At 65.2% G+C, this 108,034-nt stretch carries 118 protein-coding genes and 1 riboswitch (1 of these 119 running past the window's edge); of the genes, 49 read left to right on the top strand and 69 right to left on the bottom strand.

The genetic code is table 11. The features are described from left to right. Window positions 1-245: 245 nt before the first annotated feature. Window positions 246-767 (top strand): hypothetical protein, encoded by a 522-nt coding sequence (locus RAD15_RS18195; protein ID WP_063687171.1) that lies wholly within the window; start codon window positions 246-248, stop codon window positions 765-767. 184 nt (window positions 768-951) lie between these two features. Here RAD15_RS18195 and RAD15_RS18200 read toward each other — a convergent pair whose 3' ends face one another. After that, window positions 952-1,731 (bottom strand): protein phosphatase CheZ, encoded by a 780-nt coding sequence (locus RAD15_RS18200; protein WP_458179516.1) that lies wholly within the window; start codon window positions 1,729-1,731, stop codon window positions 952-954. Between the two features lie 315 nt (window positions 1,732-2,046). On the opposite strand from RAD15_RS18200, the gene RAD15_RS18205 reads away from it, so the two are divergent. Next, on the top strand, window positions 2,047-2,859 hold the full coding sequence (locus RAD15_RS18205) for a L,D-transpeptidase family protein (protein WP_458179517.1): 813 nt from the start codon (window positions 2,047-2,049) through the stop codon (window positions 2,857-2,859). Window positions 2,860-2,969: 110 nt separating this feature from the next. On the opposite strand, the gene RAD15_RS18210 is transcribed toward RAD15_RS18205, so the two are convergent. From RAD15_RS18210 to RAD15_RS18235, 6 genes are all read right to left on the bottom strand, one after another. Further along, window positions 2,970-3,794: a DUF2076 domain-containing protein gene (locus tag RAD15_RS18210; protein WP_458179518.1), complete on the bottom strand. Its 825-nt coding sequence runs from the start codon at window positions 3,792-3,794 to the stop codon at window positions 2,970-2,972. Window positions 3,795-3,920: 126 nt separating this feature from the next. Beyond that, the gene (locus RAD15_RS18215) at window positions 3,921-4,766 is read right to left on the bottom strand and encodes a ChbG/HpnK family deacetylase (protein ID WP_458179519.1); all 846 of its coding nucleotides are present in this window, start codon (window positions 4,764-4,766) and stop codon (window positions 3,921-3,923) included. Beyond that, window positions 4,763-5,809 carry a glycosyltransferase family 2 protein gene (locus tag RAD15_RS18220; RefSeq protein WP_458179520.1) on the bottom strand — a complete coding sequence of 349 codons (1,047 nt, stop codon included), beginning with the start codon at window positions 5,807-5,809 and terminating at the stop codon, window positions 4,763-4,765. The genes RAD15_RS18215 and RAD15_RS18220 overlap by 4 nt, the downstream gene beginning before the upstream one ends. 99 nt (window positions 5,810-5,908) lie before the next feature. Then, window positions 5,909-6,886 carry an ATP phosphoribosyltransferase gene (gene hisG, locus RAD15_RS18225; RefSeq protein ID WP_458179521.1) on the bottom strand — a complete coding sequence of 326 codons (978 nt, stop codon included), beginning with the start codon at window positions 6,884-6,886 and terminating at the stop codon, window positions 5,909-5,911. Window positions 6,887-6,889: 3 nt separating this feature from the next. After that, window positions 6,890-8,041 (bottom strand): ATP phosphoribosyltransferase regulatory subunit, encoded by a 1,152-nt coding sequence (locus RAD15_RS18230; protein ID WP_458179522.1) that lies wholly within the window; start codon window positions 8,039-8,041, stop codon window positions 6,890-6,892. Window positions 8,042-8,178: 137 nt separating this feature from the next. Further along, on the bottom strand, window positions 8,179-8,934 hold the full coding sequence (locus tag RAD15_RS18235; RefSeq protein WP_458179523.1) for a 16S rRNA (uracil(1498)-N(3))-methyltransferase: 756 nt from the start codon (window positions 8,932-8,934) through the stop codon (window positions 8,179-8,181). Window positions 8,935-9,144: 210 nt separating this feature from the next. Between RAD15_RS18235 and RAD15_RS18240 the strand changes: the two genes are divergently transcribed. Then, a complete protein-coding gene (locus RAD15_RS18240; protein ID WP_458179524.1) occupies window positions 9,145-9,819 on the top strand; it encodes a hypothetical protein in 675 nt (224 codons plus the stop codon). Further along, window positions 9,816-10,754 carry a 4-hydroxybenzoate octaprenyltransferase gene (ubiA, locus tag RAD15_RS18245; protein ID WP_458179525.1) on the top strand — a complete coding sequence of 313 codons (939 nt, stop codon included), beginning with the start codon at window positions 9,816-9,818 and terminating at the stop codon, window positions 10,752-10,754. The genes RAD15_RS18240 and ubiA overlap by 4 nt, the downstream gene beginning before the upstream one ends. A 108-nt stretch (window positions 10,755-10,862) precedes the next feature. Here ubiA and RAD15_RS18250 read toward each other — a convergent pair whose 3' ends face one another. Next, window positions 10,863-11,381 (bottom strand): DUF6101 family protein, encoded by a 519-nt coding sequence (locus RAD15_RS18250; protein WP_458179526.1) that lies wholly within the window; start codon window positions 11,379-11,381, stop codon window positions 10,863-10,865. 264 nt (window positions 11,382-11,645) lie between these two features. Between RAD15_RS18250 and RAD15_RS18255 the strand changes: the two genes are divergently transcribed. The 6 genes from RAD15_RS18255 (at window position 11,646) to lpxK (ending at window position 17,192) form a co-directional block, all read left to right on the top strand. Then, on the top strand, window positions 11,646-13,055 hold the full coding sequence (locus RAD15_RS18255) for a TldD/PmbA family protein (RefSeq protein ID WP_458179527.1): 1,410 nt from the start codon (window positions 11,646-11,648) through the stop codon (window positions 13,053-13,055). Further along, window positions 13,042-13,860 (top strand): 3'(2'),5'-bisphosphate nucleotidase CysQ, encoded by an 819-nt coding sequence (locus tag RAD15_RS18260; protein WP_458179528.1) that lies wholly within the window; start codon window positions 13,042-13,044, stop codon window positions 13,858-13,860. Before RAD15_RS18255 ends, RAD15_RS18260 begins: the two co-directional genes overlap by 14 nt. A gap of 61 nt (window positions 13,861-13,921) precedes the next feature. Further along, window positions 13,922-14,164, top strand: coding sequence for a DUF4170 domain-containing protein (locus RAD15_RS18265; protein WP_458179529.1), 243 nt, complete (start codon window positions 13,922-13,924; stop codon window positions 14,162-14,164). Beyond that, window positions 14,161-14,874 (top strand): lysophospholipid acyltransferase family protein, encoded by a 714-nt coding sequence (locus RAD15_RS18270; RefSeq protein ID WP_458179530.1) that lies wholly within the window; start codon window positions 14,161-14,163, stop codon window positions 14,872-14,874. Before RAD15_RS18265 ends, RAD15_RS18270 begins: the two co-directional genes overlap by 4 nt. Continuing rightward, entirely contained in the window at window positions 14,867-16,183 is a 1,317-nt protein-coding gene (locus RAD15_RS18275) for a 3-deoxy-D-manno-octulosonic acid transferase (RefSeq protein WP_458179531.1), read from the top strand. Before RAD15_RS18270 ends, RAD15_RS18275 begins: the two co-directional genes overlap by 8 nt. After that, on the top strand, window positions 16,176-17,192 hold the full coding sequence (gene lpxK, locus RAD15_RS18280) for a tetraacyldisaccharide 4'-kinase (RefSeq protein WP_458179532.1): 1,017 nt from the start codon (window positions 16,176-16,178) through the stop codon (window positions 17,190-17,192). The genes RAD15_RS18275 and lpxK overlap by 8 nt, the downstream gene beginning before the upstream one ends. Window positions 17,193-17,485: 293 nt before the next feature. Here lpxK and RAD15_RS18285 read toward each other — a convergent pair whose 3' ends face one another. Then, window positions 17,486-17,683 (bottom strand): hypothetical protein, encoded by a 198-nt coding sequence (locus tag RAD15_RS18285; protein ID WP_458179533.1) that lies wholly within the window; start codon window positions 17,681-17,683, stop codon window positions 17,486-17,488. 495 nt (window positions 17,684-18,178) lie between these two features. Here RAD15_RS18285 and RAD15_RS18290 point away from each other — a divergent pair, with 495 nt between their 5' ends. Further along, the gene (locus RAD15_RS18290; RefSeq protein WP_458179534.1) at window positions 18,179-18,484 is read left to right on the top strand and encodes a hypothetical protein; all 306 of its coding nucleotides are present in this window, start codon (window positions 18,179-18,181) and stop codon (window positions 18,482-18,484) included. Window positions 18,485-18,500: 16 nt separating this feature from the next. On the opposite strand, the gene RAD15_RS18295 is transcribed toward RAD15_RS18290, so the two are convergent. Continuing rightward, complete coding sequence (locus RAD15_RS18295) at window positions 18,501-18,728, bottom strand: DUF2093 domain-containing protein (RefSeq protein WP_212080178.1); 228 nt, start codon at window positions 18,726-18,728, stop codon at window positions 18,501-18,503. A 193-nt stretch (window positions 18,729-18,921) separates the two neighbouring features. On the opposite strand from RAD15_RS18295, the gene RAD15_RS18300 reads away from it, so the two are divergent. Both RAD15_RS18300 and RAD15_RS18305 read left to right on the top strand, forming a co-directional pair. Further along, a complete protein-coding gene (locus RAD15_RS18300; protein ID WP_458179535.1) occupies window positions 18,922-19,752 on the top strand; it encodes a dienelactone hydrolase family protein in 831 nt (276 codons plus the stop codon). A 206-nt stretch (window positions 19,753-19,958) separates the two neighbouring features. Next, entirely contained in the window at window positions 19,959-20,108 is a 150-nt protein-coding gene (locus tag RAD15_RS18305) for a hypothetical protein (RefSeq protein ID WP_458179536.1), read from the top strand. Window positions 20,109-20,421: 313 nt separating this feature from the next. Here RAD15_RS18305 and xseA read toward each other — a convergent pair whose 3' ends face one another. Then, complete coding sequence (gene xseA, locus RAD15_RS18310) at window positions 20,422-22,044, bottom strand: exodeoxyribonuclease VII large subunit (RefSeq protein WP_458179669.1); 1,623 nt, start codon at window positions 22,042-22,044, stop codon at window positions 20,422-20,424. Window positions 22,045-22,182: 138 nt separating this feature from the next. Between xseA and RAD15_RS18315 the strand changes: the two genes are divergently transcribed. The 3 genes from RAD15_RS18315 (at window position 22,183) to RAD15_RS18325 (ending at window position 23,903) form a co-directional block, all read left to right on the top strand. After that, window positions 22,183-23,193: an alpha/beta hydrolase gene (locus tag RAD15_RS18315; RefSeq protein WP_458179537.1), complete on the top strand. Its 1,011-nt coding sequence runs from the start codon at window positions 22,183-22,185 to the stop codon at window positions 23,191-23,193. Between the two features lie 26 nt (window positions 23,194-23,219). Continuing rightward, entirely contained in the window at window positions 23,220-23,519 is a 300-nt protein-coding gene (locus tag RAD15_RS18320; RefSeq protein ID WP_011090236.1) for a winged helix-turn-helix domain-containing protein, read from the top strand. Window positions 23,520-23,729: 210 nt separating this feature from the next. Continuing rightward, a complete protein-coding gene (locus tag RAD15_RS18325) occupies window positions 23,730-23,903 on the top strand; it encodes a hypothetical protein (RefSeq protein ID WP_458179538.1) in 174 nt (57 codons plus the stop codon). A gap of 359 nt (window positions 23,904-24,262) precedes the next feature. On the opposite strand, the gene RAD15_RS18330 is transcribed toward RAD15_RS18325, so the two are convergent. Together RAD15_RS18330 and RAD15_RS18335 are read right to left on the bottom strand one after the other, a co-directional pair. After that, window positions 24,263-25,495, bottom strand: a complete 1,233-nt coding sequence (locus tag RAD15_RS18330) for a DUF3800 domain-containing protein (protein WP_458179539.1) — start codon at window positions 25,493-25,495, stop codon at window positions 24,263-24,265. A 34-nt stretch (window positions 25,496-25,529) separates the two neighbouring features. Next, window positions 25,530-26,720: a hypothetical protein gene (locus RAD15_RS18335; protein WP_458179540.1), complete on the bottom strand. Its 1,191-nt coding sequence runs from the start codon at window positions 26,718-26,720 to the stop codon at window positions 25,530-25,532. A gap of 456 nt (window positions 26,721-27,176) precedes the next feature. Here RAD15_RS18335 and purD point away from each other — a divergent pair, with 456 nt between their 5' ends. After that, window positions 27,177-28,460 (top strand): phosphoribosylamine--glycine ligase, encoded by a 1,284-nt coding sequence (gene purD / locus RAD15_RS18340; RefSeq protein WP_458179541.1) that lies wholly within the window; start codon window positions 27,177-27,179, stop codon window positions 28,458-28,460. Between the two features lie 219 nt (window positions 28,461-28,679). Then, on the top strand, window positions 28,680-29,585 hold the full coding sequence (locus tag RAD15_RS18345) for an alpha/beta fold hydrolase (protein ID WP_458179542.1): 906 nt from the start codon (window positions 28,680-28,682) through the stop codon (window positions 29,583-29,585). On the opposite strand, the gene RAD15_RS18350 is transcribed toward RAD15_RS18345, so the two are convergent. Next, window positions 29,582-30,040, bottom strand: coding sequence for a nucleoside deaminase (locus RAD15_RS18350; protein ID WP_458179543.1), 459 nt, complete (start codon window positions 30,038-30,040; stop codon window positions 29,582-29,584). The genes RAD15_RS18345 and RAD15_RS18350 overlap by 4 nt on opposite strands. A 119-nt stretch (window positions 30,041-30,159) precedes the next feature. Here RAD15_RS18350 and RAD15_RS18355 point away from each other — a divergent pair, with 119 nt between their 5' ends. Together RAD15_RS18355 and rsmD are read left to right on the top strand one after the other, a co-directional pair. Continuing rightward, window positions 30,160-32,184: a pseudouridine synthase gene (locus RAD15_RS18355; RefSeq protein WP_458179544.1), complete on the top strand. Its 2,025-nt coding sequence runs from the start codon at window positions 30,160-30,162 to the stop codon at window positions 32,182-32,184. Next, window positions 32,185-32,742 (top strand): 16S rRNA (guanine(966)-N(2))-methyltransferase RsmD, encoded by a 558-nt coding sequence (gene rsmD / locus RAD15_RS18360; protein ID WP_458179545.1) that lies wholly within the window; start codon window positions 32,185-32,187, stop codon window positions 32,740-32,742. Between the two features lies 1 nt (window position 32,743). Here the strand turns inward: rsmD and mutL are convergent, their stop codons facing one another. Beyond that, window positions 32,744-34,555 (bottom strand): DNA mismatch repair endonuclease MutL, encoded by a 1,812-nt coding sequence (mutL, locus tag RAD15_RS18365; protein ID WP_458179546.1) that lies wholly within the window; start codon window positions 34,553-34,555, stop codon window positions 32,744-32,746. Between the two features lie 249 nt (window positions 34,556-34,804). Between mutL and RAD15_RS18370 the strand changes: the two genes are divergently transcribed. Next, window positions 34,805-35,122: a ribbon-helix-helix domain-containing protein gene (locus RAD15_RS18370; RefSeq protein ID WP_458179547.1), complete on the top strand. Its 318-nt coding sequence runs from the start codon at window positions 34,805-34,807 to the stop codon at window positions 35,120-35,122. Between the two features lie 207 nt (window positions 35,123-35,329). Here the strand turns inward: RAD15_RS18370 and RAD15_RS18375 are convergent, their stop codons facing one another. Genes RAD15_RS18375 through RAD15_RS18390 form a run of 4 tightly spaced genes read right to left on the bottom strand, consistent with a single transcriptional unit; the run spans window position 35,330 to window position 38,294 of the window. Beyond that, window positions 35,330-36,898, bottom strand: a complete 1,569-nt coding sequence (locus RAD15_RS18375) for a GMC family oxidoreductase (protein ID WP_458179548.1) — start codon at window positions 36,896-36,898, stop codon at window positions 35,330-35,332. Window positions 36,899-36,925: 27 nt separating this feature from the next. Continuing rightward, the gene (locus RAD15_RS18380; RefSeq protein WP_458179549.1) at window positions 36,926-37,474 is read right to left on the bottom strand and encodes a gluconate 2-dehydrogenase subunit 3 family protein; all 549 of its coding nucleotides are present in this window, start codon (window positions 37,472-37,474) and stop codon (window positions 36,926-36,928) included. A gap of 37 nt (window positions 37,475-37,511) precedes the next feature. Beyond that, window positions 37,512-37,907 (bottom strand): VOC family protein, encoded by a 396-nt coding sequence (locus tag RAD15_RS18385; protein ID WP_458179550.1) that lies wholly within the window; start codon window positions 37,905-37,907, stop codon window positions 37,512-37,514. After that, a complete protein-coding gene (locus tag RAD15_RS18390) occupies window positions 37,908-38,294 on the bottom strand; it encodes a c-type cytochrome (RefSeq protein WP_458179670.1) in 387 nt (128 codons plus the stop codon). It lies immediately after the preceding gene. Window positions 38,295-38,606: 312 nt separating this feature from the next. Here RAD15_RS18390 and RAD15_RS18395 point away from each other — a divergent pair, with 312 nt between their 5' ends. Continuing rightward, window positions 38,607-38,915 carry a hypothetical protein gene (locus tag RAD15_RS18395; protein WP_458179551.1) on the top strand — a complete coding sequence of 103 codons (309 nt, stop codon included), beginning with the start codon at window positions 38,607-38,609 and terminating at the stop codon, window positions 38,913-38,915. A 58-nt stretch (window positions 38,916-38,973) separates the two neighbouring features. Here RAD15_RS18395 and arfB read toward each other — a convergent pair whose 3' ends face one another. The 7 genes from arfB to RAD15_RS18430 form a co-directional block, all read right to left on the bottom strand. Then, on the bottom strand, window positions 38,974-39,390 hold the full coding sequence (arfB, locus tag RAD15_RS18400) for an alternative ribosome rescue aminoacyl-tRNA hydrolase ArfB (protein ID WP_458179552.1): 417 nt from the start codon (window positions 39,388-39,390) through the stop codon (window positions 38,974-38,976). Between the two features lie 214 nt (window positions 39,391-39,604). Further along, the gene (locus RAD15_RS18405; protein WP_458179553.1) at window positions 39,605-40,972 is read right to left on the bottom strand and encodes a M16 family metallopeptidase; all 1,368 of its coding nucleotides are present in this window, start codon (window positions 40,970-40,972) and stop codon (window positions 39,605-39,607) included. Beyond that, the gene (locus tag RAD15_RS18410) at window positions 40,969-42,363 is read right to left on the bottom strand and encodes a M16 family metallopeptidase (protein ID WP_458179554.1); all 1,395 of its coding nucleotides are present in this window, start codon (window positions 42,361-42,363) and stop codon (window positions 40,969-40,971) included. The genes RAD15_RS18405 and RAD15_RS18410 overlap by 4 nt, the downstream gene beginning before the upstream one ends. 201 nt (window positions 42,364-42,564) lie before the next feature. Then, window positions 42,565-43,293, bottom strand: a complete 729-nt coding sequence (locus tag RAD15_RS18415) for a hypothetical protein (RefSeq protein WP_458179555.1) — start codon at window positions 43,291-43,293, stop codon at window positions 42,565-42,567. Window positions 43,294-43,390: 97 nt separating this feature from the next. Further along, window positions 43,391-43,885, bottom strand: coding sequence for a signal peptidase II (lspA, locus tag RAD15_RS18420; RefSeq protein ID WP_458179556.1), 495 nt, complete (start codon window positions 43,883-43,885; stop codon window positions 43,391-43,393). A gap of 155 nt (window positions 43,886-44,040) precedes the next feature. Next, a complete protein-coding gene (gene ileS, locus RAD15_RS18425; RefSeq protein WP_458179557.1) occupies window positions 44,041-47,049 on the bottom strand; it encodes an isoleucine--tRNA ligase in 3,009 nt (1,002 codons plus the stop codon). Window positions 47,050-47,265: 216 nt separating this feature from the next. Continuing rightward, window positions 47,266-48,237, bottom strand: coding sequence for a bifunctional riboflavin kinase/FAD synthetase (locus RAD15_RS18430; RefSeq protein WP_458179558.1), 972 nt, complete (start codon window positions 48,235-48,237; stop codon window positions 47,266-47,268). Between the two features lie 228 nt (window positions 48,238-48,465). On the opposite strand from RAD15_RS18430, the gene RAD15_RS18435 reads away from it, so the two are divergent. Then, window positions 48,466-48,861, top strand: a complete 396-nt coding sequence (locus tag RAD15_RS18435; protein WP_007596883.1) for a response regulator — start codon at window positions 48,466-48,468, stop codon at window positions 48,859-48,861. Between the two features lie 202 nt (window positions 48,862-49,063). On the opposite strand, the gene RAD15_RS18440 is transcribed toward RAD15_RS18435, so the two are convergent. The 9 genes from RAD15_RS18440 to uvrC all read right to left on the bottom strand — a co-directional run bounded on the left by RAD15_RS18440 (window position 49,064) and on the right by uvrC (window position 57,857). Next, window positions 49,064-49,918, bottom strand: coding sequence for a TIGR01459 family HAD-type hydrolase (locus tag RAD15_RS18440; RefSeq protein ID WP_458179559.1), 855 nt, complete (start codon window positions 49,916-49,918; stop codon window positions 49,064-49,066). A 15-nt stretch (window positions 49,919-49,933) separates the two neighbouring features. Continuing rightward, entirely contained in the window at window positions 49,934-51,427 is a 1,494-nt protein-coding gene (locus RAD15_RS18445; RefSeq protein ID WP_458179560.1) for an EAL domain-containing protein, read from the bottom strand. 146 nt (window positions 51,428-51,573) lie between these two features. Continuing rightward, window positions 51,574-52,704 (bottom strand): YihY/virulence factor BrkB family protein, encoded by a 1,131-nt coding sequence (locus RAD15_RS18450; protein ID WP_458179561.1) that lies wholly within the window; start codon window positions 52,702-52,704, stop codon window positions 51,574-51,576. Next, window positions 52,705-53,295: a phage holin family protein gene (locus RAD15_RS18455; RefSeq protein ID WP_458179562.1), complete on the bottom strand. Its 591-nt coding sequence runs from the start codon at window positions 53,293-53,295 to the stop codon at window positions 52,705-52,707. It abuts the gene before it with no gap. 90 nt (window positions 53,296-53,385) lie between these two features. Beyond that, a complete protein-coding gene (gene prmB / locus RAD15_RS18460; protein WP_458179563.1) occupies window positions 53,386-54,345 on the bottom strand; it encodes a 50S ribosomal protein L3 N(5)-glutamine methyltransferase in 960 nt (319 codons plus the stop codon). Further along, window positions 54,345-54,827 (bottom strand): molybdenum cofactor biosynthesis protein MoaE, encoded by a 483-nt coding sequence (locus tag RAD15_RS18465; RefSeq protein WP_458179564.1) that lies wholly within the window; start codon window positions 54,825-54,827, stop codon window positions 54,345-54,347. Before RAD15_RS18465 ends, prmB begins: the two co-directional genes overlap by 1 nt. 3 nt (window positions 54,828-54,830) lie before the next feature. Beyond that, a complete protein-coding gene (moaD, locus tag RAD15_RS18470; protein ID WP_458179565.1) occupies window positions 54,831-55,082 on the bottom strand; it encodes a molybdopterin converting factor subunit 1 in 252 nt (83 codons plus the stop codon). Further along, window positions 55,079-55,696, bottom strand: coding sequence for a CDP-diacylglycerol--glycerol-3-phosphate 3-phosphatidyltransferase (pgsA, locus tag RAD15_RS18475; protein ID WP_220014038.1), 618 nt, complete (start codon window positions 55,694-55,696; stop codon window positions 55,079-55,081). Before pgsA ends, moaD begins: the two co-directional genes overlap by 4 nt. 97 nt (window positions 55,697-55,793) lie before the next feature. Continuing rightward, on the bottom strand, window positions 55,794-57,857 hold the full coding sequence (gene uvrC, locus RAD15_RS18480) for an excinuclease ABC subunit UvrC (RefSeq protein WP_458179566.1): 2,064 nt from the start codon (window positions 57,855-57,857) through the stop codon (window positions 55,794-55,796). A 250-nt stretch (window positions 57,858-58,107) separates the two neighbouring features. On the opposite strand from uvrC, the gene RAD15_RS18485 reads away from it, so the two are divergent. After that, window positions 58,108-58,731, top strand: a complete 624-nt coding sequence (locus RAD15_RS18485; RefSeq protein WP_458179567.1) for an outer membrane protein — start codon at window positions 58,108-58,110, stop codon at window positions 58,729-58,731. An 86-nt stretch (window positions 58,732-58,817) separates the two neighbouring features. Here RAD15_RS18485 and RAD15_RS18490 read toward each other — a convergent pair whose 3' ends face one another. The 4 genes from RAD15_RS18490 to RAD15_RS18505 form a co-directional block, all read right to left on the bottom strand. Next, window positions 58,818-59,033 (bottom strand): cold-shock protein, encoded by a 216-nt coding sequence (locus RAD15_RS18490; RefSeq protein ID WP_008544396.1) that lies wholly within the window; start codon window positions 59,031-59,033, stop codon window positions 58,818-58,820. Window positions 59,034-59,286: 253 nt separating this feature from the next. Then, a complete protein-coding gene (locus RAD15_RS18495; RefSeq protein ID WP_458179568.1) occupies window positions 59,287-60,147 on the bottom strand; it encodes a 23S rRNA (adenine(2030)-N(6))-methyltransferase RlmJ in 861 nt (286 codons plus the stop codon). A 196-nt stretch (window positions 60,148-60,343) separates the two neighbouring features. After that, the gene (locus RAD15_RS18500; protein ID WP_458179569.1) at window positions 60,344-61,036 is read right to left on the bottom strand and encodes a ribonuclease T2 family protein; all 693 of its coding nucleotides are present in this window, start codon (window positions 61,034-61,036) and stop codon (window positions 60,344-60,346) included. Between the two features lie 124 nt (window positions 61,037-61,160). Further along, entirely contained in the window at window positions 61,161-61,622 is a 462-nt protein-coding gene (locus RAD15_RS18505; RefSeq protein ID WP_458179570.1) for a hypothetical protein, read from the bottom strand. 184 nt (window positions 61,623-61,806) lie between these two features. Between RAD15_RS18505 and RAD15_RS18510 the strand changes: the two genes are divergently transcribed. From RAD15_RS18510 to RAD15_RS18520, 3 genes are read left to right on the top strand one after another with little or no spacing between them, the layout of a single operon-like run. Beyond that, window positions 61,807-62,100, top strand: coding sequence for a hypothetical protein (locus RAD15_RS18510; RefSeq protein ID WP_458179571.1), 294 nt, complete (start codon window positions 61,807-61,809; stop codon window positions 62,098-62,100). 43 nt (window positions 62,101-62,143) lie between these two features. Further along, entirely contained in the window at window positions 62,144-62,674 is a 531-nt protein-coding gene (locus RAD15_RS18515; protein WP_458179572.1) for a DUF3617 domain-containing protein, read from the top strand. 9 nt (window positions 62,675-62,683) lie between these two features. Further along, window positions 62,684-63,415: a haloacid dehalogenase type II gene (locus RAD15_RS18520; RefSeq protein WP_458179573.1), complete on the top strand. Its 732-nt coding sequence runs from the start codon at window positions 62,684-62,686 to the stop codon at window positions 63,413-63,415. Window positions 63,416-63,436: 21 nt separating this feature from the next. On the opposite strand, the gene RAD15_RS18525 is transcribed toward RAD15_RS18520, so the two are convergent. The 3 genes from RAD15_RS18525 to RAD15_RS18535 are packed head-to-tail and all read right to left on the bottom strand — an operon-like array spanning window position 63,437 to window position 66,115. Continuing rightward, entirely contained in the window at window positions 63,437-64,825 is a 1,389-nt protein-coding gene (locus tag RAD15_RS18525) for an ATP-binding protein (RefSeq protein ID WP_458179574.1), read from the bottom strand. A gap of 19 nt (window positions 64,826-64,844) precedes the next feature. After that, window positions 64,845-65,576, bottom strand: coding sequence for a response regulator (locus RAD15_RS18530; RefSeq protein WP_458179575.1), 732 nt, complete (start codon window positions 65,574-65,576; stop codon window positions 64,845-64,847). Continuing rightward, window positions 65,573-66,115 carry a MarR family winged helix-turn-helix transcriptional regulator gene (locus tag RAD15_RS18535; protein WP_458179576.1) on the bottom strand — a complete coding sequence of 181 codons (543 nt, stop codon included), beginning with the start codon at window positions 66,113-66,115 and terminating at the stop codon, window positions 65,573-65,575. Before RAD15_RS18535 ends, RAD15_RS18530 begins: the two co-directional genes overlap by 4 nt. Window positions 66,116-66,454: 339 nt before the next feature. On the opposite strand from RAD15_RS18535, the gene RAD15_RS18540 reads away from it, so the two are divergent. The 5 genes from RAD15_RS18540 (at window position 66,455) to RAD15_RS18560 (ending at window position 70,691) form a co-directional block, all read left to right on the top strand. Then, a complete protein-coding gene (locus RAD15_RS18540; protein WP_458179577.1) occupies window positions 66,455-67,537 on the top strand; it encodes a branched-chain amino acid aminotransferase in 1,083 nt (360 codons plus the stop codon). Window positions 67,538-67,673: 136 nt separating this feature from the next. After that, complete coding sequence (locus tag RAD15_RS18545) at window positions 67,674-68,198, top strand: YegJ family protein (RefSeq protein ID WP_458179578.1); 525 nt, start codon at window positions 67,674-67,676, stop codon at window positions 68,196-68,198. 144 nt (window positions 68,199-68,342) lie between these two features. Beyond that, a complete protein-coding gene (gene hisS, locus RAD15_RS18550; RefSeq protein WP_458179671.1) occupies window positions 68,343-69,806 on the top strand; it encodes a histidine--tRNA ligase in 1,464 nt (487 codons plus the stop codon). 67 nt (window positions 69,807-69,873) lie between these two features. Continuing rightward, the gene (locus RAD15_RS18555; RefSeq protein ID WP_458179672.1) at window positions 69,874-70,128 is read left to right on the top strand and encodes a tautomerase family protein; all 255 of its coding nucleotides are present in this window, start codon (window positions 69,874-69,876) and stop codon (window positions 70,126-70,128) included. Window positions 70,129-70,298: 170 nt separating this feature from the next. After that, window positions 70,299-70,691, top strand: coding sequence for a thioesterase family protein (locus RAD15_RS18560; RefSeq protein WP_458179579.1), 393 nt, complete (start codon window positions 70,299-70,301; stop codon window positions 70,689-70,691). 113 nt (window positions 70,692-70,804) lie between these two features. Here RAD15_RS18560 and proC read toward each other — a convergent pair whose 3' ends face one another. Next, window positions 70,805-71,680, bottom strand: a complete 876-nt coding sequence (gene proC / locus RAD15_RS18565) for a pyrroline-5-carboxylate reductase (RefSeq protein ID WP_458179673.1) — start codon at window positions 71,678-71,680, stop codon at window positions 70,805-70,807. Between the two features lie 135 nt (window positions 71,681-71,815). Next, window positions 71,816-72,316 (bottom strand): YbjN domain-containing protein, encoded by a 501-nt coding sequence (locus RAD15_RS18570; RefSeq protein ID WP_458179674.1) that lies wholly within the window; start codon window positions 72,314-72,316, stop codon window positions 71,816-71,818. A gap of 390 nt (window positions 72,317-72,706) precedes the next feature. Continuing rightward, a riboswitch (FMN riboswitch) is annotated at window positions 72,707-72,867 on the top strand. 74 nt (window positions 72,868-72,941) lie between these two features. Here RAD15_RS18570 and RAD15_RS18575 point away from each other — a divergent pair. Continuing rightward, on the top strand, window positions 72,942-73,487 hold the full coding sequence (locus tag RAD15_RS18575; RefSeq protein WP_458179580.1) for a 6,7-dimethyl-8-ribityllumazine synthase: 546 nt from the start codon (window positions 72,942-72,944) through the stop codon (window positions 73,485-73,487). Window positions 73,488-73,634: 147 nt separating this feature from the next. Here the strand turns inward: RAD15_RS18575 and RAD15_RS18580 are convergent, their stop codons facing one another. From RAD15_RS18580 to RAD15_RS18615, 8 genes are all read right to left on the bottom strand, one after another. After that, the gene (locus RAD15_RS18580) at window positions 73,635-74,669 is read right to left on the bottom strand and encodes a D-alanine--D-alanine ligase family protein (protein ID WP_458179581.1); all 1,035 of its coding nucleotides are present in this window, start codon (window positions 74,667-74,669) and stop codon (window positions 73,635-73,637) included. Then, entirely contained in the window at window positions 74,666-75,694 is a 1,029-nt protein-coding gene (locus tag RAD15_RS18585) for a putative zinc-binding metallopeptidase (protein WP_458179582.1), read from the bottom strand. Before RAD15_RS18585 ends, RAD15_RS18580 begins: the two co-directional genes overlap by 4 nt. Window positions 75,695-75,939: 245 nt before the next feature. Next, window positions 75,940-76,893, bottom strand: coding sequence for a ribose-phosphate pyrophosphokinase (locus tag RAD15_RS18590; RefSeq protein WP_458179583.1), 954 nt, complete (start codon window positions 76,891-76,893; stop codon window positions 75,940-75,942). A gap of 194 nt (window positions 76,894-77,087) precedes the next feature. Next, window positions 77,088-77,705, bottom strand: a complete 618-nt coding sequence (locus tag RAD15_RS18595) for a hypothetical protein (protein ID WP_458179584.1) — start codon at window positions 77,703-77,705, stop codon at window positions 77,088-77,090. 306 nt (window positions 77,706-78,011) lie between these two features. Beyond that, window positions 78,012-78,779, bottom strand: a complete 768-nt coding sequence (gene pgeF, locus RAD15_RS18600; protein ID WP_458179585.1) for a peptidoglycan editing factor PgeF — start codon at window positions 78,777-78,779, stop codon at window positions 78,012-78,014. Continuing rightward, window positions 78,776-79,894, bottom strand: a complete 1,119-nt coding sequence (locus tag RAD15_RS18605; RefSeq protein ID WP_458179586.1) for a class I SAM-dependent methyltransferase — start codon at window positions 79,892-79,894, stop codon at window positions 78,776-78,778. The genes pgeF and RAD15_RS18605 overlap by 4 nt, the downstream gene beginning before the upstream one ends. 21 nt (window positions 79,895-79,915) lie before the next feature. Next, window positions 79,916-80,758: a prolipoprotein diacylglyceryl transferase gene (gene lgt, locus RAD15_RS18610; RefSeq protein ID WP_458179587.1), complete on the bottom strand. Its 843-nt coding sequence runs from the start codon at window positions 80,756-80,758 to the stop codon at window positions 79,916-79,918. Window positions 80,759-80,766: 8 nt separating this feature from the next. Continuing rightward, on the bottom strand, window positions 80,767-81,504 hold the full coding sequence (locus tag RAD15_RS18615) for a dienelactone hydrolase family protein (RefSeq protein WP_458179588.1): 738 nt from the start codon (window positions 81,502-81,504) through the stop codon (window positions 80,767-80,769). Between the two features lie 169 nt (window positions 81,505-81,673). Here RAD15_RS18615 and RAD15_RS18620 point away from each other — a divergent pair, with 169 nt between their 5' ends. The 4 genes from RAD15_RS18620 (at window position 81,674) to ychF (ending at window position 84,811) form a co-directional block, all read left to right on the top strand. Beyond that, on the top strand, window positions 81,674-81,925 hold the full coding sequence (locus tag RAD15_RS18620) for an accessory factor UbiK family protein (RefSeq protein WP_028151569.1): 252 nt from the start codon (window positions 81,674-81,676) through the stop codon (window positions 81,923-81,925). Between the two features lie 297 nt (window positions 81,926-82,222). Beyond that, window positions 82,223-82,933 (top strand): 50S ribosomal protein L25/general stress protein Ctc, encoded by a 711-nt coding sequence (locus RAD15_RS18625; RefSeq protein WP_458179589.1) that lies wholly within the window; start codon window positions 82,223-82,225, stop codon window positions 82,931-82,933. Window positions 82,934-82,991: 58 nt separating this feature from the next. After that, window positions 82,992-83,597: an aminoacyl-tRNA hydrolase gene (pth, locus tag RAD15_RS18630; RefSeq protein WP_458179590.1), complete on the top strand. Its 606-nt coding sequence runs from the start codon at window positions 82,992-82,994 to the stop codon at window positions 83,595-83,597. 116 nt (window positions 83,598-83,713) lie between these two features. Further along, window positions 83,714-84,811, top strand: coding sequence for a redox-regulated ATPase YchF (gene ychF, locus RAD15_RS18635; RefSeq protein ID WP_338311205.1), 1,098 nt, complete (start codon window positions 83,714-83,716; stop codon window positions 84,809-84,811). A 172-nt stretch (window positions 84,812-84,983) separates the two neighbouring features. Here ychF and RAD15_RS18640 read toward each other — a convergent pair whose 3' ends face one another. Then, the gene (locus RAD15_RS18640; protein ID WP_458179591.1) at window positions 84,984-85,280 is read right to left on the bottom strand and encodes a DUF4282 domain-containing protein; all 297 of its coding nucleotides are present in this window, start codon (window positions 85,278-85,280) and stop codon (window positions 84,984-84,986) included. Between the two features lie 181 nt (window positions 85,281-85,461). Between RAD15_RS18640 and RAD15_RS18645 the strand changes: the two genes are divergently transcribed. From RAD15_RS18645 to RAD15_RS18655, 3 genes are all read left to right on the top strand, one after another. Next, complete coding sequence (locus RAD15_RS18645) at window positions 85,462-85,914, top strand: MaoC family dehydratase (RefSeq protein ID WP_458179592.1); 453 nt, start codon at window positions 85,462-85,464, stop codon at window positions 85,912-85,914. Then, on the top strand, window positions 85,914-86,393 hold the full coding sequence (locus tag RAD15_RS18650) for a MaoC family dehydratase (RefSeq protein ID WP_458179593.1): 480 nt from the start codon (window positions 85,914-85,916) through the stop codon (window positions 86,391-86,393). Before RAD15_RS18645 ends, RAD15_RS18650 begins: the two co-directional genes overlap by 1 nt. Window positions 86,394-86,591: 198 nt before the next feature. Next, entirely contained in the window at window positions 86,592-86,738 is a 147-nt protein-coding gene (locus RAD15_RS18655; RefSeq protein WP_458179594.1) for a hypothetical protein, read from the top strand. A 40-nt stretch (window positions 86,739-86,778) separates the two neighbouring features. Here RAD15_RS18655 and RAD15_RS18660 read toward each other — a convergent pair whose 3' ends face one another. The 5 genes from RAD15_RS18660 to RAD15_RS18680 all read right to left on the bottom strand — a co-directional run bounded on the left by RAD15_RS18660 (window position 86,779) and on the right by RAD15_RS18680 (window position 90,304). Continuing rightward, a complete protein-coding gene (locus tag RAD15_RS18660; RefSeq protein ID WP_187437467.1) occupies window positions 86,779-86,916 on the bottom strand; it encodes a hypothetical protein in 138 nt (45 codons plus the stop codon). Window positions 86,917-87,236: 320 nt separating this feature from the next. After that, window positions 87,237-87,662 (bottom strand): hypothetical protein, encoded by a 426-nt coding sequence (locus RAD15_RS18665; protein ID WP_458179595.1) that lies wholly within the window; start codon window positions 87,660-87,662, stop codon window positions 87,237-87,239. Window positions 87,663-87,922: 260 nt separating this feature from the next. After that, the gene (locus RAD15_RS18670) at window positions 87,923-88,837 is read right to left on the bottom strand and encodes a hypothetical protein (RefSeq protein ID WP_458179596.1); all 915 of its coding nucleotides are present in this window, start codon (window positions 88,835-88,837) and stop codon (window positions 87,923-87,925) included. A gap of 323 nt (window positions 88,838-89,160) precedes the next feature. Further along, window positions 89,161-89,601, bottom strand: coding sequence for a nuclear transport factor 2 family protein (locus tag RAD15_RS18675; RefSeq protein ID WP_458179597.1), 441 nt, complete (start codon window positions 89,599-89,601; stop codon window positions 89,161-89,163). A 250-nt stretch (window positions 89,602-89,851) separates the two neighbouring features. Then, a complete protein-coding gene (locus tag RAD15_RS18680; protein WP_458179598.1) occupies window positions 89,852-90,304 on the bottom strand; it encodes a nuclear transport factor 2 family protein in 453 nt (150 codons plus the stop codon). A gap of 340 nt (window positions 90,305-90,644) precedes the next feature. Between RAD15_RS18680 and RAD15_RS18685 the strand changes: the two genes are divergently transcribed. Further along, window positions 90,645-91,031 (top strand): hypothetical protein, encoded by a 387-nt coding sequence (locus RAD15_RS18685; protein ID WP_458179599.1) that lies wholly within the window; start codon window positions 90,645-90,647, stop codon window positions 91,029-91,031. A gap of 441 nt (window positions 91,032-91,472) precedes the next feature. Here RAD15_RS18685 and uvrB read toward each other — a convergent pair whose 3' ends face one another. The 4 genes from uvrB to RAD15_RS18705 all read right to left on the bottom strand — a co-directional run bounded on the left by uvrB (window position 91,473) and on the right by RAD15_RS18705 (window position 96,008). Continuing rightward, a complete protein-coding gene (uvrB, locus tag RAD15_RS18690; RefSeq protein ID WP_458179600.1) occupies window positions 91,473-94,373 on the bottom strand; it encodes an excinuclease ABC subunit UvrB in 2,901 nt (966 codons plus the stop codon). 93 nt (window positions 94,374-94,466) lie between these two features. Next, window positions 94,467-94,694, bottom strand: coding sequence for a hypothetical protein (locus RAD15_RS18695; RefSeq protein ID WP_458179601.1), 228 nt, complete (start codon window positions 94,692-94,694; stop codon window positions 94,467-94,469). Between the two features lie 55 nt (window positions 94,695-94,749). Then, window positions 94,750-94,977, bottom strand: coding sequence for a hypothetical protein (locus RAD15_RS18700; RefSeq protein WP_458179602.1), 228 nt, complete (start codon window positions 94,975-94,977; stop codon window positions 94,750-94,752). 116 nt (window positions 94,978-95,093) lie between these two features. Continuing rightward, the gene (locus RAD15_RS18705; protein WP_458179603.1) at window positions 95,094-96,008 is read right to left on the bottom strand and encodes a LysR substrate-binding domain-containing protein; all 915 of its coding nucleotides are present in this window, start codon (window positions 96,006-96,008) and stop codon (window positions 95,094-95,096) included. 194 nt (window positions 96,009-96,202) lie between these two features. On the opposite strand from RAD15_RS18705, the gene RAD15_RS18710 reads away from it, so the two are divergent. The 3 genes from RAD15_RS18710 (at window position 96,203) to RAD15_RS18720 (ending at window position 98,143) form a co-directional block, all read left to right on the top strand. Continuing rightward, window positions 96,203-96,982, top strand: a complete 780-nt coding sequence (locus RAD15_RS18710) for a TSUP family transporter (protein ID WP_458179604.1) — start codon at window positions 96,203-96,205, stop codon at window positions 96,980-96,982. After that, a complete protein-coding gene (locus RAD15_RS18715; RefSeq protein ID WP_183243019.1) occupies window positions 96,979-97,209 on the top strand; it encodes a hypothetical protein in 231 nt (76 codons plus the stop codon). Before RAD15_RS18710 ends, RAD15_RS18715 begins: the two co-directional genes overlap by 4 nt. Before the next feature lie 235 nt (window positions 97,210-97,444). Beyond that, entirely contained in the window at window positions 97,445-98,143 is a 699-nt protein-coding gene (locus RAD15_RS18720; protein ID WP_458179605.1) for a glutathione S-transferase family protein, read from the top strand. Window positions 98,144-98,314: 171 nt separating this feature from the next. Here the strand turns inward: RAD15_RS18720 and RAD15_RS18725 are convergent, their stop codons facing one another. After that, a complete protein-coding gene (locus RAD15_RS18725; RefSeq protein ID WP_458179606.1) occupies window positions 98,315-98,509 on the bottom strand; it encodes a cysteine-rich CWC family protein in 195 nt (64 codons plus the stop codon). Between the two features lie 114 nt (window positions 98,510-98,623). Between RAD15_RS18725 and RAD15_RS18730 the strand changes: the two genes are divergently transcribed. The 3 genes from RAD15_RS18730 (at window position 98,624) to RAD15_RS18740 (ending at window position 101,816) form a co-directional block, all read left to right on the top strand. Further along, a complete protein-coding gene (locus RAD15_RS18730) occupies window positions 98,624-100,186 on the top strand; it encodes a DUF1800 domain-containing protein (protein ID WP_458179607.1) in 1,563 nt (520 codons plus the stop codon). A gap of 2 nt (window positions 100,187-100,188) precedes the next feature. Then, window positions 100,189-101,406, top strand: coding sequence for a DUF1501 domain-containing protein (locus RAD15_RS18735; protein WP_458179608.1), 1,218 nt, complete (start codon window positions 100,189-100,191; stop codon window positions 101,404-101,406). Window positions 101,407-101,492: 86 nt separating this feature from the next. After that, window positions 101,493-101,816: an antibiotic biosynthesis monooxygenase family protein gene (locus RAD15_RS18740; RefSeq protein ID WP_458161294.1), complete on the top strand. Its 324-nt coding sequence runs from the start codon at window positions 101,493-101,495 to the stop codon at window positions 101,814-101,816. A 16-nt stretch (window positions 101,817-101,832) separates the two neighbouring features. Here RAD15_RS18740 and RAD15_RS18745 read toward each other — a convergent pair whose 3' ends face one another. The 6 genes from RAD15_RS18745 to RAD15_RS18770 all read right to left on the bottom strand — a co-directional run bounded on the left by RAD15_RS18745 (window position 101,833) and on the right by RAD15_RS18770 (window position 105,711). Beyond that, a complete protein-coding gene (locus tag RAD15_RS18745; RefSeq protein ID WP_458179609.1) occupies window positions 101,833-102,774 on the bottom strand; it encodes an aldo/keto reductase in 942 nt (313 codons plus the stop codon). A 252-nt stretch (window positions 102,775-103,026) separates the two neighbouring features. Further along, on the bottom strand, window positions 103,027-103,482 hold the full coding sequence (locus RAD15_RS18750; protein ID WP_458179610.1) for an N-acetyltransferase family protein: 456 nt from the start codon (window positions 103,480-103,482) through the stop codon (window positions 103,027-103,029). Window positions 103,483-103,553: 71 nt separating this feature from the next. Beyond that, complete coding sequence (locus tag RAD15_RS18755) at window positions 103,554-104,366, bottom strand: PAS-domain containing protein (RefSeq protein WP_458179611.1); 813 nt, start codon at window positions 104,364-104,366, stop codon at window positions 103,554-103,556. A gap of 127 nt (window positions 104,367-104,493) precedes the next feature. Beyond that, on the bottom strand, window positions 104,494-104,652 hold the full coding sequence (locus RAD15_RS18760) for a hypothetical protein (protein ID WP_458179612.1): 159 nt from the start codon (window positions 104,650-104,652) through the stop codon (window positions 104,494-104,496). Between the two features lie 73 nt (window positions 104,653-104,725). Beyond that, entirely contained in the window at window positions 104,726-104,902 is a 177-nt protein-coding gene (locus RAD15_RS18765) for a hypothetical protein (protein WP_458179613.1), read from the bottom strand. Window positions 104,903-105,060: 158 nt separating this feature from the next. Continuing rightward, window positions 105,061-105,711, bottom strand: coding sequence for a glutathione S-transferase family protein (locus RAD15_RS18770; protein WP_458179614.1), 651 nt, complete (start codon window positions 105,709-105,711; stop codon window positions 105,061-105,063). Between the two features lie 594 nt (window positions 105,712-106,305). On the opposite strand from RAD15_RS18770, the gene RAD15_RS18775 reads away from it, so the two are divergent. Both RAD15_RS18775 and RAD15_RS18780 read left to right on the top strand, forming a co-directional pair. Continuing rightward, window positions 106,306-107,508 (top strand): pyridoxal phosphate-dependent aminotransferase, encoded by a 1,203-nt coding sequence (locus tag RAD15_RS18775; protein ID WP_458179615.1) that lies wholly within the window; start codon window positions 106,306-106,308, stop codon window positions 107,506-107,508. Between the two features lie 161 nt (window positions 107,509-107,669). Continuing rightward, window positions 107,670-108,034 carry the 5' portion of a DUF992 domain-containing protein gene (locus RAD15_RS18780; protein ID WP_458179616.1) on the top strand. Its footprint extends 115 nt past the window's final position, so the window shows 365 of its 480 coding nt (coding positions 1-365); it begins with the start codon at window positions 107,670-107,672; its stop codon lies off the right edge, out of view.

Here is a 108,034-nt window from a genome sequence, read left to right on the forward strand (position 1 = left end):
CGGCGAGGATCGAACGGCGCGCTTAGCAATCGGCCTTTCCGAGTGCTAATAGTGGGCCCGGAAATATGGCTTGGCTGCGATCCTGTCAAGCAAAGGTGGTTAAGCGATTGGTGAGGCGGATATAGGATGGTGGCATTGGAAACTTGTTCGGGGCGCCGGCGTGTCAAAGGACGTCATTGCTCCGGCAGCGGTTTTGCGCTTGGCTGCGGGAGGGGTGCGGCCATGGTCTTGTTCGGGGGAATGCCATGATCAGTTCAGCTCACGCGCGCACGGTCGCCAATCTGGCGGCGGCCTCTTGCCTGGCGCTGCTGCTCGGCGCCTGCGGCGGCGGTATGAGCCTGCCGTCTTTCTCGTCATCCTCACCGCCGCCCGAGGCCGAGCCCGGCACCGGTCCGGAAATGCCAGCGACCATTCGCGCCGACGAGATCGTCGGCCGTTGGGGTCTCGCCTCGTTCCAGAACCCGGCCGACCGCGCCCGCACCGAGGCTGCCGCGAGGGCCCAGTGCAAGAATCCCTACGTGATCACCGCCGGCTCGTCCGGCGGCGTGATCATGCATCTGGCCGACCAGGCAACGCCCCAGGAGCTGCGGCTGAAGGGTTCGCCCAGCGGCAAGAACTACATCGGGCCGGCGGGTCCCACCCCCGGCGAGCAGGACCGCGAGATCGTATCCTTCGACGGCCGCGTCCTGATCACCCGCTTCATCGACAAGGACGCCGCCACCCGCTACGGCAACATGGTCTACGTCCGCTGCGCGCCCAGGGCGTGATTTCTTCTCCGTCATTCCGGGGCGGTCCGCAGGACCGAACCCGGAATCTCGGGATTCTCAGGTGCGCAATTGCGCACCAGAGTTCGGTCCTGCGGACCGCCCCGGAATGACGGACTGAGACAGATCCCAAACAAAAAAACGCCGGCTTGCGCCGGCGTTTTGTTTTTCTCTCTGCCTTGTCCGCTCAGTCGAACAGCGCGTCGATGTCGTCCTGCGAGGCGTGACCGACGTCGCCGGCGAGCTTCGGGCCGTTGAGGAGCTTTTCGTCCTCGCTGCGCTGATCGACCGGTGCCGGCACATGCGACTTGATCGCGTCGACGCCGCCCCAGATCTCCATCATCGCATTGATGTGCTGCTCGATGAACTTCATCGTGGTCATGACCTTGCTGATGCGCTGGCCGGTCAGGTCCTGGAAGTTACAGGCTTCGAAGATCGAGATGACGCGTTCCTGGATGTCGTCGGCGAGCCGCTTCTGCTGGTCGACCGAGTCCACCTTGGACATCGCGCTCGCCGCCTGGTCGATCGACTCGGCGGCTTCGAGGATCTGCTGGGTCGCCTGCTCGGTACCGCCGACGACCGCGCCGAGCTCGCCATTGACCTTGGCCATTTCGCCGCCGTCGAAGCTCTTGCCGTGCAGCGTCGCGATCTCGCGCTTGGTGCGGTCGATGGCGTCATGGATGAGGTCGAGCTCGACCTTCAGCTTCTCGCACTGCTCGATCTGCGCCCGGTAGGTATCGAGCATGGTGCGCGCTTCGGAAAGTTCGTGGGCCGTGGAGGCGTCGATCGCCGCCATGGCTGCGCTGCCGGACAAGGGCACCGCGCCCTTCGCCATCTGTGCGCGGATCGCACGCAGCTCGGCCATGATCTCGCTATGCATCGGCATTGCCTCTTCGGTTACGTCGAGAATCGGCATCTCGCCACTAACGATGTCCTCGACGCGAAAACGTTTGCGGTGAACAGCCATCAGATACTCCCCCACCTCACTCACGCGTCTTTGTAGGCAGAAGCGATTTAACACGAAGTTCACGGCAGGAACTGTTGTTCGCGCCATGCGCGACACCGCGCAAAGAAGCGATTAACCATGAGCGTTCGGCATTCACCGAAAATAAACGCTGATCGCCAAATTGCCCCTCGCCTGACGACGTGGTGAATCCAAACGCCCGATCCGTTTACCAAACAAAACGGCTTTTGCTCTTTATTGACCACGTCGAGGGGCGCGGATCAGCCATCAGCTCTCCACGACCCGTGTGATCTAGACGAAACAGTACAGAGTACGTCGATGTTCAAGAAAATGTCTGTCGCGCTGCTCGGCAGCGCTTGCACCTTCATTGCCGGCGCGAACAGCGCCGCGGCCTTTGACAATACGGTGCCGAATGATCCGCCTGCGGTGCTCTACCAGCCGCGGGTGCCGCCGGCGCCGGTGCGCGTTGCCTCCAATGCGAACATGGGCGGCGGCTTCATCGAGTTCCTGTTCGGCGACGGTCCCGGCCGCGGTCCGGCCTACGCGCCCGAGCGGCCGGTGTATCAGCAGCAGCCCGGCTATTACGACCAGCGCCGCCTGCCGCCGATGGGCGAGCCGCAAATGCAGGGTGGATATCAGCAAGGCGCGCTTCAGCAGGAGGCGGTCGACCCGCGGCAGCGTCAATTCGATCCGAGATTCGAGAAACAATCCGTTGACTATAGCGGCAACGAAAGTGCGGGCACGATCGTGGTCGATACCCCGAACAAGTTCCTCTATCTGGTCGAGGGCAACGGCAGGGCGATGCGTTACGGCATCGGCGTCGGGCGTCCCGGCTTCACCTGGTCCGGCGTGAAGTCGATCACGGCCAAGCGCGAATGGCCGGACTGGACGCCGCCTGCGGAAATGATCGCGCGCCGCCCCGATCTGCCCCGGCACATGGAAGGCGGTCCGGAAAATCCGCTTGGCGCCCGCGCGATGTATCTGGGCTCCACGCTCTACCGCATCCACGGCTCCAACGAGCCCTGGACCATCGGCACCAACGTCTCCTCCGGCTGCATCCGCATGCGCAACGAGGACGTCATCGACCTCTACGGCCGCGTCAATGTCGGCACCAAGGTCGTGGTGATGTGATCCCTCTTTACCCTCTCCCACAACGGGAGAAGGGGCTCCGAGCAAGGAGTCGAAATGAAAACGGCCGCCTCGTGGGCGGCCGTTCTTGTTCGTAACACGACACAGCAGCCTCACGCGTAATCGCTGCCGCCATCATCTCCGCCGCCGAAATCGCTGTCGTCGGCGATGTCCGTGTCGCCGTTGTCGCGATCGTCGTCGTAGTTCTGATCGTTGTTGTCCCGATCGTTGTTCGCCTGATCGGAGAAGCTCTGGCGGGACTCCCTGTTCGAGCCGATATCGTTGAGGCCGGCGTCGCGCGCGAGCGAGCCGCCGGACTGGTCGCTGCCGCCCCAAGGGCTTCCACCAGCGCTGCGATCACCCAGAGAATTGGTGTCGCCGAAGGCCTGCTGGTGCGATCCGCCCATCATGCCGCGGATGCTGGAGAGCAGCAGCGAGCCGCCGACCACGCCGGCCGCGGCCGCCGCGGCCGTGCCGAGGAACGAGCCGCCGCCACCGCCGACCGGCGGTGCGCCGTAGCCCTGACCTGGAGCCTGACCATAAGGCTGTCCATAGGGCGGCTGGCCGTAACCCGGCTGGGTCTGCTGCATGGCCTGTCCGCTGTTCCATACCGGCCGCGCGTCGCGCGGCGGCACGTTCGGAACCGAGCCGCGCGAGGGGCTTCCACCGAACAGCGTGTCGCGCATGGTATCCAGGAAGCCGCCGGACTGCGCCTGCTCGGGCGCATGGGCCGCTTCCAGCTCCTGGATACGGTTATGAGCGCGCTTCAGCGCCTCGTCCTGCAGCAGCGTGGTCTGGACCAGCGCATAGACCGCACCGGGCGCCTTGCGCAGCCCGTCGGAGATCGCGGCGATCGCGTCGGGATCGCGCTGTGCATTTTCCAGCTTTGAAAGCCGGTCGAAAAGGTCGTCGACGAGCTGGCGTTCCTGCGGCGTCATGATCAGTCTCCCTCGCGCAAAACAAGCGCGAGGCAGATGTAGGGTTCCAATGTGGCCCCAACAGTGGCGGCCGGATTAAATTTCGGTATGCGACAAGCTGCCTCGGAAGGTCCGCTTTCGCGGGTTTCATCCCAAGGTCACGCCGCTGTCCGCCAGCAGCCTCGCGAAAGCGTCGCTTGCGAGATAGGCGTGTTCGCGTTCCCTGACATCCGTCATCGGATCGAGGCCGGCGAGGACGTCGTCGACGAAGCCGGGGTGGCACATCACGAGACCGCCGTCCGGCAGGCCTTCGAGGAACTGCCGCATCAACTCGCCGAAGGCGGCCCCCCGCGTGAAGTCATAGGCGCCGGCGAAGCCGGGATTGAAGCTGAGGCCGGCGGCGCCGGCGCGGCGGCGGAATTGCGCGCTGAGAAGATCGAGCACCAGGGCTTTTGGTGAGGCCAGCCGTTGCCGGAGCGGCAGGTCGCGGCCGCCCTGGCGCACCCAGGCTTTCGGGGCGGCCTCGACGACGGCATCGACGAAGCCGTCGCGCACCTGCGGATAGAGCTGCACATGCTGATGGCCGTCGACGAAGTCCGGCGCGCGCCCGAACGCCTCCGCGAACGCCGCCAGCTGCGCCTTCACCTCGTTGCGAAAGAATTCGCGGTCGAGCCGCCGCAAGACAGCCGCGCGCAAGAGCTTCGGAAACGGCATGAACATGTCACCGTCGAGGGGGCGAAAATGCATGGTGAGCGGCCGGAACGGCGCCGACAGCGTCACGTGCAATCCGATCGCGCAGCGCGGGCTCACTTTTGCCGAAGTCTGAAGCGCCTCGATCTCGCCGCGCGCGACCGCGGGGCCGACCATCATCACCGAAGTCGCGTTGAGACGGCCGCGTTCGATCAGGTCGCGGATGGCGCGGTTGACGCCCAGGCTGATGCCGTAATCGTCGGCGCAGAGCCAGATTCGCCGCAGGCTCGCGGCCGCGCTCATTCGGCCGCCGTCCTCTTCGAGGCGTCGTCGGCGTTCTCGGTCTCGGAGCGCTTTTCGCTGTGCTCGGCGACGAAGTAGATCGGGCGCGCCTTCAGCTCGGAGAGGATCTTGCCGATATATTCGCCGACGATGCCGATCATGATGAGCTGCACGCCGCCGATGGTCATCAGGCCGACCACGAGCGAGGGATAGCCGGGCACCTGCTTGCCTGTCGTGAACACCTCCCAGAGGATGGAGAGGCCGAACAGGAAGGCGATGCCGGCGAGCACCACGCCGAGCAGGCTGGCGAAGCGCAGCGGTGCCACCGAGAACGAGGTCAGGCCCTCAATCGACAGGCCGAGCAGGCGCGCGGCGTTGAAGGTGGTGACGCCATGGGCGCGCGCCGCCGGTTCGTAATCGACGCGGATCTGGCGGAAGCCGATCCAGCTTGCGAGGCCCTTGAAGAAGCGGTTGCGCTCCGGCAGCTGCCTGAGCGCTGTGACCGCGCGCGGCGACAGCAGGCGGAAGTCGCCGGCGTCTTCCGGAATCTTCTGGCGGGCGCCCCAGTTGATCAGCGCGTAGAAGCCGTGCACGGCGAGCCGGCGCAGGAAGGTCTCGTTGTCGCGATGTGCCTTGGCGGTATAGACGACGTCGTAGCCGTCATCGATCCAGTGCCGCACCAGTTGCTCGACGAGCGCCGGCGGATGCTGGCCGTCGCCGTCCATGAACATCACGGCGCCGAGCCGGGCATGGTCGAGGCCGGCCATCAGCGCCGCCTCCTTGCCGAAATTGCGCGACAGCGATACCACCTGGACGTCGATGGCATCGGCCGGCAGCGAGCGGGCGATCGACAGTGTCGCGTCCGCGCTGCCGTCGTCGACATAGACGACCTCGCAACCGAGCCGATAGCGCTCTCGCAAGGTCCTTGCGAGGTCGCAGATCCGCTGATGCAGGGCGGCAAGGCCCGCCGCCTCGTTGTAGACGGGGACGACAATCGACAGTCCCTTCGCCGCGGCGTTCGTCGCGGTGGTCGTCAGGCCGGAAACGTCAGAGCCCAGCGTCATCGATCAAGGTTCCAGAGGCGTTCGATTCTTCTCAACAGCATATGGTAGCTGCCGTTTGCTGTCGCTACGCTGAACGGAGCTGCTCAACATACTTTGGGCTCACCGCCGCAGGAACGCCTCGAGCTTGGCGAACAGCGGGTTCTCCCGGTCGAACACGTAGTCGAGCGAAACCACCGAGACGGTCTCGGCGCCGTGCTCGCGCAGGAAGCTCGCGAGCGCGTAGAGCTGCCCTGGCGGGCAGTGCAGCGTGAGCATGCCCGACGAGGTCGGTCCGCCGAACGGGGCCTCGACGCCGAACCGGCTGTGGGCCTCGCCGAGCAGGGCGGCGTCGCACTGCCGGAAGCGGGTACGGACCTCGCGGTACTTGTTGGCCCGCGCCCTTGCTGCGATGTGATCGAGGATAACGCGCGCGGTCTCCCGCGCCTGCGGTGTCCAGTCGGCATCCCTGGAGGCGACCAGATTGGCCTGGCTGCGCAGCATCACGCCGTCGTCGAGCACCCGCAAGCCGTTGGCGGCGAGCGTCGCGCCCGTCGTGGTGATGTCGACGATCAGCTCGGCGGCGCCGGCCGCCGGCGCGCCTTCGGTCGCCCCGGCACTTTCGACGATGCGGTAATCGGTGATGCCGTGGGTCTGGAAGAACGCGCGGGTGAGGTTGATGAACTTGGTCGCGACCCGCATCCGCATGTGGTGCTGCTCGCGGAAGCCGGTGGTGACGTCGTCGAGGTCGGCCATGGTGCGGACGTCGATCCAGGCCTGCGGTACCGCGACGACGACGTCGGCATAGCCGAAGCCGAGACCCTCGATCAGCGACACGCGCTTGTCGGCGTCCGCAATGTTCTCGCGCACCAGGTCTTCACCGGTGACACCGAGATGCGCGAAGCCGCGCGACAATTGCGAGGCGATCTCGCTGGCCGAGAGATAGGCGACCTCGACATTGTCGAGGCCGGCGATGATGCCGCGATAGTCGCGGGCGCCGCCGGCCTTCGACAGCTTGAGCCCGGCGCGGGCGAAGAAGGCTTCGGTGTTTTCCTGCAGGCGGCCCTTGGAAGGAACGGCCAGAACGAATGGCGCGCTCATGACTTAAGCCCCCACCTTGCGGCCGATCTTCGTCAGCGCATCCACCCAGACCGAGAAGCCGACCGCGGGGATCGGCGCGGCCGATCCAAGCTGGGTCATCAGCCCGTCATAGCGGCCGCCTGCGACCAGCGGCTCGGCGCCGTTGCCCCGGTGATGCAGCTCGAATTCGAAGCCGGTGTAATAATCGAGCCCGCGTCCGAACGCGGTGGAGAAGCGCGTCTGCTTCACGTCGATGCCACGCGCCGCCATGAAGCCGACCCGGCTCTCGAACTGGTCGATCGCGGCGGTGAGGTCGAGCTTTGCATCGGCGGTGAGCGCGCGCAGCTCGGCGATGGCGTCATCCGGATTGCCCGAGACGCCCAGGAAACGCTTGAGCACGGCGATCGCCTCGCGCGAAAGGGCGCCGCCCTTCAGCGTCGATTGCTCGAGGAAGCGGTCGGCGATCTCGGAGGTGGTGCGTCCCCCGACATTGGTGGTGCCGGCGATCGACATCAGGTCGGTGACGAAGGCGAGCGCGGCCTTGCGGTCGGAGCCGGCGAGGGCTGCGAGCACGCCCTCATATTCGCTGCGGGTCGCGCTGGTGGCGGCCGCCAGCTTCTCCAGGTCTTTTTCCAGGCTGATCTTGCGGTTGAAGTCCTTGACCAGGCGGCGGCGCCAGACCGGATAGAGGTTGAGCGCGTCGAGCAGCGCATTGAACAGCGCCACGTCCCCGGTGCGGATCTCGACGTCATGGACGCCGAAGGCGGCGGTCGCCTCCAGCGCCAGCGCCAGCATCTCGGCATCAGCCGCGGCGCGGTCCTGGCGGCCAAACGATTCGATGCCGGCCTGCAAAAATTCGCTGGCCTGGCCGCTGCGGTAACGGAACACCGGGCCGAGATAGCTGAACCCGGCCGGCTGGCCGGCGCGGCCAGAGGCGAGGTAATCGCGGGCCACGGGTATCGTCAGGTCCGGGCGCAGGCAGAGCTCCTCGCCGGACAGGTCCGTCGTCAGGTACAGGCTCTTGCGGATGTCCTCGCCGGAAAGGTCCAGAAACGGCTCGGCCGGCTGCAGGATGGCGGGCTCGGCCCTGACATAGCCGGCCTGCGCAAACGACAAGAGCAGCGTATCCGCCCAGGCGGCGGAGCTGGCGGCATTTGAGGTGGCAGTCGCGGTCATAACAAGGGTCCATCGTCCCGGTGGAACCGGGCAGGGGCAAGGGCAAGCAAGCGAATTGGGGCAGCCCTTAGCATGGCCCGAAAGCGGTTTCGACCTCCAAAGGGTCAATCGCTTAACGGTCGGGCAATGCGGCGAAGCTAGGTGGTCTTGCCGCCCCAATCGCCCAGCACCGCCTGAACCAGCGCCAGCGCGACCACTGCGGCGGTGTCGGCCCGCATGATCCGGGGACCCAGCGCCAGCCGCAGGATCCTTGGCTGCCGCAGCAGCAGCGCCCGCTCTTCCTCGGCAAAGCCGCCCTCGGGGCCGATCAGCACGTCGATACCTTGTCCGGCTTCGCGTGCATTTTGCAGGCTCTGAACGGGGTTTTGGACCTCCGCCGCCTCGTCGCAGAAGATCAGCAGGCGGCCCGCAGGGCGCTGGCTGAGGTAGCGCTCCAGCGACACCGGCTCGGCGACGCTGGCGATGCTGAGGATGCCGCATTGCTCGGCGGCTTCGACGACATTGGCCCGCATCCGCTCGGTGTTGACCCGGGAGGCCTGGGTGAACCGGGTCAGCACCGGCTGTAGCGCGGCAGCGCCCATCTCGATGGCCTTCTGGACCATATAGTCCAGCCGGGCATGCTTGAGCGGGGCGAAGACATAGGCGAGGTCGGCCAGCCGGTCCTGGGGCCGGGCCTGCTGGAGGATGACGAGGCCGTCCGGCCGCTTGCGGCCCTCGATGGCGGCCTGCCATTCGCCGTCGCGGCCGTTGAAGGCCAGGACCTCGGCCCCCGCGGCAAGCCGCAGCACATTGCCGAGATAGTTGCTCTGGTCCCGGTCGAGCGCGACCCTGCCGTCCTGGGCGAGGGGGGCGTCGACGAACAGGCGGGGGGCGCGAAAATCGTGGGAGGGCATCGTTCAAAGGTCCGATTTGGGGCCGTTATTAACCGAAAGTCGCCATTCCGGGGGTAAATATTGCCAAACCGGTGCGTCTCCGCGCCGCGCTCTTGCCCTATTCGACGGGTTGTTAAGCGCTGGCGGGAATCGTAAAAACGCGAACACGCTGGTTGCGCTTCGATTGGAAGACGCCGAACCCCGTAAGCTCCTGCCGGAGAGACTATCTTGATGATCCGTCATTTGATGGTTCCGATCACTGCCGCCATGGTCGCGGTCCCCCTGGTTGTCCTGGGCGCCACCGGTGCCTGTGCGCAAAGCGCCTTCCCGGCGCCGCTGCCCGGCCAGGCCGCCCCCAGTTCGGCGTTTCCGCCGGTGAACGGCTCGGCGCCGTCCGCCTCGGTCGGCACGGCACCGCAATCGTCGTTTCCGGTGAACGGCGCCGCGCCTGTTGGCGGCTCTGGCGCCTTCAGTGCCGCCCCGCCGACGCAAGGCGGTGGCGAGGACTGCATGAAGGCGTTCATGCCCTTGCGCGAGGAGGCCGAGAAGCGCGGCAAGCTGATCAAGGCCGCGAGCGACCGTCACGCGCCGCCGGACGAGGCCTGCAAGCTGATCCGCAATTTCAGCCAGGCTGAAACGAAGATGATCAAGTACATTGAGACCAACGCGGCGAAGTGCGGAATCCCGCCGCAGGTCGGCGCGCAGATGAAGGACGGCCACAAGAACACCGAGGCCATGACGACGAAGGTCTGCAACGTCGCGCAGCAAATGCAGAACCAGCCGCGCGGTCCGGCAGGCCCGTCGCTGAGCGAGGTGCTGGGATCGGCCTCGGCGCCTGAGGCCAATGCCGGCAAGAAGGGCGGCAGCACCTTCGACACGCTCAACGGCAACGTCCTCACCCGATGAGCGACACATCCGCCCGCGTTGCCGACTCCACCGGCAACTGGGTCGATACGCTCGCGCCACAATGGGCGCGGCCCTATTTGCGATTGTCCCGCTTCGATCGTCCGATCGGCTCCTGGCTGCTGCTGATGCCGTGCTGGTGGTCGGCGGCGCTCGCCGCCGGCATGGCGCATGACGTCGGGCGCCTGCCGCTCACCATCGTCCTGTTCTTCATCGGCGCCTTCGTGATGCGCGGGGCCGGCTGCACCTGGAACGACATCACCGACCGCGATCTCGACGACAAGGTCGAGCGCACGCGTTCGCGGCCGCTGCCGTCGGGGCAGGTGACCACGAAACAGGCGCTGGCCTTCATGGTCGCGCAGGCGCTGATCGGTCTCGTGGTGCTGTTGCAGTTCAACCGCTTCGCGGTGCTGACCGGCATCGCCTCGCTTTTGATCGTCGCAATCTACCCGTTCATGAAGCGCATCACCTGGTGGCCGCAGATCGTGCTCGGCCTCGCCTTCTCCTGGGGCGCCCTGATGGGGTTTGCCGTCACCTTCGGACGCATCGACGTCACCGCGCTGGTGCTCTATGCCGGCGCGATTTCCTGGGTGATCGGCTATGACACGATCTATGCGCATCAGGACGCCGAGGACGACGCGCTGATCGGCATCAAGTCCACCGCGCGCCTGTTCGGCGCACATACGCACCAGGCGCTGATCCTGTTCTACGGGCTGGCGGTGATGCTGATCGGCGTCGCGCTGGCCTCAGGCGATGCGCGCTGGCCGGCCTGGCTCGGCCTCGCGGCCTTTGCCTTGCACCTCGCGTGGCAGATCGCGCGGCTCAGGATCGACGATCCTGATCTGTGCAAGCGCCTGTTCTACTCGAACAAATATGCAGGCTTACTGCTGTTCGCGGGGCTGCTGGCGGATGCGGTGATGCGGGCCTGGCTGTCGTAGGGTGGGCAAAGGCGCCCTTGCGCCGTGCCCACCATCTTTCCGAGATTGAGATAGAAAAAGGTGGGCACGCTTTCGCTTTGCCCACCCTACGGCACCTGTGATTGTCGCTTAGTTCCGCGCGATGATCTCGCGTTCGCCCTGATGGACCGAGAGCTCGCGCGTCATCGCCACACGACGACGCATCAGGAATTTCGGGCGGCGGACGCGGATCGCGTTGCTGCGGCGACGGCGGGGCGCCGGCTTGCGGGCGCCTTCGTCGAGTTGCGGAAGCGCGAAGAGTTCGCTCCAGACGGCCCAGGCCTCGGTAAGTTCTGCGGCATCGGCGCCGACCAGCAGCGGAACGGAGAGCGAGGGGTCGCGGTGCACGAGGACGACGGCTTGCGCCTCGTCATTGCCGCGCAGCGCGACGCCGGTGAAGTCACTGACGCGCACGTTGATCGCCATCTGCATGCCGCGGACGGCACGGCGCAGCACGACACGCTCGCGATGAAGCTCGATCTGCCTGACATGTCCGTCGGCGCGCGGATCATGCGCATCGAAGCGGACCGGAAGGGAAAGAGGGTCGAGCCGCAGGGAGCGGCTCGACCCGGCGGGAGCGACCCCGCATGCTGATGTTTGACGCCTCACGGCTTTGGTTCTCCCCGCCGGGATTATGTTCCCGGTCGATGCGAGGACCTTAGCGCGGGCCTTTCCGAAACCGCTTAAAAAGGCTGGTTAATCCAGCGTCACCGCCGCGCATGATTGACAAGACCTTGGCACGCATGATTGACGAGACGTTGCGCCAAAGGTGCGAATCTGAGCTTCTGGCGGACTGAAAATGCTTGAAGTCCGCGCGATCAGGGCACATCTGTGGGTTCCGGTCCCGAACCCCGCCCCAACAGGATTTCGTTCGTGAACTCTTCACCATCCGCAAGCTCGACGCTTTCGTCCAAGGATTCCTCCAAATCCAGCCGCGACCTGTTCGACCAGTCCGCGCTGTCGGATCTGGCGCAGCGCCTGGTGGAGGCGGCCAAGCGCGCCGGCGCCGATGCGGCCGATGCGGTCGCGGTGCGCGGCGTCTCGCAAGGCGTCGAGGTGCGCGACGGGCGCGTCGAGGAATCCGAGCGCTCCGAGGGCGATGACGTCGGCCTGCGCGTGCTGGTCGGTCAGCGCCAGGCGGTGGTCTCGACCAACGACGTCAGCGGCGATGCCGTGACCAAGCTTGCCGAGCGCGCGGTCGCGATGGCCCGCGTCGCGCCCGACGACAAATATGTCGGCCTCGCCGATCCCGCGCTGCTCGCGCGCGACTTCCCCGATCTCGATCTGCTCGATCCCGACGTGCCCGCGACCAGCGAGCTCGAGCGCCGCGCGCTCGCGGCTGAAGCTGCCGCGCTCAGCGTGAAGGGCGTGACCAAATCCGGCGGCGCTTCGGCCTCCGCGGGAATGGGCGGCATGGTGCTGGTCACCTCGACCGGCTTCCACGGTTCTTATCTGCGCTCCAGCCAAGGCATCTCGGCCACCGCCATCTCGGGCGAAGGCACCGGCATGGAGCGCGACTACGATTTCACCTCGGCGCCGCATGGCGCCGACCTGCTGTCGCCGGAGATCGTCGGCCGTTCCGCCGGCGAGCGCACCGTGGCGCGCTCCAATCCGCGCAAGGTCGAGACCTGCAAGGTGCCCGTGGTGTTCGATCCGCGCGTTGCGGGTTCGCTGGTGGGCCACGTCGTCGGCGCCATCAACGGCGCCTCGATCGCGCGCAAGACCAGCTTCCTCAAGGACAAGCTCGGCCAGCAGCTGTTTGCGAAGAACATCCGCATCGTCGACGATCCCCTGCGCAAGCGCGGCCTGCGCTCGCAGACCTTCGATGCCGAAGGCGTTGCGGTGAAGAAGATCGCGCTGGTCGACGAAGGCGTGCTGACGACCTGGCTGCTCGACTGCGCGACCGCGCGCGAGCTCGGCCTCACCACCACCGGCCATGCCCATCGCGGCGTCTCGTCGTCGCCCTCGCCCGGTCCGTACAATCTGCATCTCGAGCCCGGCACGCCAACGCCGGCCGAACTGATCGCCGACATCAAGCAGGGCTTCTACGTCACCGATCTGATCGGCTCGGGCGTGAACGGCGTTACCGGCGATTACAGCCGCGGCGCCTCCGGCTTCTGGATCGAGAATGGCGAGATCACCTATCCCGTCAGCGAAGTGACGATCGCCGGCCATTTGTTCGAGATCTTCAAGTCGATGCAGCCGGCGAACAATCTCGAATTCCGCTACGGCGTCAATGCGCCGACGGTGCGCATCGAGGGTTTGACGCTTGGCGGACGTTGAGGCGACCTCGCTGGACGAAACCATTCTGACGCGCGACGCGGCGCTGCTGCAGGACACGGTGCGGGAGGCAGGCGCGCTCGCGCAGTCGATGTTCCGCACCGAGCTGAAGAAGTGGACCAAAGGCGCGTCCTCGCCGGTCTCGGAAGCCGACATCGCCGTCAACGATCTGCTCGAAGCGCGACTGTGTTCTGCGACCCCCGACTACGGCTGGCTGTCGGAGGAAAGCGCCGACGACGCCATCCGGCTGTCGCGGCGGCTGACATGGATCGTCGATCCGATCGACGGCACGCGCAATTATCTCGGTGGCCATGACGACTGGTGCGTCAGCGTCGCGCTGGTCGAGGATGCCGCGCCGGTGCTGGCCGCGGTGTTCGCGCCGACCAGCGGGGAGTTCTTCTTCGCGGCCCGCGGCCAGGGCACGACGCTCAACGGCAAGGCCGTGCGGGCCTCGCCCGGATCGGCGCTCGACTTTGCCCGCGTCGCCGGCCCGAAGCCGATGGTCGAGCGGCTCAATACCGCCGGCGGTGAGATCAAGCTGCATCCGCGAATCGGCTCGCTCGCGCTTCGCCTGTGCCGGGTCGCCCATGGCGCGCTGGATGCGGCTTTTGCGGGGGGCAACAGCCATGATTGGGACCTTGCGGCGGCCGATTTGATCGTGCAGGAAGCGGATGGTAGGATGAGCGACCTCTCCGGAGAACCCATCCTCTATAACCGCCGGGAAGTGGCGCACGGGGTGCTGGTGGCAGCGGGACGCGATCGTCATGCGGGCATTGTCGCGCATTTTCGAAACCGTCCCTTGGCCTGAAGCGCTTTCGTCGTGCTTCTCGAACACTGCTTTGCCGGGCAGCCCGTTAGGAACAGAACTCATGCCAGATAGTGCCCCGCAACAACTGCTTCATCTCGTCATTGGCGGCGAATTGCTCGATCTCGAGCACAACACCTTCAAGAACCTGGACGACGTCGAGATCGTCGGCCTCTACCCGAACTATGCGACGGCCCACGCCGCCTGGCGGGCCAAGGCGCAGAGCACGGTCGACAATGCGCAGATGCGTTATTTCATCGTCCATCTCCACCGGCTGCTCGACCCGAATCAAGAACCGGCGCGTTGAAAAAGCTGCTTCGCAATACGCTGCGAAGCAGCTTCGTTCAGCGTGCCGTCGGGATCCTGGCGGCCGAATATCTGCGTCTGGTCTGGCGGACCAACAGGTTCACGTTCGATCCCGCTGACGTTTATGACCGCGTCGAGCCGCAGATTCCCGCGATCTTCGCCTTCTGGCACGGTCAGCACTTCCTCACCCCCTTCATCAAGAACAAGGACTGGTACAAGGCCAGGGTCCTGATCTCCCGCCACCGCGACGGCGAGTTCAACGCGATTGCCGCCGAGCGGCTCGGCATCGGCACCATCCGCGGGTCCGGCGACCATGGCGGGGCCTTCCACCGCAAAGGTGGCGTCGGCGCCTTCAAGGAAATGGTGCGCACGCTCGAGGACGGTTGTAATGTCGCGCTGACCGCCGATGTCCCCAAGCGCTCGCGCGTGGCCGGGCTCGGCATCATCATGCTCGCACGGGAATCGGGGCGGCCGATCATGCCTTTCGCGATGGCGACCAGCCGGTTCATCCGGCTGAAGAACTGGGACCGCACCACCATCAATCTGCCGTTCGGGCGAGGCGCATTGGTCGGCATCAAGGAAATCCACGTTCCGCCGGATGCCGATGCCGCCACCATGGAAGCGCTGCGGCTGGAGCTGGAAGAGACTTTGAACGAGGCGACCCGCCGCGCCTATGCGCAGCTCGGTCGCCCGGGACCTGAAGATGCCTAACTCGCTGCCCAGTTCGCTGCCGATGACGCTGCGGATGTACCGGCGCCTGGCCTCAGGCCTGGTGCCGCTTGCGCCCGCGCTGATCAAGCGGCGGCTGAAGCAGGGCAAGGAAGATCCCGAGCGCGTCGGCGAACGGCGCGGCCTGTCCCGGGACGTCCGGCCGCACGGTCCGCTGGTCTGGATCCACGGCGCCAGTGTCGGTGAGGTCCTGGCCGCGGCGGCGCTGATCGCGCGACTGCGCGATCTCAATCTGCGCATCCTGCTCACCTCGGGCACCGTCACATCCGCGGCCGTCGTCGCAAAGCGCTTTCCGCCCGACGTCATCCATCAATACGTGCCGTATGATTCCCCGCGCTATGTCGCGCGCTTCCTCGATCACTGGAAGCCGTCGCTGGCGCTGTTCATCGAATCCGATCTGTGGCCGAACCTGATCCTGGCGGGCGCTGCGCGCCGGGTGCCGATGGTGCTGATCAACGGGCGGATGTCGCCGCGTTCCTTCCCGCGCTGGCGCCGCATGTACGGCACCATCTCGGCGCTGCTCTCGCGGTTCGACATCTGTCTCGCGCAGTCGAAGACCGATGCCGAACGCTTCTCAGCGCTCGGCGGCCGCGACGTCCTCACCACGGGCAATCTCAAGCTCGACGTGCCGGCGCCGCCGGCCGATCTCGCCAAGCTCGAACGGCTGATGGCGATGACGCGCGGGCGCCCGATCATCGTCGCGGCCTCGACCCATCCGGGCGAGGACGAGATGCTGGTGGCGGCGCATCGCAGCCTCGTAGGTTTCTTTCCGCAACTCCTGACCGTGATCGTGCCGCGGCATCCGGATCGCGGCTCCTCGATCGCGGGCCTGATCACGGCCTCAGGCCTCAAGCCGGCCCTGCGCTCGCGCGAGGAATTGCCGACGGCCGCGACCGACATCTATGTCGCCGACACCATGGGCGAGCTCGGCCTGTTCTACCGACTCTCGCCGATCGTGTTCATGGGCGGATCGTTGATCCACCACGGCGGCCAGAACCCGATCGAGGCGATCAAGCTCGGTGCCGCGATCGTCCATGGCCCCCACGTCTTCAACTTCGCCGACGTCTACGAAGCACTCGATGGCAGCGGCGGTGCGCGCCTGGCCGACACGCAGGAGGCGCTGGTCAAGCAGCTCGGCCAGTTGCTGGCCGATCCCACCGTGCGCGACACGATCCAGCACGCCGGGAGCGGCGTGGTCGAGCAGCTCGGCGGCGCGCTCGATCGCACCATGACTGCGCTCGAGCCGTATCTGTTGCAATTGCGGATCGAAATGGGGGCCGCCAATGCGTGAGCCGGCCTTCTGGTACCGGCCACGTTCCCTGGAATCGCACGTGTTATGGCCGCTCGGTGCGCTCTACGGCGCGATCACCGAACGGCGCATGCTGCGCAGCGGCTTTGACTCCGGCATCCCCGTGATCTGCGTCGGCAACTACCATGTCGGCGGCGCCGGCAAGACGCCGACCGTGCTGGCGCTGACGAAGCTGTTGCGCGAGCTCGGCGAGACGCCGGTGGTGCTGAGCCGCGGCTATGGCGGGCGCCTGAAGGGCCCGGTGATGGTCGACCGCGCGCGTCACACCGCGGCTGATGTCGGCGACGAGCCGCTGATGATGGCGCGCGACGTCCCCGTTACGGTGGCGCACGACCGCCTCGACGGTGTCGCGCTGGCGAAGTCGCAAGGCGCCACCGTGATCCTGATGGATGACGGCTTCCAGAACCCGCAGCTTCTGAAGGATGCGTCGCTGATCGTGATCGACAGCGAACGCGGCCTCGGCAATGGCCAGGTGTTCCCCGCCGGCCCCTTGCGCGCGCCGCTGAGGGCCCAGCTTGGGCGCACCGACGCGCTGATCCTGATCGGCAACGGCCGAGCCGCCAACGATGTCGCGGCCGAACTTGCCAAGCGCGACAAGCCCGAGCTGCGCGCGCGCTTGAAGCCAGATGCCAGCTCGGTCGCGCAGCTCCTGGGCAGGCGGGTTTTCGCCTTCGCCGGCATCGGCGATCCCGAACGCTTTTTCCGCACCTTGCGCGCCAGCGGCATCGAGGTCGCGCGCACGCGCCCCTTCGCCGATCACCACATGTTCTCACGCGAGGAGATCGCCGCGCTCGCCGCGGACGCGCAGCGCGAGCAGCTCACGCTGGTGACGACGGAAAAGGATCTCGCGCGCCTGCGCGGCCGTGAAGATGTACCTGATGGAATCGTATCCTTCGCCGTCCAGCTCGAGTTCGACGACCCGGCAACGCTGCGGCAGCTGATCAGCGATCATCTCTACGAGGCGCGTGAGCGAAGATTCGGCAGGCGATGATGGGCCAAAGCATGATCCGGAAAAGTGCGCAGCGGTTTTCCGAAAAGATCATGCTTAAACAACAATCTAAAGCGCGATGACGATTCGTCCTAATCGCATCGCGCTTTAGCGGCCTGCAATCGCGGTTCTGCGGACCGCCATGCTCACCAGGCCCCGACGGCCATGAGCCCGATAATGGTCAGGCACGAGGCGCAGGCCACCACCACAGTATAGCATTCGGGTGTATTCATTGCGGCCTCCCAAACTGTTGCTTGGTCACTGCTACGCGGGAGAAATTCCGGTCCTGGGCCGCTTCAACTCGACGCGCCGCGACCGGTCTTGCGGTGTGCGTCCATCCCGCGATCGTCGCCCTGATCCGCAGGATGATAATCGGGCTCGAGAGCTTCGGAACGTTCGGCTGCGATCAGAAGCTGTTTCCGCATTTCAGCGAGACGGGCGCGGCAATATTCACGATAGAGCAGGTCCAATATGGTGGGCATGATCACCCCCATCGCTTGATTTTCGATTTACAGATATTCCACCGCGAATTTTCGAGGTGATCGTAGCCCGTCAGATGGCTCTTCGATATGAGCCCGTTCACAGACTGCGCCAATTCCAAAGCTCGATGGCCGCCGTTTGGTTGGCTTGATTGTCTGTGCGATAAAAAGAACAGGGCTAATTACCTAACGAGCACTGTAGCAGCTCTCTGTTTCAACAAGACTTCGTCAAACAACTTAAGGGCGCCGGATCGCAACAAAGAATCCACCACAGCGCGAATAGACTTACCATGGAGTGCAAGCCTCATTCGATGCAACGCGGACCGGCACGACGGCGATCGTTCAGGCTGTGAAACTCGCAATTGAGTGCGCGCTGACGTCGTCGAGACGCCGACACATCCATTCCCATGTCTCGCGAGAAGCCGCAGCGCCGTGCTGCCGCGGCAGCCGGCCATTCAGCCGACATTCATCGCAAACCCCCTATCGGTTTCAACCGATCAGGAGAATTCGATGAAACTGCCGTCTGCCGCCCTTGCCGCCAGCCTTGTGTGTCTGATTGTTGCGCCCGTGCTTGCACAAACGGCGCCGTCCCCTGCTCCCACTGCCACGGTGCCGGTTCCCGCAACCAAGCGCGTGACGTGCCTGGCCACGACCGCCAGCCTGAAGGGACAAGACAAGCGCGACCAGATGCAGCTCTGCATGGCGCAGGCGCGGCTCGAATGCCTGAAGCAGGCGATCGATCAGAAGGTTGTCGGCGAGCCCAGGAAGGCCTTCATCAAGACCTGCGTTGGCAGCGATGGCACGGAGCAGCAATAGAAGCGGGCCGTTGGCCTCACGGCTGCGGCTTCGGCGCGCCGGGGAAATGCCGCTGCAGCACGGCGGCTGGCGTGGCGTAGGCTTCCTGCAGGTCCACGCTCCAGTACTTCAGCTCGTCGAGCGGAATCCGCGTGTCGGTGATCGCACAGCGCACGAAGGTCCCCGGCGAGATCACGCGGAAGTCGCCGTCGAGATATTGCACCTGGGCTTCGCCATGGCCCGAGGGGCCGAACTTGTTCAGCACGGTCGAACGTCTCCGTGGAAGGGCCCTTCTTGGAAAACCTTGCAGGGCACGATGTGTTGAACGGATGTAGCATAGATAGGGTGGCTTGTCCGCCCGTTAAACCCACCGGTTTGTGATGTTTTGCCGCCGTTTCCGCGTGCTAGTGCTTCGAACGAAGGATCGCTGGTTTCGGCACCTCATACGGCAGAGTCCGATGCGCCTTCGACTGACCACCCTGTTCCTGACGCTCCTGATGTCGGCCGCGCATGCCGCGCCGGCGCCTGCGCCGCAGCAGGTCGACATTCCGCTGGCGTCGGGCATCCTGCATGCGCAGCTCTACAAGCCCGAAGGCGAGGGTCCGTTTCCGACCGTGATCGCGCTGCATGGCTGCGGCGGGCTCGGTGGCCATGCCGATCCCGTGCTGCCGCGCTATCGCGACTGGGCCGAGCGCCTGCTCAAGGCGGGCAATGCGGTGTTGATGCCCGACAGCTACGGCTCGCGCGAGCTCGGGCCGCAGTGTCGCGTCAAGGAGAGCCACGTCAAGGCGCGGCGCGAGCGCGTTGCCGACATCGCGGCGACGCGGGCGTGGCTGATGAAGCAGGGTTGGGTGGCGCGTGATCGTGTCAGCCTGATGGGCTGGGCCAATGGCGCGAGCGCGCTGCTTTGGGCCGTGCGTCCGCAGAGCACGGCGCGTGATGCCGGTCCGGATTTCCGCGCCGCGATCGCGTTCTATCCGGACTGCCGGATCTCGGCGGGTTTGGGGTGGAGCACGCGGGTGCCGACCCTGGTGCTGATCGGCGCCAATGACGACGTCTCCTCGCCGCCGGCCTGCCGCCAGATGGTCGAGGGCGCGCATGGCCGCAGCGCGCTCGCGCGCATCGTGGTCTATCCCGGCGCCTATCACGATTTCGACCGCGCCAACACGCCGCTGCACGCAGCTGCCGCCAGCACGGATGCCGCTGCGCCCGAGCGCGGTCACCTCGGCACCGACGCCGAAGCGCGCGCGGAGTCGCAGAAGGAAGTCGCAGAGTGGCTGGCGCGGTGAGGCGGATCAGCGGGCCTGCCGCGCCGTAGCTCGGTAGAGCGAAGGCGGGGCTGCCCGAGGAACAACGTAGGCGGACAGCCCCGCATCGGCCACCGCCCTGCACGGATCATGATGGCCGACCGGGAATCTACGGATCGCGCACGGCTGCGGTTTCAGCGCGTGGCCGCGCCATCATTCGACCATGATGTCGATTAAACGCAATCCCCATGCGCAACCGCTTCGTCCTGTTCTCCTCCGCACTGATCGTCTTCACCGTCGCGATCTTCCTCTATGAGGCCCACGCCGGCGCGCCACAGCTCGCCCCGGAACATTGCGGCTTCTGGACCACGATCGACGCGGGATTGTCCTGTAGGTAGGGGCGGCGGCTATCGTAGCCCGGATGAGCGAAGCGACATTCGGGACAACGGTCCCCGCATATCGCTTCGCTCATACGGGCTACGCACTGCAAACCTTCCGCGCTGATGGGTGTCGAGAGGGCGATCAAGCCTCCCCAACGTCGTCCTGGCCTAGTGCGCAATTGCGCACGGGAGCCAGGACCCATTACCCCAGGGAGTGGTTTGGCGAAGACTCGTCGTCCGGGACTGATATCGACTGCAATCGATGGATTCCGCGGTATGGGTCCTGGCTTTCGCCAGGACGACGCCGACAGCGCAGCGCCATCCTCACGCCTCAGAACAAGCTGCCCTGATCCACCGGCTTCGCCACACGCTTCGGCGCCGGCTTCGCCTCCTGCGTAGCCGGCTTCGGCTGCGCCGGCGCTCGCTTTGCCGCCGGCGGCGGGCGATCCGGATCCGCCGTTGCGCCGACACGCCCATCCGCGAATTCGATCTCCAGCCGTGCCCCGGGGCCGATCGCGCCCGCCGCATGCAGGGGATGGCCGGATTCATCGCGCACCAGGGCAAAGCCGCGCGCGAGCACGCTGCGATAGGACAGCGCCGAGAGCAGCTTGCCGCTGTTCTCGACACGCGCATCGAACCGTTGCAGCAGCGTGACCAGCGCGCGGCCGGCGCGTTCGGCCAGGCGATGCGTGCGCTCGCGCTGGCGGGCGATGGCATTGCGCTGCGCCTGCGCGTTCGAGAGTTTTGAGGCGCGCAAGCGGACTTCAAGCCCGGCAAAGCGGTCGCGCCGCTGCCGCAGCAGCGAGCGCGCGGACAGGCCGAGCCGCTCGCCGCACACGGTGAGGCGGTGATCGGCCTGCGATATCTGGCCGTGCAGCACGCGCAGCGTCAGTTTCGCACTCGCCGCGGTAAACCTGCGGAAATGCGCATGCGTGTTGGCCTTGAGGCCGCGGGGGAGCGACGCGCCCGCCGAATCCAGCCGCTGCCGCGGGATCGCCAGCAGGTCGCCCGCCGTCGGCAGCGCACGTGCGGCGGCCCGCAGCTCGTTGCGGCGGCTTTCCTGCGCACGCTGCCAATAGGCGTGGGTGCGCCGTCCGAGATCGGCGACCTCGATGAAGAGATCGCTGCGCACCGGCACCGCCATCTCGGCCGCCGCCGTCGGCGTCGGCGCGCGCTTGTCGGCGACGAAATCGATCAGCGTGATGTCGGTCTCGTGGCCGACCGCCGAGATCAGCGGGATCATGCTCTCGGCCGCCGCGCGCACCACGATCTCCTCGTTGAACGACCAGAGGTCCTCCAGCGAGCCGCCGCCGCGCGCGACGATCAGCACGTCGGGGCGTGGAATCTTGCCGCCCGGGGCAATCGCGTTGAAGCCGCGGATCGCGGCCGCGACCTGCTCGGCCGAGCCTTCGCCCTGCACCTTGACCGGCCACACCAGCACGCGGCGGGGGAAACGATCCTCAAGCCGATGCAGGATGTCGCGGATGACCGCGCCGGTCGGCGAGGTCACGACGCCGATCACCTCGGGCAGCCACGGCAGCAGCTGCTTGCGCGCCTCGTCGAACAGGCCTTCGGCGGCGAGCTTCTTCTTGCGCTCTTCCATCAGCGCCATCAGCGCGCCGATGCCGGCCGGCTCCAGCGCCTCGATGACGATCTGGTATTTCGAGGAGCCCGGATAGGTCGTCAGCTTGCCGGTGGCGATGACTTCCAGCCCTTCCTGGGGCTTGAAGCGCATGCGGCCGTGCACGCCCTTCCAGATCACGGCCTCGATCTTGGCGCTCTCATCCTTGAGCGCGAAATAGCAATGGCCGGAGGAGTGCGGCCCACGAAAGCCGGAAATCTCGCCGCGGACCCGGACATGGCCAAAGGCGTCCTCGACCGTCCGCTTCAGGGACAGCGAGAGCTCGGAGACGGTGAATTCAGGCGCGTTGAGCAGGGGTTCCGCAGGCGGCATCGGCAAACGATTCGGCATTTTGGGGTCAGACCCGACGTTAAGGATTTTCGCAGCGCGGCGCCAATCCAGAGATTGATATGAAGAGTACTCTGTAATATAGAGTTCTCTATTGATTGATGGGTTTGAGGGAGTTGAGTCATGGCGATCCGGCTGCTGCGCGGCGTTTTGAACGGCCTGAAATGGGCCCTGTGTGCGGTCGGCGCCGTGGCGCTGATCCTGACCGCGATGATCGCAACGCCACTGGAGCGGCCGCCGGAGATGCGATCGGTCTCCGACTCCGCCAAGGGGATCGACTGGTCCACGCTGCCCGCGCTCGAGCGCTTCCAGGCCCGCGACGGCACCTGGATCGGTTTTCGCCACTACGCACCGAACGGACCCGCCACGGGCGGCGGCGCGATCTTCATCCACGGCTCCTCCGGCTCCAGCGGCACCGTCAACCACGCGCTGACCCATGCGATCGCCGCGCGCGGCGTGGAGACCTGGGCGCTCGACATCCGCGGCCATGGCGGCTCCGGCACGCGCGGCGACATCGGTTATGTCGGCCAGCTCGAAGATGATCTCGTCGATTTCGTCGCCCACGTCCGCAAGACCGCGCCCGATCTGCCGCTGACCTTGATCGGCCATTCCGCCGGCGCCGGCTTCTCGCTGCGTGTCGCGGCGACCCCGATCATGCAGGACATGTTCGTGCGCACCGTGCTGCTCGCGCCCTATCTCGGCTATGACGCGCCGACCAACAAGCCGAAAGCCGGCGGCTGGGCCAACGCCGACATGCCGCGCTACTTCGGTCTTGCCGCGCTGCGCAAGCTCGGCATCGACTGCTGCTCGCAGCTTCCGGTGCTCGCCTTGGCGGTGCCGCAGGATTCGGCGCGATATCTCGTCTCCACCTATTCCGATCGCCTGATGCGCAATTTCGGCACGCGCGGCTATCGCATCGATCTTCCCTTGACGACACGTCCGATCACGATCTTCGGCGCCGCCGGGGACGAGATGATGATCTCGGACAAATATGCCGAGACCGTGCAAGCGGTGAAGCCTTCGGTTGACGTCAAGGTCATCGACGGCATCAACCACATGGGCATCGTCACCAACCCGAAGGCGGTCTCGGTCATCGCCGAGGACGTCGCAACGCGCGGGGCAGGGCAGTCATGATCGACAGCAAGGAGGCGTCCGCAGCGCTGGCCGAGCTCGACGACATCATCCATCAGCCGCTGCGGCTCAAGATCATGGCGGCCTTGAACGCGCTGCCTGCGACGGCTGGTTTGGAGTTCTCACGCCTGAAGAAGCTCACCGGCGCGACCGACGGCAATCTCGGCGCGCATATCGAGACGCTCGCGAAGGCCGGCTACGTCTCGGTGGAGAAAGCGTTCGTGGGGAAGAAGCCGCAGACGACAGTGACGGCCACGGCGGCGGGGCGCGGGGCGTTTGCGCGGCATGTGGCGACGTTGCAGGAGATCATTGCGGGGAAGCAGGTTTGAGAGAAAGCTTCTAGGAAGCGTTGCGAGCCAAGGAGTTCACCTCTTCAATTGAATCCGACAGGGCAGCCCGCTGGCAGCCTATTCTGCACATACAATGCAATGCCCTGAAGGGAGTGAATTGCGGGCGTCGAAAGATTTTCCAGTCTGCGATTTGAAACATCGCGGTGATCGGGGTAAAATCCGCATATTCAATAACATTAGGAGATTTATATGATCTATTTTACCAACATATTCCGCAACGCCCACGGTCACACCTATTTCAGTGGCATCGCTCATCGCACTGAAGCCGACGCTCTGCGCGCCGCTGCGAGATGTCCTCGCACATATGTGACTACCGTCCGCGTGGATGTAACCGATCCCGCCGCTATCGCCGCCCTGGGTTAAGGGCGGCTTCGTTATCCCGGCGGGAGTGGACGGTGGACCGTGCTACGGCCCATCTTGGATGCGATCGACTCGGCGCGAAGCTCCATGAATATGCCGAGCTGCTCGACTCCTAACAACGAAGGGCATGTAGTTGTAGGATGGGTTGAGCCCTTGCGAAACCCATCGTTTTCCTAATTACCGCTCTCCGTCATTTGACTGCAAGTGACGACGAATCGCTGATGGCGCCCGGTCGGCTAGCTTTACGGAGCTTAGAGCAACATGTGTGATGGGTTTCGCAAGGCTCACACGGGCTGCAATTATCGTGTCTCACTTCAGGGGTGCAGTCCAGCACTGTCACCGTGAGAAGGAGGCATTTGCTCTTATCCAGCGGACTGATCTGTATCATCCCCAAGCAACCGATCTTCCTGAAGGGCGTCTCTCATAAACGGTGCGACGCCGTCTTGTTCATATTGCTTCATCGAAGCCTGCCGCCGTTCTTCGGACAATTGGAGGAGCTTACGGCCAGCTTCGATCTTCTGACCGTCCATCGGTTTGAAGAAGACCTCACCCCATTTTTCCATCAACTGCTTTTCAACACCAGCGAATGAAAAATCGTCGTGCCATCCCCTTTGCAGGACTAGATACAGCAATCTCGCGCACGATTCCGGGAGGTCTTTACCTTTGAGAGCTTGCCCATAAAGCCACAGCGCCAAATCCGCAATTTGGATGCCGGGACTATGTTCGTCCGAACTTATTACGAACTCGCTGCCTGGCGCCAATTGGAGACTATAGCTTTCACCTGCCCACTCGATGACGTCGGGCGAGGCGTTCGAGAACATCTCATGCCAAGTTTGTAGCATTGAGCCAAACTCGCTTTGCTCGTCATGAGTAATACGCTTGATCTTTTTTTTCCAAAGCTCCGAAAAATTCTGGAGTCCTCTGAGCAAATTTGCAAAGGCGACGAGATTAGGAAAGTGACCTTGTTTTGCGATCTTCTGCTCCGTAGCGAAATGAATGCTCTCGGGGTGCCGAATAATCCAATCAAGCCCAGCGCCTAAGACTTCTCGAGATCGTTCATCGGGTAAGATATGCAACTGCGCCTTCAGCGCGGAACAAATTCCCGGAAGCGCTTCTCGAGATTTATCTTCGTTTGGCAGTAGGAGGCACTTCCAGAAGTTTTTCGCGATCTCGTCGTTGATCGTTGCCGCGAGCTTAAATGCGAGCATAATTTTCAGCGGTCGAATATTGTACGCGTGCCAGGGAACGGCCGCATTCTCTCCGGAGTCAAACAGAACGTCGAACATCTTGGTCGCGAGCAAGTACCGTTTTTCTACCCGCGACACAAAGAAATGAACGCCGGCGGTATCCAGTAGAGAATAGAGATCGTCGGCAATCGCTTCTAGCCGGCCCAGTCCGAGTTCGTTGGCATGAAGAGCATTAGCACCTAGCTTTTTGGCAATGCCGCTTACTTGGCCTCCCCAACGGAGGTCAAAATCTCCTTTGCTTACCAACGCGGCGGTGAAGAAATCAGGCTGAGCTACATCGAAAATATTCTTCCCCGTGTTTCCTGATTCGTCGACGTAAACATAAATTGGTATCTTTGATGCGCCCATTAATAAGCCTTTTGTCCAATTAAGGTGCGGGTGCCTATGTGAGCGCCGCACGGAGTGTCGGAAAGAAAGTGGATATTGGAGTCTCGACTGCCTCAGGAGCTTCGAGCGCTCGCCTTATGTGCGAGGATATATCCGTTTGATATGTGCCAATGCGCGGAGCGAACGAGTAAATATCAGAGGTATCGATGATAACAGTCCTCATCTGGTTGACGTCGAATGGTATCGTGTCCGCCTTTCGAACAATTTGTACGATCGGCAACCGCATCATATGACGGATGGCCAACTCATAGAATACATTTGGGTTGTGGTAAGACATATCAACAATTACGAGGCGAGCCTTGACCAGAAATTCCATGATCTGCTTGGTGATCATTCCCGGCTTGTCTATCTGATCGGCCCGCACCAGTGACAAACCGAACGATGCCACGGCCGGTTCGATGAGCGTGCCCATGAAGAGGTCAGAATGCTGGCGATACTCGCTGTCAGCTGCGCCGATGGGACTGATGTAGAAGCACGTAGCTTCGAATTTGGCGTGATCCGCGGTGATGACAGCGCCGGCCGGTGGAGTTGTGGGCGGTAGAAGGGATGACGGAAGCGCTCCCAAGGTCGTCTGTCCCGCAGGCTGTTGAACGGCATCCACCGCCGCGTCTTTAGAAACGAGCCGTTCAGCACCAGACAGCATCGCTAACAGGCCGACATATCGTGCGTTGAGGATAAATGTTTCGACGGCCTCAGGAGCTGCATCTCTGCTTTCACCAAACTCCACGGCTGTATCAATCAGCGCCGTCTTCGCCGGCAAAGCCCTGCCCACAAATCGCTCGTGGAGTTTTGCGAAAATCTCGATGTCTTCTATCGAGAGCTTGATCTTTGCACGCAATTGGTCTCGTGCGGGTATTTGCGGGTCAACAGTGCGTAAACCATCTTGCGTCAACTCAAGCGTTTCGCTTGCATAGTTGCCCTTGATGAGCCCGTACTTGTTCGCGTTTGTTACCAGCATGCGGCTCGCGCCGCTATCTGGTGACTTGCCGATATGGTCGAACAGCGATAGCCTACGGACGGCTTCACCGCTTCCAAACTCGAACATACTCTTTACAAAATCGATGCTGTCTTCGAACGGCGCGGCCGGAAAGCTGCGTACTGTACGCTTGCGTCGCGCAACCTCCTTTTCAACCTTCTCATTTGCGGCCGCGATGGTCTCCGAAGTAGCCCTTCCCTTGCGCGCCATTCTCTGCCCTCTTTCTTGCGAGTTCCCAGATAACACTCGCACAGATAGCGACGCAACGAGACTACCCGGTTGGCCCTGTGGAGAAGCTGAGCGACTCAGGCGCCGCACGAGCCTCCCTGCCACGAAAAAGACGCTGCCCCTGCGAGAGATGGCCTGAGCGCCTTAAAGTTCTAGCATCGGCGCCATGGTACAATTTTCAAAAATGCGATACTGTTCAATGAGATAAGCCATGCTGTGAATGACAGTCGTGCGCTTGAGCCTCCTCAGCGCAAATATTTGGCTGGTGGAAAGCCGCGACGCGTCCCGGTTCACACTTTGTGCATCTGGCTCGGCACGATGATGCTCGGCTCGCGCCAAGGTAGCGCGTCCCGATGGGGAGTGTGGGCCCGCCCCCTTGAGCCCCACCCCGATTCGTGCGACCTCCGCCCCAGCAAAACCCCTCATTTCGAGCCTTCGATGCACATTCTCCTGCTCGGTTCCGGCGGCCGCGAACATGCTCTGGCGTGGAAGATCGCAGCCTCTCCCCTGGTGACCAAATTCTGGTGCGCGCCCGGCAATGCCGGCATCGCGCGCGAGGCGGAGTGCGTGGCGCTCGATGTCGCCGACCATGCCGCCGTGATCGACTTCTGCAAAAAGAACGCCGTCGAGCTCGTCGTGGTCGGCCCGGAGACGCCGCTGGCGGCCGGCATCGTTGACGACCTCACCGCCGCCGGCATCAAGGCGTTCGGCCCGAACAAGATCCCCGCCCAGCTCGAAAGCTCCAAGGGGTTTACCAAGGCGCTGTGCACCGAATTCGGCATTCCGACCGGCGCCTACAAGCGATTCACCAACGCCGATGATGCGCGCGCCTATGTGCAGAGCCAGGGCGCTCCGATTGTCGTCAAGGCCGACGGACTTGCCGCCGGCAAGGGCGTCGTCGTTGCCAAGACCGTGCGCGAGGCCGAGGACGCCATCGCCATGATGTTCGAGGGCGCCTTTGGCGAGGCCGGCGCCGAGGTCGTGATCGAGGAATTTTTGCCGGGCCGCGAGATCAGCTTCTTCGCGCTGTGCGACGGCGAGACCGCCATTCCGCTGGCCTCCGCGCAGGACCACAAGCGCGTGTTCGACCATGACGTCGGCCCGAACACCGGCGGCATGGGCGCCTATTCACCGACGCCGCTGGTCACGCCCGCGATCCACGACGCGATCATGGCCAAGATCATCCTGCCGACGGTCGCCGGCATGAAGCAGCGCGGCACCCCGTTCCGCGGCATTCTCTACGCCGGCATCATGCTGACGACGCAGGGCCCGAAGCTGTTCGAGTTCAACGTGCGCTTCGGCGATCCCGAGTGCCAGGTGCTGATGCTGCGCATGGTGTCGGACATCGTGCCGGCGTTCCTGGCCGCCTGCGACGGGGAGTTGAAGCATTTCGATCTGCGCTGGCATCCGGACTCCGCGCTCACCGTGGTGATGGCGGCGAAGGGCTATCCCGGCGACTACCAGAAGGGCACGCGCATCGAGGGGCTGGAGGACGCCGCCAAGGGGGACACCGTCGAGATTTTCCATGCCGGAACGGTCGCGAAGGACGGCGCGATCCTCGCCAATGGCGGCCGCGTGCTCAATGTCTGCGCGCTTGGCAAGACCGTCACGGAGGCGCAGGCGCGCGCCTATCAGGCGGTCGACCGGATCAACTGGCCCGAGGGCTTCTGCCGCCGCGACATCGGCTGGCAGGCGGTGGAGGCCGAGAAGGCCAAAACTTAACTCGTCACGGGTTAGCTCGTCATTCCGGACGGCGCGCAACGCGCCGATCCGGAATCTCGACATTTGCGCCACCGCGCCGCCACATCGACGTTCCAGAAATGCGCAATCAGCTGTAGGGGTTAGAAACCCCGCTGATAATACCGCTACTGTGCATGGGGTTGTTTTCGACTTTTTGTTTTGTCGGGGCTGCCCGGCCACGACCAGATAAGGATGCAGAAGATGTCCGATCTCGCCGACCTCTACCCCGGCTTCGCCTCGGAATGGATCAACACCTCCTTCGGCCGCATCTTCGCCCGCGTCGGCGGCAGCGGGCCGCCGCTGCTGCTGCTGCACGGCTTCTCCGAGACCCATGTGATGTGGCACCGCGTCGCGCCGCAGCTGGCCGACGCCTTCACGCTGATCATCGCCGACCTGCCGGGCTACGGCTGGTCCGACATGCCCGAGAGCGATGCGCTGCACATCCCCTACAGCAAGCGCGCGATGGCCAAGGCCATGGTCGAGGCGATGGAGCGGCTCGGCCACGTCCACTTCGCGCTCGCCGGCCACGACCGCGGCGGCCGCGTGTCGTATCGGTTGGCGCTCGACCATCCCGGCCGGCTGTCGAAGCTCGCCGTGCTCGATATCCTGCCGACCTATAATTACTGGGAGCGGATGAACCGCGCCTATGCGCTGAAGATCTATCACTGGACCTTCCTCGCCCAGCCCGCGCCGCTGCCGGAGACGCTGATCTCGTCCAACGGCGAGTTCTTCCTGCGCTTCAAGATGGCGAGCCAGACCAAATCGAAGACGCTGGATGCCATCGACAAGCGCGCGCTCGAGCACTACATCGCCCCGTTCCGCGATCCCGCCCGCGTGCATGCGATGTGCGAGGACTACCGCGCCGGCGCCTATTTCGACTACGACCTCGACAAGGCCGATTTCGATTCCGGCAAGAAGATCACGGTCCCGATGCTGGCGCTGTGGGGCAATGCCGGCGTCGCGCAGGCCGCCGCCACCCCGCTCGACACCTGGCGGCAATGGGCGACCAATGTCGTGGGCATGCCGGTGGACTCAGGTCACTTCCTCACCGAGGAGAACCCGGATGTCACGGCGAAGGCATTGCGGGAGTTTTTCTCGGAGGGTTAGCGCCGCTCGCGGAAGAACTCCCTGAGCAGCCGCGCGGACTCGCTCTCGCCGACCCCGGAGTAGACGTCCGGCGCGTGATGGCAGGTCGGCGCGGCGAAGAACCGCACGCCCGACTCGACCGCGCCGCCCTTGGGGTCGGCCGCGCCGTAATAGAGCCGCCTGACCCTTGCAAAGGAGATGGCGCCCGCACACATGGTGCAGGGCTCCAGCGTCACGTAGAGGTCGCAGTCCACGAGGCGCTCGCTGCCGATCTTTTTTGCCGCCTCGCGCAGCGCCACGAGCTCGGCATGGGCCGTTGGGTCATGGTCGGTCAGCGTCCGGTTACCGGCGGTGGCGATGACCTCGTTATCCCGGACCACCACGCACCCGATCGGAACTTCGCCCGATTTTCCGGCCTTTTCGGCCGCCAGAAGCGCCAAATCCATGAAAGAAGGGGCTTTCATGCCTCGTATCATCGCCAGAAACCTGCTACTAGCTCCGCCTTCAGCAAGAGTGGATACCGATTTTGCCTGAGCATGCGGCTCGGAACGAGCGCGCACAATGCTTTCTGGCTACCCCCTGAGTGAGATCATTCATGCCTCGCGACAGCGACAAAGACAACGATTCCCGCGGCCGGCGTGACCGAGGCCCCGCCAAAGGCCGTTCCGGCAAGGCGCGCGGCCCCGAGAAGAAGTTCGCCAAGCGCGGCTTCGAGGGCAAGGGCGACGGCGACAAGCGTCCGCCCCGCGGCGACCGCGACAGCCGTCCGCCCCGTGGCGACCGCGAGGGCCGCCCCTTCCGCCGCCGCGAGGAGGGCGATGCCCCGCGCCGCGATTTCAGCGACCGTCCGCGCTTCAAGCGCGACGACCGTGGCGGTGAGGGCCGTGGCGAGCGCAGCTTCAAGCCGCGTGGCGACCGTCCCTTCTCCGATCGCTCCTCGCGCGATGGCGAGAAGCGGCCCTTCAAGCCGCGTGGTGACCGCCCGTCCTTTGGTCGCGACGACCGTCCGCCGCGCAGCCGGGATCGCGACGATTCGCGGCCGGCCAGCCGGTCCGGTGGTGAGAGGAAGTTTGGCGACAAGCGGCCGTATTCGCCGCGTGGCGAGCGTCCGGAGCGCAAGTTCGACGGCGAGCGGAAGTTTTCGCGCGGCGGCGAGCGCGGCGAGCGCAGCGATTCCAAGCCGTGGCAGAAGCGCGACGATCGTCCGCGCGGTGATCGACCGCCGCGCAAGGACTTCAGCAAGGGCCCGCGCAAGGATTTCGGCGGCCGCGATCGCAGCGAGGACAAGCCCTGGCAAAAGCGCGACGACCGTCGCGACAGCGGCCGTGGCGAGGACCGCCCGCGCTTCTCGCGCCCGCGCGACGAAGGCGGCGATGACCGCCCGCGTTTCTCGCGTCCGCGCGAAGAGCGCTCCGGTGACGATCGTCCGAGGTTCAACCGCTCGCGCGAGGGACGGCCGGAAGGTCGCAGGGACTGGCAGGAGCATCCGCGCAGCGAGGGCCGTTTCGGCGACCGTCCGCGCCGCGACAACGAGGACGACAGCAGGATCTTCGAGAAGCGCCCCGCCTTCGGCGGCCGCGGCGCCTATCGCGAGCGCGATCGTGATTTCGACCGCCGGCCGCGCCGCGAAGAGGCACCGAAGCCGAAGAAGGCCGGCGAGCGCATCGCCAAGGTGCTGTCGCGCGCGGGCCTCGCCTCGCGCCGCGATGCCGAGGAGATGGTCACGCAGGGCCGCGTCACCGTCAACGGCCGCGTCATCAACTCGCCGGCGCTCGACATCACGAAGAACGACGTCGTCCTGGTCGACGGCAAGCCGTTGCCCGAGCGCGAGCGCACGCGGCTGTTCCTCTATCACAAGCCGCGCGGGCTGATGACGACGCATGATGACCCCGAAGGGCGCCCGACCGTGTTCGACAATCTGCCCGAAGGCCTGCCGCGGCTGATCTCGATCGGCCGGCTCGACTTCAACACCGAGGGCCTGTTGCTGCTCACCAATGACGGCGGGCTCGCGCGCACGCTCGAGCTGCCCGACACCGGCTGGCTGCGCCGCTATCGCGTCCGCGCCCATGGCGACGTGACGCAGGCGCAGCTCGACGAGCTCAAGAACGGCATCGAGGTCGATGGCGTCAAATACGGCCCGATCGAAGCTACGCTGGAGCGCGACCAGGGCGCCAATGTCTGGCTGGTGTTCGCGATCCGCGAAGGCAAGAACCGCGAGGTGCGCAATGTCTGCGCGCATCTCGGGCTCGAGGTGAACCGCCTGATCCGCGTCTCCTACGGCCCGTTCCAGCTCGGCGAGGTCCCCGAAGGCCAGGTCGAGGAGATCCGCTCGCGCGTGCTGCGCGAGCAGCTCGGCGACAAGGTGATCGAGAAGTCGGGGGCACAGTTCGACGTGCCCGCGAAATCCGCCGAGCGCGTCGACGACGCGCCGAGCGAGAAGAAACCCGCCAGCAAGCGTGCCGTGATCAACGACCGCAAGGGCCGCCGCGTGCTGGTGCAGCGCACCGGCAGCGAGGAGGCGCGCGAGCGCAACGAGGACGAGGCCAACGGCTATGGTCCGCCGCGCCGTCCCAAGCGCGGCTATCACGGCAAGCGCGACCTGACGCCGCGGGAGGACTAGTTGCGCGTCGTCGGCGGTCGCTTGAAGGGGCGCAATCTCGCCTCACCGTCCTCGCGCGACATCCGCCCCACGGCGGACCGCCTGCGCGAGTCCGTGTTCAACATCCTCGTGCACGCCTACGACGATCCGATTCCGGACGCGCGCGTGCTCGATCTCTTCGCCGGCACCGGCGCGCTCGGCATCGAAGCGTCGTCACGCGGCGCAAAATTCACGCTGTTCGTCGACAACGGTGCGGAGGCGCGGGCGCTATTGCGCAACAATGTGGAATCGCTCGGTCTCGGCGGCGTGACGAAAGTCTACCGCCGCGACGCGACCGATCTTGGCCCTGCGCATCCCGTCGAGCCGTTCTCGCTGGCGTTTCTCGATCCGCCCTACGGCAAGGGCTTTGCCGAGAAGGCGCTCGCGAGCCTGCGCGACGGTGGCTGGCTCACGCCGGGCGCGTTGCTCGTGGTGGAAGAGGCGACGGCCGCGCAATTCGTCACGCCGCAAGGGTACGAGGAATTGGAGCGGCGGGCGTATGACGACACGGAATTCGTGTTTTTGAAACGCAACGCGTAACTCACCTCCGCCCGAACAGCTTCTCCACGTCCGACAGCTTCAGCTCGACATAGGTCGGCCGGCCGTGATTGCATTGGCCGGAGTTCGGCGTCTCCTCCATCTCGCGGAGCAGGGCGTTCATCTCCTCCGGCCGCAGCCTGCGGCCGGCGCGCACCGAGCCGTGGCAGGCCATGGTGGCGGCGACGTGCATCAGGCGGCGCTCCAGCGGCAGCGCCTCGTCCCATTCGGCCATGTGCTCGGAGAGATCACGCAGCAGGCCGCCCGCATTGGTCTTGCCGAGCAGCGACGGCGTCTCGCGTACCGCCACTGCGCCGGGGCCAAAGGATTCGATAGCGAGGCCGAACGACGCCAGCTCGTCGCTGCGCTCGAGCAGGCGCTCGACCGTAGCCTCGTCCATCTCGACGATCTCGGGGATCAAGAGGATCTGCCGCTGCACGCCGTTCGCGGCCAACGAGGCCTTCAGCCGCTCGTAGACGATGCGCTCATGCGCGGCATGCTGGTCGACGATGATCAGGCCGTCGCGGGTCTGCGAGACGATGTAGGTCTCGTGGATCTGGGTGCGCGCGGCGCCTAGCGGGCGGTCGACGAGATCCGCTACGGGCTGCGTCTCGAGGCGCACATCCGCGCTCGGTGCGCCGACATCGAACGCGGCCTGCGCGCGCTCGGCGAAGGCGGGCGCCGCGGCGCCTTCGAAGGACGACATCGGCGCGACGGGGGCGGATGGCGAGGCACGCCAGTCCCAGCTTGCGGGGCGCGGCGTGAAGGCGGGCCGGAACGCCGACAGCGCGCTCTCGCCGCTGTTGGCGGCGGTGCGGCGGCCCTCGCGCGCGAGGGCTTCCTTCAACCCGTGCACGATCAGCGCACGCACGAGGCCGGCATTGCGGAAGCGCACCTCGGTCTTGGCCGGGTGCACGTTGGCATCGACCTCGCGTGGATCGAGCGTGACGAACAGCGCCAGCACCGGATGGCGGTCGCGCGGCAGATAGTCGGAATAGGCCGCGCGCACGGCGCCTAGGATCAGCTTGTCGCGCACCGGGCGGCCGTTGACGAAGAGATATTGCCCGAGCGCATTGGCCTTGGTCAGCGCCGGCGCCGCGGCATAGCCGGCGACGACGATGCCCTCGCGCTCGGCATGGACCTCGATGGCGTGGCTGCGGAATTCAGCCCCGAGGATATCGCCGAGCCGCGTCAGGCGTCCGGCCGCGCCGGGCAGCGCCGCGGCCCAGGTCACCGGCGCGCGCTCCTCGCCCGCCAGCGTGAAGGCGACGTCGGGCCGCGCCATGGCGAGGCGCCGCACCACCTCGCGAATGGCTTCCGCCTCGGTGCGATCGGTCTTCAGAAACTTCAGCCGGGCCGGCGTCGCGTAGAAGAGGTCGTTGACCTCGACGCGCGTGCCGTGCGCCAGTGCCGCCGGCATGATCCCGGATTTCTCGCCGCCCTCGACGGTGAGCGCCCAGGCATGCGGCTCGCCGGCATGCCGCGTCGTGATCGACAGACGCGCCACCGACCCGATCGAGGGCAGCGCCTCGCCGCGGAATCCGAGGGTGCGGATCTGGAGCAAATCCTCGTCGTCAAGCTTGGAGGTGGCATGGCGCTCGACGGCCAGCGCGAGGTCCTTGGCAGTCATGCCGCCGCCGTCATCGGTGATGCCGATCCGCCGCCGCCCGCCGCCGTCAGTGAAGACGTCGATACGGCTCGCGCCGGCATCGATCGCGTTCTCGACCAGTTCCTTGACCACGCTCGCCGGACGTTCGACCACCTCGCCGGCGGCGATGCGGTTGACGACCTGTTCTGGAAGCTGGCGGACGGGCATGAACTTGATCTGGGCTTTCGATTGGATTCGCTGGCTGCGTTATTCTAGGCCGTGTTGCGTCAAAAGCATGTATTGGGCAACAGCGGCGTGAGGGCCTGGGGAAGAAGCCTTCCTATCACATTGAAGACATTGGCCGTTCGAGAAAATCCGGCGGCGCCGACGGATCGCCTTTCCGCCGTGGTCGTGATTGTGAGGTGCCGGGCTGCGGTGTAGCATTGTGAAAAAATGGCAACAGGACGGGAGGACGCCATGTGCCATCTCTTCGCGCATCAGCCCCAACGTGACTACGAATCCCAGACCCGCTCATTGCGGATCGGCGGCCATTGCACCTCGATCCGCCTGGAAATGGCATTCTGGGACACGCTGGAGGAGATCGCGGCCAAGGAGAATATGAGCGTCGGCAAGTTCCTGACCACGCTCTACAACGAGGTCCTCGACCATCACGGCGAGGTCAACAATTTCGCCTCGCTCTTGCGTTGCTCGTGCCTGATCTATCGCTCGCGGAGCGCGGCGTCGGTGCAGGAGTTCAAGGCTACTGTTGCGCCCATTCTCGACGCGGCCGAATAGCTGCTCCACCCTCGATGTCGTCCCGGCGAAAGCCGGGACCCATACCGCGTGATCTATCCATCACGGAAGGTCGGAGTACCGAACGACCAATCTCCGCCAAACTGGGCCCTGTGGTCATGAGTCCCGGCTTTCGCCGGGACGACACCCTGAGGTGGATACGCAATCCCTCCTCAATGCCGTCCCGGAGATCGCGATGGCAACGTGCGATCAAATCTCCTTCTTCTGCATCGCGCCCGCAATGTAATCGGCCTGGCGGATCGCCAGCGCGACGATGGTCAGCGTCGGGTTGCAGGCCGCGCCGCTGGTGAACTGGCTGCCGTCGGAGACGAACAGGTTCTTGACGTCGTGGCTCTGGCCGAACTTGTTGACCACGCCGTCGCGCGGCTTCTCGCTCATCCGGTTGGTGCCGAGATTGTGCGTGCTCGGATAGGGCGGGGTCGGATAGGTCACGGTGGCGCCGACGGCGTCATAGACCGCGGCGCCCTGCTTGTAGGCGTGTGCGCGCATGGCGACGTCGTTGGGATGATCGTCGAAATGCACGCTCGCCACCGCCTGTCCGAACTTGTCCTTCACGACAGGATCGAGCGTGATGCGGTTGGTCTCCTGCGGCATGTCCTCGCCGACCAGCCACATGCCGGCCATCCTGGGATAGCCGTCGAGCGCTGATGTGAACGAACGCCCCCAGGCGCCGGGATTGAGGAAGGCGGCCATGAACGGCAGGCCGATCGACAGCGTCTCCATCTCGTAGCCGCCGACGAAGCCGCGCTTCGGATTGTTGGCCGCTTCGTCGCGGATGATCCCGGCCATGGTGGTGCCGCGATACATGTGGACTGACTTCTCGAACACGGCGTAGACGCTGCCGGTCATATGCCGCATGTAATTGCGACCGACCTGGCCAGATGAATTGCCAAGGCCGTCGGGGAACATGGTCGAGGCGCTGTTGAGCAGCAGCCGCGGACTCTCGATCGAGTTGCCGGCGACCGCGACGATGCGTGCCTTCTGCCGCTGCATCGCGCCTGTTGCGTCGGCGTAGACGACGCCGGTGACCTTGCCGCTGGCATCGTGCTCGACCTTGACCGCCATGCTGCTGGGCCGGACCTCCAGATTGCCGGTCGCCTCGCCCTTGGGAATCTCGGTGTAGAGCGTCGACCATTTCGCGCCGGATTTGCAGCCCTGGAAGCAGAAGCCGATCTGCTGGCAGGCGCCGCGTCCGTCGCGCGGCTGGCTGTTGATCGCCATGTTGCCGGTGTGCACGGTCTTGTAGCCGAGCTTCTTCGCGCCGGCTTCGAGCACCTTGAAATTATTGTTGCCGGGAAGTCCGGGAATGCCGTTGGTGCGGGTCACGCCCATCTTGTTCTCGGCCTTGGCGTACCACGGCTCCATCTCGGCGAGCGTCACCGGCCAGTCCAGAAGGTTGGCGCCGGGCAAACCGCCGTAGGTGCTCTTCACCCTGAACTCGTGCTCGTCGAAGCGCAGCGAGGCGCCAGCCCAATGTGTCGTGGAGCCGCCGACCGCCTTGACGATCCAGGCCGGAAGGCCCGAAAAATCCTTGGCGACGCGCCACGTCCCCGACGTGGTGCGGGCGTCGGTCCAGGCGAGCTGGGAAAAACTCTCCCACTCGTCGTTGACGAAGTCCTGGTTCTCGATGCGGGGACCTGCTTCGAGGATGACTACCTTGACGCCCTTCTGCGCGAGCTCGTTGCCCAGCGTGCCGCCGCCGGCACCGGAGCCGACGATCACCACAACGCTGGAATCGTTCAGATCGAATTTTGCCATATGCGTTCTCCTGAACCGTTGTGTGGCTTAAGCCTTCGGCAGCCAGTCGATGTCGGCGAAGCCGCGGTTGATGTAGCCGCCGTGCTCGGCGGAGGAGCCCTCGTAGCCGAACCGTGGCCAGACCTCTTTTTGGTTGTAGAGGGAGACGATGAGGTCGCCGCGGACCTTCTGGAAGAAGTCGCTCTGCTCGATTTCCTTCAAGAGCACCACGCGGTCGGCTTCCCAGGGCACTTCGGCGTAAGCCACCTTGTGGCGATCGCGCGCGTTCTGATCGAGCCGGTTGATGCCGTCGCTGATCAGCGATTTGACGGCGGGATCCTTCGCCGCCTTGCCGTCCCATGGCTTGATCGCGGTGATGTAGTAGCTGTCGCCGAGGACGTCATGCGGATAGATGTCGCGCGCGACCTTCAGCAGCGTCTTCATCGCCGCCGGCGAGAGCGCGCTCGCATCATCGGCCCAGGAGTCCTCGATGCTGACGGCGACGCTGGTCGCGACAGCGACGACCGGAACGGCGGTTGCCGCGCCCTTGAGAAAGACGCGGCGGCTGTGCTTGCTTCGACGATCGACTTCTCTCATGGCATTTCCTCCGTCAATTTTGATTTTGTGATTTTGATCAGTTGAAACGTCCGCCCCGCTGGATCACCTCGATCTTGTAGCCATCGGGATCGCTGACGAAGAAGAAGCGCGCCAGCGTCCTGCCGTCGTGCTTGAAATCGCGTAAGGGTCCGGGCGCGAGCTTCTCGCGCTCGAAGCGGGTGTGTTCGGCATCGAGATCCTCGACCACCACGGCGAGATGTCCGTAGCCGTCGCCGAGCGCATACGGCTCCTTGCGATCGAAATTCACCGTCAGCTCCACCTCGAAAGGTGAGGAGGGGTGACGCAGATAGATCAGGGCGAAGTCCGCAAATTTCAGATGGTCGACGACCTCCAGGCCGAAGGCGCGCTTGTAGAAGTCGAGCGATCGCGCCTCGTCGTGCACGCGGATCATGGAATGGACCGGCTTTGCCATTCAGTTCTGCTCCCTCAGGTAGGCGATGATGGCGGCCCGCGTCTCCGGCTTGGCTTGCCGATAGGCCATGACTACGCCGGGAACGACAGCTTGCGGATTGGTCAGCCAGGCATCGAGCCTGGTCTCGTCCCAGACGAAGTCAGCTTTTGCGAGGCTCTCTGAATAGCGAAAGCCTTCGACCTTGCCGGCAGGCCGGCCGACAATCTTGACCAGCGGCGGACCCTGTCGCACCGGCTCCGATAGGCTTGTGGTGTGGCAGACCGCGCATTGCTGCTTGAACAGCGTCGTGCCATCGGGCGGCTTTGCGGCGGGCAGGGGCATTTGCGCGTCGGCAACCCGCACCACCAGTATCACTGCGGTGCACAATCCCAGCACGACTGCGCGCATCGCCAAGAGCCCCACTCATCCACACCAATGTCGGCGTGCGCAAACTCTAGGCGGCGTCAAATCAGCGGTGGTAGTAGCGGGCTGTTTTGCCGCGAGCGGAGGTGCTTGTGGGGGAGCGCATGTTCCGCGCCGCCGCATATGAGGAGCACAATTCCGCGAAACCGCCCAGAAATCCCTAAACGATGACCACACGACGCAGGTTGCATCGCGACTGCGCCGTTCGAACTCTCTACGCGATGAACCGGTCCGGTGCAGACGAACGGCGCAGAAGGCAGCCGTACCGTTCATCGCGAAAAAGTCCAGGAGAAATGGATGAAGTTGGTGAAGACCTCTGCAATCGCATGCGCTCTCACGGCCCTCATTGCGACGCCGGTGCTCGCGCAAGGTACGTCATCCGGCGTCAAGCCCGGCGGCACCGTGCAAAGCAAACCCATGCAGGGCGGCGCCTCAGGCAGCGAGGATGACGATCTCGGCGCGCAGCAGGGGGCTGCCGGCGAGAAGACGGGCATGAAGTCGACCAAGGGGACGAAGGGTACGGTCGGCACCACGGGCAGCGCAGCGCACAAAGGGACGGTCGACGATTCCGCCTCGGGCAGCCCGGCCACCGGCAAGCGTTACTGACGCCAGGTCGCGAACCGGCAAACCTCCGGTCGCTCTGCGACTGGAGGTCTCTGCCCGATCAATCGTCGAAGCGCCCGCCGCGTCCGGCCTTGACGTCGCCGCGGCGCTTCTTGCCGTCGAGCCGGCGCTGCTTGGAGGCGAAGGTCGGCCGCGTCGCGCGCCGCGGCGTCGGCCGTATCATCGCCTCGCTCAGAATCTCGACGAGCCGGTCGATGGCGTCCTGGCGATTGCGCTCCTGGGTGCGGAAGCGCTGCGCGTGGATCACGATGACGCCGTCCTTGGTCATGCGCTGACCGGCGATGCGGGCGAGCCGGATCGCCGCATCCTCCGGCAGGGTCAGCTTGCGCGTGTCGAAGCGCAATTGGGCCGAGGTCGAGACCTTGTTGACGTTCTGTCCGCCCGGGCCGGAGGCGCGGACAAAGCCGATCTCGATGTCGTCCTCGTCGATGACGAGATCGCGGGATATCCGCAGCATGATGGCACCAGAAAAAAGATTCGCGCGCACCATAGCTGCTTTGACGGAAATTTGCCGCGCTCTATCCGTTCCCTCCCCCCTTGTGGGGGAGGGGCAGGGAGGGGGGTAGCCACAAGCGCTGGAGTTCGTGGCTACCCCCCTCTCTAGCTCTCCCCCACAAGGGGGGAGAGAACGCAGTGCGTCGTGAGGGAACGGCCGACGTTACTACGAACGATCAGTTCGACTTCGTCGCCGGGGCCGCGGCCGGCTGCGCGGCGGCCTGCGGAGCGCGGCCGACGACGACGGTCAGGAGGCCCTGGCCCCAGAGGCGCCTGGCGGCCGCCTTGGCGTCGTCCAGCGTCACGGCATCGACGATGGCGTTGCGCTTCTCGATATAGTCGATCGGCAGCTTGTCCTGCTGGTACTGCAGCAGCGCCTGCGCGAGCTTGGAGGAGGTGTCGAGCGCCAGCATCTGCGAGCCCTTGAGGTAGGACTTGGCCTCGTCGAGCTCCTTCTGCGTCGGGCCTTCCTCGGCGATGCGGCGCACCTCCTTCTCGATGGCGTCGATGGTGTCGCCGGCGCGGTCGGCGCGTGTGCCGGTGTTGCCGATGAAGACCGCCGAATGCTCCATCCAGAGCAGCGATTCGAACACCGAATAGGCGAGCCCGCGCTTCTCGCGAACCTCGCGATAGAGACGCGAGGACAATCCGCCGCCGCCCAGGATGTGGTTGACGACATAGGCCGCCATGAAGTTCGGGTCGCTGCGCTTCACCCCGGGGCCGCCGAAGGTGATCACGGTCTGCGGCACGTCGAGCGTCACGAAGGCGCGCTGCGGCGGCTTGGCGGCCTCGACGTCGGGAACCGGCACGAGATTGGCCTTGGCGGGCAGGCTGCCGAACGTGTGGTCGAGCAGCTTGCCGAGGGTCGCCGGATCGACGTCGCCGACCACCGCGATCTTCAGCGTGTCCTTGGCGAGCACGCGGCCGACATAATCCTTCATGTCGGCGACGGTGACGGTCGGCACGCTATCGAGCGTGCCGTTGGCCTGCCGGCCATAGGGATGATCGCCGAAGGCGACCTCGAGGAATTTGCGGCTCGCCAGCGACGACGGATTGGTGGTCTCGCGGCGCAGGCCGGAGATGACCTGCGAGCGGATGCGTTCGACATCGGCGGCTTCGAAATGCGGCGAGGTCAGAGCCATCCGCAACAGGTCGAAGGCCTCGTCCTTGTTGTCGCGCAACATGCGCAGGCTGCCGCGGAAAGTGTCGCGGGTGGCGCTGAAGGAGAGCTCGATGGCCCGGCGGTCGAGCCGTTCGTGGAACGTCTTGGAGTCGAGATCGCCGGAGCCTTCGTCGAGGAGATCGCCGACCAGGTTGGCGACACCCGGCTTGTCCTTGGGATCCTGTGCCGAGCCGCCGGCAAAGGAATATTCCATGGCGATCAGCGGCACGGTCGCGTCCTGCACGAACCAGGCTTCGATGCCGCCCGGCGAGGTCAGGTGCTGGATCTTCGCAGCCGCCTGCGACGGCGAGATCGCAGTCAGCGCAAGTGCGGCGCCGGTGGCGAGGGAGAATGCAACGCGTCGAAGGAAGGGATAGGTCACGAACGCTTCTCCTCGCGCTTGGTGGTCGCAGTGTCCTTGATCAGATAGCCCGTCACCGAGCGCTTCTTCTCGAGCCATTTCTGCGCGACAGTGCGAACCTGCTCGGCGGTGACCGCGCGAATGCGGTCGGGCCAGCTCCTGATGTCCTCGATCGACAGGCCCGTGGTCAGCGCGCCGCCATACCAGCGCGCCAGCACCGCCTGGTTGTCCTGGGCGTAGATCGCCTCCGCAATGAGCTGGGTCTTGACCCGCTCCAGATCCTCGGCGCGGATCGGGTTCTGCGCGACGTCGGCGATGACGCCGTCAACCGCCTGCTCGACCTCTGCGAAGCTGACGCCGGGTTTCGGCGAGGCCGAGATCGCGAACTGGGTCGGGTCGAGCGAGATGCTCGAATAGCTGGCGCTGGCGGAGACCGCGAGCGGCTTGTCGACGACGAGCGCGCGGTAGAGATAGGAATTGCTGCCGCTGCCCATCAACTGTGCCAGCACGTCGAGGGCTGCGCTCTCGCCGGCCGCGGCCGTGGTCGCCGAGGGCGCCAGATAATAGCGCCGCAAGCCGGGCTGCTCGACGCGTGGATCGGCCAGCGTGACGGTGCGCGGAGCGGCGGGCTCCGGCTCCTGCGGACGGACGCGCCGGGCCGGGATCGCGGGCTGTGCCGGGATCGAGCCGAAATTGCGCTCGACCAGCGGACGGACATCGGCGGCTTCGACGTCGCCGGCGATCACCAGGATCGCGTTGTTCGGCGCGTAGAAGCGGCGGTAGAAGGCGAGCGCATCCTCGCGATCGAGCTTCTCGATCTCCTGGTGCCAGCCGATCACGGGCCGGCCGTAGGGATGGTTGAGATAGAGCGCGGCCATGATCTGCTCGTTCAGCCGCGCGTCCGGATTGTTGGCGACGCGCATGTTGTACTCTTCGAGCACGACGTCGCGCTCGGGCAGCACGTTCTCGTCCTTGAGGATGAGGCCGGTCATGCGATCGGCCTCGAACTCCATCATGGTCGGCAGCTGCTCTTTCGGCACGCGCTGGTAGTAGTTGGTGTAGTCGACCGAGGTCGAGGCGTTCTCGTTGCCGCCGACGCGGAGCACGGTCTGGGAGAATTCGCCGACCGGATGCTTCGAGGTGCCCTTGAACATCAGGTGCTCGAGGAAGTGCGCGAGCCCGGACTTGCCCGGCGTCTCATCGGCCGAGCCGACCTTGTACCAGATCATCTCGGTGACCACGGGCGTGCGGTGATCCGGGATCACCACGACCTGCATGCCGTTGCTGAGCGTGAAGCTGGCGGGCGGGGCCGATGTTACCGTGGTCTGGGCAAGGGCCGCGCCGGCCGAGAGGATGCTCGTCGAAAGCAGCACGGCAAGGAGGCTGGCAGCCGATCGGTAAGAGGACATCATGATCCTTATGAAAGGGCGAGTCCGGATGTCCGGCTCGGAAGGCACGGCATGCTACACCGTGCGGCTGAGGCTTCGCGTCACGAAGCAGAGAACTCAACGCTTAGGCAAGTTACTGATAAGCAATTTACAGACTGCCTCCGGCGGGCACGGCCGCCAGCGCCAGGTTGGCTTCTGTCGGGATGTCGCGGCGGGCGAGGAACGCTATTGTTCCTTGTCCTTGCCCGACATGATGTCGAAATAGGTCCGCCGCGACTTGTCCGGCCCGGCGCCATAGGCGTAGTTCGGCGACGGCGTCTGGTAGCCCGGCGGCGGCTCGACCAGCGACTGGCGCGGCGGCTCGGTCGTGAATTTCTTCTCTTCGGAGCTGTTACCACCCTTCATCATATTCCACAGACCACCGGAGTAACCGAGTTCTGCGGGGCTGAGCGAGGGATTGCCGTTGGTGCCCGGCTGGATGGGATCATTGCTGCTGCGGGGGGCTGCGGCGACCTGGCCGACCTTCATCTCGGCGGGCGTCAGCGGCCGGGCGGCCTGCCAGTTCTCGGTTTCCTTGGTCGCCTTCTTGCGCGCGGCAATGGCTTCCTTGCGGCGCTTCTCCTCGGGGTCCTTGGGCCAGTTCGGTGCGTTCTTGGCCTGGGTCGCGGGAGGCGGCAGGTCGAGCTTGGGCGGCACCACCAGCGGTGAGCGCTCGCGGTATTCGATGCCGGGCTTTTCCATGCTCTTGGCACCGATGCCGGACATCAGATTGTCGATCAGCTTCTCTTCGAAGGTCATGTCGTCATCATCGCCGTCGTCGCCGTCACCGGCGCGCACCGGGCCTGCCGACATGACGAGACCGACGCCGAGCGCGACAGCGGACAATCTCAACGCCCGCCAGAACCCCGACTGGGGGTCTCGAACCATCGAACCGCTGGTCTTCGAGCTGCGCATCGCTGTACCTGTTCCATATTGTGGCAGTTTGCCGCTCGTACGCGGCTTAAACCCTCGCAAAAGCAAGGTTCCACTTGCCGGTCCGTATCGGCCGGGATCAGGGCGCTTTTGCGGCGGGTACCCCTAGGAAGGAATCATACAATAGCGCCGCCACGCCAGCAACGATGGCCACGTCCGCGAGGTTAAACACGTACCAATTATAGGTATTTCCACCGATCTCGATGTGAAACAGGGCGAAATCGACCACCGCGCCATAGGCCAGGCGATCGATGCCATTGCCGATGGCGCCGCCGATGATCAGGCCCAGCGCGACGGTCGCAAGCCAGGTGTGGGAGCGCGCCATCCAGATCGCCAGCGCGACCACCGCGATGACCTTGACCGCCATCAGGGCGAGCTGCGCCGCCTGACCGTCGTTCTGGAGCCAGCCGAAGCTGATGCCGATGTTCCAGGCCAGCACCAGGTCGAAGAACGGCGTCACCCGCAGCGCGCCGCGATGGGCGAGGTCGAGCACGTTCAGCAGCCAGAGCTTTGAGGCCTGGTCGGCCAGCAGCGTGACCACGGCTGCGAGGATGCCGGCGCGGAGCGGGGTCATGGGCACACGGCCGCCATACGCTCCGCCGTCGTCCTGGCGAAGGCCAGGACCCATAACCCCAGGCGGCAATTGTTTGAGAGACTCGTGGTCATCTGCCTTCGCTGCAACCGGCTGCGGTGGTAATGGGTCCTGGCTTTCGCCAGGACGACGGCTTGTTAAACGCCCACCCCCAGCGCCTTCCATTCGCGCAGCGCCTTGGCGTCGCGCGGGGTGACGTCGGGGTATTCGGAATCCTCGCCGACCGTCGGCGAAATCTTCCAGGATCGGGCGCACTTCGTGCCGACCGCCTTCTCCACCACCACCGCGACACCGGGCACGGCATCGAGACGGAACGCGGAAGCCGGCGCCTCGCCCTCGCGCACCTCGTAGTTCGAGGTGATGCAGATCTCGGCGAGGTCTGTGTCGAACAGCGTCATCAGCGTGTCCCGGTCGGCGACATAGATCACCGGCGAGGCCTCCAGCGAGGAGCCGATGTTCTTGGCGGCGCGCTCGAGCTCCAGCGCGCCGGTGACGACGCGGCGGACATTGCGGATCACTTCCCACTTCGCGGCGAGCGCGTCGTCGCGCAAGCTTTCGATATCCGTGGGGAACAGGGTCAGATGGACCGACGGCTCGGCGTTCGGCCGGAACATCCGCCACGCTTCGTCGGTCGTGAAGCTCAGGATCGGCGCGAGCCACTTCAGCAGGGCATCGCACAGCAGCTCGATCGCGGTGAGCGCCGCCTTACGCGCCACCGAGGACGGCGGATCGCAATACAGCGTGTCCTTGCGGATGTCGAAATAGAACGCCGACAGCTCGGAGTTCATGAAGGCCGCAAGGCTTGCGACCACGGTCTTGTAGTCGAACGCGGCATAGGCGTTGCGAACGGTTTCGGCATGGCCGGCCAGTTCGTGCAGCATCAGCCGCTCGAGCTCGGGCATTTCGGCATAGGCGACCTTCTCGCTCGCCTTGAAGTGATGCAGCGTTCCGAGCATCCAGCGGATCGAGTTGCGCAGCTTGCGATAGGTCTCGATGGTGTTCTTCAGGATCTCGGGGCCGATGCGCTGGTCGTCGGCATAGTCGGTGGCGCAGACCCACAGGCGCAGGATGTCCGCGCCCGAATCCTTGATCACCTTCTGCGGCTCCACGGTGTTGCCGAGCGACTTCGACATCTTGCGACCGTTCTCGTCGAGCGTGAAGCCGTGGGTCAGCACGATGTCGTAGGGCGCGCGGCCGCGCGTGCCCGCGCTTTCCAGCAGCGAGGAGTGAAACCAGCCGCGATGCTGGTCGCTGCCTTCGAGATACATCACGGTGTCGTTGCCGCCGTCGACCTTGCGGACGATGTTGCCGAGCTGCGGGAAGTTCTGGCGATCCTCGAGCACGAAGGCGTGCGTGGAGCCGGAATCGAACCAGACGTCGCAGATGTCGTCGACCTTCTTCCAGTCTTCGCTCGCGCGTTCCCTGAGGAAGCGCTCGCGGGCACCGTCCATGTACCAGGCATCGGCGCCTTCCTCCATGAAGGCTTCGGTGATGCGCTGGTTGACGATCTCGTCCTGCAGGATCTCGGCCGAGCCGTCTGCCTTCTCGCGCACGAACACGGCGATCGGCACGCCCCAGGCGCGCTGGCGCGAGATCACCCAGTCCGGGCGGTTGGCGATCATGCCGTTGATGCGGTTCTCGCCCGAGGGCGGCACCCATTGCGTCACCGAGATCGCGCGCAGCGCGCGGGCGCGCAGCGTGTCGCCCTTCTTCGCATGGCCGTCCTCGCTGATGTCCTTGTCCATCGCGATGAACCATTGCGGCGTGTTGCGGAAGATCACCGGCTTCTTCGAGCGCCAGGAATGCGGATATTGGTGCTTGAGGCGGCCGCGCGCCAGCAGCTTGCCGGCATCGATCAGCGCCTTGATCACGGCCTCGTTGGCGTCGCCCTTCTCGCCCTTGTCATTGAGCACGCGCTTGCCGGTGAAGCCGGGGGCCTGTGCGGTGTAGGCGCCGTTCTCGTCGACGGTGTAGGGGATCGCGCTCGGAATGCCGCGCGCATCGAGCTCGCGGGTATTGGCCATCCAGACGTCGAAGTCCTCGCGGCCGTGGCTCGGCGCGGTGTGCACGAAGCCGGTACCGGTATCGTCGGTGACATGCTCGCCGGCGAGCAGCGGCACGGTGAACTCGTAACCGCCGCCGAACCCGCGCAAGGGATGGGCGCATTCGACGGCGTCCAGCGTGTCGCCGGGAATGTCGCGCACCTTCTCGTAAGATGTGACGCGCGCCTGCTTGAACACTTCCGCGGCCAGCGCATCGGCCAGGATCAGCAGATCGCCGTTCCTTGCCCAATTGTCCGCCGGCGCGTCCGTCACCTTGTAGAGGCCATAGGCGATCTTCGGCGAGAACGAGATGGCGCGGTTGCCCGGCAGCGTCCAGGGTGTGGTGGTCCAGATCACCACGCTGGCGGAGGCGAGCACGCCATGCGCGGGCGAGGTGACCGGGAATTTCACCCAGACCATGTCGGAGGTGTAGTCCTCGTACTCGACCTCGGCTTCCGCGAGTGCGGTTTTCTCGACCACGCTCCACATCACCGGCTTGGAGCCGCGATAGAGCGTGCCGTTGGCGGCGAATTTCATCAGCTCGCGCGCGATCTGTGCTTCGGCGGGATAGCTCATCGTCTGATAGGGATGATCCCAGTCGCCGATGATGCCGAGCCGCTTGAATTCCTCGCGCTGCACGTTGATCCAGTTCGTCGCATAGGCGCGGCATTCTTTCCGGAACGCCACCATCGCAGCGGAGTCGCGGAAATCGGGCTTCTGCTTGCCCTTCTTGCGGTAGTTCTCCTCCTCGATCTTCCATTCGATCGGCAGGCCGTGGCAGTCCCAGCCGGGCACGTAATTGGAGTCGAAGCCGAGCATCTGCTGGCTCTTGGTGACGACGTCCTTGAGGATCTTGTTCAGCGCGTGCCCGATATGGATGTTGCCGTTGGCGTAGGGCGGGCCGTCATGCAGCACGAATTTGGCGCGGCCCTCGGCTTCCTTGCGCAGCTTGTCGTAGAGGCCGATGTCGCTCCAGTATTTCAGGATCTCCGGCTCGCGCTGCGGCAGGCCGGCGCGCATCGGGAATTCGGTCTGCGGCAGGAACAGGGTTTTCGAATAGTCTTTGACTTCAGAATTCTGGGACTTCTGCGGCTTTTCGGACATGAGGCTGACTGGCTCGGAAGGGCGCGGGAACGGATGGCGATGCGGAATCGCGGGGTGAAACGACAAAATCCCGGTCTTGCGCCGAGCCGGAGGCTCAGGCGGAAGCCGGGCTGCTAATCCCTATGATGCGCCGCGCAAACATGGGCTCTCCATAGCAGGGGGCCAAGAGAAGCGCAAAAGGGAAGCGCAAAGGCCCGACGGACCGGTCCAGGGCCCTCAGTCGATCGTCCCAAGCTGTGGAAACGCATCCGGGGCCGCGGCCAGCATGGCGCGGGCGCGGGCGGAATCGTCGTCCATCTGCCGGATCAGGGCCTCGATGCCCTCGAATTTCAGCTCCTCGCGGATGAAGCCGATGAAGGCGCAGTCGAGGAGCTGCCCGTAAAGGTCGCCCTTGAAGTCGAACAGGAAGATTTCGAGCAGCGGCGCGCCATTATCAAAAGTCGGGCGGCGGCCGAAGCTGGCCACGCCGTCGAGGCGCTCGGCACCGCGGCCGACCCGCACGGCGTAGATGCCGTGCTTCAGACCGCAATTGGCGTCGAGGCGGATATTGGCGGTGGGGTAACCGAGGTCGCGGCCGCGCTTCTCGCCGTGGATGACCTCGCCGGTAATGAACCAGGGGGCGCCCAGCATGGTGCTGGCGTCCTCGAGGAGGCCCTCGGCGAGTGCGATCCGGATGGCGCTGGAGGAGACCGGCCGCTCGTCGATGTCGACATGGGGCTGCACGTCCACCTCGATGCCGAGCCGGGGTGCCTCGTTGACCAGCAGGCTCGGGGAGCCGACCCGGCCCTTGCCGAAATGGAAATCGTAACCCACCGCGATCCCGCTGACGCCGAGACGCCCGATCAGCTCATGGTGAATGAAGTCTTGCGCGCTGGTTCCGGCCCGGGCCTTGTCGAAAGTCATGACCACGGCGCCGGCGAGCCCGGTGCCGGCCAGAAGCCGCAGCTTGGCCGGCTCGTCCGTCAGGCGGAATTGCGGGGTATTGGGGCTGAAAAACCGCCGCGGATGCGGCTCGAAGGTCAATGCCAGCGCAGGGCGGCCATGCGTCCGGCCCATTTCCAGGGCCGCGGCGATCACGGCCCTGTGGCCAAGATGAACGCCGTCGAAATTGCCCATGGCGACCACGGCGCCCCTCAAAATCGCAGAATCCGGCGTGGAGTCGCGGATAACGGTAAATTGCGGGGCCATCAGGGGAATTCTCGAAGCGGCAGGACCGGCCGGGACCGTGGCGCGACCGGCCGGATGAAGTCAAGCGGGAGGGGGCCGGCCCCGGAATGCGATTTCAGTCCTCGGGGGGCGTCCCCAGTTAACGCGCTGTTTAACGCCTTGGTGCTAGTCCTTGAATTGTGGAACCGCCGGGCTCCGGCCTGGCAGGTCCGATCGTAATGTTCCTGGGTTTGCGTTGGGGGAGTCGAGATGGCGGTTGATTTGTCGATGTCGGTTCTGGTGGTTGATGACTACAGCACCATGATCCGTATCATCAGGAATCTGCTGAAGCAGCTTGGCTTCGAGAATATCGATGATGCCAGCGACGGTTCGGCAGCGCTGAACAAGATGCGCGGCAAGAAGTACGGGCTCGTGATCTCCGACTGGAACATGGAGCCGATGACGGGTTACGACCTGCTGCGCGAGGTGCGCGCGGATCCGAACCTCGCCACCACGCCCTTCATCATGATCACGGCGGAATCCAAGACCGAGAACGTGATCGCGGCCAAGAAGGCCGGCGTGAACAATTACATCGTCAAGCCGTTCAACGCGGCGACGCTGAAGACCAAGATCGAGGCGGTCTTCCCGGACATGGCAAGCGCGTAAGCGCGATCGAAGCCATCGGTTGAATTCGGAAGGCCCGGGCTCTGTCCCGGGCTTTCTCCGTTGGGTTCGTCATTCCGGGGCGGTGCGCTAGCACCGAACTATGGTGCGCAATTGCGCACCTGAGAATCTCGAGATCCCCCGATGCGCAATTGCGCATCTGAGGTCCGGTCCTTCGGACCATCCCGGGATGACGGCTATGCCATCACCACTTCAATTCGCGCATCAGCGCCTTCGGCGGGTGGCCGAACAATTCCATCACCGAGGCCGGGTCGAGCTGGTCGAGACCCTCGAACTCCTCGGAATGGATGCCGCGGGTGACGAACAGGCAGTCGATCCCGAACTCGCGCGCGCCGGTGAGATCGGTGCGCACGGAATCGCCGATCGCCAGCACCTTTTTCCGGTCGATCTGGTGGCCCTGGCGTTCGCCGGCCAGCCGCATCGCGCGCTCGTAGATCGGACGATGCGGCTTGCCGTAGAAGATCACCTCGCCGCCGAGCTCGCGATAGAGCTCCGCGATCGCGCCGGCGCAATAGATCAGCCGGTCGCCGCGTTCCACCACGATATCGGGGTTGGCGCAGACCAGCGTCAGCTTGCGCTCGCGCGCCTTCAGCATCATGCCGCGGTAGTCTTCCGCCGTCTCGGTCTCGTCGTCATAGAGGCCGGTGCAGACGATGTAATCGGCCTCCTCCAGCGGCGCGGTCACCGCATCGAGGCCGCGATAGATCGAATTGTCGCGCTCGGGGCCGAGCCAGAACATCTTGCGGCCGGGATGCTCGGCGACATAGAGCCGCGTCAAATCGCCCGATGAGACGATCGCGTCATAGGTCTCGTCCGCGACGCCGAGCTTGCGCAATTGCCGCTGCACGGAGTCGGCGGGGCGCGGCGCGTTGGTGATCAGGATCACCGTACCGCCTCGGCTGCGATAGGTGTGCAACGCCTCGCAAGCCTCGGGGAAGGATTCCAGGCCATTGTGGACCACGCCCCAGATATCGCTGAGTACGACGTCCACGCCGCCCACGAGCTCGCGCAGGCTTTCGGCGAAATGCAGCGTGGTCATGATGCGCGCGGCCGATCAGATGCGGCGCGCGAGCGCCGCGTTGCCGGTGATGCGTTGTGCCGGAGTCGTGGCAGACGTCGCGCCTGGGCTGGGTGGAGCGGAGCCATTGGATCCCTGAATGTCCTGCGCCTGGTTCGGCAAGGCCCCGCCGGTAGCAGATGCCCCCTCCGGCCGCAATGGCCGCGGCGGCGCGAACAGGAACCCCTGGCCGAACCGCACGTCATAGTCGAGCAGGTCGACGACGGCGCGCTCGCCCTCGATCCGCTCGGCGATCAGGTCGATGCCGAAGCGGCCGAGCAGGTCGGAGAGGTCGGAGGGATGGATGTCCGAGGTCGACGCCTGCCTGGGGTCGAGCAGCAGCGTGGCCGGCACCTTGATGAAACGCACGCCGCGGTCGGCGAGCTCGCGTGGCTCGATCCTGAGATCCGTGACGTGGTCGATCGAGAAACGGAAGCCGCGCTGGGCGAGGGCGGCGAGGTTCTCGGTCTCGGCCGGCCCGAGATTGCGGAAGGTCGACTGCTTGAACTCCAGCACCAGCGACGGCGCCAGCGCCCGGTTGGCTTCGAGGAAGTCGAGGCATTGCGCGAAGGTGGTGGAATTGCCGAGCGTGGAGGCCGCGACGTTGCAGAACACCCCGACATCCTTGTTGCGCACCATCAGGCGCCGCAGCACCTGGACGCAGCGCAGCATCACCATGTTGTCGATGCGCCCGATCAGCCCCGACGCCTCCGCAAGGCTGATGAACTCCTCGGCGGCGATCAGCTGGTCGCGCTCGTCGCGCACCCGCGTCACGGCTTCGTAGAAGCGGACCTTGCGCTGCGGCAGCGTCACCATCGGCTGGAGGAAGATGTCGATACGGTTCTCGTCGATCGCGGTGCGCAACGTCGCGAGCAGCTGGGTCTGGTTGCGCCCGTTGGCGGCCTGAACCGGATTGGCGGTCTGGGTCTGGACCGCCGGTGCCGGCCGCGGCGCCGCTGCGGGAGGCCGAGGTGCTGCGGGAAGCGGAGGAGGGGCCGCCGGAGGCTCCTCGAACGGCGCTATCAGGTCGATCGGCGCCTCCGGCTCCAGCGCCGCGACCGGCGCGGGATTGGCTGCCGGCGCAGCGCCGGCCAAGAGGTCTTCGTGAGCCGACACGGTGGTGGCGAGTTGCCTGACCAATCCGCCGAGCTCGTTGATCTCGCCGACCACCGACTGGATGCGGTCGGAATTAGTCGAATTGGACGAGGCGATGCGTCCCTCGATCGCAGCAAGCCGGCGGCCGAACTCGGCCACCTGGCGCGCGAGGTCGGCGGTGCCGCGCGACAGATCAGCGATCTGGCCGCCGACGTCGCTGCGGTCGCGCAGCCGCATCGACACCGCATTGTAGAGGATCAGGAAGGTCAGGGCGGTCAGCGCCACGATCGCGGATTCGGTTCCGCTGATGCCGGCGACGGCGTAGAGGACGAGCCCGAGCGAGGCCGCGACCAGAACCATGCAGATGGCGATGAAGATCGTCGAAATGCGAATCATGCCGCGCGTTACGCCTCAAGAGCTGACTGCCTCACCCGGGAAAACACGGGTCACTGTGCGAACCCGTCACGCCTCATGCTCCCCCAAGCCGCATCAGCTTAACATCATTGTTGATTCGAGGGGATAGCGGCCCGTTCGCAGCCGGGTCAGGATGGCGCGGAGGCGCCGACCGTGTCGGCTGAGACGGCCTCGCGGTTGCCGAGCGGCTTCGGGCGTCCGGTGGTCGTGTCGCGCAGGGTCTGCCGCTCGATCTCCGAGTTCAGCTCGGCTCCGAACATGACGACGATCGCCGACAACCACATCCACGTCATCAGGCCGATCGCCGCGCCGAGCGAGCCGTAGGTGGCGTTGTAATTGGCGAATTCCGAGAGATACCAGGACAGCAGTGCCGAGCCGGCGATCCAGAGGACCGCCGCCGTGACCGCGCCGAGGCTCAGCCATTGCCAGCGCGGCGCGTCGCGGCTGGGGGCGAAGCGGTAGAGGATGGCGAGTGCCACGAGCAGGATCAGGAACAGGAGCGGCCATCGTGCCAGCGCCACGATGAGCTTGCTTTCGGGCGCCATACCGAGATGATTGAGCGCAAGCGGGAAGGCGACGACGGCCCCGACCATCAGCAGCAAGGCCACGATGCCGCCGACCGTAAAGGCCAGCGACACCGAGTTCAGGCGGATGAAGCCGCGTTTCTCGCGCTCCTCATAGGCGAAGTTGAGCGCGTCGAAGATGGCCTTGACGCCGGCATTGGCGCTCCAGATCGCAAGCACAAGGCCGAGCAGGAAGGTCGCACCGAGCGTCGTATTGCCATGCGACACCACGCGCGCGACCTGGTCCTCGACGATCTGGAACGAGCCCTCGGGCAGCATGGTCGCAAGCGTCTGCAGATTGGCGCTGATCGTGGCGGGATCGGCGAACAGGCCGTAGGACGAGACCAGCGCGGTGACGGCGGGGAAGATCGCGAGCAGCCCGAAGAACACGACGCCCCCGGCGGTCGCGAGCAGGCGATCCTCGTCAATGCGCTGATAGGTGCGCCAGAAGATGTCCTTCCAGCCGGCCCAGGGGATCGTGAACGGGCCCTTCGCACGGCGGCCATGGCCGGGTTGCACGGCTGCGCGCGCCGGGTTCGTTTCCGGTGAATTCGCCTCGTCGTTGCGACGGTCTTGCGGTGGACCCGACCGGACCAGGCCGGGGGCCTGGAAGTAGCGTTCTGCAGTCAGCACGAAGACGGCCGTGGCGGCGACCAGCAGCCAGGAGTCGATCTGCTCGGAGCGCCGGGCCAGCATTCAAGCATCCAATCGATGACTGTGGCGTCTCCGGCGCGCCGCCGTGACTCCGAGCAGGCCGATTGCGGCGAGCATCAGGCCAAGCTGCACGGGGCGGTTGGCGCGCGCCGGCCAATCCTTGCTGCCGTTGTGGCCGCGCTCACCTGGCGCGAGTGGGGCCAGGGGGATCGTCGTCGCGACCTCTTTCACGGCTTGCTTGACCGTTCCGCGCGGGATCCGCGGCGTGGCGATGGCAACGCGCATCCGGCTGGCAAGCGGCACGATCGCCTTGGTCGGCCGCTTCATCATCGCCATGGCCACGCCGGCGCAGATCGCGGTCAGCACCAGCAGCACGGCTGCGACGGCGCCAAAGCCCCAGAATTGTCCGTAGGTGATGGCAACCCAGCGGTACAGGGCGATCAGGCCGACGAAGAAGGTGGCGATCAGAAACAGCCCGGCCGCCGCGAACAGTCCCGCCGCCACCGCATAAGAGGTTGCGCGTCCGGTGGCCTGGCTGGTGCGGTCACGCAAGTAGGACTGCGCGGCGCGCTTGAGGTGGTTGAGTTTCAGCGCGACGCCGGCGCGCAGCAATTCGCCCGATGGCGCGAGCATGCGGACATCCTCCGAGAGCGAGACAATTCGTCGGGGGATGAACGTGGCGGAATTTGACTTGTTCCGCCGGAGCGGACGTGTCGTGATGGATCAGCCGAGATCGGCAGCCGCGATCCAGAACACCTCGCCCTCGGAGTCCTCGGTGTCGAGCCAGAGCAGCGGCAGTTCCGGAAACGCCTCGTCGACCAGTTCGCGGCCGCGGCCGATCTCGCAGATCAGTCCGCCGTCCGGCGTCAGGTGATCCGGCGCATCGCGCAGGATGCGACGGACCACGTCGAGGCCGTCGGCGCCGCCGTCGAAGGCAAGCTTCGGCTCGGCTCGGCACTCCGGCGGCAGCGCGGCCATGCCGTCGGCATCGACGTAAGGCGGGTTGGTGATGATCAAATCGTATCTGTTGTCGCCGAGCGGAGCGAACAGGTCGCCGCGATGGAGCGTGATCCGCTCCTCGAGGCCGTATTCGCCGACATTGCGCGTGGCAACCTCGATCGCGCCCTTGGAGATGTCGACGGCATCGACCGCCGCATACGGGAAATGATGCGCCGCGAGGATCGCAAGGCATCCCGATCCCGTGCAGAGATCGAGCACACGTTCGACGGCCGTGGGATCGTCGATCAGCGCGCCGGCGCCTTCTTCCCCGCCGAAATGCGAATCCAGCAGTTCGCCGATGAAGGAGCGCGGGACGATGACGCGCTCGTCGACGTAGAAGGGCAGGCCGCGCATATAGACCTTGTTGACGAGATAGGCGGCCGGTTTGCGGGTCGTGACGCGCTGATGGATGAGATCGAGGATGGTCTTGCCTTCCGCAATCGTGACGCGAGCGTGGGCAAAGCCTTCGAACTGATCGGGATTGAGGTGCAGGGCCTCGCAGACCAGGAAGGCCGCTTCCGCGACCGGATCGGTCGTGCCATGGGCAAAGGCGAGTTTTGCTTCAACGAAGCGGCTCACCGCATAGCGAACGAAATCGAGCAGCGTGAGAAGCTCGCCGGGCCCCACCTTCGCAAGCTTCGGCGCGGCGCGGCCGCGCGCGGTCTTTTTCGCAACTCTTGCCATCAGGATTTCGTCCAGCGTGCGGCGGCCTCGTCGTCGCGGGCATGGGCCTCGACCCAGCCGGCGCCGGTGGCGCTCTCTTCCTTCTTCCAGAACGGGGCGCTGGTCTTGAGGTAATCCATCAGGAACTCGGCCGCCTGGAATGCGGCCTGGCGATGCTGCGAGGCGGTAAGCACCAGCACGATGTTCTGGCCCGGCATGAAGCGGCCGACGCGGTGGATCACCGTAACGCCGTTCAGCGGCCAGCGCGAAATGGCCTCGTCGGCATGGCGCCTGATCTCTTCCTCGGCCATGCCGGGGTAATGTTCAAGCGTGAGCGCGGCGACCTTGGCACTGTCGTCGTCCGCGCGGCAGATGCCGGAGAAGCTCACGACCGCGCCGATATCGGTGCGGCTTCTGGTCAGGACCGCGATCTCGCGCGCGATGTCGAAATCGTCTTCCTGGATGCGGATGGTGACGGGGCAGCTGGTGACAGAGGAGGTCATGGCCTAGCCGCCGGTCATCGGCGGGAAGAACGCGATCTCGCGGGCGCCCGCGATGGCGGTGTCCGGCTTGACGTGGTTATGGTCGATCGCGGTACGGATCACCTTCGGCTTCTCGAAGGCATAGGCATAGGCTTCGCTCTGGCCGGACAGCCATGCGATCAGCTCCTCCACGGTGCGTACGGTCGAAGGCGGCTCGATGGTCTCTTCGGCCTTGCCGACGCGTTCGCGCACCCAGGCGAAATACTTCACCTTCATCCCTCATCCTCCTTGATGAGGTGATGGATGCCGGCACGGAAATAGTCGTAGCCGGTGTACATGGTCAGGATTGCCGAGGCCCACAGCAGCGCCAGTCCGATCATCGAGACGACGGGCACCACCTCGTCGCCGGCCGGGCCAGCGAGCAGGAAGCCGATCGCGACGAGCTGGACCGTGGTCTTCCACTTCGCAAGCTTGGTCACGGGCACGCTGACGCGAAGCGCAGCGAGGTATTCGCGCAGACCCGAGACCAGGATCTCGCGGCACAGGATCACGATGGCGGCCCACAGCGACCAGCCGTGGATGATGCCGTCGGCGGCCAGCATCAGCAGGCAGGAGGCGACCAGCAGCTTGTCGGCGATCGGATCGAGCATCCGGCCGAACGCCGATTGCTGATTCCAGATCCGCGCGTAATAGCCGTCGAGGTAGTCGGTGACCGCAGCCGCGATGAAGATGGCCACCGCGAGCCAGCGCAGCCAGAGCGGCTGATCCAGAATCGACTGCGCATAGATGCATCCGACCACGACTGGGATCGCGGCGATCCGGCCATAGGTCAGGATGTTGGGGAGGGACATCGCGCGGCTGGTGGTCCCTCGTGTCGTGGCGATGTTCATTCGTCCTACCAATACCGCTCAAGGCTGAAGGTCAACCGTCCCGCTCACAAATGGGATGCGGGATGCGACGCCCTTATGACCGCGGTCCCCCTTTAGTTCACCCCGGCTGGGGATGGAAATACTCGAAAATCCGGCGGGCGCTTTCGGCGCTCACCCCCGGAACCTTGCCGAGATCGGCGATCGAGGCCCGTTCGATCTCCTTCAGGGTTCCGAAATGGTGCAGCAAGGCACGTTTGCGTGACGGGCCGATGCCCGGAATCTCCTGCAGGCCGGCCTCGCGGATGTCTTTCTTGCGCAGCTTGCGGTGCGAACCGATGACGAAGCGGTGGGCCTCGTCGCGCAGGCGCTGGATGAAATAGAGCACGGGATCGCGCGGCTCCAGCTTGATCGCCTCGCGCTCCGGCATGAACAGGGTTTCGCGGCCGGCATCCCGGTCCGGCCCCTTGGCGACCGACATCAGCGACACCTGGGTCAGACCGAGATTTGCGAAGATCTCGCGGACGGCGTTGAGCTGGCCGCGGCCGCCGTCGATGATCACGAGGTCGGGCCATTGCGGGAAGTCGTCATCCTTCGCTTTGGCCGCGCCCTCCTCGGGCGGGTTGATCAGGCGCTTGAAGCGGCGCTCGAGCACCTCGCGCATCATGGCGAAGTCGTCGCCCGGCGTGATCCCTTCCGACTTGATGTTGAACTTGCGGTACTGGTTCTTCACGAAGCCGTCGGGCCCGGCGACGATCATGGCGCCGACCGCATTGGTGCCCTGGATGTGGCTGTTGTCGTAGACCTCGATGCGCTTGGGCGAATGGGGCAGGCTCAGTGTCGTGGCCATGGCGTCGAGCAGTCGGCTTTGCGTGGCGGTGTCCGCAAGCTTTCGGCCGAGCGCCTCGCGCGCATTGGTCAGTGCGTGGGTGACCAGCTCCTTCTTCTCGCCGCGCTTGGGCGCGGTGACCTCGATCTTGTGGCCGGCCTTGATCGACAGCGCGTTGGCGAGCAGCTCGCTCTCCTCGATCTCGTGCGAGAGCAGGATCACCTTCGGCGGCGGCTTGTCATCGTAGAACTGGGCGAGGAAGGAGCCCAGCACTTCCTCCGGCGTGAAGCTCTTCTCCGCGCGCGGGAAATAGGCGCGGTTGCCCCAGTTCTGCCCGGTGCGGAAGAAGAACACCTCGACGCAGGAGAAGCCGCCCTCCTGGTGGATGGCGAACACGTCGGCTTCTTCCACGGTGCGCGGATTGATGCCCTGCTGCGACTGGATCGCCGAGAGCGCGGCGAGGCGGTCGCGGTAGAGCGCGGCGCGTTCGAATTCGAGCTCGCCGGACGCCTTCTCCATCTCGCCAGCGAGTTCCTGCTTCACGGCATGGCTCTTGCCGGACAGGAAGTCGCTGGCCTCACGCACCAGCGTCGTATAGCCGGGAAAGTCGATCTCGCGGGTGCACGGACCGGCGCAGCGGCGGATCTGGTAGAGCAGGCAGGGCCTGGTGCGACTCTCGAAGAAGGAATCGGTGCAGGAGCGGATCAGGAACGCGCGCTGCAGGGCCGTGATGGTGCGGTTGACGGCTCCTGCCGAGGCGAACGGGCCGAAATAGCGCCCGGGCCGGCTCTGCGCGCCGCGGTGCTTCAGGATCTGCGGCGCCCAATGGTCGCCGGTGATCAGGATGTAGGGAAACGACTTGTCGTCGCGAAGCTGCACGTTGAAGCGCGGCCGGAGCTGCTTGATGAGATTGGCTTCCAGCAGCAGCGCCTCGGTCTCGGTCGTGGTCGAGACGATCTCCACCGAAACGGTGGCGGCGATCATGCGCAGGATGCGCGCCGGCTGCGGCGCACTCTGGCGCGCATAGTTGGAGAGGCGCTTTTTGACGTTCTTTGCCTTGCCGACATAGAGCACGTCGGCGTTCGCACTGAGCATGCGATAGACGCCGGGCGAGGTCGGGGCGAGCCGGACCGCGCGCTCGATCGCCTCATGGCCGGTCGCCAGCGGTACTTCGCCGACCGCGCCGCTCTCTTCCAGGATATCCGGCAGCCGCGCATCGTCCTCGTCCTCGCCGCCGGCGGTCGCGGGATCGAGGTCCGGCGGTGCCGTTTCCTGGGGTGGGGCGTCCGGCGCGGTGCCACGCGCGGGTTTGCGCGCGTGGGCCTCGTCCGTCTTGTCGGTGGAATCGTGAGCCATGGTGCGAATTTAGGCGCTGGGGGTGCCGATTTGAAGTTCCGGCCATGCGGCACGCACAGGATGGCGGCGCAGTTCCCGGTAACGCTTGCTTAAGCCTGTTAACAGCGCGGTAACCCGGCTTAACAGGCCTTTAACTTAAAACTCTCGATAAATCTTACGCGAAAGAGTGGTGGTTCCGTAACCATGCGGCATGGCCGGCGCGGCGGCGTCAGGCATCGCACCGGTTGCGACAGTTGCGTTGGAGTGTGTGATGAAGGGGCTCGTTGTGGGCGCAGCCGCGTTGGTTGCAGCCGGCTGGACGGCTTCGGCAGAGGCCGCCGATCTCAATTACGGGCAGCGTGCGCCCTATACGGTCAATCAGCCGTTGAACGCCTATAGCTGGGCCGGCCCGTATCTCGGCGGCAACGTCGGCTATGAATGGGGCTCGGTCGACAACAATCCGGCAAAACCGTCCGGCTTCGTCGGCGGCGTCCAGGCCGGCTACAATTTCCAGAACGGCCCGTTTGTGTTCGGCGTCGAAGGCGACATCCAGGCCGCCGGCGCGGACGACACTTTCGCGCCGTGGAAGTTCTCCAATCCGTGGTTCGGCACCCTGCGCGGCCGCGCGGGCTATGCCTTCAGCAACATCCTGTTCTATGGCACCGCCGGCCTCGCCTTCGGCGAGCTGCGTGCGCAGACCTTCGGCTGGACGGAGTCGCACACCACCGCGGGCTGGACCATTGGTGCCGGCGCAGAAGTCGGCTTCGCGCCGAACTGGAGCGCGAAGCTCGAATATCTCTACATCGATCTGTCGTCGAGCCAGTTCGCAATTACAGGCGTGTCAAACGGCTATAGCGCCAGCGTTGTGCGCGCAGGCGTGAACTATCACTTCTGATAGCTGAAGAAGAAAATACCGGACTACAACCTCCCGGCCGCTCGCGGCCGGGAATTTTTTTGTGTCAGGTGTTTTGCGCCAGACGGCTAGGAGAGGATGACCAGGTTGACGGCCTTCGGCCCCTTGCCCTTCTTGTCCGGCTCGACTTCGAAAGTAATGCGCTGTCCTTCGGCAAGATCCTTCAGTCCCGCACGCTCTACAGCAGTAATATGCACGAACACGTCGCGGCCGCCGTCGTCAGGCTTGATGAAACCGTAACCGCGTTCGCCGTTGAAAAACTTAACCGTTCCCGTCATGGCCATCGGGAAACTCCCCCTCATTGCTCCTCCGTCGCGACGCAGACGCACGTCACGACATGACCGGGCATCACGAAGCCCGTGAGAGCTGGCCATCCTTGGGCGGACCGCAACGGTCCGGCTGGATCTTTCTTCGGCCTTCACTCCGCCGCAACCATTCGCGGAAGCGGAACGTAAAGCCAGTCACGGAAACAGCATAATACGGTTCTCCGCGGATTGACTACCGCTCCTGCATATTTTTCCCAAGAATGCCGGAGTGTTACGGCCTCGGTACCTCTAATCGGAATCTGGCAGCGCCGCCCTGGCCGAGCGGCATTTCCAGCTCGGGCAGGATGGTCTTGAGCTCGCCGTGCAGCGTGTAGGGCGGATTGACGATCAGGAGCCCGGTGGAGGTGAGGGCGGCGCCGTCGGCTTGCGGAGCGACGCTGAATTCGAGCCGCAGGCAGTTGCCCGGCGGTTTTGCTGCGGCTGCGAGCCGCGCCACCGATTGCACCAGCGCGTCCGTGGCGCGCCGGTTCTTCGCCGGATACCAGATTACGTAGATACCGGTCGGCCATTTCGCGAAGGCCGCCGAGAAGGCCTCACCGAGCTTGTCGAACTCGTTCTTTGCCTCGAACGGCGGGTCGATCAGCACGAGCCCGCGCCGCTCCTTCGGCGGCACGAAGGCCGGCAGCGCCACCCAGCCGTCGAGGTCGACCACGCGGGCCTGTTCGTCGCGGCGCAGCACGCCGATCAGCGCTTTCCGCGCCTTCGGCTCGAGTTCGCAGGCGACGAGGCGGTCCTGCGGCCTGAGCAGGCCGCGCGCGATCAGCGGCGAGCCCGGATAGGCCTTCAGCTCGCCCTTCGGATTGAAGGCGCGCACGATGTCGAGATAGGGCTTGGTCAGCGCGATGGTCTCGTTCGAGAAGCGTGCCTGCATCAGTCGCGCGATGCCGGTCAGCCACTCGCCGCCGCGCTGCGCCTCGTCGCTTTCGAGATCATAGAGGCCGGCACCGGCATGGGTGTCGATGACGCGGAACGCGCCCGGCTTGTCCTGCAAATAGGTGATGATGCGCGCCAGCACGATGTGCTTGATGACATCGGTGAAGCTGCCGGCGTGGAAGGCGTGGCGATAGTTCATGGCGAAGATCTGCTGCTCACGAGAAAGAATGCGCAGCCTCTTCTACTCGTCATGCCCGGGCTTGTCCCGCCTGCGGGGCCGAAGCTCCCTTCGGCGTGGCGAAGGCCCGGGCATCCACGTCCTTCGTGCCGCGTGGTGAAACGTGGATGACCGGGACAAGCCCGGCCATGACGACGCGACGGCCAGTTTCGCGAAACTACCCACCCCTGATCGGCGGCATCGTCACCTGGTCGCGGCGGCAGGCGCGCCGCTCGATCTCATCACAGGCGCGGAATTGCAGGTCCTTGCTGAGGCAGATGCGAACCTCGGACAGCCGCGTCCGGTTGCAGGTGACCGAGACGGCGGCATTGCTGAGCCCCGGATTGGCCTTGATGAAGGCTTCCTCCACCTCGGACGGCGCCACGGTCTTGGCCTGCGACAAATCGAGATATTCGGCCGGGATCCTGATCGCGGCGCGCGCTTTGCGGATCGTCTCGAAATAGCTGCGGTCGGCGAGGCCGGAGCAGGTGCCGTGCTTGTCCCATTCGTTGAAGATCAGGCCCGGCGCCGGCATCAGATCGAGCATCGAGGAGACGATGCTGCGGTTCAGCCGCGGCGCCGGCCGCTGGCAATATTCCGGAAAACCGTTCTCATATTGTGGCCACAGCCCATGCACCACGAAAGCATAGGGCCGCCCGCTGCACTGGATCTGCGAACGCCCGCCGCGCTCGGCCGCCTCCTCGCAGAACGAGGGCGACCACGACAGCGACAGCACATAGAAGTCGAATTCGCCGGGCGCGTTCTGCCGCTTGTCCTGGGCCTTCGCGCCGCCGGCGAGCGAGGCCAGCCCGGCGGCAAGGGCCAGCGAAATCATCAAGCGGGAGAACGAATGCAATCTGGAATGAAACATGGCAACGCCTCTCAACTAGACTGTGCAAGCAAGCCTAGCAGGCGATAAGAACATTTCAAGAACAAAATTCAGGCCGCCGCCTTGGCCGGCCCGAATCAGGGCCATCGAATCAAGGCCTACCGAATCAGGGCTTGGCGGCGCGGCAGGCCGGATTGTAGGCCCAGTTGCGGTCGAGCCCGACCACGCACCATTCGACGCCATTGCCGTAGCCGGCGAAGCCGCCATCCTCGATGATCGAGAAGTGCACCTTGCGCATCTTGCCGTCGTTGAGCATGGCCTCGCCGGTGCAATAGCGGCGCGGAATGTTGTCGGACTGCCAGGGCCGGAACGCGATCTCGCGAACGGCGGAGAAGCCGGTGATCTTCAAGGAAGAATTCCAGAACGAGCTTTCCTTCTCCCAGAACTGGGTGGCGATCGTCGGCAGCGCCCTGTCGCAATCGGCGACGGCACCGTCGTAGCGCGGCCCGCTGAGCCAGAAGTTCAGCTCGAGCGGGTTGGCGGCCCTGGCCTCACCCAGCGACAGCGCCCCGAACACGAGGCCGAGCACGGCGGCAAAGCGGAGCGATTTCAGGGAGGGGGCGCGCATGGGCAATCCGGACAGCTAAAGTCTTGCGAAGGTCGGACGGTGCCGCGAAGGCGGGGGGAGGTCAAGTGCAGCGCGGCAACACTTGGCCAGGACTTGATCACAACGTCGCGGCCGGCAGGGCTTCAGTTCTTTTCACTTCCATCCCGGCACCGTAAACTGGGGCCAGCCAATTGGAGTGACGGAAATGCGAATCATTGCGGCCGCGGGCCTTCTTGCCTTGGGTATGATGGCGAGCCAGTCGGCGCGCGCTGACATCCTTCCGGTGCCTCCGTTCAAGGGCAACGACACCGGCGGCATCATCGCCTATTCGATGGCCAACCAGGTCGATGCCCGGCAGGTCGCGGTCGATCACTGCGCGCGCTACGGCAAGGTCGTGAAGTTCCTGGCGGTGCAGGCCTATGAGGGCGGCTACATCTCGTTCTCCTGCCGCTGGGTGCCCTATGGCGCCGCCAACCAGCCGATCCGCACGCTCTACTGAGGCGCTTTCACAGCGCCGCATTTCTCAGCCGGGAGCCTCCGACATGACGCGCAAGCTTGCTTTGCTCGGCTCGACCCTTTGCCTTGTCTTGTCGGCAGGTGCGGCCTGCGCAGACGACCTGCCGGTGCGCAAGGCCGGGTTATGGGAATTGAAGATGGTCAGGACCGGCTCCCCCGCGCCCGACATGACCATGCAGCACTGCACCGACGAGACCGTCGACAAGGAGATGAGCAACAACGTCTCCCCGATGGCCAAGCAGATCTGCGCCAAGCAGGAGATCAAGAAGACCGCGACCGGCTATGTCAGCGATTCCGAGTGCAACGTCGCCGGCGTGAGCACGACCTCGCATGCGGAGATCACGGGCGACTTCAACTCGGCCTACACCGTGAAGACCACCTCGCACGCGCAAGGCCGCGCCGCGGGCGCGGCGGGTCGCGATACCGCCGTGACGCTCGAAGCCAAATGGCTCGGCGCCTGCAAGCCGGACCAGAAGCCCGGCGACATCGTGATGCCCGGCGGCTTCAAGATGAACGTGCGCGATATGGACAAGCTCAAGGCGCTGCTGCCGAAGTAGGCGGGTGTTATGATCGGCCTTGGCCAAATGGCGGACGTCAAGGCGATTGCATTCGACGTTCAGGGCACCTGCGTCGATTTCTACCAGCCCATCCTGCGTGCAGGGGCGGCGATCAACGGCGAAAAAGGGCTGGAGATCGACTGGGCTGCTTTTTCAGCAGAATGGCGTGAGCATTACCGCGCCGCCATGGACGCCGTGATCGCAGGCCGCAGGAGCTGGGTGCGGGTCGATCGCATCTACCGGGAGGCGCTGGACAAGCTCGTGGAGATACATGGTTTGTCCGATCGCCTCGATGCCGCCGAGCGTGACGAGCTGAACAATGTCTGGACGAGGATCGACGCCTGGCCGGATGCGATCGAGGGACTGACGCGTCTTCGCCGACACTATCTGACATCGACGTTGTCGAACGCAGGCATGGCCAGCGTGATCGCTCTGGTCAGGAATGCCGGCTTGCCATTCGATGCCGTGCTGACGGCGGAGCTGGCGCGGAGCTACAAACCTGCGCCGGCAGTTTATCAGCTCGCCGTCGACTATCTCGGCTGTCGACCCGATCAGATCCTGATGGTTGCCTGCCACAAGTACGATCTGAAAGCGGCGCGGGCATTCGGCATGAAGACGGCTTTCGTGCCTCGCCCATTGGAGTTCGGGCCTGACGCTGCGCCCGATATCTCGCCCGAGAGCTGGTTCGACATCTATGCGGCCGGCTTCATCGATCTTGCCGACCAGCTGCACGCCGTCTAGCAGCCATCCGAGCTACGGCGGCTACACCGGAATCCTCACGCTCGCCCTCAATCCGCCCATCGGGCTGTCGCCGAGCGTGATGTCGCCGCCATGCGAGCGGGCGATGTCGCGGGCGATCGCAAGGCCAAGGCCGGTGCCGCCTTCGTCCTGGTTGCGGGCGTTGTCCAGCCGCAGGAACGGCTTGAACACCTCTTCGCGCAAATGGGCGGGAATGCCGGGGCCGTCGTCGTCGACCGTGACGGTCAAATAACGGTGATCGCGCTGGCCGGTGATGGCGATGCTCTTGCCGTAGCGCGCCGCGTTGGTGACGAGATTGGCGAGGCAGCGCTTGAACGAGGCCGGCTTCACCGTCACCACGGGCAGGCCGTGGAAGGCGACGGTTGCGGTGTGGCCGTGGCGCTCGGCGTCGCTGCGCAGCTCCTCGAGCGCCTGCGCCATGTCGGTCGGCTGCGACTGCTCGCCGGAATCGCCGCGGGCAAAGGCGAGGTAATCCTCCAGCATCATCGACATCTCGTCGACGTCCTTGCGCATGCCTTCGAGTTCGGGACTGTCGCCGATCAGCGCCAGCTCGAGCTTGAAGCGGGTCAGGATGGTGCGCAGATCGTGGCTGACGCCGGCGAGCATCGCGGTGCGCTGCTCCATCGTGCGCTCGATGCGCGACTTCATCTCGAGGAAGGCAACCGCCGCGCGCCGCACCTCGCGTGCACCGCGCGGGCGGAAGTTCGGTGCCTCGCGGCCCTTGCCGAAGCTTTCGGCGGCGTCCGCAAGGCGCAGGATCGGCTTGATCTGGTTGCGCAGGAACAGCACCGCGACGATCAGCAGGATCGACGACGTGCCGACCATCCAGAACAGGAATATTTCCGAGTTCGAGGCGTAGGCGGCGCTGCGCTGTGCGAACACGCGCATCACGGCATCGTCGAGCTGGATGCGGATCTCGACGAGGTTGGAGCGGCCCACCGTGTCGATCCAGAACGAGCGTCCGATCTGGCGGCCGAGCTGCACCGACAGCGTCTGGTCGAGCAGCGAGAAGAACGGCTTCGGTCCCGGCGGCGGCATGTCGCCGGCGGGCAGGAAATCGACGACGAGGCCGAGGCGCTGCTGGGCGATGCGGCGGATCTGGTCGCGGTCCCGGTCCTGCGGATAGCCCTTGTAGACGTCGATCAGCGCGGCGATGTCCTGCACCACAGCGGCGGACAGGCGGCGCGTCACCGTGTTCCAGTGCCGCTCCATGAACACGAACGCGACGACGGATTGCAGCACCACCATCGGCACGATCATGATGAGGAGCGCGCGCGCATAGAGGCCGGTCGGCATCCAGCCCTTGAACGCGTTGCCCATCCAGCCATTGGCGGCGGAGACGCGCCCTGCGGCGCTTTTCAGCAGCGTCAGGCCGGTATCGATCGTGCTCATTGGTCGCGCTTCACTTGATCTATGGCGAGGCCACCAGCCGGTAGCCGATGCCGCGCACCGCCTGCAGGAACAGCGGATTGGCGGGATCGGTCTCGATCTTGCGCCTGAGGCGGTTGATCTGCACGTCGACGGCGCGCTCGTTGACGCTGCCATTGCCGGTCAGCGCGCTGCGCGGCACGGTCTCGCCCGGCGTCTCCGAGAGGATCCGCAGCATCTCGCGCTCGCGATCGGTGAGATGGATGACCTCCTCGCCCTGGCGCAATTCGCCGCGATCGAGATGGTAGACGTAGGGGCCGAAAGCGATCTTCTCCACCGCTGCGGCCTGCGGCGGCGGGGCGGCGCGCTTGAGGATGTTGTTGATGCGCAGCGCAAGCTCGCGCGGCTCGAACGGCTTTGCCACGTAATCGTCGGCGCCGATCTGCAGGCCCTCGATGCGCGCTTCCGCCTCATGACGTGCCGTCAGCATGACGATCGGCACCGAGGAGGAGGTCCGGATGAAGCGGGCGAGATCGAAGCCGGTCTCGCCGGGCATCATGACGTCCAGGATCAGCAGGTCGAAATGCAGGCCCATCAGCTTCGAGCGCGCATCGCTCGCGCTGGCGGCGGTCGAGACGCGATAGCCCTCGCTGGCGAGAAAGCGCGACAAGAGATCGCGGATGCGGCGGTCATCATCGACCAGCAGAAGATGCGGCGCGTCGTCGGCCGGGCGTGCCGGCGGGCGGGCGAGCGTGGCAGCGAGCGGCACGGTCACTCCTTGGCGTCGTGGTTGACGGAAGCGAAGATGGTCTCGAGCACCTTGTCGGGATCGTCGCGGTCGATCATCGCGCGCAGGAAGCGCTTGACGGTCTCGGAATCCTGCGGCGCCATCTCGGCGAGCGCCTTGGTGATCCGCGTGGTCTGGAGGCCGGCGAGCTTCTGCACCAGCGCCTCGCCCTTCGGCGTTGCGTAGAGCAGGCGCTGGCGGCGGTCATTGTCGCCGGTCTTCTGCACGATATAGCCCTCGTCCAGCAGCTGCTTGAGCACCCGGCCGAGCGACTGTTTTGTGATGCGCAGGACGTCGAGGAGGTCGGCAACCTTCAGACCGGGGTAGCGGTAGACGAAATGCATCACCCGGTGGTGGGCCCGGCCGAAGCCGAACGCCTCCAACTCCTGGTCGGGATCGCCGACGAAATCGCGATAGGCGAAGAACAACAGCTCGATGATATCCCAGCGCAAATTGCCTCCATCGCCTGCGGCCGGCCGAGGCTCGGCAGCGTCTTGGGGGGGAGTCGCGAAATTTATGTCAGGCATATTGACGTATCTTGGGTTCAATGTTACAAAACGATCGACCCGCACGAAATTTTAGATCGTTTCGCGTCGGGTGGCATTTCGAGGAACGGCCGGAGTTAGCCGAACAGGCGACGACGGCCGGATCATATCTACCGTGCGATTGTCGAGCGGCATTTCGGCAAAACATACTGGACTTCCGCCTTCCGCAAAAGCATGTCCTCGACGACATGCTGGCCACGGAAACCGGCCCATAACAAGGCTGGCGGTGGTCCGGCCAGAAACCCAAACAAGCCAGCCGGACCCGAAACAGGGTAGGCCGGCGCCAGAACAGCGCCGCCGACGGCAGCGGGAGCCAAGGAAATGAGCATGAAATTCGACATCCAGCCCGCATCCAATCCGACGTCAGAGAAGGACCGCGTGGCCAAGCTCGTGGACCCCGGCTTCGGGCGGGTCTTCACCGATCACATGGCGATCGTCCGCTACAACCAGGCCAAGGGCGGCTGGTACGAGGCGCGCGTCGAGGCGCGCGCCAATTTCCAGCTCGATCCGGCCGGCGCCGTCCTGCACTACGCGCAGGAAATCTTCGAAGGCCTCAAGGCCTACAAGCGCGACGACGGCGGCGTGAATCTGTTCCGCCCCGACGCCAATGCGCGACGCTTCAAGGACTCGGCTGATCGCATGGCGATGGCGCAGCTGCCCGAAGACGTCTTCATCGAGGCGGTCGAGCAGGTCGTGCGTATCGACCGCGCCTGGATGCCGGGCGGCGAGGGCAGCCTCTATCTGCGCCCCTTCATGATCGCGAGCGAGACCTTCCTCGGCGTCAAGCCGTCGTCCGAATACATCTTCGCGGTCATCGCCTCACCGGTCGGCTCCTACTTCAAGGGCGGTCCCGCGCCGGTGTCGATCTGGGTCTCGGAGAACTATACGCGCGCCGCGGTCGGCGGCACCGGTGCCGTCAAATGCGGCGGCAATTATGCCGCGAGCCTGCGTGCGCAGGCCGAGGCGATCCAGCACGGCTGCGATCAGGTCGTCTTCCTCGATGCGGTCGAGCGCCGCTACATCGAGGAGCTCGGCGGCATGAACGTGTTCTTCGTGTTCGATGACGGCTCGCTATCGACGCCGCCGCTCGGCACCATCCTGCCCGGCATCACCCGCGATTCCATCATCGCGCTCGCGAAGGACGCCGGCAAGACGGTGCGCGAGGAGCCGTACTCGCTCGATCAGTGGCGCAAGGATGCCGCCTCCGGCAGGCTGAAGGAAGCGTTCGCCTGTGGCACCGCCGCCGTCATCTCGCCGATCGGCAAGGTGCGCTCGGTGAGCGGCGATTTCGAGATCAGCGGCGGCGCCGCCGGCCCCGTCGCCATGGGTCTGCGCAAGCAGCTCGTCGACATCCAGTACGGCCGCACCAACGATCCGCACAATTGGATCCGCAAGGTGTTTTGATCGACGATCAGAGCATTTCCCCTCTCTCCAGGGAGAGGGGAAAAGCGCAGCGTTTGTGGCATATTGCGCTATGAACGTGCCGCTGCCGACACGCGACAAAGCCAGGAGACATCGAAGCATCCTGGGCATCGCGAACATGGCATCCAAACTCTCCCAACCCATGAAATGGGTCGTTCTCGCCGTAATCACCGGCGTCTCCGTTTTCGGCCTCCTGACCATCGGCCCCACGCACGAGGTTGCCGCGGACGACCGTTCGCCGATCGTCGATGTGCGCACCACCGATCCCGAGATGAATGCCGCGATCGCGCGTGCCCGCGGCACGCTCCCGACCTTCTGGGCCTCCTATGACGCGCCAAAGCCGTCGGAGACCGGGCACGCCCTGAAGGTGCGCTTTTCGACCCGCAAGGGCGGCGAGCACATCTGGATGGCCGAGGTAAAGAAACTGCCGAACGGGGCGTATTCGGGCCTGTTCGCCAACGAACCGCGCGATCTGCCCGGCAAGCGGGCAGGCGACAAGGTCGAGTTCACCGAAGCCGACATCTCGGACTGGATGTTCATGCGCAACGGCAAGATCGTCGGCGGCGAAACCATCAAACCGACGCTGAAGTCGCTGCCAAAGGCGGAAACGGATGCCCTGCGGGCCCGGATGGAGCGGCCGTAGGACGAGCCGGCAGTTGCCGCCCCCCGCGTCGGCTGGTAAACGCCGGGCATGAGAGATAAGGCCAAAAAACCCCAGAAACTGAAGGCGCGCCTGCCGCGCGGGCTCGAGGATCGCGACCCCTCAGCGATCCGGGCGACGCGCGAGATGGTCGAGAAGATCCGCGCCGTCTACGAGCTCTACGGGTTCGAGCCCGTGGAAACGCCGGCGATGGAATACACCGATGCGCTCGGCAAGTTCCTGCCCGACCAGGACCGTCCGAACGAGGGGGTGTTCTCGTTCCAGGACGACGACGAGCAGTGGATCTCGCTGCGCTACGACCTGACCGCGCCGCTGGCGCGCTATGTCGGCGAGCGATACGGGACGGATGGTCTTGTGCTGCCCTACCGCAGCTACCGCGTGGGCTACGTGTTCCGCAACGAGAAGCCCGGCCCCGGCCGCTTCCGCCAGTTCATGCAGTTCGACGCCGACACGGTCGGCTCGGCGACGCCGGCGGCGGATGCCGAGATCTGCATGATGGCCGCGGACACGATGGAAAAGCTCGGAATTGAGCGTGGCCAGTATGTGGTCAAGGTCAACAACCGCAAGGTGCTCGATGGAGTTATGGAGAACATTGGGCTAGGTGGCGAAGAAAATTCTGGCCGCCGGCTAACTGTGCTTCGCGCCATCGATAAGCTCGATCGGTTGGGATTTGAGGGCGTGAAGCAACTCCTCGGCGATGGGCGCAAAGACGAAAGTGGCGACTTCACGAAGGGAGCGATGCTCGATGCTTCCGCCATCGATGCCCTTATTCATTACTTGAGTGCAGCTTATGCGACAGGTTTTGCGGGTTCGTCTTTGTCCCAAGCTGAGCGATTGCTTGTCGGCTGGAATGCTCGATTTGATGCTTGGGAAAAGCTGGTTGGAAGCTCACGCGACGGACTTGCCGGTATCAAGGAACTGCGTGAGATAGCCAACATTGTTGTTTTATGTGGCTTCCACGACGATCGCATTCGCTTCGAGTCCTCCGTCGTGCGCGGCCTCGAATACTACACGGGTCCCGTCTACGAGGTCGAACTCCTGCTCGAGACCAAGGACGAGAAGGGCCGCCCGGTGCGGTTCGGCTCGGTCGGCGGCGGTGGCCGCTATGACGGTCTCGTCTCGCGCTTCCGCGGCGAGCCGGTGCCGGCCACCGGCTTCTCGATCGGTGTCTCGCGGCTCCAGGCCGCGCTGACCCTGCTCGGCAAGCTCGACACGCGGCCCGAATTCGGCCCCGTCGTCGTCACCGTGTTCGAACGCGATCGCGTCGCCGACTATCAGAAGATGGTCGCGTCCTTGCGCGGAGCCGGCATCCGCGCCGAGCTCTATCTCGGCAATCCCAAGAACATGGGCAACCAGCTCAAATATGCCGACCGCCGCAACTCACCTTGCGTGATCATCCAGGGCTCGGATGAAAAGGCGCGCGGCGAGGTGCAGGTCAAGGACCTGATCGAGGGCGCGAAAGCCGCGGCCGCGATTGCTTCGAACCAGGAGTGGCGCGAGAGCCGCCCGGCGCAGTTCTCGTGCAGCGAAGCCGATCTCGTTGCAAAAGTGCGCGAGGTCCTGGCGCGCCATGACGTGAGCTGGGGCTAGCCATTCGCTAGCAGCGTCGTGCCCGGGCTTGTCCCGGGCATCCACGTCCTGTTTGATGCGCACCACTATGAACGGCCGGGGTGTGCCCGGCCAATGCGACAGCAGCAGGGAGAAGACAATGCCTGAGATCACCGTCAGCATGGCCGAAGGCCGCACCGACGAGCAGAAGGCCGGCATGATGCGCGACATCACGCAGGCGCTGGTGAAGAATCTCGGCGTCGACGCCGATGCCGTCGTCATCCAGATCAACGAAGCCCCGCTCCGCCACAAGATGAAGGGCGGCAAGACGTTCGTGGAGCGCGCGGCGGCTGCGAAGAAGTAGGCGCTGTTAGGCACAGCCGCAGCAACAATCACAGCCGTCGTCCCGGCGCAGGCCGGGACCCATACTCCCAGGAAGACGTTGGGGCGCAGGCTGGCAACTCCGAGTCTTCGCCAAACTACGTCCTGTGGCTATGGGTCCCGGCCTGCGCCGGGACGACGGATGGAGTGACCATGGACGCACGCGACTTCATCACGATCGGCATGAGCGCCGAGCGCACGCTGGTGGTGCCGGTGGAGCGCACGGTCGGGCATTTCGTGCCCGGCATGCCTTTTGTCTATGCGACGCCGATGATGATTTTGGAGATGGAGATGACGTCGGGCGATGCGATCCGCGCCGCGCTCCAGCCGGGCTGGGTCACCGTCGGCACCGAGGTCGACATCCGGCATCTTGCAGCAGCCCTCGTCGGTGCGACGGTTCGGACCACCGCGAAGGTCGTCGCGGTCGAGCGCCGCGTCATCCGCTTCGAGGTCGAGGCGTTCGAGGGCACGCGCAAGCTCGGCGAGGGCCGCCACGCGCGCGGGCTCGTCAATGTCGAGATGTTCAACAAGCGGCTGGGGAAGTAACGGCAAGCCCGGTGCCGTAGGGTGGGTTAGCGCAGCGTAACCCACCACTTCTGCTGCCGTGGAAATAGAAGAGGTGGGTTACGCCTTCGGCTAACCCACCCTACGACCTCATACTACTTCGCCAATTCCTTCGACCGCGCCGTCGCCGCCGCAATCGCGCGGATCATCAGGTCGCGCAGGCCGGGCTCGCCCATCAGCACGCCGAGTGCCGCGGCAGTGGTGCCGCCGGGCGAGGTGACGTTCTGGCGCAGGGTGCTGGAGGGAAGGTCCGACTGGTGCAGCAGCTCGCCGGAGCCGGCAACCGTTTCGCGCGCAAGCTTCGTCGCCAGTGCTTCGGGCAGGCCGGCCTCGACACCGGCGCGGGCGAGCTCTTCGGCGAGCAGGAAGACATAGGCCGGGCCCGAGCCGGATACGGCGGTGACCGCGTCCATCAGACCTTCATCCTCGACCCATTCGACCGAGCCGGTGGCGCGCAGCAATGCGTCGGCCACCGCGCGCTGAGCGGCGCTGACGTTGTTCGCCGCGACGGCGACGGTGATGCCGCGGCCGATCGCGGCCGGCGTGTTCGGCATCGCGCGCACCACGGCGCCGCCGCAGACGTCCGCAAGCGAAGCGATTGTGGTTCCCGCCATGATCGAGACCACGGAGGTCTTGTCCGAGACAAACGATTTCAGCCTGGCGCCGGCCTCGCGGAACATCTGCGGCTTCACCGCGACGACCATCGTCTCGACGGCGCCTGCCGCCTTCGCATCGGGATTGAGCGCAACGCCCTTGGCGGCAAGTGCCGTGATCTCGGGCGAGATGTGCGGATCCACCACCGCGACGCGGCGCGGATCGAGCCCGCCCGCCAGCCATCCCGTCAGCATCGCGCCACCCATCTTGCCGGCGCCGGCGAGCAGGATGGTGCCGGTGATGTTTTGAAGAGTGCTGTTGTTAGCCACTGTGGTCACCACAAACTCGGTGTCGTCCCGGCGAAGGCCGGGACCCATAACCACGACTGGTTCTAATGGATGGAGGTGGTGGCAACAAGCCGCGTGCCACAAGGGGCATCACGCGGTATGGGTCCCGGCCTGCGCCGGGACGACGGGGAGGGAGCTGTGCTCCCCTCGCGTCGTGAGCGCGCCCTACGCCTCGCCCACCGTATCGAACATCGCCGCGTTCATCGCTTCCGTCGTGGTCTTGCCGGCCCACACGACGAACTGGAACGCGGGGAAATAGCGCTCGCAGGCGTGGATGGCGCCGGCGAGCATGGCTTCGCATTGCGCGGTCGAGGCAGTGAGCCCGCCCGGCAGCACCAGGGCCTGGCGGTGCATGATCATGCCGGTGTTGGTCCAGAGGTCGAAGTGCCCGACCCACAATTGCTCGTTGACCGCGGCGACGAGCCGCTGCACCTCGCCGCGCCGCGCAACCGGAATCTTCATGTCGAACGCGCACGCCAGATGCAGCGCCTCGATCTCGCCCATCCACGTGAAGGAGATCTGGTAGTCGGTCCATTGTCCCTTGGAGACAATCGTGAGTTCGTCTTCGCCGGAGCGTTCAAACGGCCAGTTGTTGCTGGCAGCGATATCCTCGACCACGGCGAGCGGATGGCTTTTGGAATCGATAGTGCCTTCGAGCAGGGACATGCCGTCTCGACCTCTTGCCTTTTTGTTGTCTTTGATACGCACGCGGTTAGGCCCGGCGCGCGCTCCCTTAGCGTCGTTACGGCGATCCCCTCGGATCAGCGCGGGCCTGTCGCGGATCAAGTGATGTGATTTGCGGAATCTGCGCAACTGGCTGCCGAGTCCGTCCACAAGCCAGGACTCGTTCGTCCACAGCTCATCTCTCGGCCACAATTCTTAACGAAGAGAACAAACCGGAATCGGATTTGCGAAAGGCGCCGATCGTTAATTCCGCCGCGCGAGCGCCGCACCGCCATGGCGGCATGGGACCATGCGGTTTTTCCATGCGGAACGCGCTTGCTGCGGCGCCGAACCGGCGCCATATTTCCGGTCAGGCCGTTCATCCCGGACGGCCGATGTTCTCAGGGCGGGGTGAAAGTCCCCACCGGCGGTAAGGGCCGAAAGGCCTAAGCCCGCGAGCGCCTTCCCTAAGGTCTTTTTGCCAAGGGGAAGGGTCAGCAGATTCGGTGCAACTCCGAAGCCGACGGTTAAAGTCCGGATGAAAGAGAACGGTCGGTGGCAGGCGCATCGCAAGGTGCGGCTGTTTGTCGTTCCGTGTGCCCTGATTCTGGTCCTTTGAAGGAAAGCCATGAATCAGATGCTGCAAGACCCCCAAACCGAAACGTCCCAGACGCAACCGCCGGTTCCAGCGACCGAGCATCCGCGCTTCGCGAAACCGCAGCGGGTGGCCTTCGTGCAGGCCTGCTGGCACCACGACGTGGTCGAGGAAGCCCGCATCGCCTTCATCAAGGAGGCCGAGGCGCGCCACCTCACGCATGTCGACGTGTTCGAGGTGCCGGGCTCGTTCGAGATCCCGCTGCATGCGCAGATCCTCGCCAAGACGCGGCGCTACACCGCGATCGTCGCGGCCGGCCTCGTCGTCGACGGCGGTATCTACCGCCACGAGTTCGTCGCCGACACCGTGATCAAGGCGCTGATGGACGTGCAGCTGCGCACCGAGGTGCCGGTGTTCTCGGCGGTGCTGACGCCGCAGCAATTCCACGAGACCGAGGTGCACTACGATTTCTTCCGCAGGCACTTCGCGATCAAGGGCGTCGAGGTGGCGGCAGCCTGTGCGGAGACGTTGCACGGCCTGGAGCGCCTGCGCGGCCAGGTCGCGGCGGGGATCGTGTAGTCGTCTCGTCACCCGCCGCTGATTGTCAATCCCGCCGCCGCCCCTATAAAGTCGGCGGCGGGAGGAGGTCGTGCCGTGGAGACGGGCGGCTATACCGGGCTTTGCGCTTGCGGCTCGCATCCCCGACAGCAGCGCAAGCCGCGCAGCTCACCCCAGCGACACACCCGCCTTGGCCCGGCTGATCCCGAGCGTCAGGATGCGGTGTAGCAGATCCTTGTACTTCAGCCCGTCGCGCTGAGCCGCGGTGGCGAACTCCTGGCTCTTCGCGATTTCCGGATTGGGGTTGGCTTCGATGAAATACGGCGTGCCGTCGGCGGCGAGGCGGAAGTCGATGCGCGCGTAACCATCGAGGCCAAGCGCACGGTAGATGCGCTTCGCGGCCCGCTGGATCCGCGCGGTCACTTCGGGCGCCAGGTCCTTCGCCGGCCCGTCGACGATGCCGACCTTCTCCTGATAGTCGGTGTCGTGCTTGGCTTTTTCCGTGGCGATGTGGCGTGACCTGCGTCCGCCCATACTGCCGAATTTCAACTCCCAGACCGGGAGCACGCGCAGCCGGTTGTTGCCGAGCACGCCGACATAGAGCTCGCGCCCCTCGATGAACTGCTCGGCAATAGCCGCAGTCTCGACCCGCTCGTGGATGAAGGCAACGCGTTCCGCGAGCTTCTCGTCGGTGTCGACGATGGAGGCCTGCGAAATGCCGAAGGACCCATCCATGTTGAGGGCCTTGACGATCAGCGGCAGCGCAAGGCGCGTCGGCCGCTTCACCTTGCGGCGCATCGGGAAGACGGCGAAGGCCGGCGCCGCGATCCTGCGGTGATGCACCAGCGTCTTGGAGAGATCCTTGCCGCGCGCCAGGATCAGGCCGCGCGGATTGCACCCGGTGTAGGGTACCTTCATCAGCTCGAGATAGCTTGCGATGTGCTGGTCGTAGGCGACGTTGTTGTGGAATTCCTCCAGCAGCGTGAACACCACGTGCGGCCTGAACTCCTCGATCGCTTCGCGGACCGGCCTGATTTCCTCCTGCGCGCCGAGCGGGCGGACCTCATGGCCGGCCGCGCGCAAGGTGCTAACGACGTCATATTCTGTTTTCCAGTTGTTGATTTCCTGCGGCGTGTAGCCGTCGGAGGAGTCCGGAGGCAGGAAGTCCGGATGCATCAGCACGAGAATACGGAGTCGTCTCATAGCGCGATCCATTTGCGCCGAGACGGGCCAAACAGCGCGTGCATCGTCTTGGCGGTCACGAGGACGGTGAAATCGAGAACGAGCTTCGGTTCGGGGCCCGCCGCGCGCAGATCGAGCTCGCGGCAGCGGGAGATCATCTCGTCAAGCACGGCATCGAGAGTGAGCTGGTTCTCGCCCGTCCACCGCGCGACCAGCTGCCTGATCTGGGCGCGGTGTCGCCGAATGAGGCTGGAAGCGGGCTGAGAGCGACGATGCCGTGGATCGGCGGAAAACAGCCGGGAGAGGTCGCGGTCGTAGGTCTTCGGTGGCGTGAAGGCGTAGAACGCCTGCTTCTTCTTGTAGTGGTCTTCGAGCGTCTGGCTGAGCTTGCTCAGTGGATCGACCCGCTCGCGCGCCGTGATCACCGGTCGCTTTCCCGCGATCTCGCCCATAAGCTCGTCGACATATTCGAGCTTCTTCAGCGCCGGCCAGCCGGCATATCGCGTCCGCCAGTTCGAACGCGGCCGCAGCCACACCGCAAACGTCTCGGCGAAGTCTTCGTCGGGGTGGCTCTGTGCGTACCAGAGCCGAAGGTGCTGGACGTAGCGCCGGCTCGCCGGATTGGGCCGGTAGTAACGCGGGTAGTGCTTTGACGACGGCCCGAACAGCTGCTGCCAGCGCCGGCGCCGCTGCAACTGGAAGCCGTGCTGCATGGCATGGCCCGCCTCGTGGCGAAGGATGGCCATGCACTCGCGCCAGGTTCCGCCCTCGACGTCGAACATCATCTTCTTCTCGAGCTTCATCAGCCGGGGATGGGCGAGATAGAAGGGGATGGCGATGCCGGGCACATCTCCCGGACTGAACCACTCGCTCGAGATCCACGTGTGCGGCCGCAGCCGGATGCCGCGCTCTTCCATCTCCTCGTGGAGCGTGGCGACGCAGTCCTCGAGCCAGGTGCCTTCGACCGTAACCCTCAGGCTAGAGAGGCGCTGCTTGAGCAACTCGTCATCGGACAGCTTTTCCCAAGCAAATTTCCGGCGGGGCATCAGGTATCCAGCGGGCAGAGATGACTCGGAATCTGAATGATGTCATGGGCGGCGGTTGGCAACAACCCGTGGGGGCTTGTTGCGGCGCGTCAGAGTTCGATGCCGTGGGGTGGGCAAAGCGACTTGTCAGCCGTAGCTCGAAGAGCGAAGGCGGAAGCGTGCCCAACATTGGCGCGGTAAAGAAAAAGGTGGGCACGGCGCGTCGCGCCTTTGCCCACCCTACGAGACCTCTGGGATCGGAAAAACTAGTCGAACAGGCTCGACACCGATTCTTCCGCGGCCGTGCGCGCAATCGCGTCCGAGATCAGGCTGGCGATCGGCAGCGTGCGGATGTTCGGTGCCTTGGTCACCGCCTCGGTCGGCAGGATCGAGTCGGTGATCACGAGCTCTTTCAGCTTCGAGCCGGCGATCCGGGCGGCGGCGCCGCCGGAGAGCACGCCGTGGGTGATGTAGGCGTAGACGTCCTTGGCGCCCTTGGCGATCAGCGCATCGGCCGCGTTCACCAGCGTGCCGCCGGAATCGACGATGTCGTCGACCAGGATACAGCTGTAGCCGGAGACGTCGCCGATCACGTTCATGACTTCGGATTCACCCGGACGTTCGCGGCGCTTGTCGACGATCGCGAGCGGGGTGTTGATGCGCTTGGCGAGGCCGCGGGCGCGGGCGACGCCGCCGACGTCGGGCGATACCACCATCACCTTGGAGAGGTCGAAACGTTCGCGGATGTCGCGCACCATCAGGGGGGCAGCGAACAGATTGTCGGTCGGGATATCGAAGAAGCCCTGGATCTGGCCAGCATGCAGGTCGAGCGTCATGACGCGGTCGACGCCGGCATGGGAGATCAGATTGGCGACGAGCTTGGCCGAGATCGGCGTGCGCGAGCCGGAGCGGCGGTCCTGCCTGGCATAGCCGAAATAGGGGATCACCGCGGTGATGCGGCGCGCCGAGGAGCGGCGCAGCGCGTCTGTGATGATCAGCAGCTCCATCAGATTGTCGTTCGCCGGAAACGAGGTCGACTGGATGATGAAGGCATCCGAGCCGCGGATGTTCTCCTGGACCTCGACGAAAATCTCCATGTCGGCGAAGCGCCGGACCACCGCTTTGGTCAGCGGCATGTCCAGGCCCTGCGCGATGGCCTGGGCGAGAGCCGGATTGGAGTTGCCGGCGACGAGCTTGATGGAGCCGTTCTTGGCCGACATGGACGCTTCCTCCCGCGCTTTGCTGGATACGACGTTCAACATCAGAGAATACCCACTGACAGCACGGTTATGACGGGCGAGGAAATATCAGGCCGAGGGCCGCAATGGCAACCCGGGATGCTACGTTTTCCCTTCGAAAATCCCGAGTCGGGCCAACGGCTTGGCTGAAAGTCGAGGCCGTGGTTTAGCGGGGGTTATCGATCGGCATAGCCGAGGGCGGAGGCCGGCAGCTCCGCCACCGGGGCCTCCGGGACCACGCTCGCCACCGCCGGTCCGCGCAGGGCGGGAGCAGTGCCAGGCGCATCCGGCGTTCCGTTGATCATGTTGGAAAGTCCGCTGAATCCGGCCTGGGCGATCTTGCGCAGCACGAGGTCGTCGGCGGCGCCCCAGGGATCGCGGCCGCCCCTGGCGGAGGTCGGTTCCTCGCCGGAGAGACGCAGCGCTCGCTGCTGGTTGGCGTCGTAGACGTCCCAGACCCAGGCGATCACGGTCTTGCCGCGCACCACCTGGGCGGAGAGGTAGCTGCGCACGCGGTAGGCGGCCGAGCCCTCGCGGGAGACCACGGACAGGCTGCGCAGCTTGGATTCGCTGTCGAGCACGCCGACCATGCGGTCGAACACCTGAGGAGGCGGCCCGTCGATGGATTCGAAGGCGACCGTCGCCCCGGAGCCGGCGCTCGGCGCCATCGCATAGGAGTTGGCGGCATTGCCACCGCCGCCGGCGCAGCCGCCGAGCGCGGTCGCAGCCGCCAGCAGCATGACCGCGAGCACGCGCGAACCCGCGCGGCGCAAGATGGATGACGCGTCCCTCATTATGGAGGGCAGCGATATCGTTAAAATCGATTAAGGTCTAGGGCGGCGGCGACACAGGCCACCGTCATCGCGTCAGGATAGCGCCCCGGAATGAGACGACGTTGCCCTTGTGTTCACGCGTCCAGCGTGCAGCTTTCAAGGCGCGGGTCGGGAAAACGGTGCGTGTCCCGGACGCGCTGCGGCGCGCAGTGCCGCTGCGCTGAGCCGGGACCCAGATTGCCGCCGAGATCGAGATCGTGGAGACATGGGCCCCGGCTCAGCGGCGCATCACTTGCGTGCTGCGCCGCCGAGCCGGGGCACGAGACCTCATCCTTCCAGCGCGATCGCGTGAACGTGACGGCCGTAATCCGGCTCCTTGCGATGCACCGAGCGGCGATAGCTGAAGAAGCGCTCGTCCGCATAAGTGTCCAGTCCAAGGTCGTCGATCATCAGGATGCCGGCGGTTTCCAGCCGCTTGCGGATGAAGCCGGCGAGGTCGAACATCGCGTGGCCCTCGCGCACCGACGGGATGAAGTACACGGCATTGTCCGCATCCGCCTCGATGAAGCGCGCCACGAACTCGTTGCCGACCTCGTAGCTGTCCTGGCGGATCAAGGGCCCGATCGCGGCAATGATGCCGCTGCGCGTGGCGCCGAGCTTTTCCATCGCCGAGATCGTCGCCTCCAGCACGCCGGTCAGTGCGCCCTTCCAGCCGGCATGGGCGCCGCCGATCACGCGCGCATTGGGATCGACGAACAGCACCGGCCCGCAATCCGCGGTGGAGACGCCGAGCGCGATGCCGGGCGTTTTCGTCACCAGCGCATCGCCCTTCGGCCGTGGCCCGCTCGGCCACGCGCGGTCTGCGACGAGCACGTCGGGCGAATGGATCTGGTGCAGGCTGACGAAATGGTCCGGCGTGACGCCGACATGCTCGGCCATGCGGCGGCGGTTCTCGGCGACGAGGGTCTGGTCGTCGTTGGAGCCGAGCCCGCCGTTCAGCGCGGAATAGATGCCGCTGGAGACACCGCCCTCGCGGGTGAAGAAGGCATGGCGCAGGCCGGGCACGGCCGACAGCAGCGACGATGCGAGCGTCATGAGGCGTCTCCGGCCTGTTCGAGGTCGCTGAGGCCGGCAATGCCCGTCAGCCGCGGTTCGGAGATGCCGAGCACCTTGAACATCGAGCCCATGCCGCTGCGACCCGTTTCCGTCAGGCGCTTGAGCGCCACGGAAATGTCGGTGGCAACTTCCGGCGTCGCCTTCTGCATCAGGGCGGCGGCGCGGGTGTCGATGCCGACGCGCTTGAGGAAATCGCCCTGCGTCACCGGGCCGTGCACGCGGGCGCCGACATCCTCGGCCGCGCGCGCCAGCGCCTGGAAGTCGACATGGGCGGTGACGTCGGCCTGGCCGGGCGCCTTCAGCGGATCGGTGAAGGTGTGGCGCGCGATCGCCTGGAAGGTGTCGCCGGCATCGCTGCGCAGATGGCCATAGTCGATGATCAGCGCCGCGCCGTCCTGGTCGCGCACGCGCGTGGCGAGCTTCATGATCTCGCCGTCGGGCCGCCATTCGAACACAGCGCCGACGGGCGCTGCGCGCACCAAAGGCGGCAGCAGCACGTCGAAGCGCGGGGTCGGCTCGGCCGCCGCGCCGAATTGAAGTTTTCCATTGCCGTCGATCTCGATCACGCGCTCGTGCCAGCCGTTCTCGTGGCGGACCATCTGGTGGATCGGCAGCACGTCGAAATATTCGTTGGCAAGGATGATGCTCGGTCCCTCGGGCACGTCGTCGATGCTGTCGTGCCAGGCGATGTTGCGCACGCCTTGCAGCGTCGCACTCTGCCGCTCGCGCAGGACGGGATTGACCTCGACCATGTGGATGTGGAGCGCCTGGTAGAGCGGCGGCAGCACGCGGAGCGCGCGCAACGCATCCGCCATCATGGTGCCGCGGCCGGGACCAAGCTCGATCAGCCGCAGGAATTGCGGCGAGCCCATCTGCTTCCACACCGAGGCGGTCCACAGCCCCAGCAGCTCGCCGAACATCTGGCTGACCTCGGGCGCGGTGGTGAAGTCGCCTTCACGCCCCAGCGGATCGCGCGAGACGTAATAGCCGTAGCGCGGGTGCATCAGGCACAGTTCCATGTACCGCCAGACCGGCATGGGGCCTGAGGATTTGATCAGCGCCCTGATCTCGTTGAGTAGCGGCTGTTCGGTCACGGTCTATCTTCTCGAAAGGAATTAACGAATGGCCTCTGCGGGCTGCGGCGCACCGCGCCTCACTGCCAATACAATAAGTATGCCGCCGACAATAAGCATCGGGATCGACAACAGCATGCCCATGGTTAATCCGCCCCAGAGGTAACCGAGCTGGACGTCCGGCTCGCGGAAATGCTCGCCGATGATTCGGGTCAGGCCGTAGATCAGGATGAAGCTGCCGAGGATGAGCCCCGGCCGCTTCAGGGCGCCGAGCCGGATCATCACGGCGAGCACGGTGAAGAGCAGGATGCCCTCCATGCCTGCTTCATAGAGCTGGCTCGGATGGCGCGGTACGTCACCGCCGGTCGGAAAGATCATGGCCCAGGGCAGGCTGGGGTCGGCGGCGCGGCCCCAGAGTTCGCCGTTGATGAAGTTCGTCAGCCGCACCAGGAAAATCCCGATCGGCGCAACGCCGCAGGTGATGTCGCCGAGCGACAGGATCGAGATGCCATTCTTCCGGGCGAACCACATCACCGCCACGACGCAGCCGAGGAAGCCGCCGTGGAAGGACATGCCGCCTTCCCACAATCTGAAGATCGCAGCGGGGTGCTCGATGAAGAAGGGCAGATTGTAGAACAGCACGTAACCGGTGCGGCCACCGAGAATGATGCCGAGCGTCACCCACAAGATGAAATCGTCGATCTGCGCCAGACTGATCGGCGAGGAGCCTGCCCACAGCCTGTCGTTCTTGATCAGCGCGCGCGCATAGAGCCAGCCGAACGTGATCCCGCAGATATAGCCGAGCGCGTACCAGCGGATCGCGAACGGTCCGATCTCGAGCGCGATCGGGCTGAACGATGGAAAGTTGATGAGCAGAAAGGGCATCGCGCCTTCTATGTCTGGACGAGATTGCGGCGATAGAGCGCCAGCAGCCGCTCCCAATGCCGCTCGGCGGCGTCGCGGTCGTAGACCGGACGCTTGGGGAAGGCAAAGCCGTGATGCGTGCCGGGGTAGATCTCGACCTCGGCTTTCGCGCCGCCCATGCCCTGCTTGACCTTCTCGATGATCTCCGGCGGGGCGTAGACATCGGTCTCGGCGCAGGCGAAATAGAGCTCGGCCTTGGTCTTGCTGGCGGCGAGATGGGGACTGTCGTCCTGGTCCGTCGCAAGCTGCACGCCGTAGACCGAGGCGGCAGCCTTGACGCGATCGGGGAAATGCGTGGCGGCGTTGATGGCGTAGCGGCCGCTCATGCAGTAGCCGACCGTGCCGACGATCCTCGTGTTCGCAGCCGCCTGGCCCTCGGCATAGGTGAGCAGCGCGCTTGTGTCGTCCATGATCATGGGAATCGTGAGCGAGCCCATCAGCTGGAACATGCGCTTGCGCTCCGGCGCGTTCGGATCGGCCGGCAGCGCGCCGAGCTCCATCACGCCGGAGCGGTAATAGAGGTTCGGCAACATCACGTAATAGCCCGATGTCGCAAGCCGGCGCGCCATGTCGCGCAGCTCTTCGCGGATCGCCGGCGCATCCATGTAGAACAGGACGACCGGGAACGGCCCGCCGCGTTCGGGATGGCTGATGAAGGTTGCGGTGTGGCCGTCCTTGGTGGGGATCGCGATCTGCTGGTCGATCATCTCTTGTCGCCTTGTGATTCTTCTTATGCAGGGACGTTGAATACGATTGCAAGGAAACCGGGGCATGACAAGGATACCTCCGATCGGCCCTTGAACCGGCCTCTTCGGATTGCCATTGTGTTTTGCAGAGTTCGCGCAAAGTTTATCTTGAGGCCGCCAGGAGACCGACATGACCCAGACCAACAACCGGTTTTTCGACGAGATCGGCCGCCTGATGAACGACGCCGCCGGCGCGGCCCAGGGCGTCAAGCGCGAGTTCGACACGGTGATGCGCACCCAGGCCGAAAAATTCCTGCGCGACATGGATCTCGTCAAGCGCGAGGAGTTCGAGGCGGTCAAGGACATGGCCCGCCTGGCGCGCGAGGAGAACGAGGCCCTGAAGGCGCGCATCGTGGCGCTGGAGGCCAAGCTCGGCGGGTAGGTTTTTTGTCGTTCCGGGGCGCGACGAAGTCGCGAACCATGGTGCGCACTTGCGCACCTGGGAACCTCGAGATTCTCGGGTGCGCAATTGCGCGCCATAGTTCGGTCCCTATCGCGACCGCCCCGGAATGACGGCTGACCAGGTCCCTTCCGGCGGCCCATTCTCCTTGTCATTTCCGCATCTTCCGGGTAAAAGCCCGCCAAGTTCGCGGCCCCCGCACCCCTGGAGGCTTGCTGCGAACTGCACCATGGGCCGCGCTGCGGCCCATTAACTTTTGCAAAAACAAGGACTTAGACTATGGCGACGACCGTCAAGGAATTGAAGGCGACCGCACGTCCGAAGAGCGGCAAGGGGGCCGCCCGGGCAGAGCGTCGCGCCGGGAGAGTGCCCGGAGTGATCTATGGTAACAACCAGCCCCCGCTCCCGATCTCGGTTGACGATCGCGAACTGCGCCAGCGCATCCTCGCCGGCCGGTTCCTGACCACGCTGGTCGACGTCGAACTCGACGGCAAGAAGCACCGCGTGATTCCGCGCGATTACCACCTTGATCCGGTCAAGGACTTCCCGATCCATGTCGACTTCATGCGGCTCGGCGAAGGCGCCACCATCCGCATTAGCGTGCCCCTGCACGTCGTGAAGTCGGAAGCCTCCCCGGGCGTGAAGCGCGGCGGCACCGTCAACATCGTCGCCCACGCGATCGAGCTCGAATGCGGTGTCGAGAGCATCCCGCAGTACATCGAGGCCGACGTTGGCGCGCTGGAAATCGGTCACTCGCTCCATCTGTCGGACGTCAAGCTGCCGGCCGGCGTGAAGGCGCTGACCCGCGAGGACGCGACCCTCGTCACCATCGTGCCGCCGTCCGGCTACGCCGAAGAGCAGAAGGCCGCCGCTGCGGCTGCTGCTCCGGGCGCTGCTGCGGCTGCTCCGGCGGCTGGCGCTGCGGCTCCGGCTGCTGCTGCTCCGGCGGCTGCTGCCAAGGCTCCCGCCGGCGGCGACAAGAAGAAGTAATCTCTCAAAGCTGGCGCGCGGTCCCTGACCGCGTGCCGAGCGAGGGGCGCGCCGCGTCATGCGACTCTTTGTTGGGCTCGGCAATCCCGGCGCTAAATACGCACGTAACCGGCACAATATCGGCTTCATGGCCGTCGACGAGATCGCGCGGCGTCATGGTTTCGCACCATGGCGCCGTCGTTTTCAGGGTGAGACCTCGGAAGGCACGCTCGGCACTGAGCGCGTGATCCTGCTCAAGCCGACGACCTACATGAACGATTCCGGCCGCGCCGTGCAGGAAGCCGCAAGCTTCTTCAAGATCGCTCCCGGCGACGTCACCGTGTTCCATGACGAGCTCGAGCTGCCGCCGGGCAAGGTGCGTGTGAAGATCGGCGGCGGCATCGCCGGCCACAACGGCCTGCGCTCGATCTCGGCGCATATCGGCAACGACTATCGCCGGGTCCGGCTTGGCATCGGTCATCCCGGCGTCAAGGAAATGGTGCACGGCCACGTGCTGTCGGACTTCGCCAAGTCCGACAACGACTGGGTGGCAACGCTGTGCGAGGCGGTGGCCGAGCACGCGGCGCTGGTCGCCAAGGGCACGGACGCGACCTTCGCCAACAGGGTGCATCTCGCCATGCAGGCGAAGGGATTTTTGACCAAGGACGAGAACGGCAAGGAATAACGCTAGCTTCTCCGTCATGCCCGGACTCGTTCCGGGCATCCACGTTCTTGGTGCAGCAAGTCAAAGTCGTGGATGGCCGGGTCAAGCCCGGTCATGACGAACGGATAGAGGACACCATGGGATTTAAATGCGGGATTGTCGGGTTGCCCAATGTCGGCAAGTCGACCTTGTTCAATGCGCTGACCGAGACGGCCGCGGCGCAGGCCGCGAACTATCCGTTCTGCACGATCGAGCCGAACGTCGGCGAGGTCGCCGTGCCCGATCCGCGGCTCGACAAGCTCGCGGCGATTGCCAAGTCCGGGCAGATCATCCCGACCAGGCTGACCTTCGTCGACATCGCCGGCCTCGTGCGCGGCGCCTCCAAGGGCGAGGGCCTCGGCAACCAGTTCCTCGCCAACATCCGCGAGGTCGACGCCATCGCGCATGTCGTGCGCTGCTTTGAAGATTCCGACATCACCCATGTCGAGGGCAAGATCGCCCCGCTCGCCGACATCGAGACCATCGAGACCGAGCTGATGCTCGCCGATCTCGACAGCCTCGAGAAGCGCGTCGACAACCTCACCAAGAAGGCCAAGGGCAACGACAAGGACGCCAAGGAGCAGCTCGACCTCGTCAACCGCACGCTGGTGCTGCTCCGCGAGGGCAAGCCCGCGCGCCTCGTCGAGCGCAAGGCGGAGGAGGAGCGTGCCTTCGGCATGCTCGGCCTGTTGTCGTCGAAGCCCGTGCTTTACGTCTGCAACGTCGAGGAAGGCTCGGCCGCGACGGGCAATTCGTTCTCCAAGGCGGTGCAGGAGCAGGCGGCCAAGGAAGGCGCGGTCGCCGTCGTCATCTCCGCCAAGATCGAATCCGAGATCGCCACCATCTCGCGTGAAGAGCGCGCCGACTTCCTGGAGACGCTGGGCCTGGAGGAGGCCGGCCTCGATCGCCTGATCCGCGCCGGCTACACGCTGCTCGACCTCATCACCTATTTCACGGTGGGCCCGAAGGAAGCGCGCGCCTGGACCATCTATCGCGGCACCAAGGCGCCGGGTGCGGCCGGCGTGATCCACACCGATTTCGAGAAGGGTTTCATCCGCGCCGAGACCATCGCGTTTGAGGACTACGTTGCGCTCGGCGGCGAAGCCGGCGCCCGCGATGCCGGCAAGCTGCGCCTCGAAGGCAAGGAATACGTCGTCGCCGACGGCGACGTGATGCATTTCCGGTTCAATACGTAAGCCGCGAACAGCGCGCTCGTAGGGTGGGTTAGCCCTGCGGACTGCGCGAAGCGCAGACCGCTCGGCGTAACCCACCGCGGTCTCTATCCGCAGAAACAGAAGAGGTGGGTTACGCCTAGGGACTGCGCTTCGCGCAGCCCGGAGCTTCCACCCTACGGCACCTGCGCGAGCCTCACTTCATCCCGCCGCCCTGGTCCCTGATCGCGCCGAGATGCTCGTTGATGCGGAAGACGATCAGGATCAGCTCCGCGACGATGCGCGAGAACACCACGCCGACGACGACGCTCGCGATCGAGGACAGCAGCACCAGGAAGCCGCCGAACGGGCTGATCGCCATCGCAGCCAGGCCGGAGAAGATGCCGGAGAGACCGAACAGGCAGATCAGCGCGATCACCAGCCAGTAGAAGGTCTTGATGATCGTCGGGGTGATGAAGCGGTCCCACTGAAACAGGTCGCTGAATGAAAACATTGCTCTCCCCAAGGCAAATCGCGCCTTCAAATCGGGCCGCGCAGTTGGATCCAGGCCCTCGGTTGATCCGACTCAAGGCCAACGCCGTCACCCCGTATGTAGCACGAGCCATGCGGGCCGGCGGGTTGAGATTGCCGCAAAGTGCGGCCACAATCTGTCATTTCCGCCAGCCAATCCCAAGATGACCCTGACCTTCGAAGATTTCCCGCCCGGCCGTTTCGGAACATTCGGCCCGCGCCATGTCACCCGCGACGAGATTCTGGCCTTTGCCGCCGAGTTCGATCCGCAACCGATGCACCTCGACGAGGACGCCGCGGCCAAGAGCATGCTGCGCGGCCTGTCCGGCTCGGGCTGGCATCTCTGCTCGCTGATGATGCGGATGATGGCCGACGGTTTCATTACCCGCGCCGCCTCGCTGGGGTCTCCCGGCGTCGATGAGGTGCGTTGGCTCTCGCCGCTCAGGCCGGGTGACGACCTGACACTCGACGTCGATGTGTTGGAGGCGCGCACCTCGAAGAGCCGCCCCGAGCTCGGCATCGTCAAGTTCAAATGCACCGTGCGCAACGCTCAGGGCCAGGCGCTGGGCGAGATGACCTCGCCCATCCTGATCAAGCGGCGCGAGGGAGCGGTCTGATGCGGTTCTTCGACGACATCGAGATCGGCCAGCGCCGCGAGATCGGCGCCTATACGTTTACGGCGGAGTCCATCAAGACTTTCGCCGCGAAATTCGATCCGCAGCGCTTTCATCTCGACGAGGAGGAAGGCAAGGACTCGCTGTTCGGCGGGCTTGCCGCCTCGGGCTGGCATGTCGGCTCGGCCTGCATGAGCCTGCTTGTCGCCGACGGCCAGCGTTTGGCGCGGGAAGCCGTGGCGCGTGGCGAGGAGGTCGCGGTGTGGGGCCCGTCGCCGGGCTTTCGCGACCTGCGCTGGATCAGGCCGGTGCTCGCCGGCGACACCGTCGCTTACGTCAATGTCGTCACCGACAAGCGCACCTCCGCCTCGCGCCCCGGCTGGGGCATTTTGACGGCGCGCACCACCGGCACCAACCAGCGCGGCGAGGACGTCTATTCCATCACCGCCAGCGCCTTCGTGCCGATGCGGAAGAGCGGTTAGATCTGTTCCAAGATGAACGGTCCAAATGAGCGCGCGAGTGTTGCCCGCGCGCTATGGACGCGATTCCGGGGGGCTGCCATAAGCCTGCGCAACATGGTTACCCCCGAAGCAGTTTGGCGGAACCATCGAGTTGCTAACCAATTATGAACCTGTCGCTGTCTATTTGAACGAATAGGCAGAGGACAGGGGACGAGGACCATGGCTGACCGCGGCGCACTCAAGTTTGTTGGATTTATCTTTGCTACCGCGACGCTGGCCGTGATGCTGGTCGCCGGCATGGTGGTGAAGGGCTATGCCGATGGCGCCTTCACCCTGGAAGCCTCGACCGTCGACGCGAGCCGGTAAGAATTCGTTAAGTTTTCGGGACCGGAAATCCGGTCTCCCCTCAGCGGCTATAGACGAACGCCAATATGGCGATCGCAACCGCCAGCAATCCGACAAAACGCAGCATGATCGTGCCGAACTGGTTCGGCGCGGGCCGCAGCGGTATCGGGTCCGTGTTGTCGGGCCGAATGCTTTCCATCTGAAATGTCCCCGGCCCGGCCGCAACAGCTGCGGGCGCTTGGCATTGGTCGCCGGCGAGGGGCGGAGGGTTCAAGACTGCACTCTCGTGTCCCGGACGCGCTGCAGCGTGTAACGCTGCTGCGCAGAGCCGGGACCCATTGCGCCGCGCATGAATCCTGACCATGGGCCCCGGCTCTGCGGCGCGTCACCATAGCGCGTCGAAGACGCGCGTGAACGCGCTTGTGCTGCCGCACCGCGTCCGGGGCACGAGACCCCCTGAATCAAAACCGCCGCGCCCCTTTCGGGACGCGGCGGCTCGGTGATGCTTGGTGCCAGTGCTTAGCTGTTGCGCAGGCCGTCGGCGGCGCGCTTCCACTGCGAGACGTTGTCGGCAATCATGCGGGTCGACTTCATCGCGGCCTGGCTGAGCTGGGCGTAGCCGGAGATCTCGCGCTGGACGCGCTGGCCTTCGGCATGGAGCAGGTCGCGCAGGCTCTCGAGCTCCGAGATCAAATTCTCGATCTCGGCGAGCGACGTGCCGGCGACGCGCTGGATCAGCGAGTTGACGTTGGTGACGGTGGCCTCCGCGCTCGGATCGAGCGGCGGCGCGTCGGTGGTCGGCGATGCCGGACGGCGCAGATAGGCGATGTCGTTGCGGACGAAGTCACGGATGCCGGCTTCGACCTCCGTCACCGCGGCGAGATTGTTGTCCACGGCGGTCTCGGTCTCGGCGGCTTCGATCTTTTCCGGACGGATGGCGTTCATCGTTGTTCCCCTGTTCGCGTTGAGCGCAGCGCGAGTGTCCCCCGCACGACGATGTCTGTAAGGCAGCTCGCATCAGGGCGCCTGAATTGGGCCGCAAATGGGCCGAGATGCGGCAAGGGCGGACCATTCGGGGGTTTTGCCGTGGCGTATGGTTAGGGGAGTGTGAATGGCGCAAGGCGCATCGGAACCGATCCCCTCATGGTGAGGAGCGCGCTCCTTCGGAGCGCCCTCGGGATGAGGGGAAAGCGTGGACGCTTGGTCTACCAGCTCTTCTTGAAGCCCGCCGTCACGCTCTTGTTGATCGCGCCTTGCGAGGTCTCGCCGACCGAGCCGGAGACGGTGACGTTGTCGAACAGCTTCTGCTCGGCGCCGAACTTGCGCAGCCATTTGTCGTCGGTGGTCGACAGCGACTGGCCGGCGGTGATGCTGGTGCCGGTGTCGGTGATGGTGACCTTGGCGGTCTGGTCGGTCTCGTAATTGCGCGTGATGTGGCCGCCGATGCCGGGGACCGCGGTCGTGCCCTGCTGGTTGACGCTGTAGCCGTTCTGCAGCGTCAGCGACGTGTCGCCCGACAGCGGCACCGATTTGCTCAGCGACGCCCCAATCTTGCTCTGTTCGGAGCCGGGATCGACGCGGGCTTCCACCGCGGTCTTGTCCCAGATCGAGCCCGCGCCCGGCGCGGTCGCGGCCGCCCAGGCGCTGCCGGAGGATTGCGGCAGGTTGCCGCCGTTGGTGGCCTTCTGCGCCAGCAGCTCGGACATCGTCCGCGGCTCGCTCGTCACCGTCATGTCGGCGCCGATGCGGGCGTCCCAGAACGACGACACCGACTGCTTCACCGTCACCCCCGAGGAGCCGTTCGCATTGGCGTTCGAGGACCAGTCCAGGCCGTCCTTGGCGGCGGCCTGGGCGCGCTTCTTGGCGGCCATGACGTCGCTGCCGGTGCCGGCGTCGACCGCGAGCTGGCTCCAGTCGAGCTTGTCGACGTCGATGCCTTTGAGCACGTCGGGATCGTTGACGTCGGGGGTCTCGGCGGCCTCGGCCTCCTCGTCAGGCGCGGTCGCGGCGGGGGAGAAAGGCGGAATGATCTGCGCCGAGACCGTCAGCACCGAGCCCAAAATGAATGCGGCCGCCAGCACCGGCAGCCTGGTCCAGCCAAACCCTGTCGAGAATTCCATCGTCCTGCCCGCAAGCCCCGGCGCATGTTCTCCGCCAATATAAGGCGGCCAAACGCCATGCGCCATTCCGGCGCTGAAGATGCTGACCTATCGTTGCGAAATTGTGGCGGCTCGCCTCGCGAGCATGATCCGGAAAAGTGTGCAGCGGTTTTCCGGAAAGATCATGCTCAAACAACTGGAACGGCGAACCAACGGGGCGCGCGCAAGGCGCGCGCCCGATGACGGGCTTCCGGCACGACGGCATCCGGCGGGGCTGGAGGCCAGGACGTCGCGCCAGGCATTGTCATCGGTCCCGAACAGCGGGGCCCGCTGGCTGTCCCCCCTCAGCCGACGCCGGTCATCTTCGGCAGATGAATGGCGCGGCCGAGTGCCTGCTCGACCAGATCGAACGTGTCGATCAGCACCCGCATGCTGATGAGCCTGCCCGCCTTGAACTGGGCGAATTGCGCGACCCGCAAGCTGATCGGCTTGTTGGAATCCAGCGCCGTCAGCGAATAGCGCAGCATCGAGGCCGCGGAATCCAGGCCCAGCATGATGCTCTCGCGGTCGAAGCGGCGAACCTGGAAATTGTCGGCGAGCTGGCGGATGACGTCGAGCACGGCGTCCTTGCCCTGGCGCGCGCCGAGGAACGGGAACATGTCGATCGGGCCGTAGAGCGCCCACTCGACGTCCTCGTCGATCAGGGCCTCGATGTCCTCGAAATGCCGGTCGTTGATCGCACGGTGCAACGCGCGCGAGAAACGCCAGAGGCTGTGCTCTGTCATTTTGGGCAGTCCTGAAGCTGGCTTGCGAAAAAAAGGAAAACAACCCCGTGCACGGCAATGTGCCCAAAGGGTCGCTCAACTCATTTGTATGCGAACGAAATACCCGATTTCGGCCAAAACGCAATTCACGTTTTCGCAATGCACAATTGATCCCGGTTTGTGAGATTTACAACAGAACCCCGTAATCTTCCGGTGCGAGTGGGTTCCGATAGCGGGTTCCACGTCTCCACCAAGGAAGCGGGGATTGGGGCTACACCCCGTCCGCCGGCGCGCCCATGATCAGCGGCCCGATCTCGCGCTCCAGCACCTGCTGCACCAGATCGTAGGAATCGATGATCTCGCGGATCTCGGCCACCAGCCCGCCGCGGAAGGTGTAGAACACGGCCATGTCGAACTGCACGATGCGGTCGTTGCTGCGCTTCCTGAAATAGGCCTGCATGTAGGTCGCGACCGCCTCGCCCTCGGCGAGGATGTGCGGCGTCCTGTAGCGGATCTCCGAATAGCGCGACCAGACCGTCTGCCAGAGCTCGCGCAGCTCGGCTTTGCCGTGGCGCGGCACCATGTGCGGCAGGATGTCGATCGGCGCGTGGCTGAGGAAGTCGACGTCCTCGGTGCAGCACGCCAGCGCGGCCTCGATGTCGCCGCGCGCGAAGGCGTCGAGCAGATGCAGCACGCGTTGCCTGTTCAGCGATTCAACACTCATGCCGCGCCCGCTTTCGTTGGCTCCGGACTTGCGAACGCTATCGCGCGTCTCGCGGGTCCATCAATCCGCAAAATCACAGGGTGATTGCAGGGTATGACGCGCGAGCACAATGCCCGGTTCATGGGGGTACAATTGGAGGTTGTGCGAGCCTTCGCATGCAAGAATTCGCTTGCCCCCTCGGCTCGTGCGATGACGCCATGTGCACATCGGCAGGCGCGCCAACCCAGCGCAAGGGAACCCGGACCTGCTGAAGAGCACGGCGCGCACCGCGTGACCCACCTCACATCGCCCCTCGGGCATCGCAGCTAACGTCATTCACATGTCATCAGGGAGACGTGCCATGGCCGCCATCGCCGCCGCGAGAAAGTCCCGCCTGTACAACGCGCTCGAAGGCCTCGCGCTGACCGCGACGCTGCAGAGCTTCCCGACCTTCGCCGCTGCAGCCTTCCTGCTCAAGCTCGTCGGCAACCACGACCTCGTCGGCGACCCCGGCGTCGCCATCTTCGTCGCAATGGCCTCGCTGATGCACGCGCTGTTAGCTGTGACCCTCGGCCCGAGCTTCCCCGCCGTCTTCAAGACCGTCTACGAGCCAAAATTCTTCGAAGCCCACCTCTCGCTGTCCGACAAGATCACGGCATGGCGCACCCAGCCGGTCGCCTCGCTCCAGCTCGTGACCATCGTGCTGCTGCTGTCGGTGATGGCGGTGGTGACGGCGAGCGTGGGGTGAGGCGCCATGCCCTTCATCACCGCGTCGAAACCCGGCCCGCTCAACTGGCTCGAAGGCTTTGCGCCCACCACGATCCTTCAGGGCTTCCCGATCTTCGCCGCAGCGTCGCTGATGAGGCAATCACGCGCTCACCATTGCGCTGGCGTCGGTCTTCTACAGCATCTTCGTCGTCTCGGTCGGGTCGGCATTTCCGAGCGTCAAGAGCGGCTACGAAGCGCAGTTCTTCGACGCGAGCCTCTCCTTCCCCGAAAAGATCGCCCGCTGGCGCGCCAAACCCGCGACGTCGATGCAACTGGTGGCGTCGGTGCTGCTGCTGTCGCTGCTCGCGACGATCGCGGGGTGAGGGACACTTCGTCATTCCGGGGCGCGGCAAAGCGGCGAGCTATGATGCGCAATTGCGCATCTGAGAATCCATAGCCACGACGATTGCAGATGTGCCGCCTACCTCTTCTTCCACCCACCCCGCCGCCCCGGCTGCCCACCCGTCGACTTCGGCGCCGGCCCGAACTCCGGCCCGGACTGCCGCGAGTCCGTCGGCTGGATGATGCGGCTGGTGCTGCCGAACGGTTTTGCCGGCAGCGTCTGCTTCTCGCGATAGGGCAGGGATTCCGGGCCGTGCATCTCGTCGAGATGCGGCTTGTGGACCTTTGAGCCGCTGCCGCCGCCGCTGGCTTTCAGCGCGGAGCTCACGGTCTTCTTCTTCATCGCGCTGACCGGCAAATTTGCGGCGTCGCCGTACTTCTTCGCGCCGGCGTAGGCGCCGGCCTTGCCCTGTACGGTCCGCTGCTTGGCGGTGGGATCGTCGACGACCGCGAGCTCGGTGGCGCGCAGGCGCTTGACTTCGTCGCGGAGGCGGGCGGCTTCCTCGAAGTTCAGATCGGCGGCGGCCTCGCGCATCCGCGTTTCGAGATCGGCGAGCACGGCTTCGAAGTTGTGGCCGATCGAGATGACGTCGTCGGTCATGTCGTGGCCGCCGACCTCGACCAGCACGTGGTCGCGCTCGTAGACGGAGTTGAGGATGTCGCCGATCTGCTTCTTCACGCTCTCCGGCGTGATGCCGTTGGCGGTGTTGTACTCGACCTGCTTTTCGCGGCGGCGGTTGGTTTCGGCGATGGCGCGCTCCATCGACCCCGTCATCTGGTCGGCATAGAGGATCACCTTGCCGTCGACGTTGCGCGCGGCGCGGCCGATGGTCTGGATCAGCGAGGTCTCGCTGCGCAGAAAACCTTCCTTGTCGGCATCCAAAATCGCGACCAGCGCGCATTCGGGAATGTCGAGGCCTTCGCGCAGGAGGTTGATGCCGACCAGCGCGTCGAAGGCGCCGAGACGGAGGTCGCGGATGATCTCGATGCGCTCGATGGTGTCGATGTCGCTGTGCATGTAGCGGACGCGAATGCCCTGCTCGTGCAGATATTCGGTGAGATCCTCCGCCATGCGTTTTGTGAGAACCGTGATCAGCGAGCGATAACCGGCTTGGGCTGTCGCGCGGACCTCGCCGACGAGATCGTCGACCTGGGTGCGGGCGGGGCGGATGTCGACCGGAGGATCAATAAGTCCGGTCGGACGAATGACCTGCTCGACGAACACGCCGCCGCTCTCGTTCAGCTCCCAGCCGCTCGGCGTCGCCGACACCGCGACCGTCTGCGGCCGCATCATGTCCCACTCCTCGAAGCGGAGCGGGCGGTTGTCCATGCAGGACGGCAGGCGGAAGCCGTATTCGGCCAGCGTCGCCTTGCGGCGGAAGTCGCCGCGGAACATGCCGCCGATCTGCGGCACGGTGACGTGGCTTTCGTCGGCGAACACCAGCGCGTTGTCGGGGACGTATTCGAACAGCGTCGGCGGCGGCTCGCCGGGCAGTCGTCCGGTGAGATAGCGCGAATAGTTCTCGATGCCGGCGCAGCTTCCCGTCGCCTCCATCATCTCGAGGTCGAAGGTGGTGCGCTGCTCCAGCCGCTGCGCTTCCAGCAGGCGTCCCTGGTTGTTGAGCTGGTCGAGCCGCTGCTTCAGCTCCGATTTGATCGACTTGATCGCCTGCACCAGCGTCGGGCGCGGCGTCACATAGTGCGAATTGGCGTACATCTTGATGAATTCGAGCTCGTCCTGCTTGTGGCCGGTGAGCGGATCGAACTCCTCGATGTTCTCGATGGTGTCGCCGAACAGGTTCACGCGCCAGGCGCGGTCTTCATAGTGCGCCGGGAAGATGTCGATGACGTCGCCGCGCACGCGAAAGGTGCCGCGGGTGAAATCGGCCTGGGTGCGCTTGTACTGGAGCGCGACGAGATCGGCGATGAGCTGGCGCTGGTCGATGCGCTCGCCCTTCTTCAGCGCGAACGTCATGGCGGTGTAGGTCTCGACCGAGCCGATACCGTAGATGCAGGACACCGAGGCCACGATGATGACGTCGTCGCGTTCGAGCAGCGCGCGCGTCGCCGAGTGGCGCATGCGGTCGATCTGCTCGTTGATCGAGGAGTCCTTCTCGATATAGGTGTCGGTGCGTGGAACGTAGGCTTCCGGCTGGTAGTAGTCGTAATACGAGACGAAGTATTCGACAGCGTTGTCGGGGAAGAAGCTCTTGAACTCGCCATAGAGCTGGGCGGCGAGCGTCTTGTTCGGCGCCAGGATGATGGCGGGGCGCTGCGTCGCCTCGATCACCTTGGCCATGGTGTAGGTCTTGCCCGAGCCGGTGACGCCGAGCAGCACCTGCGAGCGGTCGTTGCGCTCGATGCCCTCGACCAGCTCCTTGATCGCGGTCGGCTGATCGCCCCGCGGCTCATAGTGGGACTTGATCTCGAAGCGCACGCCGCCTTCGGACTTTTCAGGACGCGGTGGCCGGTGCGGGGTCCACACTTTTGTGGAGCCGTCGTCCTTGCGGAACTCCGGCCGGCCCTCGCGGATCAGCGATTCCAGCGCGTCGGCGGTGGCCTTGACGCCGAGCGCCTCCATCTTGGTGCGCGGCGGGCGGGCGAGGGCCTCGGCGTCATCCTCCTCGGTGGGGAGGCCGAGCTGCCGTGCCAGTTCCGGATCGAGCGTCGGGATCGTGGCGGCGGTGCCGTAATTGGCCTGCGGCGCCTCGTCGAGCCCTGCAGGACGATCGGTCGGGAAATCCTTCGGCGTCGAGGCGCGCGCGCGGTGCGCGGCGGCCTCGCCGCCGGCGCGGCGGTCGCGCGAATTGTCCGGCGGCGGCTGCAGGCCGGTGCCCGAGCCAAGCCCGGCATCGCCGCGATTGATCGCGGGATTGAGCAATTCGGCCAGCGCCGGCCCGATCGGCTGCACGTCAGGCCGATGAGCTTTCGATTTGGGGGATTTGCCGGATTTTTCGGAGGATGCAGGTTTCTTCGCCATGAGGCGAATATGGGACGAGTCCGCCTCTCAGAAAAGGGCGAATGCCCGTCCGCATGCAGCCTGCTGACAGCAGGTTGGCAGCAGGCTGGAACGTCACGCTGCCGGCGGTCCCTCGTCGTCCTCGGCGGCCTGATGCGGCCTCAGGATGTCGAGATGGATGCCGCCGCAATCGGTGCAGCGCATGGTCCAGTACTCGCATCCGGCGCGGCCGCCGATCACGCGGAGCACCGTGAGATCGCCGTCGCATTCCGGGCATTTCGACAGCACGGTGCGGGCATAGATCCTCGGCCGCGGCGTGTCCTCGAATTCGATGACTGACATGACCGATCCCCCCTTTACACCGCGCTGTCCCTGGTTTGCTTGCAGTCCCGCTCGCTTATTCGTCGTCGTTCTCGTCGGCGCGCCGGCGGAAGCGGTCGATGTGGTGCTTGGCATCGGCGATCGCGGCGTCCGGGTCGGGCCAGGCGAAGCCGACCTCCATGGCCGGAAACAGCACGCCGTCGATGGCAACCGGGCTGAAATCGGCGCGCCGGATCCGGGCGTGCCAGAGGCCTTTGCCAGCTTCGAAGGATTCGATGTCAAAGCCGTCGTAGAGGGTCGTCATTGGTCGTCCCCAAAGTGTCGTGTTCGCGTGTCTTGTTGGAGGGTCAGGGGACCACGTTTGCGGATTTCAGGATGTGAAGCCGTTCACAAGCGGTCCGGCTTTTTTGCGCGTCGGCATCAGTTCCGCGTCGAGGCGCGGCCGATCCGCCTCGGACGCGCGGCCGGTTCCGATGCTGCGCGCATGATCCAGCGGCGAAACGCGGCAAAATCGCGCTGCTCGGTCTGAAAACTGCGATAGAGCAGATACCAGCGCATGCCTTTGGGCACCGAGAGGTCGAACGGCGCCACCAGCCGGCCCGCGGCGATGTCGTCGTCGATATAGGGCCGGATGCCCATGGCGATGCCGAGCCCGTCGGCGGCGGCCTGGAGCGCCTGGCCGTAGAACTGGAACTCGGGCCCGCGCGGATTGATGCGAGGGAGGTTCGCGGCCTTCAGCCAGATCGGCCAGTCCTCGGGCGAATGTTCGACCCGGATCAGGCTCGGGCCCTTGAGGTCGGCTGGACGCTTTACGTTTGCGGCGAGGCGGGGCACGCAGACCGGCGTCAAGTCGCCGGCGAACAGCGGCTCGGCGACGAGGCCGGGCCAGTCGCCGGTGCCGAGCTTGATGCCGCAGCTCCAGTCCTCGCCGAAAGGCACCGATGCGCCGCCGGTGGTGAAGCGCACCTCGATGTCGGGCTCCTCGCTGCGAAACTCCGACAGGCGCGGGATCAGCCAGCGCATCGCAAACGTATGTCCGACGCCGATGGTGAGCACGCGGACGCTTGCCGGCGCCGTCACCTGTGCGGTGAGGCTGGCCAGCGCATCGAAGATCGGCGTCAGCCCGCCTTGATAGGCGCGGCCGGCCTGCGTCAGCACCAGCTTGTTGGCCTTGCGCTCGAACAGCGCGACGCCGAGCCGCTCTTCCAGCAGGTGCACCATACGGCTGACGGCAGCCGCCGACACGCTCAGCTCGAGCCCGGCCGCAGCAAAGCTGCCGGTCCGCGCCGCCGCCTCGAATGCCTTGATGCCGTTGAGAAACAGCAGCCGCCGCAAATGCCCGACCCTCAGGAAAGCTGATGCCAGGGCAAGATAACTCAGTTTGCGTGGATGGGGCAAGCGAGGCACAAGAATGAGAGTCATTCCAAGTTGTGTCGCGGGGCGGCCGCCGCCCTTCGCCTCTCCCGTAAGAACGGGGCGAGGGAGTGAAGCAGTCTGCGTCCCTCACTTGCCGACAGGAGATTCCCCACGTGACGCCCATCATGATCGCTGCCCTTGGATTGCTGATGGTCGCCACCGCGTTCCTGTCGGGGCTGTTCGGCATGGCGGGCGGGCTGATCCTGATCGGCGTGCTGCTCGCCCTGATGCCGCTGCCGACCGCGATGGTGCTGCATGCGATCACGCAGATGGCCTCGAACGGCTGGCGCGCGTTGCTGTGGCGGGCGCATATCCGCTGGCGGCCGGTCGCGAACTATATGGTCGGCGCTGCCATCGCGCTGGCGGCCTGGTCGATCACCCGCTACGTGCCTGACAAGCCGATGGCGCTGCTGCTGCTCGGCGTCACCCCGTTCATGGCACGGCTGCTGCCCGCGAACGTCAAGCCCGATCCGGACCGCCTCTGGCAGGGTACCGTCTACGGCACGATCTGCATGGGCTTGATGCTGATGACCGGCGTGTCGGGGCCGCTGCTCGACACCTTCTTCCTCGGCGGCGATTTCGGCCGGCGCGAGAAGGTGGCGACGAAGGCGATGTGCCAGCTCGTCAGCCATTTCACCAAGCTGATCTATTTCGGCGGAATCATCGACCAGGCGGCGAGCCTCGATCCCGTGCTCGCCGGTGTCGCGATCGCAGCCTCGATGCTCGGCACCACGCTGGCGCGGCGCATCCTCGAAGCCATGACCGACCAGCAATTCATCGCTTGGTCGAACAAGCTGATCACCACGATTGCCTGCTACTACATCGCCTATGGCGGCTGGCTGATGGTTCGCACACCGGTGCTGGCCGCCTTCGACAAGGGAGGTTTGCAATGAGCGAGACTGCCGATCCGCTGGTGCTGGACTTCGTCGAATGGGTTGCGCGCGAGCCGCGCGCCTATGCCGAGGTGATCGCGACCTGGAAGACCTCGTGCCCGCGCCTCACCATCTGGGAAGACGCCGCCGATCGCGGCTACGTCGCGCGCGAGACGCTGCCGGGTGTGGGGCTGGTCATCGCGGTGACGGAAGGCGGCGAGAGGTTGTTGCGGACGAACGGGCGGTGAGCCAAGCAACGGCTGTCATCATCCGCGAAGGCGGATGATCCAGTAAACGCCAACAGCAATGTATCTCACGACCGCCGCGGTGTACTGGATGCGCCGCCTGCGCGGGGCATGACAGCCGTTGTCGGCGCGCCCCTTACTCCACATCATCATTGCGAGCGCAAGCGAAGCAATCCAGAATGTCTCCGCAGCGGCAGTCTGGATTGCTTCGCTGCGCTCGCAAAGACGGAACGCCTCCATGTCTCTCAAACTCTACGAACTCGTCGGCACCGACGCCGCGCGCCCCTTCAGCCCGTTCTGCTGGCGCGCGCGGATGGCGCTCGCGCACAAGGGCCTGTCGGCGCAAACGCTGCCCTGGCGCTTCACCGAGAAGAGCGCGATCGCGCCGCACGGGTCGGAGAAGGTCCCGGTGCTGCTGCACGATGACAGGCCCGTGGTCGATTCCTGGGCGATCGCGAATTATCTCGAAGACAAGTTTCCGGATGCCCCGTCGCTGTTCGGCGGCGAGGGCGGCCGTGCCATGGCGCGCTTGATCAACGCGTGGGGCGACATCGCCATCGTCGGCGGCATCTTTCCATTGATCATCGCCGACATCCCGAAGAATCTGGCTGATGTCGACGCCGCCTATTTCCGCCAATCGCGCGAGGCGCGCTTCGGCGGCAAGAGCCTCGAAGAGATCATGGCGAGCCGCGATGCCGGCGTGGTCGCGTTCCGCAAGTCGCTGGAGGTGCTGCGCCAGACGTTGAAGAAGCAACCCTTCCTCGGCGGCAGCGCGCCGAACTATGCCGACTACATCGTGTTCGGCGGCTTTCAGTGGGCGCGCGTGGTGAGCCCGTTCAAGCTGCTGGAGGCCGATGATCCGGTCTATGCCTGGCGCGAGAAGCTGCTCGATGCGTTCGGCGGCATGGCGCGGACATCGCCGGGGCATCCCGTCTAGGCGTAGCTCTCTCCATCGTCGTCCTGGCGAAAGCCAGGACCCATACCGCGTGATCTATCTGTTGCGGGCGGTCGCAGTACCGAACAACTAGTCTTCGCCAAACGGCTCCCTGTGGTTATGGGTCCTGGCTTTCGCCAGGACGACACTGAATGTGTCGCCGTCCTCTCGCGTCTAACGCGCCGCCTCCGCCGCCTTCCGCAAACAATCCCGGCACAGGCAATCCTCTCCCTTGACCGGCATCGGCAGCCGCGCGGTTTCCTCCGCGCACCAGCAATTGCCCGAGAGGTCGCAGCCGAATTCGGTGCCGCAGCGGGAGCAGGCGAGGCGGCGCGGTTCCGGCACGGCGGATTCTTTCGGATTTGTCATGATTTACGCCGAAGCTTCGCCGTCATTTTCATGTCGGGTTCATCTGTCGCTAAGGTATAATAAGCGTCGCGCACGTCTCGGGAAAGCGGTTGGCAAGGCGCGGAGAACAAATCGATGGCCCGCGATTCGCAAGCCGCTCTCGTCGCGCTCAACCGTTTTGGCTTCGGCGCCCGCGGCGGCGCGTCGGGCGATCTCATCAATGCGGCCTCGGACCCGCGCGGCTTCGTGAAGGCGGAGCTTGCCCGTCCCAATGGCGTGCTGCTGGAGGCGCCGGGGCTGCAATCGACGCCGCAACTCGGCCAGGCTGTCTTCGCCTATCAAGACCAGGTCAAGCAGGCGCGCGAGGCCGCAGCCAAAGCCGGCGTGCCGGCCGAGGCGCCGCCGCCGCAAGCGCCGGCCGATCAGAAGCCGGGGCTCCGCCGCAATCTGTCGCTGAACGCCGCGGCGACCGAGATCGCCGGCCAGATGGCCGAGGCCAAGCCGGCCGACAATGCGGCGAAGCCGGAAGCGATGCAGCCCAGCGCGGCCACGCCGCCCGCGGCAAAGCCGGCGCCGCAGCCGCTCAACGTCATTCAAAAGACCTTTCGCGCCGAGGCACTGGCGCGGTTGCAGCGCGCGACGCTGGTGGAGTGCGGCTTCACCGAGCGCCTGGTGGTGTTCTGGTCCAACCATTTCTGTATCTCCGCAACCAAGGGTGAGCTGGCGCGGATCTGGGCCGGCGCGTTCGAGCGCGAGGCGATCAGGCCGCATGTGCTCGGGCGCTTCGCCGACATGCTGAAAGCGGTCGAGCAGCATCCCGCGATGCTGTTCTTCCTCGACAACCAGCAATCGCTCGGGCCGGATTCGCGCGCAGGCCAGAACCGCAAGCGCGGATTGAACGAAAATCTCGCGCGCGAGATCATGGAGCTGCATACGCTCGGGGTCGGCGGCGGCTACACGCAGGACGACGTCACCTCGCTCGCGCGCATCATCACCGGCTGGACCTTTGCCGGAAGGCAGGGGCAACTCGGCACACCCGGTTCCTTCGTGTTCAACGCCAATGCGCACCAGCCGGGGCCGCAGCAACTGCTCGGCAAGACCTACGAGCCGACCGGCCTCGCGCAGGGCGAGGCCGCGCTCGCCGACATCGCGCGCCATCCCTCGACCGCGAATTTCATCGCGACCAAGCTCGTCCGTCATTTCGTCGCCGACGAACCGCCGCCCGCGCTGGTCGCGCGGTTGCGCGATGTCTTCGTCAAGACCGACGGCGATCTCAGGGCGGTTGCCACGGCGCTGGTCGATTCCGATGAGGCCTGGAAGGCGCCGCTGACCAAGATGCGTAGCCCCTACGATTTCCTGGTCGCAAGCGGCCGGCTGCTGGCGCGCGTGCCCGAGGATCCCGGACTGTATCTCAACAGTCTCAACCTGCTCGGCCAGCCGCTGTGGTCGCCGGCAGGGCCCAACGGTTTCCCTGACACCGGCGCCGCCTGGGCCGCGCCGGAAGGCATGAAGCTCAGGCTCGACATCGCCGCGCAGATGGGCGCGCGGCTCGGCAACAACATCGATCCGCTCGACTTGCTCGAATTCGCGGCGGCCGATGCGGCTTCGATCGAAACGCGCAAGACCATCGAGCGCGCGGAATCGCGCCAGCAGGCGCTGGCGCTATTGCTGATGTCGCCGGAAATGCAGAGGAGATGATGATGATCGACTGCGTCGAGAACCGCCTCCTCACCTCGCGCCGCGGCCTCCTGCTCGGCGGCGCCTCCTTCGCGGCCTGGGCTTACTTGCCGAAATTCGCGCGCGCCGCCGACGGGCGCGATCCGCGACTGATCGTGGTGATTCTGCGCGGCGCGCTCGACGGGCTCTCGACCGTCGCGCCGGTCGGCGATCCCGACTATGCCGGCCTGCACGGCTCGATCGCGCTCTCTTCTGACGGCGCGCATCCCGCGATCATGCTCGATACGTTCTTCGCGCTGCATCCGGCGATGCCGGAATTCGCGCGCATGTATCGCGACATGCATGCCGCGGTGATCCACGCCGTCGCGACGCCGTATCGCGACCGCTCGCATTTCGACGGCCAGGACGTGCTCGAAAGCGGCTATGCCGGCCCGGGCCGCGTGCAATCCGGCTGGCTCAATCGCGCGCTGGAAGCATTGCCGCGCGGCGAGCGCGTGTCGAGCGGCCTCGCGGTCGGGCCCACCACGCCGTTGGTGCTGCGCGGCAACGCGCCAACCGTCGGCTGGGCGCCGGTGGCGCTGCCGCAGGCCGACGACGACACCGCGATGCGTCTCGTCGATCTCTACCGCCATCGCGATCCCGCGTTGGCAACCGCCTTGTCGCAAGGCCTCCAGCTCGACAAGGTCGCGAGCGGCGACGACATGAAGCCGAAGGGCGGCAATCAGGTTGCGCAGATGCGGCAGATCGCGCGCGGCGCGGCAAAGCTGATGGCGGCCGACGATGGCCCGCGCATTGCCGCGCTCGCCTTCGACGGCTGGGACACGCATGCCAATGAGGGCGGCCCGGTGGGGCGCCTCGCCTTCCTGCTCGGCGGTCTCGACGGCGCGCTCGCCGAATTCGAAAGCGGCCTCGGGGCGCGCTGGCGCGACACCGTCGTCGTGGTCGCCACCGAGTTCGGCCGCACCGCGCGCATCAACGGCACCGACGGCACCGATCACGGCACGGGAACGATCGCGCTGCTCGCCGGCGGTGCCGTGAAGGGTGGCCGCGTCATCTCCGACTGGCCGGGCCTCAAGCTCGCCAACCTCTACGAGGCCCGCGACCTCAAGCCCACCACGGACTTGCGCTCCGTGATCAAGGGCGTGCTGCAGGGCCAGTTCGGCCTGTCCGATCGCGTGCTGGCGGAGACGGTGTTTCCGGACAGCGCGAGCGCGCGGCCGATGAAGGGATTGGTTGCCTAAACCACAGACGCCGTCATTCCGGGGCTGCGCCTTGCGGCGCATCCCGGAATGACGAAATAATCGCCTGAGCATCAGGAGACCACCGCATGTACATCGCCATGAACCGCTTCCGTGTCGCCAAGGGCTCCGAGTCCGCCTTCGAGCAGGTCTGGCTCACCCGCGACACGCATCTGGACAAGGTGCCGGGCTTCGTCGAATTCCATCTGCTGCGCGGACCCGAGCTCGAGGACCACACGCTCTATGCCTCGCACACCGTGTGGGCGAACCATGCCGCGTTCGAGGCCTGGACCAAGTCGGAGGCGTTCCGCGCGGCGCATCACAAGGCTGGCGACAACAAGCCGCTTTATCTCGGCCATCCCCAGTTCGAGGGCTTCGAGGTGATGCAGACGGTGGGACGCGGCGCCAAGTAGCGTCGCATCGCAAAGATCATCCCAGCGTGATCTTGTCGATCTCCGCCATCTCATCCGTGCTGAGCTTCCAGGCGATCGCCTTCACGTTCTCCTCGATCTGCTCGACACGGGTGGCGCCGGCGATCACGCTCGACACTTGCGGGCGGGCGGCGAGCCAGGAGAAGGCGAGCTCGAGCATGCTGTGCCCGCGCGCCTTCGCGAAGGCGGTGAGCTTCTCGACGATCTCCTCGTTGCGCGGCGTGACGTAGCGGTCGCGCAGCCGCGGCACCTTGCCGAAGCGGGTGTCGCCGGGCGCGGCCTCGCCCTTGCGGTATTTGCCGGTCAGAAGTCCGCTGGCGAGCGGGAAGAACGGCAACAGGCCGAGCTTGTATTCCGTTGCCGCCGGCAACAGATCCTTCTCGATGTCGCGCACCACCAGGGAATATTCGTCCTGGCAGGAGACGAAGCGGCTGACATTCATCGCGCGCGCGACGTACTCCGCTTCCGCGATCCGCCAGGCCGGAAAGTTCGAATTGCCGATGTAGCGGACCTTGCCCTGGTGGACGAGATCGTCGAGCGCGCGCAGGCTCTCCTCGATCGGCGTCAGCGGGTCGTAGTCGTGCTGCTGGTAGAGGTCGATGTAGTCGGTCTTCAGCCGCTTCAGGCTCGCCTCCACGGCCTCCATGACGTAGCGACGCGAGGCACCCTGCTTGGTTCCGTCTTCCGACATCGGCTTGGCGTATTTCGTCGCCAGCACGATGTCCTTGCGGCGGTCGCCCAGCACGGCGCCGAGCACATCTTCCGAGCCGCCCATGTTGGAATAGATGTCGGCGGTGTCGAACAGCGTGATGCCGAGATCGAGCGCGCGATGGATCACCTTGCGCGAGGTCTCGAGGTCGGTGCGCTGGCCGAAATTGTTGCAGCCGAGGCCGACCGCAGACACGCGAAGGCCGGAGGCGCCGAGATTGCGAATTTCCATGGGAAGTCCTGTCAGAGGAAGCCGCACCCATTGTGACCGCGGCGCACTACGCCAGCAAGCTGCCCACTGCGCTGCTGCCATGCCGACAGAGCGGACAAAAAAATGCGGCCCCAGTCAGACGCGGCGACTGACGGGGACCGCTTTGGGGCGCTTGATCGGTGACGGGGGGCCTGATCAGACGCAGGCGCAGCGTAGTCCCGCTATGTTACGCGCGGGTGACAACGGGAGTTATCCACAGGGTGTGGGCGGGGGTCAGAACAGCTTGCGATAGACGATGAAGCCGGACCGCTCCGCGACCTTGTCGTACAGGCTCTGCGCCGTGAGATTGGTCTCGTGCGTCTGCCAATAGACGCGCGGCGATCCCGCCAGTTTCGCCCGCTCGTAGACGCCGTAGATCAGCGCCGAGGCGACGCCCTTGCCGCGCGCAGCCTCCAGCGTGAACAGATCCTGCAAATAACAGGACGGCTCGATCGCGGTGGTGCTGCGGTGGAACAGATAGTGCGTCAGCCCGAGCAGCTTGCCGTCGCTCTCGGCGACCAGCGCATGCACCGGCTCGTAGGCGTCAAAGAAGCGCTGCCAGGTCACCTCAGTGATCTCAGGTGCAAGGGCGGTCGGACCGGAGCGGCCGTAGAAGGCGTTGTAGCCATCCCACAGCGGCAGCCATTGATCGTAGTCCTGGCGCGTGACGGGGCGAATGGTGAGCGACATGTGAAATTCCGCGATCGATGAAGCGTCCTTCATACGTGATGTCGGGCGCGGCGATCAATCACACAATGGCATCACTCCGCGACACGCAGATACCGGATCAGCTTGCGGCCCTGGGGATCGCGCAGCGAGCGGTAGTAGTCGGAGCGCGAGGGCGCATCGGTGTGGCGCACGAGATCGGTCACCGGCGTGTAGCTCAGCATGCGTCCGCCATCGGGCAGGGCGTTGCAGACGAAGCGCAGCACCTCGCCGTTGCGCAACGCGATGTTGATCGGCGTGGCATCGCCGATCCGCACCATCTCCATGCGCTGGGCGATGAAGGTGCCGAGCTCGTCCTCGGGCAGTTCGAACGCGCCGGTGTCGCGGCTGTGATACATCAGCGCGATGAACGGCGGCTTGCCGTCGGCGATCTCGTCCGGCACCGCAAAATAGTCGCGGAAGGCGCGGTTGATGAATTCGGCCCGCGTCTCGGCATCGAGCAGCACGATGCCGATATCGACCTGATCGAGCGCGGCGGACAGCCGCGCGGCCGTGGCGTGGCTCTGCCGTTCGGCGGCGAACGTGCCGAGCAGTTGCTCGCGCATCAGTCCGGTGATGCCGGCGGTGCCGGCGGCCGTCATGATCAGGAGGCCGAGCTGGACCAGATCGGCGACGGCGTAGCCGGAAACGCCGTGACGGTTGAGGAAGAACAGCGCCGACCCGATCACTGCGATGGCCGCGCTGGTCATGGCGGAGGAGAGACCCGAGAGGGCTCCGGCAAGCGCCACGATGCAGACGAACAGCGGTGCGGGCGAGGGAACGGGGACAAGGCGATCGAGAAGCATCGCCAGCAGCGCAATTGCTGCCGTCAGCGCCGGACCGGAGATCGCACGCCACCCGAACCGCATGGGCCAGTCTCGCTCCTCCCGAACGAGGTAAGGCGCCAATTCTGACGGATCGTTGCGCCATGCGATGCGATTTCGCGCGATGCGCTTAAGGGACACTTGCGCGCAAGCGCAAAGCTTTCGGATGATTTTAGACCAAATGCGCGTGCTTGAGGCGCTGTTGCAGCACGGGCGCGTTCAGCGTCGACGTCCCCACGCCCTTGCGCGTGCCGACCAATATCAACAGCGAGGCCGCGACCAGGATGGCTGCGGTCAGGGTGATTGCAACGACTACCACAGGTGATTTCATCGACGTCCCGTCGCGATGCCGGTCGGCACGGGCCACGCGGCGTCTTGAAGGTTGGTCCAGGATGAAACGGGGATCAGACCGGCAGGCCCATCGCCATGGTGGCCTTGGTCGACAGCACCGTCAGGGTGACGATCAGGCACAACGACAGCGCGGCGACGGCGAGCGAAGCCGCAACCGCGCGGGTCAACCGGGGAGACGCGACGGTAGCGGGGTGGCCGTGAAAGCCTGCCGTGCCGGACGCCCGAATCATGGTCTAAATCCTTCAACACGCGAGCGAATCACCCGCGACCTTCCACAATTTCCCAGTTTCAACCGGCAATATTGGGGCGGCTATCGCGCCGAAAACGGCGAGATTGCGGCGGGAAGGATTCTTATGCCCGTTATTCGCCGGAGCCGAGGGACGGTTCCTCAGGCGCCCGCGGCAATGCTGGCGGAGTCGTCGATGTCGGCCGGCCGCCAGTCCATCGACACGAAGCCGGGCGCGGCTTCGACGCGCTTCAGCCAGTCCCGGATCGCCGGGAAGGTCGAAAGGTCGAAGTCGCAGCGGTCGGCGAGGTGGGTGTAGCCGTAGAGCGCGATGTCGGCGACCGTGAGCTGGCGGGCGGCGAAATAGGCGCTGGTCTTGAGATGGTTCTCCATCACCTGGAGCGCGCCATAGCCGCGCTCCATCCAGTCCTCCAGCGAATGGGTCTGGAGGTCGCGGCCGCCCTTGACCAGCGACAGCCAGAAATAGGCGGCGCCGATGTTCGGCTCGAGCGCGTGCTGCTCGAAGAACATCCATTGCAGCGCCTCGGCGCGGTCGATGCGGTTCTCCGGCGCGAGCGGCGTGCCGACGGCGACGTACCAGAGGATGGCGTTGGACTCGGCGAGGAAGCGGTCGCCGCCGACCTCGAGCAGCGGCACCTGGCCCGACGGGTTCTTGGTCAGGAAGTCCGGCGTGCGGCTCTCGCCGCGCAGAATGTCCACCTCGATTGCTTCGTAAGGCACGTTCAGCAGCGCCAGCGCAAGGCGGACCTTGTAGCTGTTGCCCGAGCGTTGCATCGAATAGAGCTTGTACATTCCGAGGATGATTCCGGGAGATGGGGAGACGCGGCGCTTGTTGCCCCGCGACGCGGCTAAACAATGATGCCGATGTGAATCCGCCGCAAGGGCCGCGCAATAGAAAAACTCGAAAACCCTACCGCACTGCAGCGCCGCGGAAGATCATTTCTGCCGAGCGATGCAAATCAGATCACGCTTGCGTCAACGCGGGGACGCGTTGCTCGACGAGACCGTGAAGCGCGTCGGATCATTGCATCGACCATCGGGATTAGGGCGCCAATGCTTCCGCATCGTCGTAGCCGGGCTCGCTTCGCCGAAGCGGCCTCTGCCGCGCAGGCGGATCAAGTCCGGGCAATGACGACATGCTGGTTTCACCGCGGCACGGAGCGGCAAAATTGCTCCGAGGACAGGCCTTGCCGGATATGAGCAATTCCGGAGGCAAAGTTGCGGAAAATTGCGGGAAATCGCGCCTTGAAACGCGCCGGATCCGTAAACTTTTGCGGGATCGGGCTGAAGTTTCTTGCGGCGCAGCGGCACACGTTTTAGGGTAGCTCATTCCCACAATCAGAGTCGTGAGGCCCAGGGCTTCTCGACGCTTGTCAGGAGATGACGATGTCCTTCCTTGCCGCTGCGCTCGACCGTGTGAAGCCGTCCGCGACCATCGCGGTCACGGATAAAGCACGCGCGCTGAAAGCGGCGGGCCGCAACGTCATCGGCCTCGGTGCCGGCGAGCCCGACTTCGACACGCCCGCCAACATCAAGCTGGCGGCGATCCGCGCCATCGAAGCCGGCAAGACCAAGTACACCGCGGTCGACGGCATCCCCGAGCTGAAAGACGCGATCATCGCGAAGTTTCAGCGCGAGAACGGCGTCACGTACAAGCCGAACCAGATCATCGTCGGCACCGGCGGCAAGCAGGTGCTCTACAACGCGCTGATGGCGACCATCAATCCGGGCGACGAGGTGATCATCCCCGCGCCGTACTGGGTCAGCTATCCTGAAATGGTGGCGCTCGCCGGCGGCGAGCCGGTGTCGGTGGTCTGCACCGCTGCGACCGGCTTCAAGCTCCAGGCCGAGGCGCTCGAGCGCGCGATCACGCCGAAGACCAAATGGGTGATCCTGTGCTCGCCGTCGAACCCGACGGGAGCCGCCTACACGAAGTCCGAGCTGAAGGCGCTCACTGACGTGCTCGTGAAGCATCCCCATGTCTGGGTGATGACCGACGACATGTACGAACACCTCGTCTATGACGACTTCCAGTTCACCACGGTCGCGCAGGTCGAGCCGAAACTCTACGACCGCACGCTCACCGTGAACGGCGTGTCGAAGGCCTATTGCATGACCGGCTGGCGCATCGGCTATGCCGGCGGCCCGGCGCAGCTCATCAAGGCGATGTCGACCATCCAGTCGCAATCGACCTCGAACCCGTCGTCGATTGCGCAGTGGGCGGCGGTGGAAGCGCTGAACGGTCCGCAGGACTTCATCCCCGCCAACAACAAGGTGTTCAAGGAGCGCCGCGATCTCGTGGTCTCCATGCTCAACCAGGCCAAGGGCATCGAATGCCCGCGGCCCGAGGGCGCCTTCTACGTCTATCCGTCGTGCGCCGGCACGATCGGCAAGACCGCGCCGTCGGGCAAGGTGATCGACAATGACGAGACCTTCGTCACCGAGCTGCTGGAAACCGAAGGCGTCGCGGTGGTGCAGGGTTCGGCCTTCGGCCTCGGCCCGGCGTTCCGCATCTCCTACGCGACCAAGACCTCGGACCTCGAAGACGCCTGCAAGCGCATCCAGCGCTTCTGCGGCAATCTGCGCTAAGCGCACGGCAACGAAGTGACACGAAAGGGCCCGCGCAATGCGGGCCCTTTTTCTCTCACGTCAGCGCGATCTGGCGCGACCGGAGCTGTTGTGGCATAGACCATCGCGCGGCGTGTGCCGCGCCTTCCATGCTCGCACCACATCATCGCCGGAGACATTTCATGCGCCGTTCGTTCATCTTCGCCGGTCTCATCGCCGCCAGCCTCGTTGCTTCCCTTGCAGACAGCGACGCACAGCAGCGGATGGCACGGGTCGGCGTGCTCGAATGCCGCGGCGGCGCCAGCGTCGGTTTCATCGTGGGATCGGTGACCCATCTCGGCTGCGTGCTGCGTGCAGACGGCTCGCCTGACGATCGCTACGTCGCGACCATCCACAAAGTCGGTCTCGACATCGGCATCACCCAGGAGACGGCGCTGGCCTGGGGCGTGTTCGCGCCGGTCGATCGGCTTGGCCCCGGCGACCTCTCCGGCAATTACGCGGGCGCGCAGGGCAGCGCCTCGGTCGGCGTCGGCGTCGGCGGCAACGT

It is taken from the genome of Bradyrhizobium sp. 14AA (assembly GCF_054185205.1).

Excerpts from the sequence above, each read along its gene's own strand:
- RAD15_RS18195 (WP_063687171.1), top strand. The coding sequence starts at position 246 with ATGATCAGTTCAGCTCACGCGCGCACGGTCGCCAATCTGGCGGCGGCC.
- RAD15_RS18200 (WP_458179516.1), bottom strand. The coding sequence starts at position 1,731 with ATGGCTGTTCACCGCAAACGTTTTCGCGTCGAGGACATCGTTAGTGGC.
- RAD15_RS18205 (WP_458179517.1), top strand. The coding sequence starts at position 2,047 with ATGTTCAAGAAAATGTCTGTCGCGCTGCTCGGCAGCGCTTGCACCTTC.
- RAD15_RS18210 (WP_458179518.1), bottom strand. The coding sequence starts at position 3,794 with ATGACGCCGCAGGAACGCCAGCTCGTCGACGACCTTTTCGACCGGCTT.
- RAD15_RS18215 (WP_458179519.1), bottom strand. The coding sequence starts at position 4,766 with ATGAGCGCGGCCGCGAGCCTGCGGCGAATCTGGCTCTGCGCCGACGAT.
- RAD15_RS18220 (WP_458179520.1), bottom strand. The coding sequence starts at position 5,809 with ATGACGCTGGGCTCTGACGTTTCCGGCCTGACGACCACCGCGACGAAC.
- hisG (WP_458179521.1), bottom strand. The coding sequence starts at position 6,886 with ATGAGCGCGCCATTCGTTCTGGCCGTTCCTTCCAAGGGCCGCCTGCAG.
- RAD15_RS18230 (WP_458179522.1), bottom strand. The coding sequence starts at position 8,041 with ATGACCGCGACTGCCACCTCAAATGCCGCCAGCTCCGCCGCCTGGGCG.
- RAD15_RS18235 (WP_458179523.1), bottom strand. The coding sequence starts at position 8,934 with ATGCCCTCCCACGATTTTCGCGCCCCCCGCCTGTTCGTCGACGCCCCC.
- RAD15_RS18240 (WP_458179524.1), top strand. The coding sequence starts at position 9,145 with ATGATCCGTCATTTGATGGTTCCGATCACTGCCGCCATGGTCGCGGTC.
- ubiA (WP_458179525.1), top strand. The coding sequence starts at position 9,816 with ATGAGCGACACATCCGCCCGCGTTGCCGACTCCACCGGCAACTGGGTC.
- RAD15_RS18265 (WP_458179529.1), top strand. The coding sequence starts at position 13,922 with ATGCCAGATAGTGCCCCGCAACAACTGCTTCATCTCGTCATTGGCGGC.
- RAD15_RS18275 (WP_458179531.1), top strand. The coding sequence starts at position 14,867 with ATGCCTAACTCGCTGCCCAGTTCGCTGCCGATGACGCTGCGGATGTAC.
- lpxK (WP_458179532.1), top strand. The coding sequence starts at position 16,176 with ATGCGTGAGCCGGCCTTCTGGTACCGGCCACGTTCCCTGGAATCGCAC.
- RAD15_RS18285 (WP_458179533.1), bottom strand. The coding sequence starts at position 17,683 with ATGGGGGTGATCATGCCCACCATATTGGACCTGCTCTATCGTGAATAT.
- RAD15_RS18290 (WP_458179534.1), top strand. The coding sequence starts at position 18,179 with ATGAAACTGCCGTCTGCCGCCCTTGCCGCCAGCCTTGTGTGTCTGATT.
- RAD15_RS18300 (WP_458179535.1), top strand. The coding sequence starts at position 18,922 with ATGCGCCTTCGACTGACCACCCTGTTCCTGACGCTCCTGATGTCGGCC.
- RAD15_RS18305 (WP_458179536.1), top strand. The coding sequence starts at position 19,959 with ATGCGCAACCGCTTCGTCCTGTTCTCCTCCGCACTGATCGTCTTCACC.
- xseA (WP_458179669.1), bottom strand. The coding sequence starts at position 22,044 with ATGCCGCCTGCGGAACCCCTGCTCAACGCGCCTGAATTCACCGTCTCC.
- RAD15_RS18315 (WP_458179537.1), top strand. The coding sequence starts at position 22,183 with ATGGCGATCCGGCTGCTGCGCGGCGTTTTGAACGGCCTGAAATGGGCC.
- RAD15_RS18325 (WP_458179538.1), top strand. The coding sequence starts at position 23,730 with ATGATCTATTTTACCAACATATTCCGCAACGCCCACGGTCACACCTAT.
- RAD15_RS18330 (WP_458179539.1), bottom strand. The coding sequence starts at position 25,495 with ATGGGCGCATCAAAGATACCAATTTATGTTTACGTCGACGAATCAGGA.
- RAD15_RS18335 (WP_458179540.1), bottom strand. The coding sequence starts at position 26,720 with ATGGCGCGCAAGGGAAGGGCTACTTCGGAGACCATCGCGGCCGCAAAT.
- purD (WP_458179541.1), top strand. The coding sequence starts at position 27,177 with ATGCACATTCTCCTGCTCGGTTCCGGCGGCCGCGAACATGCTCTGGCG.
- RAD15_RS18345 (WP_458179542.1), top strand. The coding sequence starts at position 28,680 with ATGTCCGATCTCGCCGACCTCTACCCCGGCTTCGCCTCGGAATGGATC.
- RAD15_RS18350 (WP_458179543.1), bottom strand. The coding sequence starts at position 30,040 with ATGATACGAGGCATGAAAGCCCCTTCTTTCATGGATTTGGCGCTTCTG.
- RAD15_RS18355 (WP_458179544.1), top strand. The coding sequence starts at position 30,160 with ATGCCTCGCGACAGCGACAAAGACAACGATTCCCGCGGCCGGCGTGAC.
- mutL (WP_458179546.1), bottom strand. The coding sequence starts at position 34,555 with ATGCCCGTCCGCCAGCTTCCAGAACAGGTCGTCAACCGCATCGCCGCC.
- RAD15_RS18370 (WP_458179547.1), top strand. The coding sequence starts at position 34,805 with ATGTGCCATCTCTTCGCGCATCAGCCCCAACGTGACTACGAATCCCAG.
- RAD15_RS18375 (WP_458179548.1), bottom strand. The coding sequence starts at position 36,898 with ATGGCAAAATTCGATCTGAACGATTCCAGCGTTGTGGTGATCGTCGGC.
- RAD15_RS18380 (WP_458179549.1), bottom strand. The coding sequence starts at position 37,474 with ATGAGAGAAGTCGATCGTCGAAGCAAGCACAGCCGCCGCGTCTTTCTC.
- RAD15_RS18385 (WP_458179550.1), bottom strand. The coding sequence starts at position 37,907 with ATGGCAAAGCCGGTCCATTCCATGATCCGCGTGCACGACGAGGCGCGA.
- RAD15_RS18390 (WP_458179670.1), bottom strand. The coding sequence starts at position 38,294 with ATGCGCGCAGTCGTGCTGGGATTGTGCACCGCAGTGATACTGGTGGTG.
- RAD15_RS18395 (WP_458179551.1), top strand. The coding sequence starts at position 38,607 with ATGAAGTTGGTGAAGACCTCTGCAATCGCATGCGCTCTCACGGCCCTC.
- arfB (WP_458179552.1), bottom strand. The coding sequence starts at position 39,390 with ATGCTGCGGATATCCCGCGATCTCGTCATCGACGAGGACGACATCGAG.
- RAD15_RS18410 (WP_458179554.1), bottom strand. The coding sequence starts at position 42,363 with ATGATGTCCTCTTACCGATCGGCTGCCAGCCTCCTTGCCGTGCTGCTT.
- RAD15_RS18415 (WP_458179555.1), bottom strand. The coding sequence starts at position 43,293 with ATGCGCAGCTCGAAGACCAGCGGTTCGATGGTTCGAGACCCCCAGTCG.
- lspA (WP_458179556.1), bottom strand. The coding sequence starts at position 43,885 with ATGACCCCGCTCCGCGCCGGCATCCTCGCAGCCGTGGTCACGCTGCTG.
- ileS (WP_458179557.1), bottom strand. The coding sequence starts at position 47,049 with ATGTCCGAAAAGCCGCAGAAGTCCCAGAATTCTGAAGTCAAAGACTAT.
- RAD15_RS18430 (WP_458179558.1), bottom strand. The coding sequence starts at position 48,237 with ATGGCCCCGCAATTTACCGTTATCCGCGACTCCACGCCGGATTCTGCG.
- RAD15_RS18435 (WP_007596883.1), top strand. The coding sequence starts at position 48,466 with ATGGCGGTTGATTTGTCGATGTCGGTTCTGGTGGTTGATGACTACAGC.
- RAD15_RS18440 (WP_458179559.1), bottom strand. The coding sequence starts at position 49,918 with ATGACCACGCTGCATTTCGCCGAAAGCCTGCGCGAGCTCGTGGGCGGC.
- RAD15_RS18445 (WP_458179560.1), bottom strand. The coding sequence starts at position 51,427 with ATGATTCGCATTTCGACGATCTTCATCGCCATCTGCATGGTTCTGGTC.
- RAD15_RS18450 (WP_458179561.1), bottom strand. The coding sequence starts at position 52,704 with ATGCTGGCCCGGCGCTCCGAGCAGATCGACTCCTGGCTGCTGGTCGCC.
- RAD15_RS18455 (WP_458179562.1), bottom strand. The coding sequence starts at position 53,295 with ATGCTCGCGCCATCGGGCGAATTGCTGCGCGCCGGCGTCGCGCTGAAA.
- prmB (WP_458179563.1), bottom strand. The coding sequence starts at position 54,345 with ATGGCAAGAGTTGCGAAAAAGACCGCGCGCGGCCGCGCCGCGCCGAAG.
- RAD15_RS18465 (WP_458179564.1), bottom strand. The coding sequence starts at position 54,827 with ATGACCTCCTCTGTCACCAGCTGCCCCGTCACCATCCGCATCCAGGAA.
- moaD (WP_458179565.1), bottom strand. The coding sequence starts at position 55,082 with ATGAAGGTGAAGTATTTCGCCTGGGTGCGCGAACGCGTCGGCAAGGCC.
- pgsA (WP_220014038.1), bottom strand. The coding sequence starts at position 55,696 with ATGAACATCGCCACGACACGAGGGACCACCAGCCGCGCGATGTCCCTC.
- uvrC (WP_458179566.1), bottom strand. The coding sequence starts at position 57,857 with ATGGCTCACGATTCCACCGACAAGACGGACGAGGCCCACGCGCGCAAA.
- RAD15_RS18485 (WP_458179567.1), top strand. The coding sequence starts at position 58,108 with ATGAAGGGGCTCGTTGTGGGCGCAGCCGCGTTGGTTGCAGCCGGCTGG.
- RAD15_RS18490 (WP_008544396.1), bottom strand. The coding sequence starts at position 59,033 with ATGGCCATGACGGGAACGGTTAAGTTTTTCAACGGCGAACGCGGTTAC.
- RAD15_RS18495 (WP_458179568.1), bottom strand. The coding sequence starts at position 60,147 with ATGAACTATCGCCACGCCTTCCACGCCGGCAGCTTCACCGATGTCATC.
- RAD15_RS18500 (WP_458179569.1), bottom strand. The coding sequence starts at position 61,036 with ATGTTTCATTCCAGATTGCATTCGTTCTCCCGCTTGATGATTTCGCTG.
- RAD15_RS18505 (WP_458179570.1), bottom strand. The coding sequence starts at position 61,622 with ATGCGCGCCCCCTCCCTGAAATCGCTCCGCTTTGCCGCCGTGCTCGGC.
- RAD15_RS18510 (WP_458179571.1), top strand. The coding sequence starts at position 61,807 with ATGCGAATCATTGCGGCCGCGGGCCTTCTTGCCTTGGGTATGATGGCG.
- RAD15_RS18515 (WP_458179572.1), top strand. The coding sequence starts at position 62,144 with ATGACGCGCAAGCTTGCTTTGCTCGGCTCGACCCTTTGCCTTGTCTTG.
- RAD15_RS18520 (WP_458179573.1), top strand. The coding sequence starts at position 62,684 with ATGATCGGCCTTGGCCAAATGGCGGACGTCAAGGCGATTGCATTCGAC.
- RAD15_RS18525 (WP_458179574.1), bottom strand. The coding sequence starts at position 64,825 with ATGAGCACGATCGATACCGGCCTGACGCTGCTGAAAAGCGCCGCAGGG.
- RAD15_RS18535 (WP_458179576.1), bottom strand. The coding sequence starts at position 66,115 with ATGCCTGACATAAATTTCGCGACTCCCCCCCAAGACGCTGCCGAGCCT.
- RAD15_RS18540 (WP_458179577.1), top strand. The coding sequence starts at position 66,455 with ATGAGCATGAAATTCGACATCCAGCCCGCATCCAATCCGACGTCAGAG.
- RAD15_RS18545 (WP_458179578.1), top strand. The coding sequence starts at position 67,674 with ATGGCATCCAAACTCTCCCAACCCATGAAATGGGTCGTTCTCGCCGTA.
- hisS (WP_458179671.1), top strand. The coding sequence starts at position 68,343 with ATGGTCGAGAAGATCCGCGCCGTCTACGAGCTCTACGGGTTCGAGCCC.
- RAD15_RS18555 (WP_458179672.1), top strand. The coding sequence starts at position 69,874 with ATGAACGGCCGGGGTGTGCCCGGCCAATGCGACAGCAGCAGGGAGAAG.
- RAD15_RS18560 (WP_458179579.1), top strand. The coding sequence starts at position 70,299 with ATGGACGCACGCGACTTCATCACGATCGGCATGAGCGCCGAGCGCACG.
- proC (WP_458179673.1), bottom strand. The coding sequence starts at position 71,680 with ATGGGTCCCGGCCTTCGCCGGGACGACACCGAGTTTGTGGTGACCACA.
- RAD15_RS18570 (WP_458179674.1), bottom strand. The coding sequence starts at position 72,316 with ATGTCCCTGCTCGAAGGCACTATCGATTCCAAAAGCCATCCGCTCGCC.
- RAD15_RS18575 (WP_458179580.1), top strand. The coding sequence starts at position 72,942 with ATGAATCAGATGCTGCAAGACCCCCAAACCGAAACGTCCCAGACGCAA.
- RAD15_RS18580 (WP_458179581.1), bottom strand. The coding sequence starts at position 74,669 with ATGAGACGACTCCGTATTCTCGTGCTGATGCATCCGGACTTCCTGCCT.
- RAD15_RS18585 (WP_458179582.1), bottom strand. The coding sequence starts at position 75,694 with ATGCCCCGCCGGAAATTTGCTTGGGAAAAGCTGTCCGATGACGAGTTG.
- RAD15_RS18590 (WP_458179583.1), bottom strand. The coding sequence starts at position 76,893 with ATGTCGGCCAAGAACGGCTCCATCAAGCTCGTCGCCGGCAACTCCAAT.
- RAD15_RS18595 (WP_458179584.1), bottom strand. The coding sequence starts at position 77,705 with ATGAGGGACGCGTCATCCATCTTGCGCCGCGCGGGTTCGCGCGTGCTC.
- pgeF (WP_458179585.1), bottom strand. The coding sequence starts at position 78,779 with ATGACGCTCGCATCGTCGCTGCTGTCGGCCGTGCCCGGCCTGCGCCAT.
- lgt (WP_458179587.1), bottom strand. The coding sequence starts at position 80,758 with ATGCCCTTTCTGCTCATCAACTTTCCATCGTTCAGCCCGATCGCGCTC.
- RAD15_RS18615 (WP_458179588.1), bottom strand. The coding sequence starts at position 81,504 with ATGATCGACCAGCAGATCGCGATCCCCACCAAGGACGGCCACACCGCA.
- RAD15_RS18620 (WP_028151569.1), top strand. The coding sequence starts at position 81,674 with ATGACCCAGACCAACAACCGGTTTTTCGACGAGATCGGCCGCCTGATG.
- RAD15_RS18625 (WP_458179589.1), top strand. The coding sequence starts at position 82,223 with ATGGCGACGACCGTCAAGGAATTGAAGGCGACCGCACGTCCGAAGAGC.
- pth (WP_458179590.1), top strand. The coding sequence starts at position 82,992 with ATGCGACTCTTTGTTGGGCTCGGCAATCCCGGCGCTAAATACGCACGT.
- ychF (WP_338311205.1), top strand. The coding sequence starts at position 83,714 with ATGGGATTTAAATGCGGGATTGTCGGGTTGCCCAATGTCGGCAAGTCG.
- RAD15_RS18640 (WP_458179591.1), bottom strand. The coding sequence starts at position 85,280 with ATGTTTTCATTCAGCGACCTGTTTCAGTGGGACCGCTTCATCACCCCG.
- RAD15_RS18645 (WP_458179592.1), top strand. The coding sequence starts at position 85,462 with ATGACCCTGACCTTCGAAGATTTCCCGCCCGGCCGTTTCGGAACATTC.
- RAD15_RS18650 (WP_458179593.1), top strand. The coding sequence starts at position 85,914 with ATGCGGTTCTTCGACGACATCGAGATCGGCCAGCGCCGCGAGATCGGC.
- RAD15_RS18655 (WP_458179594.1), top strand. The coding sequence starts at position 86,592 with ATGGCTGACCGCGGCGCACTCAAGTTTGTTGGATTTATCTTTGCTACC.
- RAD15_RS18660 (WP_187437467.1), bottom strand. The coding sequence starts at position 86,916 with ATGGAAAGCATTCGGCCCGACAACACGGACCCGATACCGCTGCGGCCC.
- RAD15_RS18665 (WP_458179595.1), bottom strand. The coding sequence starts at position 87,662 with ATGAACGCCATCCGTCCGGAAAAGATCGAAGCCGCCGAGACCGAGACC.
- RAD15_RS18670 (WP_458179596.1), bottom strand. The coding sequence starts at position 88,837 with ATGGAATTCTCGACAGGGTTTGGCTGGACCAGGCTGCCGGTGCTGGCG.
- RAD15_RS18675 (WP_458179597.1), bottom strand. The coding sequence starts at position 89,601 with ATGACAGAGCACAGCCTCTGGCGTTTCTCGCGCGCGTTGCACCGTGCG.
- RAD15_RS18680 (WP_458179598.1), bottom strand. The coding sequence starts at position 90,304 with ATGAGTGTTGAATCGCTGAACAGGCAACGCGTGCTGCATCTGCTCGAC.
- RAD15_RS18685 (WP_458179599.1), top strand. The coding sequence starts at position 90,645 with ATGGCCGCCATCGCCGCCGCGAGAAAGTCCCGCCTGTACAACGCGCTC.
- uvrB (WP_458179600.1), bottom strand. The coding sequence starts at position 94,373 with ATGGCGAAGAAACCTGCATCCTCCGAAAAATCCGGCAAATCCCCCAAA.
- RAD15_RS18695 (WP_458179601.1), bottom strand. The coding sequence starts at position 94,694 with ATGTCAGTCATCGAATTCGAGGACACGCCGCGGCCGAGGATCTATGCC.
- RAD15_RS18700 (WP_458179602.1), bottom strand. The coding sequence starts at position 94,977 with ATGACGACCCTCTACGACGGCTTTGACATCGAATCCTTCGAAGCTGGC.
- RAD15_RS18715 (WP_183243019.1), top strand. The coding sequence starts at position 96,979 with ATGAGCGAGACTGCCGATCCGCTGGTGCTGGACTTCGTCGAATGGGTT.
- RAD15_RS18720 (WP_458179605.1), top strand. The coding sequence starts at position 97,445 with ATGTCTCTCAAACTCTACGAACTCGTCGGCACCGACGCCGCGCGCCCC.
- RAD15_RS18725 (WP_458179606.1), bottom strand. The coding sequence starts at position 98,509 with ATGACAAATCCGAAAGAATCCGCCGTGCCGGAACCGCGCCGCCTCGCC.
- RAD15_RS18730 (WP_458179607.1), top strand. The coding sequence starts at position 98,624 with ATGGCCCGCGATTCGCAAGCCGCTCTCGTCGCGCTCAACCGTTTTGGC.
- RAD15_RS18735 (WP_458179608.1), top strand. The coding sequence starts at position 100,189 with ATGATCGACTGCGTCGAGAACCGCCTCCTCACCTCGCGCCGCGGCCTC.
- RAD15_RS18740 (WP_458161294.1), top strand. The coding sequence starts at position 101,493 with ATGTACATCGCCATGAACCGCTTCCGTGTCGCCAAGGGCTCCGAGTCC.
- RAD15_RS18745 (WP_458179609.1), bottom strand. The coding sequence starts at position 102,774 with ATGGAAATTCGCAATCTCGGCGCCTCCGGCCTTCGCGTGTCTGCGGTC.
- RAD15_RS18750 (WP_458179610.1), bottom strand. The coding sequence starts at position 103,482 with ATGTCGCTCACCATTCGCCCCGTCACGCGCCAGGACTACGATCAATGG.
- RAD15_RS18755 (WP_458179611.1), bottom strand. The coding sequence starts at position 104,366 with ATGCGGTTCGGGTGGCGTGCGATCTCCGGTCCGGCGCTGACGGCAGCA.
- RAD15_RS18760 (WP_458179612.1), bottom strand. The coding sequence starts at position 104,652 with ATGAAATCACCTGTGGTAGTCGTTGCAATCACCCTGACCGCAGCCATC.
- RAD15_RS18765 (WP_458179613.1), bottom strand. The coding sequence starts at position 104,902 with ATGATTCGGGCGTCCGGCACGGCAGGCTTTCACGGCCACCCCGCTACC.
- RAD15_RS18770 (WP_458179614.1), bottom strand. The coding sequence starts at position 105,711 with ATGTACAAGCTCTATTCGATGCAACGCTCGGGCAACAGCTACAAGGTC.
- RAD15_RS18775 (WP_458179615.1), top strand. The coding sequence starts at position 106,306 with ATGTCCTTCCTTGCCGCTGCGCTCGACCGTGTGAAGCCGTCCGCGACC.